This window comes from Paenibacillus barcinonensis, from assembly GCF_003217495.1.
Lineage (GTDB): Bacteria > Bacillota > Bacilli > Paenibacillales > Paenibacillaceae > Paenibacillus > Paenibacillus barcinonensis.
The window spans coordinates 1-115343 of sequence record NZ_QJSW01000013.1 but is presented as its reverse complement, the minus strand read 5'-3'; the positions used below and the strand labels follow the sequence as shown (position 1 = coordinate 115343).

103 protein-coding genes, 1 other RNA gene, 2 pseudogenes and 1 other annotated feature (1 of these 107 running past the window's edge) are annotated in these 115343 nt (G+C 48.4%); of the genes and pseudogenes, 93 read left to right on the top strand and 13 right to left on the bottom strand.

Features of this window, described 5'->3' with window-relative positions; genetic code table 11:
• From DFQ00_RS18960 to nirB, 3 genes are all read right to left on the bottom strand, one after another.
• On the bottom strand, positions 1-708 hold the 5' portion of the coding sequence (locus DFQ00_RS18960; RefSeq protein ID WP_110898050.1) for a formate/nitrite transporter family protein. It extends 75 nt beyond the left edge of the window; 708 of the gene's 783 nt are visible here — the first part of the coding sequence; its start codon is at positions 706-708; its stop codon lies off the left edge, out of view.
• Positions 709-765: 57 nt separating this feature from the next.
• On the bottom strand, positions 766-1092 hold the full coding sequence (nirD, locus tag DFQ00_RS18955) for a nitrite reductase small subunit NirD (RefSeq protein WP_110898049.1): 327 nt from the start codon (positions 1090-1092) through the stop codon (positions 766-768).
• Between the two features lie 82 nt (positions 1093-1174).
• Complete coding sequence (gene nirB / locus DFQ00_RS18950; protein ID WP_110898048.1) at positions 1175-3604, bottom strand: nitrite reductase large subunit NirB; 2430 nt, start codon at positions 3602-3604, stop codon at positions 1175-1177.
• Between the two features lie 279 nt (positions 3605-3883).
• On the opposite strand from nirB, the gene DFQ00_RS18945 reads away from it, so the two are divergent.
• Positions 3884-4591: a metal-dependent hydrolase gene (locus DFQ00_RS18945; RefSeq protein WP_110898047.1), complete on the top strand. Its 708-nt coding sequence runs from the start codon at positions 3884-3886 to the stop codon at positions 4589-4591.
• Between the two features lie 294 nt (positions 4592-4885).
• Here the strand turns inward: DFQ00_RS18945 and DFQ00_RS18940 are convergent, their stop codons facing one another.
• Both DFQ00_RS18940 and DFQ00_RS18935 read right to left on the bottom strand, forming a co-directional pair.
• Positions 4886-5206 (bottom strand): hypothetical protein, encoded by a 321-nt coding sequence (locus tag DFQ00_RS18940; protein WP_110898046.1) that lies wholly within the window; start codon positions 5204-5206, stop codon positions 4886-4888.
• A 359-nt stretch (positions 5207-5565) separates the two neighbouring features.
• The gene (locus tag DFQ00_RS18935; RefSeq protein ID WP_110898045.1) at positions 5566-6639 is read right to left on the bottom strand and encodes a M42 family metallopeptidase; all 1074 of its coding nucleotides are present in this window, start codon (positions 6637-6639) and stop codon (positions 5566-5568) included.
• Positions 6640-7308: 669 nt separating this feature from the next.
• On the opposite strand from DFQ00_RS18935, the gene spoVAC reads away from it, so the two are divergent.
• From spoVAC to leuS, 17 genes are all read left to right on the top strand, one after another.
• Complete coding sequence (spoVAC, locus tag DFQ00_RS18930; protein WP_110898044.1) at positions 7309-7815, top strand: stage V sporulation protein AC; 507 nt, start codon at positions 7309-7311, stop codon at positions 7813-7815.
• Positions 7812-8828 carry a stage V sporulation protein AD gene (gene spoVAD, locus DFQ00_RS18925; RefSeq protein ID WP_110898043.1) on the top strand — a complete coding sequence of 339 codons (1017 nt, stop codon included), beginning with the start codon at positions 7812-7814 and terminating at the stop codon, positions 8826-8828. The genes spoVAC and spoVAD overlap by 4 nt, the downstream gene beginning before the upstream one ends.
• Before the next feature lie 5 nt (positions 8829-8833).
• Positions 8834-9184, top strand: a complete 351-nt coding sequence (gene spoVAE / locus DFQ00_RS18920; protein WP_090914950.1) for a stage V sporulation protein AE — start codon at positions 8834-8836, stop codon at positions 9182-9184.
• Positions 9185-9365: 181 nt separating this feature from the next.
• Complete coding sequence (locus tag DFQ00_RS18915; protein WP_110898042.1) at positions 9366-10322, top strand: AAA family ATPase; 957 nt, start codon at positions 9366-9368, stop codon at positions 10320-10322.
• 3 nt (positions 10323-10325) lie between these two features.
• A complete protein-coding gene (locus DFQ00_RS18910; RefSeq protein WP_167433772.1) occupies positions 10326-11573 on the top strand; it encodes a DUF58 domain-containing protein in 1248 nt (415 codons plus the stop codon).
• Entirely contained in the window at positions 11570-13783 is a 2214-nt protein-coding gene (locus DFQ00_RS18905) for a DUF4129 domain-containing transglutaminase family protein (protein WP_110898040.1), read from the top strand. The genes DFQ00_RS18910 and DFQ00_RS18905 overlap by 4 nt, the downstream gene beginning before the upstream one ends.
• A 108-nt stretch (positions 13784-13891) precedes the next feature.
• On the top strand, positions 13892-14419 hold the full coding sequence (locus DFQ00_RS18900; protein WP_110898039.1) for a YqeG family HAD IIIA-type phosphatase: 528 nt from the start codon (positions 13892-13894) through the stop codon (positions 14417-14419).
• Positions 14416-15540: a ribosome biogenesis GTPase YqeH gene (gene yqeH / locus DFQ00_RS18895; protein WP_110898038.1), complete on the top strand. Its 1125-nt coding sequence runs from the start codon at positions 14416-14418 to the stop codon at positions 15538-15540. The genes DFQ00_RS18900 and yqeH overlap by 4 nt, the downstream gene beginning before the upstream one ends.
• A gap of 51 nt (positions 15541-15591) precedes the next feature.
• Positions 15592-16467, top strand: coding sequence for a shikimate dehydrogenase (gene aroE / locus DFQ00_RS18890; protein ID WP_110898037.1), 876 nt, complete (start codon positions 15592-15594; stop codon positions 16465-16467).
• A 77-nt stretch (positions 16468-16544) separates the two neighbouring features.
• Positions 16545-16838, top strand: coding sequence for a ribosome assembly RNA-binding protein YhbY (gene yhbY / locus DFQ00_RS18885; RefSeq protein ID WP_090914936.1), 294 nt, complete (start codon positions 16545-16547; stop codon positions 16836-16838).
• A 14-nt stretch (positions 16839-16852) separates the two neighbouring features.
• Positions 16853-17443, top strand: coding sequence for a nicotinate-nucleotide adenylyltransferase (locus tag DFQ00_RS18880; RefSeq protein ID WP_110898036.1), 591 nt, complete (start codon positions 16853-16855; stop codon positions 17441-17443).
• Positions 17427-18020, top strand: a complete 594-nt coding sequence (gene yqeK / locus DFQ00_RS18875; protein WP_110898035.1) for a bis(5'-nucleosyl)-tetraphosphatase (symmetrical) YqeK — start codon at positions 17427-17429, stop codon at positions 18018-18020. The genes DFQ00_RS18880 and yqeK overlap by 17 nt, the downstream gene beginning before the upstream one ends.
• Entirely contained in the window at positions 18017-18364 is a 348-nt protein-coding gene (rsfS, locus tag DFQ00_RS18870) for a ribosome silencing factor (RefSeq protein ID WP_110898034.1), read from the top strand. The genes yqeK and rsfS overlap by 4 nt, the downstream gene beginning before the upstream one ends.
• The gene (locus tag DFQ00_RS18865) at positions 18361-19266 is read left to right on the top strand and encodes a CvfB family protein (protein ID WP_110898033.1); all 906 of its coding nucleotides are present in this window, start codon (positions 18361-18363) and stop codon (positions 19264-19266) included. Before rsfS ends, DFQ00_RS18865 begins: the two co-directional genes overlap by 4 nt.
• Before the next feature lie 25 nt (positions 19267-19291).
• Positions 19292-20062, top strand: coding sequence for a class I SAM-dependent DNA methyltransferase (locus DFQ00_RS18860; protein WP_110898032.1), 771 nt, complete (start codon positions 19292-19294; stop codon positions 20060-20062).
• 244 nt (positions 20063-20306) lie between these two features.
• Positions 20307-21263: a phosphotransferase family protein gene (locus tag DFQ00_RS18855; protein ID WP_110898031.1), complete on the top strand. Its 957-nt coding sequence runs from the start codon at positions 20307-20309 to the stop codon at positions 21261-21263.
• A 127-nt stretch (positions 21264-21390) separates the two neighbouring features.
• Positions 21391-21648 (top strand) — a binding site (T-box leader).
• A gap of 73 nt (positions 21649-21721) precedes the next feature.
• A complete protein-coding gene (gene leuS, locus DFQ00_RS18850) occupies positions 21722-24166 on the top strand; it encodes a leucine--tRNA ligase (protein ID WP_110898030.1) in 2445 nt (814 codons plus the stop codon).
• Here leuS and comER read toward each other — a convergent pair.
• Positions 24147-24992, bottom strand: a complete 846-nt coding sequence (gene comER, locus DFQ00_RS18845) for a late competence protein ComER (protein WP_110898029.1) — start codon at positions 24990-24992, stop codon at positions 24147-24149. The two genes, leuS and comER, sit on opposite strands and share 20 nt — an antisense overlap.
• A 186-nt stretch (positions 24993-25178) precedes the next feature.
• On the opposite strand from comER, the gene DFQ00_RS18840 reads away from it, so the two are divergent.
• The 3 genes from DFQ00_RS18840 (at position 25179) to DFQ00_RS18830 (ending at position 29149) form a co-directional block, all read left to right on the top strand.
• Positions 25179-25706 (top strand): ComEA family DNA-binding protein, encoded by a 528-nt coding sequence (locus tag DFQ00_RS18840; protein WP_110898028.1) that lies wholly within the window; start codon positions 25179-25181, stop codon positions 25704-25706.
• Positions 25707-25754: 48 nt separating this feature from the next.
• Positions 25755-26276 (top strand): deoxycytidylate deaminase, encoded by a 522-nt coding sequence (locus DFQ00_RS18835; protein ID WP_110898027.1) that lies wholly within the window; start codon positions 25755-25757, stop codon positions 26274-26276.
• A 125-nt stretch (positions 26277-26401) separates the two neighbouring features.
• Complete coding sequence (locus DFQ00_RS18830; protein ID WP_244213919.1) at positions 26402-29149, top strand: ComEC/Rec2 family competence protein; 2748 nt, start codon at positions 26402-26404, stop codon at positions 29147-29149.
• Between the two features lie 207 nt (positions 29150-29356).
• On the opposite strand, the gene DFQ00_RS18825 is transcribed toward DFQ00_RS18830, so the two are convergent.
• Positions 29357-29659: a hypothetical protein gene (locus DFQ00_RS18825; protein WP_110898026.1), complete on the bottom strand. Its 303-nt coding sequence runs from the start codon at positions 29657-29659 to the stop codon at positions 29357-29359.
• Between the two features lie 351 nt (positions 29660-30010).
• Between DFQ00_RS18825 and DFQ00_RS18820 the strand changes: the two genes are divergently transcribed.
• The 3 genes from DFQ00_RS18820 (at position 30011) to holA (ending at position 33125) form a co-directional block, all read left to right on the top strand.
• A complete protein-coding gene (locus DFQ00_RS18820) occupies positions 30011-30559 on the top strand; it encodes an RNA polymerase sigma factor (RefSeq protein WP_110898025.1) in 549 nt (182 codons plus the stop codon).
• Positions 30556-31845: an anti-sigma factor family protein gene (locus DFQ00_RS18815; protein WP_167433771.1), complete on the top strand. Its 1290-nt coding sequence runs from the start codon at positions 30556-30558 to the stop codon at positions 31843-31845. The genes DFQ00_RS18820 and DFQ00_RS18815 overlap by 4 nt, the downstream gene beginning before the upstream one ends.
• Before the next feature lie 263 nt (positions 31846-32108).
• Positions 32109-33125: a DNA polymerase III subunit delta gene (gene holA / locus DFQ00_RS18810; RefSeq protein WP_110898023.1), complete on the top strand. Its 1017-nt coding sequence runs from the start codon at positions 32109-32111 to the stop codon at positions 33123-33125.
• A gap of 216 nt (positions 33126-33341) precedes the next feature.
• Here holA and rpsT read toward each other — a convergent pair whose 3' ends face one another.
• Positions 33342-33614 (bottom strand): 30S ribosomal protein S20, encoded by a 273-nt coding sequence (gene rpsT, locus DFQ00_RS18805; protein ID WP_090914815.1) that lies wholly within the window; start codon positions 33612-33614, stop codon positions 33342-33344.
• Between the two features lie 174 nt (positions 33615-33788).
• Here rpsT and gpr point away from each other — a divergent pair, with 174 nt between their 5' ends.
• The 21 genes from gpr (at position 33789) to DFQ00_RS18700 (ending at position 55125) form a co-directional block, all read left to right on the top strand.
• Positions 33789-34790, top strand: a complete 1002-nt coding sequence (gpr, locus tag DFQ00_RS18800) for a GPR endopeptidase (RefSeq protein ID WP_110898022.1) — start codon at positions 33789-33791, stop codon at positions 34788-34790.
• 199 nt (positions 34791-34989) lie between these two features.
• Positions 34990-36282: a stage II sporulation protein P gene (locus tag DFQ00_RS18795; RefSeq protein WP_110898021.1), complete on the top strand. Its 1293-nt coding sequence runs from the start codon at positions 34990-34992 to the stop codon at positions 36280-36282.
• A gap of 55 nt (positions 36283-36337) precedes the next feature.
• Complete coding sequence (locus DFQ00_RS18790; protein WP_110898020.1) at positions 36338-36676, top strand: DUF3679 domain-containing protein; 339 nt, start codon at positions 36338-36340, stop codon at positions 36674-36676.
• A 178-nt stretch (positions 36677-36854) separates the two neighbouring features.
• Complete coding sequence (gene lepA / locus DFQ00_RS18785) at positions 36855-38669, top strand: translation elongation factor 4 (RefSeq protein WP_110898019.1); 1815 nt, start codon at positions 36855-36857, stop codon at positions 38667-38669.
• Between the two features lie 366 nt (positions 38670-39035).
• A complete protein-coding gene (hemW, locus tag DFQ00_RS18780; protein WP_110898018.1) occupies positions 39036-40220 on the top strand; it encodes a radical SAM family heme chaperone HemW in 1185 nt (394 codons plus the stop codon).
• Positions 40221-40335: 115 nt separating this feature from the next.
• Complete coding sequence (locus DFQ00_RS18775) at positions 40336-40806, top strand: N-acetyltransferase (RefSeq protein WP_110898017.1); 471 nt, start codon at positions 40336-40338, stop codon at positions 40804-40806.
• 354 nt (positions 40807-41160) lie between these two features.
• A complete protein-coding gene (locus DFQ00_RS18770) occupies positions 41161-41913 on the top strand; it encodes a hypothetical protein (RefSeq protein ID WP_146236192.1) in 753 nt (250 codons plus the stop codon).
• 262 nt (positions 41914-42175) lie between these two features.
• Positions 42176-42907, top strand: a complete 732-nt coding sequence (locus DFQ00_RS18765) for a response regulator transcription factor (protein WP_110898015.1) — start codon at positions 42176-42178, stop codon at positions 42905-42907.
• On the top strand, positions 42904-44253 hold the full coding sequence (locus DFQ00_RS18760; protein ID WP_110898014.1) for a sensor histidine kinase: 1350 nt from the start codon (positions 42904-42906) through the stop codon (positions 44251-44253). Before DFQ00_RS18765 ends, DFQ00_RS18760 begins: the two co-directional genes overlap by 4 nt.
• A gap of 176 nt (positions 44254-44429) precedes the next feature.
• The gene (gene hrcA, locus DFQ00_RS18755) at positions 44430-45461 is read left to right on the top strand and encodes a heat-inducible transcriptional repressor HrcA (protein ID WP_110898013.1); all 1032 of its coding nucleotides are present in this window, start codon (positions 44430-44432) and stop codon (positions 45459-45461) included.
• A 53-nt stretch (positions 45462-45514) separates the two neighbouring features.
• On the top strand, positions 45515-46078 hold the full coding sequence (gene grpE, locus DFQ00_RS18750) for a nucleotide exchange factor GrpE (RefSeq protein ID WP_425271043.1): 564 nt from the start codon (positions 45515-45517) through the stop codon (positions 46076-46078).
• A gap of 158 nt (positions 46079-46236) precedes the next feature.
• A complete protein-coding gene (dnaK, locus tag DFQ00_RS18745) occupies positions 46237-48084 on the top strand; it encodes a molecular chaperone DnaK (protein ID WP_110898011.1) in 1848 nt (615 codons plus the stop codon).
• Between the two features lie 128 nt (positions 48085-48212).
• The gene (gene dnaJ, locus DFQ00_RS18740; RefSeq protein WP_110898010.1) at positions 48213-49331 is read left to right on the top strand and encodes a molecular chaperone DnaJ; all 1119 of its coding nucleotides are present in this window, start codon (positions 48213-48215) and stop codon (positions 49329-49331) included.
• A gap of 203 nt (positions 49332-49534) precedes the next feature.
• On the top strand, positions 49535-49903 hold the full coding sequence (locus tag DFQ00_RS18735) for a hypothetical protein (protein WP_110898009.1): 369 nt from the start codon (positions 49535-49537) through the stop codon (positions 49901-49903).
• Positions 49904-49924: 21 nt separating this feature from the next.
• A complete protein-coding gene (locus DFQ00_RS18730) occupies positions 49925-50104 on the top strand; it encodes a YfhD family protein (protein WP_110898008.1) in 180 nt (59 codons plus the stop codon).
• The gene (locus DFQ00_RS18725; RefSeq protein ID WP_110898007.1) at positions 50097-50489 is read left to right on the top strand and encodes a hypothetical protein; all 393 of its coding nucleotides are present in this window, start codon (positions 50097-50099) and stop codon (positions 50487-50489) included. The genes DFQ00_RS18730 and DFQ00_RS18725 overlap by 8 nt, the downstream gene beginning before the upstream one ends.
• A gap of 193 nt (positions 50490-50682) precedes the next feature.
• Positions 50683-51648 carry a 50S ribosomal protein L11 methyltransferase gene (prmA, locus tag DFQ00_RS18720; protein WP_110898006.1) on the top strand — a complete coding sequence of 322 codons (966 nt, stop codon included), beginning with the start codon at positions 50683-50685 and terminating at the stop codon, positions 51646-51648.
• Positions 51649-51651: 3 nt separating this feature from the next.
• The gene (locus tag DFQ00_RS18715; RefSeq protein ID WP_110898005.1) at positions 51652-52335 is read left to right on the top strand and encodes a site-2 protease family protein; all 684 of its coding nucleotides are present in this window, start codon (positions 51652-51654) and stop codon (positions 52333-52335) included.
• A gap of 136 nt (positions 52336-52471) precedes the next feature.
• Positions 52472-53236: an RsmE family RNA methyltransferase gene (locus DFQ00_RS18710; protein WP_110898084.1), complete on the top strand. Its 765-nt coding sequence runs from the start codon at positions 52472-52474 to the stop codon at positions 53234-53236.
• Between the two features lie 2 nt (positions 53237-53238).
• Entirely contained in the window at positions 53239-54585 is a 1347-nt protein-coding gene (gene mtaB / locus DFQ00_RS18705; protein ID WP_110898004.1) for a tRNA (N(6)-L-threonylcarbamoyladenosine(37)-C(2))-methylthiotransferase MtaB, read from the top strand.
• Positions 54586-54690: 105 nt separating this feature from the next.
• Positions 54691-55125, top strand: a complete 435-nt coding sequence (locus tag DFQ00_RS18700; RefSeq protein ID WP_110898003.1) for an NUDIX hydrolase — start codon at positions 54691-54693, stop codon at positions 55123-55125.
• 78 nt (positions 55126-55203) lie between these two features.
• Here DFQ00_RS18700 and DFQ00_RS18695 read toward each other — a convergent pair whose 3' ends face one another.
• Entirely contained in the window at positions 55204-56205 is a 1002-nt protein-coding gene (locus DFQ00_RS18695) for a Na/Pi cotransporter family protein (protein WP_110898002.1), read from the bottom strand.
• A 250-nt stretch (positions 56206-56455) separates the two neighbouring features.
• On the opposite strand from DFQ00_RS18695, the gene DFQ00_RS18690 reads away from it, so the two are divergent.
• The 31 genes and pseudogenes from DFQ00_RS18690 (at position 56456) to rnpB (ending at position 94824) form a co-directional block, all read left to right on the top strand.
• Positions 56456-57832 (top strand): class I SAM-dependent rRNA methyltransferase, encoded by a 1377-nt coding sequence (locus tag DFQ00_RS18690; protein ID WP_110898001.1) that lies wholly within the window; start codon positions 56456-56458, stop codon positions 57830-57832.
• 215 nt (positions 57833-58047) lie between these two features.
• On the top strand, positions 58048-61551 hold the full coding sequence (gene addB, locus DFQ00_RS18685; RefSeq protein WP_110898000.1) for a helicase-exonuclease AddAB subunit AddB: 3504 nt from the start codon (positions 58048-58050) through the stop codon (positions 61549-61551).
• Complete coding sequence (gene addA / locus DFQ00_RS18680; protein WP_110897999.1) at positions 61548-65960, top strand: helicase-exonuclease AddAB subunit AddA; 4413 nt, start codon at positions 61548-61550, stop codon at positions 65958-65960. Before addB ends, addA begins: the two co-directional genes overlap by 4 nt.
• A 139-nt stretch (positions 65961-66099) precedes the next feature.
• Positions 66100-67284 (top strand): exonuclease SbcCD subunit D, encoded by a 1185-nt coding sequence (locus DFQ00_RS18675; RefSeq protein WP_110897998.1) that lies wholly within the window; start codon positions 66100-66102, stop codon positions 67282-67284.
• Entirely contained in the window at positions 67281-70700 is a 3420-nt protein-coding gene (locus DFQ00_RS18670) for an SbcC/MukB-like Walker B domain-containing protein (RefSeq protein WP_110897997.1), read from the top strand. The genes DFQ00_RS18675 and DFQ00_RS18670 overlap by 4 nt, the downstream gene beginning before the upstream one ends.
• 353 nt (positions 70701-71053) lie before the next feature.
• Positions 71054-71437: a hypothetical protein gene (locus DFQ00_RS18665; protein WP_174812140.1), complete on the top strand. Its 384-nt coding sequence runs from the start codon at positions 71054-71056 to the stop codon at positions 71435-71437.
• A 281-nt stretch (positions 71438-71718) separates the two neighbouring features.
• Positions 71719-72078, top strand: coding sequence for a histidine triad nucleotide-binding protein (locus DFQ00_RS18660; RefSeq protein WP_110897996.1), 360 nt, complete (start codon positions 71719-71721; stop codon positions 72076-72078).
• 178 nt (positions 72079-72256) lie between these two features.
• The gene (rpsU, locus tag DFQ00_RS18655; RefSeq protein WP_005547957.1) at positions 72257-72430 is read left to right on the top strand and encodes a 30S ribosomal protein S21; all 174 of its coding nucleotides are present in this window, start codon (positions 72257-72259) and stop codon (positions 72428-72430) included.
• 15 nt (positions 72431-72445) lie between these two features.
• Complete coding sequence (locus tag DFQ00_RS18650) at positions 72446-72889, top strand: GatB/YqeY domain-containing protein (protein WP_110897995.1); 444 nt, start codon at positions 72446-72448, stop codon at positions 72887-72889.
• 346 nt (positions 72890-73235) lie between these two features.
• Positions 73236-74549 carry an NfeD family protein gene (locus DFQ00_RS18645; RefSeq protein ID WP_110898082.1) on the top strand — a complete coding sequence of 438 codons (1314 nt, stop codon included), beginning with the start codon at positions 73236-73238 and terminating at the stop codon, positions 74547-74549.
• Positions 74550-74712: 163 nt separating this feature from the next.
• On the top strand, positions 74713-75720 hold the full coding sequence (gene floA / locus DFQ00_RS18640) for a flotillin-like protein FloA (RefSeq protein ID WP_110897994.1): 1008 nt from the start codon (positions 74713-74715) through the stop codon (positions 75718-75720).
• Positions 75721-75733: 13 nt separating this feature from the next.
• A complete protein-coding gene (locus DFQ00_RS18635; protein ID WP_110897993.1) occupies positions 75734-76336 on the top strand; it encodes a hypothetical protein in 603 nt (200 codons plus the stop codon).
• A 190-nt stretch (positions 76337-76526) separates the two neighbouring features.
• Positions 76527-76820, top strand: a complete 294-nt coding sequence (gene yqfC / locus DFQ00_RS18630; protein WP_110897992.1) for a sporulation protein YqfC — start codon at positions 76527-76529, stop codon at positions 76818-76820.
• Positions 76817-78010 carry a sporulation protein YqfD gene (gene yqfD, locus DFQ00_RS18625; RefSeq protein ID WP_110897991.1) on the top strand — a complete coding sequence of 398 codons (1194 nt, stop codon included), beginning with the start codon at positions 76817-76819 and terminating at the stop codon, positions 78008-78010. Before yqfC ends, yqfD begins: the two co-directional genes overlap by 4 nt.
• A 6-nt stretch (positions 78011-78016) precedes the next feature.
• Positions 78017-78988 carry a PhoH family protein gene (locus DFQ00_RS18620; protein WP_110897990.1) on the top strand — a complete coding sequence of 324 codons (972 nt, stop codon included), beginning with the start codon at positions 78017-78019 and terminating at the stop codon, positions 78986-78988.
• Between the two features lie 16 nt (positions 78989-79004).
• Complete coding sequence (locus DFQ00_RS18615; protein ID WP_110897989.1) at positions 79005-81254, top strand: HD family phosphohydrolase; 2250 nt, start codon at positions 79005-79007, stop codon at positions 81252-81254.
• 33 nt (positions 81255-81287) lie between these two features.
• The gene (ybeY, locus tag DFQ00_RS18610; protein WP_110897988.1) at positions 81288-81785 is read left to right on the top strand and encodes an rRNA maturation RNase YbeY; all 498 of its coding nucleotides are present in this window, start codon (positions 81288-81290) and stop codon (positions 81783-81785) included.
• Positions 81785-82156 carry a diacylglycerol kinase family protein gene (locus tag DFQ00_RS18605; protein ID WP_110897987.1) on the top strand — a complete coding sequence of 124 codons (372 nt, stop codon included), beginning with the start codon at positions 81785-81787 and terminating at the stop codon, positions 82154-82156. Before ybeY ends, DFQ00_RS18605 begins: the two co-directional genes overlap by 1 nt.
• Before the next feature lie 558 nt (positions 82157-82714).
• Positions 82715-83131, top strand: a pseudogene (locus tag DFQ00_RS18600) (cytidine deaminase); the annotation flags it as partial.
• 31 nt (positions 83132-83162) lie between these two features.
• A complete protein-coding gene (gene era, locus DFQ00_RS18595) occupies positions 83163-84062 on the top strand; it encodes a GTPase Era (protein ID WP_110897985.1) in 900 nt (299 codons plus the stop codon).
• Between the two features lie 177 nt (positions 84063-84239).
• The gene (locus DFQ00_RS18590; RefSeq protein ID WP_110897984.1) at positions 84240-84380 is read left to right on the top strand and encodes a YqzL family protein; all 141 of its coding nucleotides are present in this window, start codon (positions 84240-84242) and stop codon (positions 84378-84380) included.
• Positions 84381-84415: 35 nt separating this feature from the next.
• On the top strand, positions 84416-85168 hold the full coding sequence (gene recO / locus DFQ00_RS18585) for a DNA repair protein RecO (RefSeq protein WP_110897983.1): 753 nt from the start codon (positions 84416-84418) through the stop codon (positions 85166-85168).
• Between the two features lie 234 nt (positions 85169-85402).
• Positions 85403-85639, top strand: coding sequence for a hypothetical protein (locus DFQ00_RS28860; protein ID WP_146236191.1), 237 nt, complete (start codon positions 85403-85405; stop codon positions 85637-85639).
• On the top strand, positions 85587-86474 hold the full coding sequence (gene glyQ / locus DFQ00_RS18580) for a glycine--tRNA ligase subunit alpha (RefSeq protein ID WP_110897982.1): 888 nt from the start codon (positions 85587-85589) through the stop codon (positions 86472-86474). The genes DFQ00_RS28860 and glyQ overlap by 53 nt, the downstream gene beginning before the upstream one ends.
• Positions 86467-88542: a glycine--tRNA ligase subunit beta gene (glyS, locus tag DFQ00_RS18575; protein WP_110897981.1), complete on the top strand. Its 2076-nt coding sequence runs from the start codon at positions 86467-86469 to the stop codon at positions 88540-88542. Before glyQ ends, glyS begins: the two co-directional genes overlap by 8 nt.
• A 228-nt stretch (positions 88543-88770) precedes the next feature.
• Complete coding sequence (locus tag DFQ00_RS18570) at positions 88771-89238, top strand: YaiI/YqxD family protein (protein ID WP_425271042.1); 468 nt, start codon at positions 88771-88773, stop codon at positions 89236-89238.
• Positions 89239-89285: 47 nt separating this feature from the next.
• Positions 89286-91106, top strand: a complete 1821-nt coding sequence (dnaG, locus tag DFQ00_RS18565; protein ID WP_110898081.1) for a DNA primase — start codon at positions 89286-89288, stop codon at positions 91104-91106.
• Positions 91107-91151: 45 nt separating this feature from the next.
• Positions 91152-92291 (top strand): RNA polymerase sigma factor RpoD, encoded by a 1140-nt coding sequence (gene rpoD, locus DFQ00_RS18560; RefSeq protein WP_110897979.1) that lies wholly within the window; start codon positions 91152-91154, stop codon positions 92289-92291.
• Positions 92292-92474: 183 nt separating this feature from the next.
• On the top strand, positions 92475-93233 hold the full coding sequence (locus DFQ00_RS18555) for a tRNA (adenine(22)-N(1))-methyltransferase (RefSeq protein ID WP_110897978.1): 759 nt from the start codon (positions 92475-92477) through the stop codon (positions 93231-93233).
• Complete coding sequence (locus DFQ00_RS18550) at positions 93209-94324, top strand: Nif3-like dinuclear metal center hexameric protein (protein WP_110897977.1); 1116 nt, start codon at positions 93209-93211, stop codon at positions 94322-94324. The genes DFQ00_RS18555 and DFQ00_RS18550 overlap by 25 nt, the downstream gene beginning before the upstream one ends.
• A 90-nt stretch (positions 94325-94414) precedes the next feature.
• Positions 94415-94824, top strand: an RNA gene (rnpB, locus tag DFQ00_RS18545) — RNase P RNA component class A.
• A 250-nt stretch (positions 94825-95074) separates the two neighbouring features.
• On the opposite strand, the gene DFQ00_RS18540 is transcribed toward rnpB, so the two are convergent.
• Positions 95075-96304, bottom strand: coding sequence for an aminotransferase-like domain-containing protein (locus DFQ00_RS18540; RefSeq protein WP_110897976.1), 1230 nt, complete (start codon positions 96302-96304; stop codon positions 95075-95077).
• 107 nt (positions 96305-96411) lie between these two features.
• Here DFQ00_RS18540 and pdxR point away from each other — a divergent pair, with 107 nt between their 5' ends.
• Both pdxR and DFQ00_RS18530 read left to right on the top strand, forming a co-directional pair.
• Positions 96412-97944 (top strand): MocR-like pyridoxine biosynthesis transcription factor PdxR, encoded by a 1533-nt coding sequence (gene pdxR / locus DFQ00_RS18535; RefSeq protein ID WP_110897975.1) that lies wholly within the window; start codon positions 96412-96414, stop codon positions 97942-97944.
• Positions 97945-98030: 86 nt separating this feature from the next.
• Entirely contained in the window at positions 98031-98288 is a 258-nt protein-coding gene (locus DFQ00_RS18530; protein ID WP_110897974.1) for a hypothetical protein, read from the top strand.
• A gap of 135 nt (positions 98289-98423) precedes the next feature.
• On the opposite strand, the gene DFQ00_RS18525 is transcribed toward DFQ00_RS18530, so the two are convergent.
• Positions 98424-100298, bottom strand: coding sequence for a S8 family peptidase (locus tag DFQ00_RS18525; protein ID WP_110897973.1), 1875 nt, complete (start codon positions 100296-100298; stop codon positions 98424-98426).
• 302 nt (positions 100299-100600) lie between these two features.
• On the opposite strand from DFQ00_RS18525, the gene DFQ00_RS18520 reads away from it, so the two are divergent.
• The 6 genes from DFQ00_RS18520 to thiI all read left to right on the top strand — a co-directional run bounded on the left by DFQ00_RS18520 (position 100601) and on the right by thiI (position 105580).
• Positions 100601-101107, top strand: a complete 507-nt coding sequence (locus DFQ00_RS18520; RefSeq protein ID WP_110897972.1) for a YpuI family protein — start codon at positions 100601-100603, stop codon at positions 101105-101107.
• Between the two features lie 250 nt (positions 101108-101357).
• On the top strand, positions 101358-101576 hold the full coding sequence (locus DFQ00_RS18515; RefSeq protein ID WP_110897971.1) for a DUF1540 domain-containing protein: 219 nt from the start codon (positions 101358-101360) through the stop codon (positions 101574-101576).
• Positions 101577-101611: 35 nt separating this feature from the next.
• Positions 101612-102040: a hypothetical protein gene (locus DFQ00_RS18510; protein WP_110897970.1), complete on the top strand. Its 429-nt coding sequence runs from the start codon at positions 101612-101614 to the stop codon at positions 102038-102040.
• Between the two features lie 223 nt (positions 102041-102263).
• Positions 102264-103007 carry a lytic transglycosylase domain-containing protein gene (locus DFQ00_RS18505; protein WP_110897969.1) on the top strand — a complete coding sequence of 248 codons (744 nt, stop codon included), beginning with the start codon at positions 102264-102266 and terminating at the stop codon, positions 103005-103007.
• A 174-nt stretch (positions 103008-103181) separates the two neighbouring features.
• Positions 103182-104330 (top strand): cysteine desulfurase family protein, encoded by a 1149-nt coding sequence (locus DFQ00_RS18500; RefSeq protein WP_110897968.1) that lies wholly within the window; start codon positions 103182-103184, stop codon positions 104328-104330.
• Positions 104331-104338: 8 nt separating this feature from the next.
• Positions 104339-105580 (top strand): tRNA uracil 4-sulfurtransferase ThiI, encoded by a 1242-nt coding sequence (thiI, locus tag DFQ00_RS18495; protein WP_110898080.1) that lies wholly within the window; start codon positions 104339-104341, stop codon positions 105578-105580.
• A gap of 150 nt (positions 105581-105730) precedes the next feature.
• Here thiI and DFQ00_RS18490 read toward each other — a convergent pair whose 3' ends face one another.
• Positions 105731-106432, bottom strand: coding sequence for a TerC family protein (locus tag DFQ00_RS18490; RefSeq protein WP_110897967.1), 702 nt, complete (start codon positions 106430-106432; stop codon positions 105731-105733).
• A gap of 88 nt (positions 106433-106520) precedes the next feature.
• Here DFQ00_RS18490 and DFQ00_RS18485 point away from each other — a divergent pair, with 88 nt between their 5' ends.
• The 6 genes from DFQ00_RS18485 (at position 106521) to DFQ00_RS18455 (ending at position 112401) form a co-directional block, all read left to right on the top strand.
• The gene (locus DFQ00_RS18485; RefSeq protein WP_110897966.1) at positions 106521-107180 is read left to right on the top strand and encodes a TerC family protein; all 660 of its coding nucleotides are present in this window, start codon (positions 106521-106523) and stop codon (positions 107178-107180) included.
• A 383-nt stretch (positions 107181-107563) separates the two neighbouring features.
• The gene (locus tag DFQ00_RS18480; protein WP_110897965.1) at positions 107564-108058 is read left to right on the top strand and encodes a hypothetical protein; all 495 of its coding nucleotides are present in this window, start codon (positions 107564-107566) and stop codon (positions 108056-108058) included.
• A 186-nt stretch (positions 108059-108244) separates the two neighbouring features.
• Entirely contained in the window at positions 108245-110092 is a 1848-nt protein-coding gene (gene typA / locus DFQ00_RS18475; RefSeq protein WP_110897964.1) for a translational GTPase TypA, read from the top strand.
• A 312-nt stretch (positions 110093-110404) separates the two neighbouring features.
• Positions 110405-110701: a YlaH-like family protein gene (locus DFQ00_RS18465; RefSeq protein WP_110897963.1), complete on the top strand. Its 297-nt coding sequence runs from the start codon at positions 110405-110407 to the stop codon at positions 110699-110701.
• A 91-nt stretch (positions 110702-110792) separates the two neighbouring features.
• Complete coding sequence (locus DFQ00_RS18460; RefSeq protein ID WP_110897962.1) at positions 110793-111854, top strand: LCP family protein; 1062 nt, start codon at positions 110793-110795, stop codon at positions 111852-111854.
• A gap of 94 nt (positions 111855-111948) precedes the next feature.
• Positions 111949-112401, top strand: coding sequence for a pyridoxamine 5'-phosphate oxidase family protein (locus tag DFQ00_RS18455; RefSeq protein ID WP_110897961.1), 453 nt, complete (start codon positions 111949-111951; stop codon positions 112399-112401).
• Between the two features lie 7 nt (positions 112402-112408).
• Here the strand turns inward: DFQ00_RS18455 and DFQ00_RS18450 are convergent, their stop codons facing one another.
• A complete protein-coding gene (locus DFQ00_RS18450; protein WP_110897960.1) occupies positions 112409-113065 on the bottom strand; it encodes a YhcN/YlaJ family sporulation lipoprotein in 657 nt (218 codons plus the stop codon).
• Positions 113066-113292: 227 nt separating this feature from the next.
• Between DFQ00_RS18450 and DFQ00_RS18445 the strand changes: the two genes are divergently transcribed.
• From DFQ00_RS18445 to DFQ00_RS29565, 3 genes and pseudogenes are all read left to right on the top strand, one after another.
• Positions 113293-114627 carry a PhoH family protein gene (locus DFQ00_RS18445; RefSeq protein WP_110897959.1) on the top strand — a complete coding sequence of 445 codons (1335 nt, stop codon included), beginning with the start codon at positions 113293-113295 and terminating at the stop codon, positions 114625-114627.
• Between the two features lie 162 nt (positions 114628-114789).
• Positions 114790-115110: a transposase gene (locus DFQ00_RS18440; protein WP_110897958.1), complete on the top strand. Its 321-nt coding sequence runs from the start codon at positions 114790-114792 to the stop codon at positions 115108-115110.
• Positions 115111-115151: 41 nt separating this feature from the next.
• Positions 115152-115343 (top strand): annotated as a pseudogene (locus DFQ00_RS29565) (hypothetical protein); the annotation flags it as partial.

Sequence of the window (115343 nt, the reverse complement as noted above, 5' to 3'; positions counted from 1 at the left end):
AAGTGTGACAGGAATCATGTTGTGGAACCAGCCAGCCACAGAGATCGTATCCGGGTGGTTCGGCAGCAGCCATGCCAGCGACAGCAGGGTCATATTGGCTACGCTGTGTTCATATCCGCTTGCAATAAAGGCGTATAGACACCACCAGATAAGCACAAGCTTGGCAATGTCCTCTTTGGAGCGGGCAGCCATCCAGATCGCCAGACATACGAGCCAGTTACAGAGAATACCGCGGAAGAAAAGCTCAGATATCGGTGCAGCCATCTTTTTGGCAGATACGACAAACAGCAGATGTTCCGGTGCGGCTGTTTTGAACAGACCGCTGCCAACAATCAGCAGACTGAGCAGTACGGCACCGATCAGGTTGCCAATGAAGACCAGTCCCCAGTTTTTGAGCGTATCCTTCACCGTGGTTCGTCCGGCGAGTGTGCTCATTGTAAAAAACATGTTATTGCCTGTGAACAGTTCCGACCCGGCAAAGATAACGAGTGTCAGTGCAAGTCCGAAGGACATGCCCATCAGCATCGTTTGCAGTGGCGAATGCGCCGCGAGTAATGGAGCGCCGATACTGAAAATTAATATGATGCCCAGCCCCACATAGGCGCCTGCCATTAAGGCAGCGACCATATATCTTGGAAGGCTTGCGTTCATCTGGTCTCTTTTTTTAACGGCAGCTTCAATAATTCCTTCAACACCTGGTGTGTACATCACGCTTTCCCCCATTAATCAACATCAATATCCATCCATACATGCTACAGTAAAATGTTATACAGCGATCCAGACCTGTTCATTCTCCACCTTGACCGGGTACATCTTCACTTGTCCAGTGTCGGGGGCCTGCACCTGACCGGTAGTCAGATCAATTTTCCAATCGTACAGCGGGTCATACAGATAGTGCCCTGAAACGATGCCTTCGGCCAGCGGGCCACCCTTGGGGTGGGGGTTATGGTTGTCGGCAGCATAGATGGTGCCATCCGAAGTGCGAAATACCGCAAGCTGCTCATCTTCAATCTCGACAACTCTGCCGATGCGGGGCAGAAACTCATCGACTGTGCCAGCGGGATAATACGCACCTGTTTGTTTGGTCGTCATTGTAAAACCACTCCTTTATCAACGATTTATCTGTATTATTCCATGAAATATCAAGTTAGACATGCAGCTGCTGTGATGCTGCTTATGGTCTGGCCGTAACTTCAATGCCGTGGAACAGCTTGATTTGGCCTTCTTCGTTGCGAAGTGCTTTTTTCCACGGGTCTTCAACATGCTGCAGCGCAAACTCGATGCGTGCCATCAGCGCTTTGCGTTCCTCCAGATTGTCTACGACGACCGAACGGATCTGCTCAAGCCCCATACGCTCCACCCACTCCGATGTCCGCTCCAGATAGTTACCAGTTTCCCGATAATATTGCATAATGGCTCCGCACAGCTCAATGAGCTCATCGTCGCTTTTCACTTTGCACAGCGAATCGGCCAGTCTGGCTTTGATGCCGCCGTTACCACCGATGAAGATTTCCCAGCCGCCGTCATTACCAACGATACCGATATCCTTCGTGCAGGATTCTGCACAGTTCCGCGGGCAGCCGTTTACAGCATATTTAAATTTAGCTGGCAGATCAAGCCGTTCGAATTTTCGTTCAATTCGTGCACCCATCGCCATGGAATCCTGTGTGCCGAAGCGGCAGAACTGGGAGCCGACACATGTTTTGACGGTGCGCAGTGATTTGGCGTAAGCATAACCTGAGGGCATATCCAGCTCGGCCCAGACCTTAGGCAGGTCTTCCTTTTTGACACCGATCAGATCAAGACGTTGACCGCCCGTCACTTTAACGGCTTTAATATCGTATTTGACCGAGATATCTGCGATACGTTTCAGTTCTTCCGGGGTAGTTACGCCGCCATACATCCGAGGCACGACCGTGTAAGTCCCATCTTTTTGAATATTGGCGTTCATGCGTTCGTTCACAAAACGGGATTCCTTCTCGTCCTCGTATGTGCCTGGATAGATCATGCCCAGATAGTAGTTAATGGCCGGACGGCATTTGGAGCAGCCTTCGGGCTGGCTCCAGCCAAGCACATGCATAACCTCTTTGCTTGTTTGCAGCCCTTTCTCCCGAATTTCGGCTACAATCTCATCCCGTCCAAGAGAAGTACAGCTACAAATTCCCTGTTTGGCTCCGGCTGTGAAGCCATCGCCAAGCACATACTGCAATATCTGTTCTACCACCGGCTTACATCCACCGCAAGAGCGGGTTGCACCCGTGCAGGCTTTAATCTCATCGACCGTTGTAAGTCCCTGGTTAGTAATCACATCCACGATGGCCCCTTTGGTGACCCCATTGCATCCACATACAATTTCATCTTCCGGCATCGCTTCAACAGAAGTAGCTTTTTTGTGTCCACCGCAGCTTGTTCCCATGAGTGAGCTGTACAATTCTTCCGTCATTTCCGTCTGATTTTTGATCAGCTTCTGTAGCTCGGCAGCATCAGTAATGTCACCAAAGAGTACGGCACCGACCATTTTGTTGTCACGCAACAGTATTTTTTTGTAGGTGCGTCTCCAGTCATCCTTATGTGAGATAACCGTATGCTCCGGGCTGTCTATAAATTCACCCGTAGAGAAGACGTCGACACCTGAGATTTTGAGCTTGGTAGATACAACTGAGCCTTCATAAGGAGCAGTTTCAACGCCACAGATATGTTTCGCCAGAACCATGCCTTGCTCAAACAGGGGAGCGACCAGACCGTAACATACACCGCGGTGCTCTGTACACTCCCCGACAGAGTATACATTTTCCAGAGAGGTTTGCATGTAATCATTAACAACAATACCCCGGCTTACTTCAATACCGCTTGCACGAGCAACTTCAACATTGGGCTTGATGCCTACAGCCATAACGACAAAATCAACATTGAGCACCGATTCATCGGCAAATCGCAGTCCTTCTACCCGATCGCCGCCCAGCAGTTCGGCAGTCTGTGCGCCCATTTTAAAACGAATACCCTGACGCTCCAGCTCTGTTTTTAGCATCGCTGATGCTTGTGAATCTAGCTGGCGTTCCATCAGATCATGCATGAGGTGAACAACGGTAACGTCCATACCAAGCTGCACAAGTCCTTTGGCTGCTTCAAGTCCCAGGAGTCCACCGCCAATGACCGCAGCCCGTTTGTACTGTTTGGCCGCTTCGAGCATAACGTTGCAGTCAGCAATATCACGGAATCCGACAACGCCTTGCTTGTCATGTCCTGGTACAGGGAGAATGAAGGAGCTGGAGCCGGTTGCAATAATAATTTGGTCATAGGCGATGCGCGTTCCTGCTTCTGTAATGACCTCATGTGTCTCAGCATCAATTCGGGAAACTGTAGTTCCCGTATGCAGGGTGATGCCATAATCCTCATACCAGTGAAGGTCATTGAGCACGATGTCGTCCAGCGTTTTGCTGCCTTCCAGAACGTAGGAGAGCATAATGCGATTGTAGTTCGGATAAGGCTCTGTACCAATTACAGTAATATCAAAACGTGTAGATAGCTTTAAAATTTGTTCAACGGTGCTGATTCCAGCCATACCGTTACCAATGACAACGAGTTTCTCCTTGATTACGTTCATGTGTATTGCCTCCCTGGGTAAACCTTGTACATTTACCAACATTTTTAATGGCTTATATTTGAATTATAAAAGTAGTGCCCTTTAATAAATGTGATTAATTTCACTAATAAAGATAGATCATTCATATAGAAAGAAGTGTGATGGCGCTCACGGAAACTAAAAAAGATTTTTAGAAATAAGAAATACGAACTATTGTTCTTATTTCGCTTTCGTTGTATGATCGGTACGGGATCCAATATGAATCAGTTCCCTATTACTATGAAAGGACGTTATTGCATCATGATGGGAAGATCCCACCTCATTATCGGCACAGGCGTATCCCTTTCAGTGCTACAGCTACTGGGTATGCCGGTCACGGCTCCAGCAGTGACGGTTGCACTGATTGGCTCACTACTGCCCGATATCGACGAGCCTAATTCGCTGTTGGTATCCAAAGCGCTGCCGAGCAGTCTGATTCGGTTGCTGCAGACGATTCTTTTACCCGCGGCAGTTTTTGTGTATTTCTACATTCCAAGCAAGCCCTGGAATCTGCTGCTTGCTGTACTGATCGGGCTTGTATCCTTTTTGCCATCGCGATCACTGCGTAAAGTGCTGATGTTTGCCATCGGACTAGGGCTGGTTTTTTATGGGCATGCTTTTGCTCCGTGGAACCTGATTGCAGGCAGTTTGCTTATGTTATGTACTACGCTGACACACAGGGGGTTAACACATACTCTGTATGGAACGGCCGTCTGGGCCGGATTGCTGTATAGTACGACGCAGCAGCAAGGCCCGGAAATATGGGTGGCTGGAGGAACGGCTTATGCTATTCATCTGCTTGCTGATTCGCTGACCAACCGAGGCATTCGCCCATTGCCACCGTTAAAGCTGCGTATCAGAGCAAATCTGATGAGTACAGGGACCAGTCACGGAGCTGTTGTTGAGAATGTTTGCGTAGTGCTGACGTTGATTCTAACCTGGTTTGCATTTTCCCCTTTATTTCTGTAGATATCCAAACAATCAAGCCAAACGCCAGCCTGAGATTAACGGGCTGGCGTTCTTCAAATTTAAGGTCTTCTTATAAGAATGCGATGCGAAATGCGGTATCCATTCTGAACATTGTTGGCTGGACATCGTGCCAAAAAGGGGCGGGTTCAGGTATTTGTAGGTGTACTACTGAGTGTTTCGATGTCTGTCGAACCAAACACAAATAATACGACTAGAATAAGTATAATTAACGTTTCGGCGAAACCGACGCCATCGAATTCAGACATCACATGCACCTCTTTTCGTTTTTGACATTTAGGAATTTATACGCTGCTGAAACGCCTGAATGACATCGTTCAGCGTCATATCACGGCCTGTTTCATCAAGGAACTGTACCAGTTTATCTGAATTGGTGGGTGTGACCTTTTGAAGTGTCTTGTACTGCCCCACTAACTCCACAACTAATGTAGCTTCGCGAAACAACGTAACGGCATCTACTCTCAACTTTCCACTAACTAACAATGCTGCAACAATCAGTTCTAGTTTTTTTCCGCTAAGATTCCCACCCAGAAGGGTGTTCGCAGCATTGGTTTTTCTGGAACCTTTATTTGATTTTCCATTTCTGCCTGCTGCCATATAAAGGTCCCCCGCTGGTTAATAATTGATTATCCTATCTTATGTATCTGGTCCTCATTATGTTCAATCAGTGCAATCTATTTAAGTTGAACTATTTATTTACACTTGAACGGAGAGGACAGAAAAAACCTGAAAAAGCGGAGCGGTCGCCTTTATCACCAGATTTTTCCTTTTGGAAAAGGGAATCGAAAAAATCTGGGGATAACAGCGATTGGAAGGTTGTTCTGTCATCGGAGTGGATGGTGTAAAATCTTTAGTTCAACTTAAATATTGTGAAATTCATAGAAAAAGAGATACCCTCGAAGCAAATTCGGTGAGGTATCTCTGTGGTTATTTCACAAAAGTGGATATATAACTAATTAAGCATTATTGATAATGGTGTCCATCGTGGTGCGATCAAGGCCCTTTACCAGCTTCACAATCAGCTCTTTGGCTGCATCATAATCGTCGGTGTGAATAATGGATGAAGAGGTATGAATGTAACGAGCACAGATGCCAATAACGGTCGATGGTACACCGATGCCGCTCAGATGAACCTGACCTGCATCCGTCCCGCCAGGCGAGATGAAGTATTGCATTTTGATCTGATTGGAAGCAGCAGTATCCTGTACATATTCAACCATACCCCGATGTGTAAACATGCCCGGGTCAAAGATGCGAAGCAAGGCGCCCTGGCCGATATGGCCGAAGGATTGCTTGTCACCTGTCATATCGTTGGCTGCACTACAATCGAGTGCAAAGAAAATGTCTGGTTGAATGAGATTTGCCGCAGTGCGTGCTCCGCGAAGACCTAGTTCCTCCTGAACAGTTGCACCGGAATATAGCGTATTCGGCAGCTTTTCCTTATGTAGTGCCTCCACCAGCTCAAGAGCCAGCCCGACACCGTAACGATTATCCCAAGCCTTTGCCATAATTTTTTTAGGATTCGCCAGCGGCGTAAATTCACAGATTGGCACAATCTGCATGCCCGGGTGGATGCCCCACGCTTCTGCTTCTGCGCGGTCATCTGCTCCGATATCCAGGTACATGGTATTCAGATCGACGGGCTTGCTGCGCTGTGACTCATCCAGCAAATGAGTAGGCGTAGAGCCAACAACGCCAGTGATACGGCGCTCAGGAGTAATAATCTGCAGCCGCTGGGATAGAACCGCTTGACTCCACCATCCGCCGAGTGGACGGAATTTGATCATGCCTGTTTCGGTAATCCCCGTTGTCATGAAACCTACTTCATCAAAATGTCCGGCTACCATCACTTTCGGGCCGGCTTCATCTCCCCGCAGTACACCAAAAAGACTTCCCAGACGATCCTGTACAAATTCATCCGTATACGCGGACATTTGTTCCTTCATCCACCCACGCAACTCACGTTCAAAGCCGGAAGCAGAAGGAAATTCAGTTAACGTTCGAAACATGTCCAACGTTTTTTCATTCATGTGCAAACAACTCCTCTGTTGGTATGTAGATCAGGGCACAGCAGAACGGCTACTGGCCTGATTGTCCTTGTCAATATTAAGGACTTGTTATTAACCACTGGTCACAATCTAGTATGAACCTTGTACAAGTGATTGTCCATGATTATATTACGTTTTTCAGGCATGTTATTTGATATTCACTCCAGTTTCATTCAGCTTTCCTCCGCTTTTGTCATAAGCCAGAGATGGGGCTTGTGAATATACATAGCATAGAAGCATCTTGTTGTTTTTTCCATATCGTTCCTGTTATAACGTTTGTTCATAAAGGAAGGAGCCGACTATTAGATGAAGCCTCCTGATGAAGGTTATGAGAAAATGCTGTTTATTGTGTTATTTATTTTGCTCGTCATCATTCTTCTTTATTTATAACCAGTGTTTATAAACAGGGAAAAGTAAACTTGAACAGACGGCGTGAGCTAATTCAATCCGAACCTTCCATTCGTGAGCTAACCAACCAAAAATCCTTTATTAAATATAATAAATCCAGAAATTACAATATGGAAACATATGCTGTTGCTCGCCGGATACATAACCTGCCCGAAATTTACAAACAATGAATAAAGAAGTTACACATAGACAATCAGTCAATAGCTGTTCGAATCCACAATACACATTAACATAAAGGAGGTCATGTGCTTGCCGGTACAATCTGCAACTGGAAAGAAGAAAGCTTCATCACTATCCATGGATGAAAAGGAGTATAAGAAAGTTGCCAAAAAACACGAGCCTTCACGTCCTATTTTCAAAAACTGTGTCAAGGCTTTCCTTGTTGGGGGAACGATTTGTTTGATAGGACAAGCGATTCAAGAGGCATTTATGGCATGGATGGACATGACATCCAAGGAAGCCGCAAGCCCTACCGTCGCAGTGATGATTCTGATCTCGGTCATTCTGACGTGCCTCGGTGTATACGACAAAATTGCACAGTGGGCAGGAGCGGGCACCGCTGTACCCGTGACCGGATTCGCAAACTCCATGTGCTCTGCTGCACTGGAGCATCGTGCGGAAGGACTTGTATTAGGCGTAGGCGCAAACATGTTTAAGCTTGCTGGCTCAGTCATTGTGTTCGGAGTCGTGGCTGCATTTATTATCGGTATCGTGTATGCCTTTCTGGGATTCGGAGGTGGACACCTATGAAAAGGCTGGGTCGTCAGACGTGGGAGTATGATCATCAGCCACGCATCATAGGCAGAGCAACCGTTGTGGGGCCAGATGAAGGCCAGGGACCGTTAGCCTCTGATTTTGACTATGTATATGACAACCTGGAGATCGGGGAGAAAACGTGGGAAAAAGCAGAGCGGAAATTGCTCGAACAAGCCTCACAGCTTGCGCTTATTAATGCCAATAAAACGAAGGAAGAGCTGCATTACTTTGTTGGCGGGGATCTGATGAATCAAATTATCAGCAGTTCTTTCGCTGCAAGACAGCTTGGCGTTCCTTATCTTGGCGTATTCGGAGCCTGTTCCACCTCGATGGAGACACTTGCTATGGCCTCCATGATTGTGGACTCAGGCGCCGGAGATTATGTGCTTGCCGGAACGGTGAGTCACAATTGTACCGTAGAGAAGCAATTTCGTTATCCGACGGAGTATGGCTCGCAGAAGCCGCCCTATGCGCAGTACACCGTTACCGGTTCTGGCTGTGGAGTGATCTCCCGCACCGGAGAAGGTCCTGTTATAGCTAAAGCAACCATTGGCCGAATCATGGATCTGGGTATCAAGGACCCTTTTAATATGGGGGCGGCTATGGCCCCGGCAGCAGCTGATACCATTATTTCTCATTTCAGAGATACCGGGTTGGAGCCAGGATACTATGATCTCATTGTTACAGGGGATCTGGCATCTGTTGGTTTGCCTATTACCAAAGAGCTTCTGCACAAGGAAGGTATTCCGATGGAACAGACGGTTTTTAATGACTGTGGACTAATGATCTATGATCGGCAGAATCAACCGCAGGTCGTTGCTGGTGGAAGCGGGTGCGGATGCTCTGCCACGGTTACGTATGGCCACATTCTCAACCGGATGCAGAAGGGTGATCTGAAGCGGGTGCTTGTCGTTGCAACAGGTGCGCTGTTGTCTCCGTTGTCCTATCAGCAGGGCGAAAGTATTCCTTGTATTGCACATGCCGTAGCTATCGAACAGGAGGGGTAACAATCATGCAATTTCTATGGGCTTTTATCGTTGGGGGTCTGATCTGTGTGATTGGACAGCTGCTAATGGACGGGGCGAAATTGACCCCTGCACATACGATGAGTACACTGGTGGTCGCTGGAGCGGTCGCAGATGCTTTTGGTCTTTATGATCCCCTGGTGAAATTTGCGGGTGCAGGTGCATCCGTACCGATCACCAGCTTTGGAAACTCCTTGGTACACGGCGCTTTAACCGAGCTTGAAAAAGAGGGCTGGATCGGTGTGATCACCGGCATTTTTGATCTGACCGCAGCGGGGATATCGTCTGCGATTATATTTTCTTTTCTCGCTGCGCTCGTCGTTCGACCAAAAGGTTAAATTTAAAAATAAGCAGGGGCTTCGGATAGATGTTATCCGGGGCTTTTTTGTCGTCTTTATGCATGAAATACGGTGTATGTGACGATTGGAAACAAATTGTGAGTTGCTTCGAGTGTACTCATGCTCCTGGATCATGTACAATAAAAGGAAATCTGTATGCTTGTTTAGGAGGTTAGACCACATGCCTGTGCGCAAAGAGTCGATCCAAATTATATCTGCAGTTCGTTCTAATCTGGAGTCCTGCATTATGGGGAAGTCCTTTGAAATTCAACTTTTACTCACAGCTTTGCTTGCAGGCGGGCACGTTCTGATTGAAGACGTACCGGGAACGGGCAAAACACAGTTAATCAAGGCACTTTCCAAATCCATGCGCGGTGAATACCGGCGTATTCAATGTAATCCTGATATTTTACCAAGTGATATTACAGGGGTATCGGTGTTTCATCCAAAGGATGAGCGCTTCTATTTCAGGCCGGGCCCTGTGATGACCAATATTTTGCTGGCGGACGAAATTAATCGGGCAACAACCAAAACACAGTCCGCGCTGCTCGAAGTGATGGAGGAGCGCAGCGTAACCGTTGATGGCGACACGTACGATCTACCTCATCCGTTCATGCTCTGTGCAACCCAGAATCCGATTGATTTTGAGGGGACATATACTCTGCCTGAAGCACAGCTTGACCGGTTTATGTTAAAGATCAGTTTGGGTTATCCTGACAAGGATATCGAAAAAACGCTGCTCAAGCAGCATCAATCCGGGCAGCCAGTGGACAGGCTGGCATCGGTAACACACATGGATCAGATCTCGGCTATTCAGCAGGAGATAAAAGAAGTGTTTATTGGTGATCCGGTGGTGGACTACTTGCTGGACGTGGTTCGTCACACACGCTCACATCCTTCTGTGCTCCTGGGAGCAAGCCCGCGGGCGGCCATTTCCTTCATGATGGCTGTGAAAGCCTTCGCCTTCCTGCAGGAGCGAGACTATGTGCTGCCGGATGATGTAAAAACGATGGCTCCGTATGTTATTTCTCATCGTATTGTGCTTCGTCCTGAATCCAGACTGGACAGCATGAGCTCAGAGGCTGTTCTCAATTCGATTTTACAGCAGGTTCGTGTGCCTGTATCCATGGGGCAATAATTGATGAGACCGCTTTTGACAACTGTCAGCCGAGGCCTGCGCCACCCACGCGTATGGGGCATCGCAATGGTGTGGATGTGCTGTCTCGCGTATGTTTTGTTCCAGGGAGGAAAGACCTCACTTATGCTGTTGTCCATGGTGACGCTGCTTTGCCTGTATCTGGCGATTGCCGGATTCAGTGGTGTGAAACGGACCCAAGGCGTACGCAAGCTGTCTTCCGGCCATAACCATGAGGAGCTGCTTCATGCCGGTGATCAGATCCAGGTGCAGCTCAGCCTGAACATTCCGGGATTTCTTCCACTACCTTATGTCGTTGTACGAGAGATGCTGCACCGGCATAATGGAGAATCGTGGTCCTTTAAAGAAAGCCTTATTCCGAGTATGCGTGGACACGGCGAGCTTTCATTTCAAACGCCACCGCTAGAGCGAGGAAAATATGTGTTTTCCGATACCGAATGTGCCAGCGAGGATATCTTTGGACTGATTGAACACCGGGGAACCTTCAAGGCAAGCGGAGAATTTCGTGTACTTCCCCGTACGGTATTTATTCCATACTGGCAGCTATATGACCGTAAGTCTCGTTTATCGGGCCCGCAGACGGCCTTGACTCGTTCACGAAGGGAAACAACACAGATTAACGGTGTGCGCGATTATGTTTACGGGGATCGTCTGTCTCGTATTCACTGGAATGCAACCGCCAAAACGGGTAGCTGGAAGTCAAAAGAGTTCGAGCATGAGTCTGTACCAAAAACAATCCTGGTGCTCGACGCTATGGCAGGTAGCTATCCACACGGAGAAGCATTCGAACTGGCTGTCTCCACGACAGCCTCTCTGCTGGAGTATGGCACAAGGGAGCGAATGGGGATGGGGCTGTTAACCCTGTCTGATAAGTCATGTTATATGCCTCCCAGTGAAAGCCTGATCGAACGGCAGAAGATGATACATCATCTGGTGGATATTCAGGATAACGGGCAGGGTCAATCCCTGCTGCCAGGGGTGGAGAACATGGCGAGACAATTTCCTCAAGGGGCCTATTTTGTTGTGATCTCTCCCCAAAAGGATGACCCAATACTTGAGCTGCTTCGCTGGGCAGATACACGTGGCATGACCCCGTGTCATATCCTGATTGACTCGCTGGAATCACGGCGGAGTTCCGAATGGAATGCCATGCTGCGGGGACGGGGTACAAGATCCTTTACCGTTGCTCATCTGCAGGAGCTTCCTACAGTTATGGGAGGAGGTTCGGTATGAACGCCAGAGGAAACGAAAGCCTGAGTATGAAAAGGTCCTGGTATCATGCGGCAGCGCTGCTCTGGATATTTCTAATTGCGATTCAATGGATATCGTTTACACGGGAATCGTGGTATACAGAGACCACTTCGCTGGTGTTATGGACGCTGGCTGCGGTGAGCATTCTGGAGGTTGTGCTTCCCTTTAAGGTGCTGTATCGAACCATAGTCAAAGCCGTTGCAGTTATATATCTATTGCATAAAACGTTGATTGATTACATGGTTTACATCCCCTTCGGTTCCTTGACCGAACGGATCGAGCAATTTATTTTGCATATGCCGCCTTATATCTGGTTTTCCTTATGTGCATGGGTGATGCTGGAGGCAGCGCTTCGTCTAGTGAATTCAACGAAACGTATCCTTGTGTTCCTCGGAATTAATATCATTTCCTTGGGGATTCTGGATTCGTTCACTCAAATTCCGTTGTGGGTGGAGATTGCCTGGGTAATGTTTGCGGGCATGGGCTGGCTTGTATGTCAGCACTTCCGTAATTATCAGCTGCAATACCCGCAGGGCTGGAAACGAATGATCCGCTATCCTTACAAAATACTGGCGAATATCGCTATCATTTTTTCATTAATTATTGTAGCCAGTGTGAACATGCCGGCAGTTCCGCCGACCCTGACTGACCCGTATACAGCTTGGCGTAATTACACCGGATCATCCTCGACCCAGGCGGGTAACGGGGTGCTGGATATTCCTGCGGGAACGGAATCCGGGTACAGTCGGGAGGACAACAAGCTTGGCGGGGGCTTTAATTTTGACTACACCCCTGTCATGTCGGTGACGACCAGTGACCGAGGCTACTGGCGTGGTGAAACACGCTCGGATTATACCGGAACAGGCTGGGACGAGCCGGGACGTGCATCCATGGATAATGTGGAGGCCAATCAGAAGCTGGAGAACAGCCAGGCCGGAAAAGTGAAAACCAAGCAGGTCACTCAAAAAGTGACAATGCTGAACGACACCATATATCCGATTCTGTTTGGATCATATTCCATATCCCAGGTGATCTCGGTGAACGGTGAAGAGAGAGCAGGGCGTATGTTATGGAACGCGGATCAGGCTGAATTACATGTAGTCACAACACGTCAGCAGCCGCAGTATCCGAAAACCTACACCATTGTTTCCGAAGTACCGATCATTGTAGAGGATGAACTTCGTACCAAGACAGCGGACGCCTTGTATTCAAGTAATCCCGCAGACGATAAATATCTGCAGGTGCCGTCCCGCTTCCCTGAACGGGTGAAGAATCTGGCGGCAGAGGTTACAGCATCTGCAAATACACCGTATGAAAAAGTGGCATTACTACAAAACTATTTACAACAAAATTTTAATTACACCAACAATCCGGATTTATCCCGGAAAGTGAGTGCTGATTTTGTTGAGGGTTTCCTGTTTGATATTCGTGAAGGGTACTGCGATTACTTTTCCACTGCCCTTGTGATGATGGCACGCTCGGAGGGTATACCGGCAAGGTGGGTTAAGGGATATGCGCCTGGACAAATGTCGCTGGGTTCGGACATGCAGGCTCCTCGCCAGCCTGGTGCACCTATCGAGACGACCTATACCGTAACGAATGCAGATGCCCATTCTTGGGCAGAAGTCTACTTTGGCGAATACGGATGGATTCCGGTTGAGGCAACGCCTGGCTTTGACATGCCGCTGTTGACCGAGACGCCGGATGTTCAATCCGTGGATCAGCCAGAGGAGCAGCCGGAGGAAGAACCGGTTCAGGAAGAGACCAAAACACAGGCTCCTGAGCAGACAAATGCTACGATGCCTTCCTTTGTTATCTGGGCTGCAGTTGCTGTTATTGTGCTGTGGGTCGCTTACATGTTCTGGCGCAACCGTCTGTCGCTGCGATTCCTGCTGCTTCGTCTGCGAACAGGCAAGCCGCTGACCCCTGAGCAGAAGGTATTGGCTGAGACAGAGCGCTGGATTCGTTATGCGAGACGGCAGGGCCTGACACGTAGTGGTGACGAAACGCTGCGTGAGTCTGTAACTCGCTGGAGCGAGCTCAGACCGTCAGCTAGAGCCACATTGGAAGAGCTGCTGATGAAGTTTGAACAGACACGTTATAGTCCGGCAACGGTAACGTCTGATGACTGGAAGGTTGTGTATCAGGCCGCCTTGAGGCTGCGAAAGGAACTGAAAGCGGAACGGGCATAACAGGTGCCCGTCCCGTTTTTCCTTTTTTCCTGACGATAAAGGCAGTTTGCATTTTCAGGAAAGACGGATTTGTGATATAGTGTGTCGTATGAAACTGAGGTGACTTCTTTGTTTAAAATGTTATTGCCCAAGCTGCGTGTAAACACAGTTTTTGACATTAATTTGGAAGAACTGTACGCTCAAGGGTATCGTGGAATTATAACTGACCTGGATAATACGCTTGTTGGAGCCAAAGCACCTGATGCTACACCCGAATTGATCGAATGGTTCGCGCGTGTTAAAGAGGTAGGATTCAAGCTGATGATTGTGTCCAATAACAATCTGAATCGTGTATCCCTGTTTGCGACTCCGCTGGATATCCAGTTTGTGCATAGTGCACGCAAACCATCGAATGTACCGTTTCGTAAAGCAATGCGATTGATGGAGCTTACTCCCGAAAAGACTATTGTTGTGGGGGATCAGATGCTCACTGACGTGTATGGAGGCAACAGACTTGGACTGTATACGGTTCTGGTGCTGCCAATCTCCATCGGAGATGAGGGCTTTATGACCCGTTTCAATCGGAGAGTAGAACGGATTGCTCTGTCAAGTTTGCGTAAGAAAGGCTTATGGCTTGAGGAGGAAAAGAAGAAATGACAGAACCTAACGGCAATATTGCCGTAAGATGTAGTGGATGCGGCGTGCATCTGCAAACCGAAAATCCGGAATTGCCCGGATTTATTCCTGAGAAGGCTCTTGATCGTGAACCGGTCATCTGCCAGCGCTGCTTCCGGATCAAAAATTATAATGAGTCATCATCTGTTACGGTGGATCAGGACGAGTTCCTGGCTCTGCTCAGCAAAATCGGGGATAAGGATGCACTGGTCATTCATATCGTTGATTTGTTTGATTTTGACGGCAGTATTATTTCCGGCTTGCAACGCTTTGTTGGAAACAATCCCGTGCTGCTTGCTGTAAACAAAACGGATTTGTTGCCTAAAGTGACGAACTGGAACAAGGTGCGTAACTGGGTGCAGAAGCAAGCGAAGGAACAAGGCCTGCGAACGGTAGATGTAGTTCTGTGCAGTGCGAAGCAGAATCAGGGCTTTGACCGCTTGCTTGAACTGGTTGGCACGTATCGCGGTGATCGGGATGTATATGTGGTTGGTGGAACCAATGTAGGTAAGTCTACACTGATCAACCGCTTGATTCGAGACTACAGCGATCTGGAGCAGGAGCTCACAACCTCGCGTTATCCGGGAACAACGCTGGATATGGTTAATATTCCGCTGGATGATGGAAAAGCGATCATTGATACACCGGGAATCGTGTATCCATGGAGATTCAGCGAGATTGTATCACGTAATGATCTGGCTGCCATTATGCCGGAGAAACCGCTTAAGCCTGCGGTATATCAATTGAATGCTGGCCAGACGTTGTTCTTCGGCGGCATGGCCCGGTTTGATTTTATTGAAGGCGATCGTCAGTCGTTCACTTGTTTTATCAGTACAGCGCTGAACATTCATCGGACGAAGCTGGAACGAGCCGACGACTTGTATCGTGATCACCTGGGAGAATTGCTTGCACCCCCAACACGGGAGAACGCAGCCGAGATGCCGGAATGGACCAGACATGAATTCCGCATTAAACGTGGCAGTCAGTCCGATGTATTCATCTCCGGATTGGGCTGGATCAAGGTCAATGGTGATGAGGGTGCTCTGATTGCAGTTCATGTTCCCAAAGGGATTCGTGTACAGATTCGTCCTTCCCTGATCTAGCCTGAGATGCAATTTCTAATTGGAACAACGGAACAGATCGGAGGGGAGCCGATGTCGGCAGAGAGCAAGTTCAATGCTTCACTGCCTGTGCTGCTTGGTGTGATGGGCGATCCGATTGCTCATTCCAAGTCGCCGGCGATGCATAATGCCGCTTTGCAGGCAGCAGGTGTGCAGGGGATGTACATGCCGCTTCATGTGAAGCCGGATCAACTGCAAGCTGCTGTTCGTGGAATCACTGCACTGGGTTATCGCGGTGTGAATGTCACGATTCCGCACAAGGAGCAGGTCATGCAGTATCTTGATGTCATTGATGAGAGTGCCCGTTTAATCGGGGCAGTTAATACTATCGTGAACGAAAATGGCACACTGACAGGGTATAATACTGACGGGATGGGTTATGTTCGTTCACTGAAGGAAGAGGCTGTTCCTCAGATTGAGGGCAAAAAAATTGCAGTGCTTGGCGCTGGCGGAGCCGCAAGAGGAGTGATTTACGCACTCGCGCTGGAGAAGCCGGAGCAGATCAGTATCCTGAATCGTACGGCTGACAGAGCGGCGGCTCTTGCTGCAGATTTGAGGAACTACAATCTGGGGGACATCTCTGGCAGTGGAATGCATGAAGCACAAGCTGTGCTTGCTGACGCGGATATCGTTATCAATACGACAGCAGCCGGAATGCATCCATATGTCGATGATCTGCCGGTTGATCCCGCTTGGATTCGCGAAGGAGCAGCCGTCAGTGATCTGATCTATAACCCGCTGGAAACACGTCTGCTGCGGGAGTCCCGTATGCGAGGCTGCACCGTGCACGGCGGTCTGGGCATGTTTATCTATCAAGGCGCGATTGCATTCGAGCATTGGCTTGGCATTCCGGCTCCGATAGATACGATGAGACGTGCGGTTTTGGATAGCTTTACAAATAATAATTGAACGGTCAGGCCCACCGAACAGCGTAGAGCTGTCCAGCGGTTTGAGGGCCTGCTCAACATAAGGAGTATGGAGTATTCATGTTAACTGGTAAACAAAAGCGTTTTTTGCGGTCACAGGCACATCATCTGACCCCTGTTTTTCAAATTGGTAAAGGGGGCACGAATGAACATTTGTTCCGCCATATTGAAGAGGCAATTGAAAAGCGCGAATTGATGAAAGTGCAAGTGCTGAACAACAACCTGGATGATAAAAATGAAATTGCTGCAGAGGTTGCCCGTGAAACAGGCAGCGAGCTGGTACAAGTCATCGGCAGCACCATTATCCTGTACAAAGAATCACGCGATAACAAACAGATCGAACTTCCGAGATAAGGAGCGTGGCGCGGGTGAAAATCGGCATCATGGGCGGTACGTTTGATCCGATCCATATGGGGCATTTGCTGGCAGCGGAAGCGGCAAGGGATGCGCATGCACTGGATGAAATCTGGTTTATGCCCTCTCATGTACCGCCTCACAAGCCCGAGGCCGGTGCAACGGGGCGGCAACGTCTGGAGATGACGGAGGCTGCTATAAAGGATGCTCCCCAGTATGCAGTGTTAGGCATCGAAATGGAGCTTGGCGGCGTATCCTATACGATTGATACGATGCGTGAGCTATGGCGCCGACACCCGGAACATGAATTTTATTTCATTATCGGGGCGGATATGGTCAACTATCTTCCGAAGTGGGAAGAGATCGAAGAGCTGGCGTCCAGGCTGACCTTTATCGGTGTTGGACGTCCGGGCTTTCAGCTGCATCTGGACGATCTGCCAGAACCGTTGCAGGATCGGGTGCTGCTGGCAGAAATGCCGCTTGTTGATATTTCATCCACAGCTATTCGCAGACGGCTCGCGAAGGGGCATTCCGTACGTTTTATGATCCCTGATGCAGTGCATCAATACATTGTAAGGAGCGGTTTATATGGCGTTAAGCCGTGAGGAATTAATCCGGGCTGTTTCTGCACAGATGCCCGCCAAACGCTGGAAACATACGCAGGGGGTTATGGAATCTGCAGTTGCCCTGGCTGAAAAGTATGGTGCTGATCCCGAGAAGGCTGATGTGGCGGCGATTCTGCATGACGTGGCGAAATATTGGCCTATAGCAGAGATGGAAGCGATCATTCGTGATCATAATAATAGATTAAATGTCGAATTGTTAACACATGACAAGCAGCTCTGGCATTCTGAAGTGGGTGCTTTTGTTGCCGAGCGTGATTATGGTGTGTCCGATTCCGAAATTATAAACGCCATTCGGTGGCATACTTCAGGTAGAGTGGGCATGAGTCTGCTGGACAAAGTGGTCTGTCTTGCGGACTATATTGAGCCGGGACGTGATTTCCCAGGTGTGGAGCATATTCGTGAGCAGGCGCATCGCAGTCTGGAGGAAGGTTTGATTGCCGGCTTTGATTCAACGATCAGCCTGTTGCTTTCTCAGCGCCGTGTTATTTATCCGCTCACTGTGCTCTCGCGAAATGACTTGATAGCACAATTAAAGATTATGGAGGTTGGTTCATGACAGTATCATCGAAAGAACTTATGAATATGGTGGTTGCCGCCGCTGATGATAAAAAGGCATCCAACATTGTGGCGTTGGACCTGAATACTATTTCGCTTGTTGCAGATTATTTTGTGATCTGCCACGGGAATTCCGATACACAGGTGCAGGCGATTGCTACAGAAATCCGCAAACAGGCCCATGCTGCCGGTGTAACGATCAAAGGCATCGAGGGTATGGATTCTGCACGCTGGGTCCTGATGGATCTTGGTGATGTGGTGGTTCACGTATTCCACCGCGATGAGCGTGAGTATTACAATATCGAGCGTCTCTGGTCTGACGCCAAAGTGGTGGAGACCGTATGAGCTTGATTGCAGGAACAGTCGTCTCGCTGCCGGTTTCACGTGAAGTGTCACCCTTTGGCTACTTTTTGACGACAGGATCGGAAGATGTATTGCTTCACTACACCGAGCTGACTCGGGACATCAAAATCGGTGAAACACTGGAGGTTTTTGTGTTTTTTGATACAGAGGACCGCCTTGCTGTTACGATGAAAAAACCTTACCTCACGCTTGGAGAGATGGCTAAGCTGGTTGTAGCGGATGTGCATCCACGTCTTGGATGTTTTCTGGAGATGGGTCTTGGACGTCAATTGCTGCTTCCCATTCGTGAATTACCCGAGCTTGAAGAGCTACGTCCTCAAGTTGGGGATGAAGTGTTCGTGATGATGGAGCATGACAAGCAAGGACGACTCCGCGCCAAACTGGCCGGAGAACGTGAGCTTGCACCACTTGCTTTCCATGCACCGACCACGTGGGTTAATCAGTGGGTTGAGGCCCTGGTGTACAAGCCACTTCAAATGGGCACGTTTGTACTCGTAGATGGCGGTGTGCTTGGTTTTGGTGCGATTGGCATGATTCATTCCTCCGAGCGCAGTCACATGCTGCGTCTAGGGGAGAAAGTGAAATGCCGGGTTACGCTGGTGCGTGAAGACGGACGTGTGAATCTGGCTATGACGCAGCGCAAAGAGGTTGGGCGCAACGAAGACGCAGACAAGCTGCTTGCTTTTATGAAGGAGCGCCCAATGGGCGGCATGCCGTATTCGGATGCGACACCGCCGGACATTATCAAACAGCGCTTCGGCATCAGTAAATCAGCGTTCAAGCGTGCGCTTGGCAAGCTGATGAAGGATGGACTGGTGGTGCAGAAGGAAAACTGGACATATCTGTCCGAATCCGCACCGAAGCAGCAGCCAGAAGAGAAGTAAAAGAAATTGAAAGTGCGGTGCCGACATGTCTTACCGGAAATTTGCCTACGTTTACGATGAATTAATGGAAGATATGCCTTATCCGGACTGGATAAGGTTTGCAAGAACAGCCTGGGAACAGCATGGCATGCCCAAAAGTGTGGCAGAGCTTGGCTGCGGAACAGGTTCCATCACGATCCCGCTGGTAAACTCCGGTTTTGAGGTGACGGGCATTGATCTCTCAGCCGATATGCTGTCTGTTGCTCGCAGCAAAATGGAAGCCACTTCTCAGGGACATCGCTTGTACCGGGAAGGCAGCGTACGCTGGGTGCAGCAGGATATGCGGGACTGGAGAGTGCCTGAGCCAGTAGATTCGGTCATTTCATTCTGTGATTGTGTGAACTATCTTCTGGAATCCGAAGATGTGATTCGTACTTTTGAACGCACGTATGAGATGCTGAAGCCTGGAGGCACATTCCTGTTTGATGTGCATCATCCGAATACATTAATCCGTTACGATCAAGAGCAGCCCTTTGTACTGGATGAGCGCTCCGTATCCTACATCTGGACCTGTGATCTGGATCAGGATCGGTGTGAGATCGAGCATCACTTGAGTATTTTCTCGCGTGTTGAGGAGGGTAACAAGGATACGTATCGGCGATTTGAGGAAGTTCATGTACAGCGTGCATATGACCCGGATTGGATGAAGCTGGAGTTAAGCAAAGCGGGCTTTCGTGATGTGAAGGTCTATGCTGACTTTGAGTGGAACGAGGCTGGAGACAGCGCGGAGCGTTTGTTCTATGTGGCTGTGAAATAATTATTTATTATTTAAATAGCGAGCTGTCCTTATGCTGCATGCCAGATGCAAGCTAGGGGCAGTTTTTTTGATGAAGATATGCTTAAAAGGCATAAAAGTATTGCTACATGTGCTAAAGAAGAACATAATAATTTTATTCGGAAAGCGTTTTCTCAATAGAGGGAGATCTTTATTTAAGTGACGGGAGCTTATCCATCCATCTGATTGGAATACGGCTAACTTTAGTAAAAGGAGGAGCACTACTATGGAAAGCACATATAAAACGAGATTGTCCCAAGCGCAGCTCAATGAGATTGTTCGGCATCATCTCGCGGCACAGATTCAGAGCTGTGAGGAATTGATTGACGGTTGGGCAAACCAGGCCTACAACATAAAGCTTAGTGGCGGCGAGAACATTGTCCTGAAGATTGCGCCATCGGCTGCGACCCAGATGATGCGTTGTGAACAGGATTTGATGACGGCAGAGGTGCAGGCCCTCCGGCTTGTTGCCAAGCTGGGAGATGTTCCAGTGCCCAAGGTGCTCGTGTACGATGATTCCTTAACGAAGGCTCCGGCACCCTATTTTATTATGGAATTTATGTCCGGGGTGCCCTATAACCAGATCAAGGCTCAACTCACACAGGAAGAGCAGGATGGGGTTGAACAGCAATTAGGAGTTTATAATCGGCGGATCAATGAGATCAAGGGTGAACAGTTTGGTTATTTTTCGGGCAAGGACAGACAGCGTGCGACGTGGAGAGAAGCTTTTTTAATGTTAATGGAGGATATGCTGGCTGATGGTGAGGCGGCTGAAGTAGAGATCGGGATGAACTACGATGCACTTAGACGTTTGATCGAGGGAAAATCGGATGCATTGGATGAGGTGACAGAATCGGTTCTGATCAGCTGGGATTTATGGGATGGCAATGTACTGGTGCAGGATAACCAGATTACAGGCATTATAGATTTTGAGCGCTCGTTGTGGGGTGATCCGCTTATGGAGCATTATTTCAGTCATTTTAACTACACTCCAGGCTTTGTAAAAGGGTATGGACGTGCATTAACTACGGAAAATGAGCAGAAGCGTAGAAGTCTGTATGATCTGTATTTTGATCTTGCGTTGCGCATTGAATGTAACTACCGCCAGTATGATAATCAGGATCATATCCAGTGGACGATTCAGAATATGGAAGAGGGCATTGCCCGTTTTCAGAATAGCTGAGCTGCTTGTCTGGCCTTCGTGAAGTGTGGAACGAGATAGGTGCTATCTATCGTGTCAAAAGTATGAATATGACGTGCGATATTGACTTTATGCTTCCGTTTTTATATAATGTTTCCGATATTGTATACATATTTCGATGATAAGGATCAGTAGTGAATTCTGTACATCACAGAGAGTCGGCGGTTGGTGCAAGCCGATTGACAGTAGTTTGCGAACTCGCCTTGGAGAAATGCGGTGATTACACGGTTCTATGCCTTGTGTGCAGAACGGGAAAGGAAATCCGCATCGGTTAACCGCCGTTACAGGTCTAAAGGGAGTGGATGACGAAGCACGTTCGTCCGCTAACTAGGGTGGTACCACGGGAATTCAACCTCTCGTCCCTAGCGCTGCAAACGCTACGGGATGCTGAGGTTTTTTTGTTGCTTTAAAAGCGCTTATAACCTGAAGGAGGAATATAGATGAGTGAGAATCACCAGCCGAAGCATGGCTATCAGCCACAAGTGATGGAGAAGAACTGGCAGCAATATTGGGATGAAAATAAAACGTTCAAAACAGGTGAGGACCCATCCAAACCGAAGTTTTATGCATTGGATATGTTTCCATATCCGTCCGGCTCGGGACTGCACGTAGGTCACCCGGAAGGATATACCGCAACAGACATCGTATCCCGTTACAAACGGATGCGCGGATACAATGTACTGCATCCGATGGGCTGGGACGCTTTCGGTCTGCCTGCGGAGCAGCACGCACTGGATACAGGGGAGCACCCGCGTCATATTACATTCCGTAACATCGACAATTTCCGTCGTCAGATCAAGTCGCTCGGATTCTCCTATGACTGGGATCGTGAGATCAGCACGACAGACCCGGAATATTACAAATGGACACAATGGATTTTCATCCAGCTGTACAATAAAGGCTTGGCCTATGTTGACGAAGTACCGGTGAACTGGTGTGAGGCACTGGGTACAGTGCTCGCAAACGAAGAAGTTATTGATGGCAAAAGTGAGCGTGGTGGACACCCCGTAATACGTAAACCGATGCGTCAATGGGTACTGAAAATTACAGAATATGCAGAGCGTTTACTGGAGGATCTGGAGGAGCTGGATTGGTCCGAAAGCATCAAGGATATGCAGCGCAACTGGATCGGTAAATCTACAGGAGCTGAAGTGGTTTTTGCTATTGAAGGCCGTGAAGAGGTTATTAAAGTATTTACCACCCGTGCGGATACATTGTTCGGTGCAAGCTTTGCTGTTCTGGCGCCAGAGCACGAATTGGTAGACGTTATTACGTCTGAAACACAGCGTGAGGCTGTAAAGGCTTATCAGGAGCAGGCTGCTCGCAAGAGTGATCTGGAACGTACTGATCTGGCCAAAGACAAAACCGGTGTGTTCACAGGAGCGTATGCAATCAATCCGGTTAACGGGGCGAAGCTGCCAATCTGGATTGCGGATTATGTACTGGCTGGTTACGGTACAGGCGCTGTTATGGCCGTACCGGGCCATGATGCACGTGACTGGGAATTCGCAAAGCAGTTTGATCTGAATATTATCGAAGTCATTGAAGGCGGAGATGTGACCAAAGAGGCCTATACAGGTGATGGAGCACATGTGAACTCCGACTTCCTGAACGGATTGAACAATGTGGAAGCTGCGGCGAAGATGATCGCTTGGCTCGAAGATCAAGGCAAAGGACAAGGGAAAACAACGTATCGTCTGCGCGACTGGTTGTTCAGCCGTCAACGTTACTGGGGAGAGCCGATTCCGATTCTGCATCTGGAAGACGGAAGCATGAAGACCGTGCCGGAAGATCAGCTGCCGCTGCTGCTGCCTGATATTGATCAGATCAAACCATCTGGCACAGGTGAATCACCGCTGGCCAATGTGACGGATTGGGTGAATACCGTTGATCCGGAAACGGGTATGAAGGCTCGCCGCGAAACCAACACTATGCCGCAGTGGGCAGGAAGCTGCTGGTATTACCTGCGGTTCATTGATCCGCACAATGACAAGGAGCTGATCTCTCAGGAGAAACAGCAGCAATGGCTGCCGGTTGACCTGTATATTGGTGGAGCAGAGCATGCTGTGCTTCACTTGCTGTATGCACGTTTCTGGCACAAAGTGTTGTACGATCTGGGTGTTGTACACACGAAAGAGCCGTTCCAAAAATTGGTGAACCAGGGCATGATTCTGGGGACGAACAATGAAAAAATGAGTAAATCTCGTGGGAATGTCATTAACCCGGATGAGATTGTTAATGAATTTGGTGCAGATACACTGCGTCTCTATGAGATGTTCATGGGACCTCTGGAAGCGACTAAACCTTGGAATGCTAAAGGGGTAGAGGGGATGCATCGGTTCTTGTCCCGCGTATGGCGTCTATTCATTAACGAAGATACGGGCGCGATGAATGAGAAAATTACAGCTGACGGTGGAACGGATGAATTTAAACGCACAGCACACAAAACGATCAAAAAAGTAACGGAAGATCTGGAGCATCTGCGTTTTAATACTGCAATCAGTCAGCTGATGATTTTCATCAACGATGCTTACAAAGCGGATACATTGCCGCGTGAGGCGATGGAAAACTTTGTTCAGCTGCTGTCACCTTTGGCACCGCATATAGCTGAAGAGCTGTGGAGCCGTCTTGGACATGAGGGTGGAATTTCTTACGTGGCTTGGCCTGGATACGATGAGTCGATGACCGTGGATGCGGAAGTGGAAATCGTCGTTCAAGTTAACGGTAAAATTGTAACCCGTACAACCATTGCCAAGGATCTGGATGCACAGGGAATGCAGGATTATACGATGGAGCTGGCTCCTGTGAAACAAGCGCTGGAAGGCAAGACCATTCGCAAAGTCATTGCCGTTCCAGGCAAACTGGTTAATATTGTTGCCGGTTAATTTCACTGGCACGAAACAGCTCATCCAGCTTGACTAAATCTTCATCATATTTCTCATGTGTCGTGTGAATCAGGTTGTCGAATACACCGTTCAGATGTTTTCGCAGCAGGGCAAGTGCCTGGGCTGTTATGCCACCAGGTACGGCGACACGGGCCTGAAGCTCTTGCGGAGTATATCCTCCCTCGGTTAACAGCTTGCCTGTTCCGAGCAGCATTTCTCCGGCAAGAGCACAGGCATCTGCTCGTTTAATGCCTGTCAATCGTACCGCACTTTCGATCCATTCATCGAGGAAGAAGGATATGAATGCAGGTCCGCAACTGGAGAAGTCAGATGTGATTCGAGTGCAGGCTTCATCCACTTGATAGGGTCTGCCGATATGACTCAAGAGAGCTTCCAGCACAGAGCGGTCTTCAGCAGTCATTCGTTCCCCGTGGATAAACAGGGATGCTCCGCTGCCCACCTGATGTGTAACACTCGGGATCACTTTGGAGACTTTGCAAGGAAGTGAAGATTCCAGATGGCGCAGCTGCACGGGGCTGGTGATCGAGACAATTATATGATTGGAATTCACAACAGGCAGAATGTCGTCGATAACATGTTTGAATTCCAGCGGCTTCACGCACAGGAAGATGATGTTGCTGCGAATCACCGTTTCCCGATTGCTCTGTGATTCATGTAGACCAGGGTAACGGAGGGATAGCTGCCGTACTTTGGAAGGGGTTCGATTGCTTGCTGCAATCTGACGGGGTTCGAGTGCACCGGATTGGATCAGGGCATAGATCAACAGGCTGCCCATGCTGCCGGTTCCGATAAATCCAACCTTCATTGGTTCAGGCCTCCTTTCATGCTTTACGGTAATGGCGCAGTATCTTCCTTCTATTCTATGCATGAGGTCCTGATTCACATGACATGAATATGCATGGAATTGTTGAAATAAAAAGATTAAACGGTTCGGAAGCACCGCCCGTGTTCGAAATGATATTTATTTTGAATATGTGGGAGAGTGTGGAGAATGAGATGGAATAAAGGCATGACCATTGCTGCAGCAGTGGTTGGGAGCATATTAATATTATGGTCGGGCAAAAGTGAACAGCCATCTAGCGGCTGGGAACCGATGCAGCTCGGCATCGAGCAGCCGACAAGTGCGCAGAATTTTTCTGCTGTACCGTCGGCTGCTTTGATTCAGGAGGAGACTGCGGCTGTGTCAGCCTCAGCACCAGGAGACAGAAACCCGCAAAAGCAAGCTGGAGCTGGCACCGCTGCTGCCGAGATTAAAGAAGAGGCTGGGAGTAAGCAGTCTCCGGTTGATCCGGTAGCTGCTGCAGCAGCTGAAACAAACGATAATGGCAAAATTAATATCAACACTGCTTCTGTCTCGAAGCTTATCGAGCTTCCGGGAATTGGACAGAAGAAAGCTCAGGCCATTGTAGATTACCGTAATTCACACGGGCCCTTTACGAAGGTCAGCGATTTGACGAAGGTGAAGGGTATAGGCACGAAGATGCTGCAGAAGATGGCTCCATATATACAGATTCAATAAGTGAAGTTTAACAGGATGAGATGGGTCAGAGCATGAGGGGGAGACTGAATGAGTACAGTAGAGCTTCGCAAGGATTGGGACACGTATTTTATGGATATCGCGTATATGGTCTCTACACGTTCCCGCTGCCCGCGACGACATGTAGGTGCCGTGCTGGTTCAAGGAAAAAAGCTGTTGGGAACCGCATATAACGGTGCGCCGATGGGGGTGCCGGACTGTTCCGAGGCAGGCTGTATGATTGCAGAAGAATATGAGCTGGTGGTGACGGATGGCCACGAGGAAATGGTCAAAAAGCAACGCTGTATTCGTACAATCCATGCGGAGCAGAATCTGCTTTTATTCACAGATCGCATTGACCGCGAAGGCTCCTCTGTCTATGTAACCGATGAGCCTTGCTGGACATGTGCCAACATGCTGGCTAACAGCGGTGTGACCGAGATAGTTTTTCATCGCTCGTATCCCAAAGATACCAGCAAAGTAACCCATATGATGCAACAGAAAGGCATTACGTTCCGCAGGCTGGACAACTATAAGCCACCACGGGAGACGATGATGACGGTAAGCAACTGAGCTGAACAGCAGCTCGAGGCAACAAGTGAAGAAAATAAGTGTGGGGAAGAACCTCCGGCAGGCCTGAACAGGCTTCCGGGGGTTTTTGTGTATTTCTGGCATGTTCAGAAGGGAGAGGGGATAGCATGAAGGGCAGACCGCTGCTTTGCTTTACAATTTTTTGGCTGTGTGGAAGCGGTATGGCGTGTATGCTGACAGGCTGGACGCTGTTTCTGGGTATAGCTGGAGCTACGGCGTGTCTTCCGCTTGTGTTTCGTGTGCTGCATATTTCCGTGAGAGGGTGGCTCAGCATGATTTTGTTTGCTGCATTCATTGGAGGGATCATGCAGTGGGAGTGGAATGATTCTCACAATTCGAGCCAGCTGCCTGAATACTTACAGCTTTCTGCGGATGTGATTGACGGATTAACTGCCATCGTGGAAGGAGAACTTGCTTCGGATGTGCGAGTTGATGGGGATCGTGCAAGTTTCGAAATACAGCTCTCCTCTATTATAGTTCAGGAAGTAAAGTCACCTGTGACCTCATCTGCGATCCATGAGCGAATTATCGTGCAAGTTCGTTTAATGCAAGAGCAGGAGCAAAGCATTGCAGCAGCGTGGAAGCGGGGAGATAAGCTGACGCTTTCTGGTTCCCTGGTCCTTCCTGGAGAAGCAAGGAATTTTGGTGGATTTGATTATCGTAATTATCTCAGGACGCAATATATTCATTGGATGTTTAAGGTGAAAGGTGCTGATTCGGTTACTGCGGTGACTCCGCAAGGATGGGAACGGATCAACATATTACGATGGACCGATTCGGCAAGGCAGCTGCTTGGTTCTGCAGTGGATCGCTTATTCCCTGAACCACATGCCGGTTATATGAAGGGCTTGATCATTGGCATGGCAAAGGACATAGATCCGGGTACATATGGTCAATTCTCTCAACTGGGACTCACGCATATCCTTGCTATTTCGGGTACACATGTCGCGGTCTATGTCACATCCCTGCTGATGCTGATGTCATGGCTGAGATTGACGAGAGAGACAGCTTTAACCGTTGCCCTGTTTCTGATCCCGGCATATGTGCTGCTTTCGGGCGGTTCTCCCTCCGTCATTCGGGCGGGTATGATGTCAATGATCGGGTTATATATGGCGAAGCGCGGGTTAGCCAGAGATGGTCTTCAGATCATCAGTGCAGCAGCTCTGTTAATGATGTGGTGGAATCCATATTTTTTACTGAATGTTAGCTTCCAGCTTTCCTTTCTGGTGACGGCAGGTCTGATGATTTATATGCCGCTCATCAACAGACTGTTCAGCAAATGGCCCAAAGCACTCGCGGCAACAGCGTCGGTAACGGTGACGGCGCAGCTGATTTCTTTTCCAGTCACGATTCTGTACTTTAATCAGTTCTCGCTGCTTTCTTTTGCTGCAAACTTTTTGCTGGTGTCCTTGATTAGCGCGGTGGTACTGCCTTTAGGAACGGTGGCGATGATATTATCCTTCGTGTGGTTCCCGTTTGCAAAAGTTCTGGCGTGGGTTGCGATTCAACTGAATCAGATTACTTTTCTGAGTGTGGAATGCATGAACAGCTTGCCTGGTTTTGTCATGATCTGGGCATCGCCTTCTCTATTATGGATTACGGCTTACTATATTATTTTGTATGCGCTGTTATATTTGCTTTATCAGAGGAGCGGTGGTGATACGCCGCAGTATTGTAGTGTAGGAGAGGAGGACACGGCTCCACTGCATAGGGATCGACAGAGTATGTCTACACGAACCGGTGGTACAGATCAAGGTTCACTCACAACGCTCGGGGCTAGTGTCGCTTGGCCGGAGTATGCCAGTGCCTTTACAGCTAGAGGTGCAGGGTTTTATACCGAAATTAAGATCAGTAAGGCCAAGCGCTGGTTATGCGGTGCGCTTGCCATAGGTTTTGTGGCCGGCTTATGGTGGGCATACCAGCCCTCGCAGCCTGCGGGTACAGGAGTGGTACAGTTTCTTGACATTGGTCAGGGAGACAGCACGCTCATCACCACACCGGGAGGCAAACACATTCTCGTCGATGGTGGAGGCACGATTAACTTTGGGGGCAATGAAGCATCATGGAAAACGAGACGTGATCCCTATGAAGTGGGAGCCAAGGTCGTTGTGCCCTTACTGAAAAAGAGGGGGATTCATCATCTGGATGCTGTCATTGCAACCCATGCGGATCAGGATCATGCTGGCGGTCTACAGGCGGTATTGGAGCAGATTCCGGTGAGGCGCTTGATGTTTAATGGAACGACAAGTGGGAAAGAGAAATTTGATCAGCTGCTGGATACGGCGGTGCAGCGCCAAATTCCGTTGTTTGCTATACGTCAAGGTATGACCTATAAGCCGGATCAGGAGACAATGCTACACTTCCTCTCACCTGAACCTGGTGCACTGCCAGATTCATCGGGGGAGATTCCCATTTATGAGGATCAGAACGCTGCATCGGTTGTATTTTTGCTGGAGATGGCAGGTACGTCTATGCTGTTCACCGGGGATATGGATGCGGTAACGGAGCAGGATGTGCTCTATGCGATTCAGGAAGGTTCGCTGGCAGATATGGCTGCAATGCGACCCTGGTCGTCGTCCCCCATATCCATTGATGTACTCAAGGCTGCGCACCATGGTAGTAAGACCTCCACTTCGGAGGCATGGCTTCAACACTGGAATGCCAAAGCTGCATTAATCTCTGCGGGCGTTAACAATACCTATGGTCATCCGAATCCCGAGGTGATGAAACGTTTGGAAGCGGTGGGTTCTCAGATTTACCGGACGGACCAGATGGGTGAGGTACAGATGAGGGTGAAGAATGGAGCGGTGGAGGTGCGGTATAAGCTGGTGAAGGACGAAGGGCCAACAGAATAGATATGAATAACTGGCCTACTGATTCTAAAATGAAGTGCCTATCGTAGTAAGTTACTCTGAAAAGGATGGTTGGCATGAAATGAAGATTCCTGATCCATCATAGAAGTAAAAAAAGCCTCCTTCTCCAACACTCTCTTTCAAAAGAGGATTTTGGAAAGGGGCTTTTTCATATCCGATCTGATTCATGAATAATAATAAAAGTATTGACTACTCTACGCCATCTTTGAAATGTTTACTCCAATGTTTGTCGCCTTTGTGCAAAATGTCTTCGACTGTTTTTTCCAGCGTCATCAGAAGCTGAGCTCTGACATCAAGTACGGTTTCTCTGTACAAACGCTCTTCCGATCCGACAATTTTATCGCCGTATAACGCTTGTGCAGCAACATATTTGCGGTGCTCTTCAACCAGTGTATCAATGGATTCCAAAGCATGTTCTACAAAGTGGGAAATGCTTTGATATTCTTTTGGCATTTGTTCTTTTAATTCTTGAATTTTCGCTAGAGCTGGCATGCTCATCACCTCGTGTTATGAATGTAAATTTACAATACACCATTTTCATGAAAATTGCATTAAAAAAACCTTAAGTTTTGAACAAATTTCGACTTTTTTTATTTTTTGCTTTATAACAGCGCTTAGCTATAATGTATGCCATTGCATTTGTTTTGAGTCGTGTAAGTACTGGAATACCGTGAGCTCAGACGTTTGGTGACTACGCTTGCATTTTCTGTTATTCTAAGATAAGACTCGGCGGCCCTTATACATAAGCCGTTATTTTGTGATGGAAAATTAAAATATACTTAACTTTGCAACAATTTTATCGATGATCACGTCAGTAAGGTTGCAGGGAGAGGGGGATCCTTTGTGGTAGAGCCGGAACTCATCAGAGCCGCTCAATCGGGCGATCGCGACGCTCTAATTACCCTATTGCGGGAGATTGAACAGCATGTCTATCGTACCGCATATTACATTCTAAATAATGAACAGGACGCCTTGGATGCCGCGCAGGAAGCATTGATCCGAATTTACACCAAGATTAATTCATATGAAGAAAAAGCCCAGTTCAAAACCTGGGTGCAGCGCATCGTAACGAACATCTGTATTGACAAATTTAGAAGAACCAAGCCATCCGTGTCCATTGATGAGCATGAAATGGTTTTTCAGGATAAACAGGATGTAGAATTCGAAGTGATGTCCACTTATGTGGCGAAGGATATACAAGAAGCGATCAACAAGCTGCCTGAGCATCATCGCACCGTCATTGTTCTAAGATATTTGCAGGATTTATCCTACAACGAAATTGCGGAATGCCTCGATCTTCCGCTGAATACGGTGAAGTCTTACTTATTCAGAGCCAGACAACAGTTACAAAATCTACTACAGGAGTATCAGAAAGGTGGTGTGACAGGATGAAATGCGAAGAGGTGGTGGAATGGATGCACCGGTATCTGGATCATGATCTGGGCGAGGTGGAAACGACGCAAATGCTGCAGCATGTGGCCAAGTGTCCGGAGTGCGCCGAAAAATTTAGTATGCTCAGAGCTCTATCCAGGGAACTGGAAGAATTGCCGCAAGTAACACCAAAGTTCAGTCTGGTTGATGCAATTATGCCTCAACTGGATGCAATTGACGAAGCGCGTAAGGAACAAAGCAGTACCGTGCAAGAGATGAGTCCTGTCCCTGCGGCTTTTGAGAATTTGCAGCGTTCCAGCTCAGGAGAACACAAAGCCAAAACGCGATGGTTTAATTCGATGGCCGGTCGTGTGTCTATGGGAGCAACAGCTGCGGCTGTTATTTTGGGGTTCGCGATCTTTGGACACCAGCCTGAACAGATTGAGAATGCGGACTCGATGATGATGAAATCAGGGGCATCTCAAGAAAGCAATGCCGGGCGGTCTGCTCTGAGCATGGAGGTAAATAATGACCAAGGAAGCTCGCCTTCTCATGAAGAGGGCAGTGTAATTTCACCTGATTCATATGATTCGCTCCAAGAAAAATCAGAAGAGATGCACGCGGATCAACCGGAAGCAATGGAGGGCAGCGAAACGCAAGCGCCACATAATCAGATGGACCAGAAATCTTCGGAGCCTTCCACTAGAGGAAAAGCTGCACCGGATCAAGGGGTAAAGGAAGATAGTCCTTCATCAGATGCGACTCGTTCCCAGAAAAATGATAACCCGAATCAGGGCCTGGAGCAGAAAAATTCTGAAACCAATGATGGTAATGGTGCTGCTCCAAATGCCAACGAGGATCAAAAAAGTGCGCCTGAGCAAAGTGATCAGGCAGACGATACCTTTTCAGCCAAAACGATGGTTCCTAATGAGGATGCACCTGCCCGTGGAATTACCAACAATGACGCAGGAGCGGGTGAGGGGGCTGCTGGCGGACAACAACAAGGGTCTGTAGCTCCGAATGAGGGAAGTGCAGGAACAGGAACAGACACATCTAAGGAATGGAAATCGCCTGACGGTGTGTACGTAGTGATGCTGATGGGTGATCAGCTAAGTGTATATGCAAAATCTGCGAATGATCCAGATGTGCTGAATCTGATTGAGCAGCGGAATATCGAGGGAACCTTGAAATCGGCAAGCTGGTCCCAGGACGGCAAACAATTCAGTTATGAAACGGACAAAGACGGAACAACAACGAAGAATTCGTTCAAGCCGAATGCTGCTTCGGTAGCGCCTCCTGCAAAATAGGTCTGTAATGTCAAATCAACCTATTTTGATTCCTACAAAGAACCTTTCATTATGACAAGCATATATTAAGATTAGCTACAACATATTCTATCGTTGATCCAACAACTGACGTCGTATGACCGCGCACTGGTTATTTCTAGAATGGCTGGTGTTTGCGTTTATATAGATGCAGAGCAGGGGGCCTTTATCCATAAACGGATGAAGGTCCCTTTGTTGTCTATTGTTTTTTCTGGTAGGATAAGAGGGATAAGGAGGCACGGTGAATGGATGTCAAAAGTGCAACAAAGGCAATACGTAGTGGAGACCCGGCGTCAATCTATGTGTTGTACGGAACGGAGAAGTATCAGATACAGCAATTTACGGAGATGCTGAAAGCACAAGTCATTGAAGAGGAACATCAGGATTTTGCTGTCATCCCTTATGATCTCTCCGAAACACCGATTGAAGCGGTTGTGGAGGAAGCAGAAACGGTTCCCTTTCTCGTTCCGCGTAAACTGATTATAGTCAGAGACACCAGCTTGTTTACTGCGGGAAAAGAATCGAAAATAGAGCATCAGGTCGATCGCTTGATTACATATATGGATAATCCGGCTGACTACAGCACGATCGTTTTTTTGGCGCAGGGTGACAAGCTGGACGAGCGAAAAAAACTGGTCAAGGCCGTCAAGAAACAGGCGGTAGTATTGGCGTTTGCACCGTTAAGTGGGGAAGAATTAGTGCAGTGGATCGTTAAGCTTGCGAAGCAGCGGGAAGTTACCTTCGATGCTGGCGCAGCCGATACGCTGATTAGTTATGCTGGAACCGAGCTGCAGACGTTATCCGCCGAGGTGGATAAGCTTTGTTTGTTTGCTGGCAAGGGGGGCGTGATTCGTCGTGCAGATATTGAGTCACTTGTGGCGCGAAGCACCGAGCAAAACGTGTTTGCGTTAGTGGAGGAGTTAGCAAATTTGAGGCTGGAAAAGGCGCTTGCACTCTTCTATGAGCTGTTGAAGCAGCGAGAGGAGCCGATCAAAATTGCAGCGCTCATTGCCCGTCAGTTTCGCATTATGATACAGGTGAAGGAGCTTGGACAGCAAAGCTACTCACAGCAGCAGATTGCCAGTCAGCTCGGGCTGCATCCGTATGCCGTGAAAATTGCCGGGGAACAGGCCCGCAAATTCGAAGCGGATCGTCTGCGCAAAATACTCAGTCACTTGAGCGAGCTGGATTATCAGATGAAAACGGGGGCTGTAGACAAGGTGCTTGGCCTGGAGCTGTTTTTGTTAAGACTTGGCGCGTGACGGAATGTAAGTATAGAGAATATAATCACAAAAAAACAACCTGAGCGCTTCTCGAAGTCTAAGTATGCAGAAGAATCACACATACAGCTTGGAGAACACCACAGGTTGTTTTTTTTATTGCTACGTTTTGTGTCTTCTTGGCGAAACAGATGCTAAAAAATCCTGAAAGCCCATGCTGTTCAGGATTTTTCCATTGGTTCGTATAAGTAACGCTTCTTACGCTTGTGCGGAAAGAGCGTTCAGTTTTTTCGCCAAGCGAGACTTTTTGCGTGCAGCTGCGTTTTTGTGAACCAGACCTTTAGTTACAGCCTTGTCCAGCTTTTTGGAAGCAGCTTGAATCGCAGCTTTCGCAGTTTCAACTTCGTTGCTTACCAGAGCAGCATCAGCAGCTTTAACAGCTGTGCGGAGTGCAGACTTCTGAGAAGCGTTGAGTGCGCGGCGCTTGTCGCTCGTTTTTACGCGTTTAACAGCGGATTTGATGTTTGGCATTACATTCACCTCCTGTAAGGCATTCGCATGAATACAAACGTTTCACAACTTAAAATATTCTATCACGCTAGGATGTAAATTGCAACAGATTTTGCATCGTTGTTCCGTAGGGTGCATAAAGCCCGTCATTTTCCCACACAATATGCTCAAATGGTTCAAGGGAGGCAGCGACATATGACATTGGATTTGCAAAACTATACCGTGCGCACCGATTTGGCAATTGACTCTAAAGAAATGGCCCAAGGACGTCAGAAACAAACGATTCCCGGACTGCGTGAAGATGTAGACACCAAAGACGGCATTACGATCACACGTATAGATGTTCTGAATGATGAAGCCGCGAAAGCCATTGGGCGTGTCAAAGGTCACTATGTCACACTTGAGGTTCCCTCCCTTCGTAACGGGGATACCGATCTACAGGAGCGGGTAGCATCGGAATTTACACGCGAGATGGAAAATTTCATGATTAAGGCTGGAATCGACAAGACATCCAAGGTGCTGATTGTAGGCTTGGGCAACCTGAACGTGACACCGGATTCTCTTGGTCCGTTGGTGGTGGAAAATTTAATGGTTACCCGCCAGTATTTCGAACTGGTTCCAGATCAGGTAGCTCCGGGATATCGTGAAGTCAGCGCTATAGCTCCGGGGGTGCTGGGTACAACGGGAATTGAATCCAGTGACATCGTGCAGGGAATTGTCGAGCGCACCCGCCCGGATGCCATTATTGCTATTGATGCGCTGGCTTCCCGTTCGCTGGAGAGAGTGAATACCACTATTCAGGTGGCGGACATTGGCATTCATCCAGGCTCTGGTATCGGTAATAAACGTCGCGGATTAACAAAGGAGATTCTGGGTGTTCCTTGCATAGCCATCGGTGTGCCAACGGTATGTTATGCCTCCACCATCGTTAATAATGTCATCGAGATGATGCGTTCTCATTTCCGTCAGGAAACCGATCAGACCAAACAGATTATGGGCATGCTGGACGATATCGGAGAAGATGATCGTTTAAGTCTGGTCAAGGAAGTGCTGGAACCGCTCGGCCATGACCTCATTGTGACACCCAAGGAGATTGATGAATTTATTGAAGGCATCGCCAATGTCATCGCCACTGGCCTGAATGCTGCACTCCACGAAGCAGTGAATCCAGGTAACGTTGCCGCTTATACACATTAGGAACTCAAAGTCCTGCCTGTTTCCTAATCAGTCCTAAACTGCTTTCTTATACAGCTGATATCCTTCAGTGAGGAAAGTCCGAATCTAGCGGACTTTCTTTTTTTGTTTATTTTATCTTTCTACTTCCAGTTCTATCAAATTGCACACGCTCATAGAGTTGAAGTATAAGAGTTGTCCAGCAAGGGAAGGAGACAGAAGAATGAACAAAATACTGGCATGGAACATCGGCAAGTGGAAAAAAAGATGTCTGCATGTGCTGGCCATGGGCCGAACACTGCTGCTGCTCATGATGATATCCGCCCTCTTTTTTGTTGCACTGGGGCTTGGAGGCATGGCCGAGAAACGGCTGAACAGCTCTCCCGTTTCTTCAATGAAAGGATTCGCAGGATCCGTCTCCAGTCGTTTCTTTGTAGATATGCTGGGCATGGAGATGCCTCATCTCACCCAAAAGGAGCAGAACTCGGCGATTTCCGGTGAGAATCTGACCTCTTTTGTATTTCAATTGTTAACTAATGTGAATCCGCAGGACCCCAAAAGCCTGATTGCACGTGAGATGCCTGGCATGGGAACGAATCAGCCGGTCCTTCTCCGGCCAGGATCAGGAAATGCGAAGGGGGAAGCGCCCGAAGATTATCAGCCGGGTCCGGGACTTACCGAAACAGCTTCATCGGGCGAAGGCAAACCTGGAAGTGATCTGCATCTTCCCCCGGGTCAGGATAACACCCCCTCTTCTGGTGAGCATGGTTCGGAAAACGGGGAAGTCGATGAAGAACCGCCCTCCAAAGGAAGCGGACAGGACAAAGGAAACGCTGCTAATACTAAAAAGTCAGTGCTAATCTATCACTCTCATCCCCGTGAGGGATATAATCCACTGCTTGGCACGAACAGTGACAATCCCTCCTCCGGCAAGCCGACAGGCAATGTTTTTCAAGTAGGAGCGTATCTATCTGAAAGTTTGCAGAAGCTGGGTATTGGGGTTGAGCATGCGCAGGAAGATTACCAGACCAAAGTGAAGGATTACAACTGGAACTTCTCTTACAAATATTCGAGGCAAACGGTCAAGGCGGCACTCGCTCAGAACGATGACCTGACGTATTTAATTGATATTCATCGCGATTCACAGCGGCACAAAAAAACGACAACAACGATTGGTGATGAGAGTTACGCCAAGGTATATTTCATCATCGGTCATGAGAATCCGAATTGGCGCAAGAATGAAGCCTTTGCCGCGAAAATTCATAAGAAGCTGGAAGCGAAATATCCGGGGGTGTCTCGGGGGGTGTGGGGTAAAAATGGCGGGGGCGGTAACAATGGAGAGTATAATCAGACTCTTTCCCCGAACAGCATTCTGATAGAAATCGGAGGCATCGACAACACTGCGGCTGAACTGAAACGAACTTCCAAGGTTCTTGCTGACATGATCGCGGAAGTGTACTGGGAAGAACAGAATGTGGATAAAGCCAGTGCAAAGCCGACATCAAAGGGTGGGTAGAACTTTCCGCTCACAATTCATTCTATTGATCCTATAAAAGAGGGAGGAAGACAAGATGTCCAGATTCGGTAAAAGGATGTTATCTGTTGGTGTGCTTATGCTGCTTGGTGTACTGCTCGGCATGCAACTGGCGGGTAATGGCTTTCAGCAGCACAAACCTGCGGAAAGCGTTCCGGCAATGGCTACTTCAGAGCCTGCTCCGGCTGAACCCGCCCCGTCAGAGGTGAAGAAGCAGCCCTTTGTTCCTGTCCAGACCCCAAGTCAGGTGCTTGGGGCAGATCAACATAAAGCTCCTGTCGATGTGCTTGCAGACAAAACGGCAGGTCTGCTGCAAAACCTTTCGAACAGTGGCATCAAGTGGGTCGTCTCTCTTTTTGGTGGAGTAGATGAATAAAAGTGAATAGAAGTGGAGGGAAAGGATGAATAGAAGCTGATGGAATAACGGTAAACTAAACTTTCAGGACGTTGATCCAGTGTGCTTTGTTATGAAGTTGAACATCATGGGATTGATGCACCTTGCAGCAACTGTTATAATGAAGTGATTGACACTAGGCTGTTTCTGGGGGTAAGGAATGACTGACATTCGGGAAAGACAACGTAAAATTCGTAACTTTTCAATTATTGCACATATAGATCACGGTAAATCAACACTTGCGGACCGGATCTTGGAGTACACAGGTGCGCTGACTTCACGCGAAATGCAGGAGCAAGTGCTGGATCAGATGGATCTGGAGCGTGAACGTGGAATTACAATCAAGCTGCAGGCAGTTGCTTTGAATTACAAGGCGGACGACGGTGAGGAATACCTGCTGAATCTCATTGACACACCAGGACACGTAGACTTTACGTACGAGGTATCACGCAGTCTTGCCGCTTGTGAAGGAGCACTGCTCGTTGTGGATGCGGCACAAGGCATTGAAGCCCAGACGCTGGCTAACGTATATCTTGCACTGGATAACAATCTGGAGATTCTGCCGGTCATCAACAAAATTGACTTGCCAAGTGCTGACCCGGAGCGGGTGAAGCAGGAAGTTGAGGATGTTATCGGTCTGGATACAAGCAACGCTGTGCTCGCATCTGCCAAGGCGGGTATCGGTATCAAAGAAATTCTGGAGCAGGTGGTACAAAGTGTACCCGCACCAGTAGGTGACCCGGACCAGCCGTTAAAAGCACTGATCTTTGACTCGCACTACGACCCTTACAAAGGGGTTATCGTGTACGTACGTGTTATTGATGGCAAAATTAAAGCAGGCTCCAAAATTAAAATGATGGCGACAAACAAAACGTTTGAGGTCATTGAGGTTGGTGCGTTCAAGCCACGTATGACGATTGTGGACGAGCTGAACGTGGGTGACGTAGGATTCATCGTTGCGGGTATCCGTCACGTCGGCGATACACAAGTCGGGGATACGGTTACTGACGCGAAAAATCCAACCCTTGAACCACTGCCTGGATATCGTAAAATTAATCCAATGGTATACTGTGGTCTGTATCCGATTGAAACATCGGACTATGTGGATCTGCGCGAAGCATTGGAAAAGCTGCAGCTGAACGATGCATCGCTCAGCTTTGAGCCTGAGACATCCAGCGCACTAGGCTTTGGATTCCGTTGCGGATTCCTTGGACTGTTGCATATGGACGTTATTCAGGAGCGGATTGAGCGTGAGTTTAACATTCCGCTTATCACAACGGCTCCAAGCGTAATTTACCACGTAACGCTAACTAACGGCGAGCAGATTCAGATTGATAACCCATCCAACTATCCAGAGGTAGGCCGGATTGATTACGTTGAAGAGCCTTATGTGAAGGCATCAATTATCGTACCGAATGATTATGTGGGAACGATTATGGAGCTGTGCCAGAATAAACGTGGCGAATTTATCAATATGGAATATATGGACACAACACGGGTTACGATTTCATATGAGATCCCGTTGTCCGAGATTGTATATGACTTCTTCGACCAGTTGAAATCAAGCACCAAGGGTTATGCCTCCTTCGACTACGAGCTGTCCGGTTATCGCCAGTCCAATCTGGTGAAAATGGATATTTTGCTTAACAGCGAGCAGGTGGATGCCTTGTCCTTTATCGTTCACAGAGACCGCGCATACAATCGTGGCCGTATCATCTGTGAAAAGCTGCGCGAGCTGATTCCGCGGCAAATGTTTGAAGTGCCGATTCAGGCATCCGTGGGCACCAAGGTTGTTGCTCGTGAAACGGTTAAAGCGATGCGTAAAAACGTACTTGCCAAGTGTTACGGCGGTGACATCTCGCGGAAACGGAAGCTGCTGGAGAAGCAGAAGGAAGGTAAGAAGCGGATGAAGCAGGTTGGTAACGTAGAGGTGCCGCAAGAGGCATTTATGGCGGTGCTGAAAATTGATGATTAATAATGCATTTTTAGGTACAACACAGACTGTGTGTATTTAAAAAATGCATTCTAATAATCTAATTTCGGGTACAACACAGGGTGTGCGTATCGAAACTGAATTATAGGTATGCAAGATAAGTTAAACTATTCTTTTACACATTAACGGAGAGGACAGAAAAAAACTGGAAAAGCGAAGCGGTGCCTTTATCACCGGATTTTCCCCTTTGTAAAGGGAATCAAAAAAATCTGGAGATAACAGCGATTGGAAGGTTATTCTGTCATCGGAGTGGATTGTGTAAATTCTATGGTTCATCTTATATAGACTAAAATTTAGCTGAAAGGGAAGCCAAATGGCTTCCTTTTTTCAAATAGAGGGGGACTTGCCGTGACACTCGCAGCACACAACCAGAAAACAGGTGCGCCCCAAGCGGTGTACCTTCACATTCCATTTTGTACGAATAAATGCTTCTACTGTGACTTTAACTCTTACGTTCTGAAGGATCAGCCTGTAATGCAATATTTGGAGGCACTGGAACGGGAGATGGAGCATACCGTCAAGGCACATCCACCTGGTGAGATAAAAACAATATTTGTGGGCGGCGGTACGCCAACGGCATTGAAGCCGGATGAGATGGCGTATTTTCTACGCTCGGTCAAAACCTATTTTCCGAATTGGGCAGAGGACATTGAATTTTCCATGGAGGCCAACCCGGGAACGACGGATGCCGAGAAGCTGGCAGCCATGAAAGAGGGCGGCGTGAACCGTGTCAGCTTTGGCGTGCAGGCTTTTCAGAACGAGCTGCTGACAGGCATTGGCCGCATTCACAATACGGATGACGTCTATCGCAGTCTGGAGAACGCACGCAAGGCAGGACTGGATAACCTGTCGATTGATCTGATGTTTGGGTTACCTAACCAGACGGTAGACATGTTGAACGAAAGCATTGACAAGGCACTTGAGCTGGATCTGAAGCATTATTCAATTTATAGCCTGAAGGTAGAGGAGAATACACTTTTCCATACCCTTTATCAAAAAAATCAACTTCCTCTTCCGCATGAGGATGATGAACTGCAGATGTATCTTCTATTGATGAAGCGTATGAAGGAAGCGGGCTATGAGCAATATGAGATCAGCAACTTTGCTAAGCCGGGGTTCGAAAGCCGTCATAATATTACCTACTGGCGCAACGAGGATTACTATGGACTCGGTGCGGGTGCACATGGGTATGTTGGCCGTGAACGCCATATGAATATCAAGGGCATTAACCCTTATGTTGAAGCATCACGGGCAGGATTGCCACGATTGGATCACTTCGAAATCGGACGTGCGGAAGCGATGGAGGACTACCTGATGGTGGGATTACGTATGCTGGAAGGCGCTTCGGCATCCCGATTCCACGATCAATTCGGGGAGTCGATGGAGCACATCTTTGCGAAGCCGCTGGGTAAAATGTTGCATGCGGGCCTGCTTGAGCGGACAGCAGACGGCTTCAAACTGAGTGAACAGGGTATTTTGTTCGGTAATGACGTTTTTGCCGAGTTTATCGGCTCGATATCGCTAAATTCGTAGCTTGAAATTCTATACGCTCTGTTGTATATTTATTCATATTGTTTTACAGGGCGTGTCAATTAACAACTACGAAGCTGGCTTTCCTCGGAAAGCGTCGTTATAGGAGGAGAGCTGGATGTCGGTTATATGCAGGAAGGCTGTACCGGAAGATGTTGAACCACTGTTTGAGATGATTAAAGGATATGCAGAGCGTGGGATCATGCTTCCGCGTTCACGGGAAGTACTGCATCGACAGCTGGAGCATTTTATCGTCGCTGAAGTGGATGGAGCAGTGGTGGGCTGCGGCTCGTTGTGCCGTCTAGGCAGTGATCTGGTAGAGGTCAGATCACTCGGAATCTCGGAAGGGTACAAAGGGCTGGGGATTGGCTCACGCTTGCTCGATCGGCTTGTTGAAGAAGCGGAACGACAACAGATTCCGAAGGTGATGGCCCTCACCTATGAAGTTTCCTTTTTTCTGAAAAACGGCTTTGCTGTTGTGGAAAAAGAAATTTTTCCTGAAAAGGTGTGGACAGACTGCGTTCATTGCAGCAAGCAGAACTGCTGTGATGAAATTGCTGTATTAAAGGAGCTGCATGTGTCAGCTTAGGCTGTTATGCTTATAAATAGAGAGATCACAAGACCAGGAAACCTGCCGGTTTCCATGGGATTGTGGTCTTTTTTTTGGCCTTTTATTTTTCATACACTTTTCACACACTTATCCCACTGTTCTCACACAACCTCTTGTTAAGATGAACTTACATAAGCGATCCGCAGTAAAACTTCTCAGACGAACAACGATTGAAGCAGGAGCTTCAGCCGTGCTGGGCAGGAGGATGCAGATGGCTCAAACTTAAGAATGAGGTGACCGATTATGAAAAAATGGACAAAAAATGTAGCAGCTATGGTAACAGCGTTGAGTGTACTTGGTGGAGCAGGCAGTGCATTTGCAGCAACACCTGTTGTGAATTCCGTAAAACCGGCTGAGACGAAAAAGGTAACATCAGCAGCGAAATCGACCACCACGACACCGGTGAAATCGAGTACAACTCCGGCATCCAAAACCTCTGCTGCATCATCGAAAACGACAGGAGCTAAAGCAGCGGCGACAACTACAGCTAAATCAACAAGCAAGACGCCTGCTAAAACGGCAACAAAATCCGAGACTAAAACAACAGCAACGAAATCTGCTTCAAAAACAACTAAAAAAGTGAATCACAAAGTAAAAGCGACAGCACATAAAGCGAAAAAAGCTGCTCATAAAGGAAAAACAACTCATAAAGCGAAAAAGGTTGCTCACAAAACCAACGCTGTAACACATAAAACAAAAGCAAGCACACACCAAGCGAAACAAACAGCTCATAAAGCGAAACAGGCTGCACACAAAGCTTCCGCTACAGCTAAAGCTACGGCACATAAAGCAAAACAAACTGCGCACAAAGCGAAAAAAGCTGCACACAAAATTGCAGCCCACAAAGCGGTAGCCAAAAAAGCATCGACAGTCAAAGCAACAACGGCTAAAAAACCAGTAGCGAAAACAACTGCAACAAAAGCGCCAGCAGCTAAAACTACAGCGCATAAAGCTACTGCTGCGACAACACATAAAGCAGCATCTGCTACAGCACACAAAGCTGCAGCGTCTGCAACGAAAGCACCGGCAAAAACTACAGTGACAAACAAAAACGATACAGTGAAATCAAGCACATCCCATAAATAATTGTCTGCACTCTGATGTGTAGTGGCTGTACATGCCCATCTGAAAATGAATACTACCGTGACATATGAAAGGCAGCGGCAAACAGACGGAGTTCTCTTAGGGGATCTCCGTCTTTTCTCATAGAATGGCGCAGTTTCATCAATATATCTACTCTTATCATAGAAGTTTTGAAATGCTGCCGTGTACTCTGTTACATTAGTAGAGAGATATTGAACAAAAAACATATCAGAAACGACATATTCATGATTGAGGTGGAAGACCTATGCCGCGTATTTTTGTAGTGGATGATGATCCATTTATTTTACAGCTTATCACGGGTTACTTGAAAAAAGAGCAATATGAAGTGAATTCGTTCCCGCACGGCGGAGAGCTGATTGGCGAAGTCCGTTCGAAAAAGCCGGATTGCCTTATTCTTGACATTATGATGCCGGGGGTGGATGGGCTTACACTTCTGACTGAACTGCGAACGTTTACCGAGATTCCGATTATTATGGTGTCCGCAAGAGGGGAAGAAATTGACCGCCTGAATGGTTTGGAGCTGGGCTGTAACGATTTTCTGAGTAAACCCTTCAATCCGCGTGAGCTGGTTGCCAGAGTAAAAAGTATGCTTCGTCTGATTAACAGTAGCCGCTTATCGGCGGCCGGGAATGAAGCAAGGGAAGCGGAGCAGGATTTACCCAAGGAAGGTGCTTATTTCAGCGTAGGCAATGTGCAGATATCTGAAGCATTCAGGCGTGTGGACGTTCGAGGACAGGAAATTGGATTAACAGGCAGAGAATACGAACTTCTGTTATTTCTCTCGCAGCATCTGGATCGTCCCTTCAGCCGTGAGCAACTGATTCAGCAGGTATGGAATTATGACTTTTATGGGGAAGTACGCGTCGTGGATGATCTGGTGAAACGTCTTCGTAAAAAGCTGTTACAGGTACAAGCGACATTGTCGATTGATACGGTGTGGGGATTCGGCTATAAAGCGGCTGTGCATGTGCGATGAAGACCATACGCAGCAAAATGCTGCTTGCCCTGTTTGCAAGTATGCTGGTTACCGTGGCGTTTACGGTCGTATTTTTTATCCACCTCTTTGATGATATTTTACTTAATCAGGTCAAACAGCAGTTGGAGGGTCAAACGAAGAAAGCTGTCAAAGTCATTCGGGTAGATGATCTGGAGGATCTGGATAACGACAGCTTCCGTTTCTTTATCAAGGACATTCTATTTTATGCCGACTATTTTGTGATCGACGGGAATGATACTATCGTCGCTTCCAGCAGTGCAGGTCGTGTGGGCATGAAGCTGGAGGGGTTTCCGGGAACACACGAGGGTTACATGATTTTGAATGGGAAAAAGGTGCTGTATAGCGAAGCGGAGCTTCCTCATAAACAATTTCGTGTAATCTTGTATTCTCCGCTCTCGTCACTCAGAGCGATGTATATTCCGTTATTCCGCACAACGCTGCTTTCGATTGCTGCAAGCTTTGTTGTCATCCTGCTCATTGGATTATTTGCAGTTTGGCGCACGGTACAGCCGTTAAACCGGCTGAAGGAGGCTGTTAGCAAATATGAACCGAACATGCCGGATAAGGAACAGTTTCTGCAGGCCGATCATACGGAGATCGGGGAACTGATTCATACGTTTCAATTGATGAGCAGCAGACTTGATGATCACCATCGTCACCAGCTGGAGTTTTTGCAAAATGTATCTCATGAATTGAAAACTCCACTCATGTCCATTCAAGGTTATGTCTATGCGATTCAGGATCAGGTCGTCTCCAACGATCAGGGACTTGAGATTATTGCTGCCCAGTCCCAGCGACTTATTGATATGGTGGGAAAACTGATTCAGCTCTCAAGATTGGAAACAGTAGATGAGGAATGGCCTACGGCTGTCATTGATTTGAAGAGCATGGCGGAGGAGGCGGTATATCTCTTAATGCCAACCGCGCTACAGCGTGGAGTTCAGTTGTCTGCAGTGGCTGATTCATTCATGGTGGAGACAGCGGGGGAGCAGCTGTTTCAGGTGCTGTTGAATTTGCTGCAAAATGCAGTGCGTCATTCTCAAACTCAAGTCAGCTTGACATTGGAACTGTCTTCGTCTGATGATGCGGACTGGGTTTTTCATATTGATGATGACGGCCCAGGGCTGAATGAGCATGATCGTCAGCATATTTTTCGCCGTTTCTATACCGGGAACAATGGTGTGACCGGGCTTGGTCTTGCCATCAGTAAACAGTTGGCGGCGCGATTACATGCAGAGCTGGTATATAGCGATTCGCCCTTGGGCGGGGCACGCTTTAGCCTCAGACATTATCCGGCGGAGAAAGAGATACAGTATCCAGGCTAATAATATGCGTTATAAGCGCATGTTATTGGCCTATACTAGAAATAGGCGCCCACATTCAGTAAACTCACTTGACAATGATCATGTCAGTTTGGTATTTTTGTATTACCGATTAGCACTCGTCGAACTGGAGTGCTAACGACATGGGACAGTACAGTCAGAAGGAGGGAATACTCACCATGTTAACAGAGCGTCAACGAATGATTCTGAACGCTATAGTGGATGACTATATCCGTTCAGCTGAGCCCGTAGGGTCCCGAAGCATTTCCAAGCGAGGGGATGTTGGATACAGTCCGGCAACAATTCGGAATGAAATGGCCGATCTTGAAGAGATGGGTTTTCTGGAACAGCCGCATACATCAGCTGGACGCATTCCGTCGCACAAAGGTTATCGCTACTATGTCGATCATCTGGTTCCATGGAATCAGGTGGAGCCGCAGGAGCTAGATGATCTGAAGTCATTCTTTGCAGAAAAACTGAATGTTATGGAGCAGGTTATTCAGCATGCTTCCAACATTTTGTCTCATATGACCAATTATACCTCGATTTTACTTGGGCCTGAAGTGTTCCATACGTCGTTGCGCCACTTTCAGCTACTTCCGCTGAATGAAAATGAGGCTGTAGCGATTATTGTGACCAACACGGGTCAGGTAGAGAACAAGACGGTCCAGATTCCTCATGAGATTTCAGTTGCTGACATGGAGAATGTCGTTCGTCTGTTAAACAGTAAATTGGTAGGTGTACCGATCTACAAGCTTAAATCACGACTTTATACCGAGCTTGGTCAGGAAATGGAACGTCATATCACACGTTACGAGGAAGTGATGCAGGTCCTCAACAGTGCGTTTGATAATGAGCATGACAATCGCTTGTTCCTCAGTGGAGCTACCAACATGCTGACACAACCGGAGTTCAAAGATGTGGAAAAGGTAAAAGACATTCTGGATTTGTTAGATGAGACGCCTACATTAATGAAATTAATGATGCCAGTGCCTGGCGGGCAGGGAATTCAGGTGCGAATCGGTACTGAGAATGACCATGAAGCCTTTGCGAACTGCAGCTTGATTACAGCTTCCTATTCATTGGATGGTGAGGCGCTCGGTTCCATTGGAATTCTGGGACCAACTCGTATGGATTATGCGCGAGTCATCCACATTATAAATACATTATCACGCGATTTGACGACCATGCTGACAACCCGTTTTAAATAAGAAACGGGTACGGCAATGCGTTCTCAATGCATTTATATAAGGAGGTGAACATCTTGAAAGAAGAGCAATCATTCACAGAAGAACAAGAGGTAACAGCCGCTGAGCAGGAGCCAGTCAATGAGGCTGCAGCTGCAGAAGCGCAGGCTGAGGAGATAAACACTCAGGAGTCATCTGAACTGGAACGTTTGAAAGCGGAGGCCGAGGAAACACAGCAACGCTTTGTACGTGCACAGGCTGATTTTGATAACTTCCGCCGTCGTACACAGAAGGAAAAAGAGGAGCTTGCCAAATATGCTTCAATGAAGCTGATTACCGAACTGGTGCCAGTAATGGACAATTTCGAGCGTGCTATGGCTACAGTGCCGGAAGGTTCCGAGACTGAATCGTTTGCCAAAGGATTTCAAATGATTCTGCGTCAACTGGAAACGGTGCTTGCAAGCGAAGGACTCGCTGCGATGGAGACGGTTGGACAACCGTTTAACCCTGAATTCCACCAAGCAATTATGCAAGTGGAGAGCGATGAGCATGAAGAGGGCGTCGTTGTGGAAGAGGTTCAAAAAGGCTACATGCTGAAGGATAAAGTGCTTCGTCCGGCTATGGTTAAGGTGAGCTCTTGATCCTTTGATGGATCGTATGATTATGAGTGAGCAAAGGCTGAACTAAGAGACGAAGTTTAATATACATGTTTTATACACATAGAGCAGATAACTTACTACCACAATAAGGCTATTGAACAGCCTGTTGATTTCAAAATGTTGAGGGAGGAAATTTTCCGATGAGCAAAGTAATCGGTATTGACTTAGGAACAACCAACTCGTGCGTAGCCGTTATGGAAGGCGGCGAGGCTGTTGTTATTCCAAACCCGGAGGGTGCACGTACGACTCCTTCCGTTGTAGGGTTCAAAAAAGACGGCGAGCGTGTCGTTGGTGAAACAGCGAAACGTCAAGCAATTACAAACCCTGATCGTACCATCATCTCCATTAAACGTCATATGGGTACTTCCCACAAAGAAACGATTGATAGCAAAGATTATTCTCCACAAGAAATCTCTGCAATCATCCTGCAAAAGCTGAAAGCTGATGCAGAAGCATATTTGGGCCAAACGGTAACTCAAGCCGTTATTACCGTTCCGGCTTACTTCAATGACAGTCAGCGTCAAGCGACTAAAGATGCAGGTAAAATCGCAGGTTTGGAAGTTCTTCGTATCGTCAACGAGCCAACAGCAGCGGCTTTGGCATACGGCATGGAGAAATCCGAAGACCAAACGATTCTCGTATATGACCTGGGTGGCGGTACGTTTGACGTATCCATCCTTGAACTGGGTGATGGTTTCTTCGAGGTTAAAGCGACTAGCGGTGACAACCAACTGGGCGGTGACGACTTCGACCAAGTGATCATTGATTATCTGGTGAATGAATTCAAAAAAGATCAAGGTATTGATCTGAGCAAAGATAAAGCAGCGGTACAACGTTTGAAAGATGCAGCGGAAAAAGCGAAAAAAGAACTTTCCGGTGTATTGACTACAACGATTTCCTTGCCGTTCATTACAGTTGCAGATGGCGTTCCTCAGCACTTGGAGCTTAACCTGAGCCGTGCGAAATTCGAAGAGCTCTCCGCAGGTCTGGTTGAGCGCACGCTTGAGCCTACACGCCGCGCACTGAGCGATGCTGGAATGACTCCGAACGATATCGACAAGATCGTATTGGTTGGTGGTTCCACACGTATTCCGGCTGTACAGGAAGCCATCAAAAAGCTGACAGGTAAAGAGCCGCACAAAGGCGTTAACCCGGATGAAGTCGTTGCATTGGGTGCAGCTGTACAAGCGGGCGTACTGACAGGTGACGTTAAGGACGTTGTATTGCTCGACGTAACTCCACTGTCCCTGGGTATCGAAACTGCAGGCGGTGTCTTCACTAAAATGATCGAGCGTAACACAACGATCCCTACAAGTAAATCTCAAGTGTTCTCCACTTATGCAGACAATCAGCCTAGCGTTGAGATTCACGTCCTGCAAGGTGAGCGCGAGATGGCAGCGGGCAATAAAACGCTTGGCCGCTTTATGCTGGGAGACATCCCTCCAGCGCCACGCGGCGTTCCGCAAATCGAAGTTAGCTTCGACATCGACGCCAACGGTATCGTTAACGTATCTGCTACAGATAAAGGCACAAACAAAACACAAAAAATCACGATCACTTCTTCCAGCGGTCTGAGCGATGAAGAAGTTGAACAAATGATGAAAGACGCTGAGCTTCACGCAGAGGAAGACAAAAAACGTAAAGAGCTTGTTGAAGCGAAAAACAGCGCAGACCAGTTGATCTACTCTGTAGATAAAACGATCAAGGATCTTGGTGAAAAAGCAGATGCAGGTGAAGTAGAGAAAGCCAATGCAGCTAAAGAAAAATTGCAGGGCGTACTTGCCTCCGACAACTTGGAAGATATCAAAGCAGCTACCGAGGAATTGACAGAGATCGTTCAGCAATTGTCTGTTAAGCTGTATGAGCAAGCTCAAGCTGATGCACAAGCGGCTCAAGGGGCTGAAGAGCAACCACAAGGTTCTGCAAAACGTGACAACGTCGTAGACGCTGATTACGAAGTTGTGGATGAAGATAAAAAACAAAACTAATTCGCGCTTGCTGCGAGTTAAACATCGGTGACGTTCGGATTAAAGGGAAAGTCATAGCCGGGGCTCCCGTGCTTTGACTTTCCTTTTGTCACGATGTGCGATAAGGTGAATGTTATGGGGGTGGAAGAGTGGCTGAAAAACGTGATTATTATGAGGTGCTCGGCGTTAGCAAAAATGCAAGCGACGAGGAAATCAAAAAGGCTTACCGCAAGCTGGCCCGTCAGTATCACCCTGACGTAAACAAGGCCGCCGATGCGGAAGCCAAATTTAAAGAAGTAAAAGAAGCTTACGATGTCGTAAGTGACAGCCAGAAACGTGCTCAGTACGACCAATACGGTCATATCGACCCGAATCAGGGTGGATTTGGCGGTGGAGACTTTGGTGGCGGCGGCTTTGGCGACATCTTCGATATGTTCTTTGGTGGTGGCGGTGGTCGTCGTGATCCGAACGCTCCACAGCGCGGGAATGACCTGCAATACACCATGACGATTGAGTTCAAGGAAGCTGTATTTGGCAAGGAGACTGATATCACAATTCCGCGTACGGAGGGCTGCGATACCTGTCATGGTTCAGGAGCGAAGCCTGGAACGAAGCCGGAAACATGCTCCGTCTGCCACGGTAGCGGTCAACAGGAAGTGGTTCAAAATACGCCGTTTGGCCGTATGGTGAACCGTCGTGCTTGTTCCAACTGTAGCGGTACAGGACAAATTATCAAGGAAAAATGTACAACATGCAGTGGTAGCGGCAAGGTTCGCAAGCAGCGCAAAATTCATGTCCGTATTCCAGCGGGTGTGGACGATGGTGCGCAGCTCCGTATGACAGGTGAGGGCGAGGGTGGTGTACGCGGCGGCCCTGCAGGCGACTTGTATATCGTTATTCGTGTGAAGTCCCATGACTTCTTTGAACGCGAAGGCGATGACATTTATTGCGAAGTGCCGTTGACATTTGCACAAGCAGCATTGGGAGACGAGATTGAAATCCCGACACTTACAGAAAAAGTGAAGCTGAAAATTCCTGCGGGAACGCAAACCGGAACCTATTTCCGTCTCAAAGGCAAGGGTGTGCCACGCCTGCGCGGCATGGGACAAGGGGACCAGCATGTGAAAGTGGTAGTCGTTACACCAAGCAAGCTGAGTGATGAGCAGAAGGATCTGCTTCGTCAAATTGCTGCTTTGGATGGCGAACAGACGCATGAGCATGAGCAATCTTTCTTTGATCGGGTAAAACGTGCCTTCCGCGGCGACTGATCATATAGAAGCTTATGATGAAGGGCACCTCCGTTAAGGAGGTGTCTTTTTTGCTGTGCTTTTACAAAGAACTATTGCAGAAAAATTCAAAGTGCACTCTTTCGGTATATTCTGGACTCTGTTGCGGAAGGATAACTTTGCGGGAACGATTGGTTAAGGGAAACACGATTGCGTGATGCGAAACGGAAGGGAGCAGGTGGCAAATGACGGAGAAAAATATTTTGGCATATTTCCACAGCCCGGAACAGGCAGAAGGTGCGGCCAAAAAGCTGGAGGCGTTACGAGTGGAAGATTTAGCGATCAATCGTTTCAGTCGTTATGCGGGTGTCGGCCCAAGTGGAGCCTCCTACAAACCGGGTATCTCCGGCAGCTACTCCTCCTGGGTGCCGGATACGTTGAATACACATGCGAGTTCAGGCATTATGGCTGCTGCAGACCCTGCTGCAAGCGGCATGAGTGATGGCGGGCAAGGGGGTCCAACCGGAAGAGACGTTTTATTGACAGTGGTTGTGGATGAATCGGTACACCACCGTGCAATGTCCATTATTGAGCAAGCGGGTGGAATGATCTAGTAAAAAGGAGGAATATAAATCATGGCTGAACATGAGCGTCCAGGCAAAATATTGACCAAAACCGAAAAAATGAAACGCATGCAATCTGCAAAAAATGAAGATGTGGAGTTCAGCGCAGAAGCGGCTGACCACGAGGATTTGGAAGCACTTCGCCGCAGCGAGGCGGCGGATCGCCGTCAGGGACGGGAATTAAATGACTGAGACTCGCTCGGCGGTCACACTTGAAGCGGTCTTCACAAGCTGGACGGAAGCAGAGTCTGCACGAAGAGCTCTGGAGCTGCTTCATCCTAATCAGCTGCGGATTGAGAGTATTCGCAGAGATGCAGCTCAATCCGGGTCTGATGCAGTGCCAGAAGATGACCACTCACCTACGGCTGTCATTGGCGGGTTTAGCGGTGAATTGAACGTACTTGCTCTCATCAGCGATGAAACCGAGGTGCTGTCGGGAGGTCAGGTATATGATTCTTCGACAAAGGATGCATCTGGAGGGCTGAAGCAGGGCATTCTGTTGACAGTTTCTGTCTCTCAGGAATCTTTGCCTCAGGCTGCAGAAATGATTACACAGAACGGCGGACAGTTCTGTTAATGGTTCGAAAAGAAGCCGCAGGCATGTAAAATAGGACAGGATATTCAAGCAGTCTGACTGCGGGGTATCCTGTTTTATTTGCTTTTATGACTATGCTTTGTGCTCTGGCTTGCTTGTGTAGTACAATGGTTGGGATGCTTAAATGATAAGCAGAGTAAACGACGTTTTAATTATTGAGGAGGCAAAACCACGTATGTTATGGCACGAACTGACAATACATACCACAGAAGAAGCTGTGGAGATGATCTCGAATTTTTTGCATGAAGCAGGTGCTGGAGGGGTATCAATTGAGGAATCCGGTACTTTAAATAAAAAGCGAGATACGACGTATGGCGAGTTGTATGATGTTCCGCTCAATGATATTCCCGAAGGGTTCGCTGTCATTAAAGGATATTTTTCCGAAGGCACGGATATGGATGTCCTGAAAGCGGAGGTGAACCCCAGAATAGAGGAGCTGTCCGATTTCGGCATTGATGCCGGAGAGATTCGTTATGAGACACGTACAGTGGATGAAAATGACTGGGCTACAGCCTGGAAGCAGTATTTCAAGCCTGTTCGTATTTCGGATCGTCTGACGATCAAGCCTACATGGGAGGATTACACACCCGAGAGCGCAGAGGAGAAAGTTATCGAGCTGGACCCAGGAATGGCCTTCGGTACAGGCACACATCCAACCACAACGTTATGTCTGCGTACACTGGAGAAGGTTATTCAAGGCGGCGAGGAGATTATCGACGTTGGCACGGGCTCAGGCATTCTGGCCATCGGTGCGGTGCATTTGGGGGCAAAACATGTTCTGGCTCTTGACCTTGATCCGGTTGCGGTCACAAGCGCCATGGAAAACGTGGAGCTGAACAATATGCAGCAACAGATTACCGTCAAAGAGAGCGATCTGTTATCTGTTCTTGGAAGTCAGGACCCGGCTCTTGGCGTGAAGCTTCCAGTGAAAATAATCGTTGCCAACATTCTGGCCGAGATCATTTTGCTGTTTGTGGATGATGTGTACAACGCGCTGGAGTCTGGCGGTATTTATATCGTCTCGGGCATATGGAAAAACAAAGAACAGGTCGTGCATGATGCACTTGTGGCTGCCGGGTTTGAAGTTCGGGCAATAGAGCGTGAAGAGGACTGGCTGGCGTTTGAAGCCAGCAAGAGGTAGTCTATGGATTTCTTAGAGCGCTTTATCCGTCTTCCTCTTGATCAGCTGCCCTTCTTTCTAGTCACCATTCTAATTGCATTTACCGTTCACGAATTCGCACACGCCTATTTTGCCAACAAATTCGGTGATCCAACGGCGAAGCTGCTTGGAAGGGTCACGCTAAACCCGGTTGTGCATTTTGATCTGCTGGGTGTATTGCTGCTGGTTATTGCGGGCTTTGGATGGGCGCGTCCGGTTCCAGTGAACCGTGCCAATTTTGAGAAGCCGAGATTAATGGGGACCATCGTATCTGCCGTAGGTCCGCTCAGTAACCTGCTGCTGGCCATTATCGGTGCGATTATCTATGGGATGCTGTTTGGATCAGGCGTACTAGGGAACATTGGGAATGAGCGGGTGATTACTGCACTGATGATCTTCCTGCCGATGTTCAGCATAACGAACTTTTTCCTGTTTTTGTTTAACCTGATTCCGCTTCCGCCGCTGGATGGTTATCGCATTCTTGAGGATGTGCTGCCGCCATCCATTAGCCGCAAGCTTCAGGGTGTAGAGCAATGGTCGATCTTTGTGTTCCTGTTGATTCTGGTGATTCCACCGCTGCAGGCCGTTACAATTCAGCCGCTATATCTGTTTGCAACCGAGATGTACAAAGATGTTGCCGGTCTGATTATTGAATTATACCTTAAATAAACGAGCTGTTATTTAGACCAGAACGCTGGTCAGAAGCACATAAAAGTTGTATGATCAACTGTGGCGACTGGATTCTCGCCTGCCGTTTGACGGGGAGAATGCCAGTCATAACAGGAAAGAATGGGTGGACAGACATATGCAGCGATATTTTGTATCTGCAGAGCAGTTCAGTGAACATGCAGTGATCATTACGGGAGAGGATGCCCGTCATATCAGCAAAGTCATGCGCGGCAAACCTGGAGACAAGCTGATTGTCAGCGACGGAAACTCCAGAGAAGCGTTAGCGGCCATAGAAAGCATTGATGCAGGTGAAGTGAAGGCTGCGATTATCGAGCCGCTTGTTATGGATCATGAAGCACGAATCAAAGTAACCGTGGCACAGAGTCTGCCTAAAGGCGACAAGATGGAAACGGTCATTCAGAGATGTACCGAGATTGGTGCCGTATCGTTTGTGCCTTTTTTATCGGAACGTACGATTGTGCAATATGACGCCAAAAAAGAAGGCAAACGACTGGAGCGGTGGCGGAAGATTGCCAAGGAAGCTGCGGAGCAAAGTCATCGTAACCGTATTCCAACCGTTGAGCAGCCGCTTTCCTGGAAAGGGCTGTTATCTTCTTTTGGGGACTATGATCTGGTATGTTATTGTTATGAAAAAGAAAATGGCAAACAGCTGAGAGATGCGCTTCAGCCGTTTATTGCTAATCTTGCTCCTGATGCAGGGGCAAGGGTGCTCGTAGTTGTTGGACCTGAGGGCGGGTTTTCCGAGAAGGAAACGGCTCAGGCCGATGAAGCAGGTGCGGTATCCGTTGGACTGGGCAAGCGTATTTTGCGAGCCGAAACGGCGGGTATGGCTGCATTGACTTGTATTTTATATGAATCCGGAGAAATGGGGGGAATGTAATTATGCCATCCGTGGCGTTTTACACCTTGGGCTGCAAAGTTAACTTTTATGATACAGAGGCCATCTGGCAATTGTTCAAAAATGAAGGGTACGATCAGGTGGACTTCGATGAGCAGACGGCCGATGTTTATTTGATTAATACGTGTACTGTTACAAATACAGGCGACAAAAAGAGTCGTCAAATTATCCGCCGTGCGATCCGCCGCAATCCAGATGCGATTGTAGCCGTAACTGGCTGTTATGCACAGACATCTCCTGCGGAGATTCTGGACATTCCTGGTGTAGACCTGGTCATCGGAACCCAGGATCGGGATAAAATTTTGCCATATGTCAAAGAAATTCAGGAATCCCGTCAGCCTGTGAATGCGGTACGTAATATTATGAAAACTCGTGTGTTTGAAGAGATGGATGTACCGGATTTTGCGGATCGTACGCGTGCGTTCCTGAAAATTCAGGATGGCTGCAACAACTTCTGCACGTTCTGCATCATTCCTTGGTCTCGCGGTCTGTCTCGAAGCCGTGAAGCAAACAGCATCGTTCAGCAGGCACACCAGCTTGTGCAGGCGGGGTACAAAGAAATTGTTCTGACAGGTATTCATACAGGCGGGTACGGAGATGACATGGAAAACTATGATCTGACCGATCTGTTGTGGGATCTCGATAAAGTGGAAGGGCTGGAGCGTATTCGCATCAGCTCGATTGAAGCGAGCCAGATTGATGACCGGATGCTGGACGTTATCAAACGTTCGGACAAACTTGTTCGTCATTTCCATATTCCGTTGCAAGCAGGAGATGACACGGTGCTGAAGCGTATGCGCCGCAAATATACAACCGAAGAATTCTATAACAAAATGCTGCGTATCCGTGAGGCGATGCCGGATGTGGCGATTACAACGGATGTTATCGTCGGTTTCCCTGGTGAAACGGACGAAATGTATCGTAACGGGTATGAGCTGATGCGCAAAATCGGTTTTTCGGAAATGCACGTGTTCCCTTATTCCAAACGAACAGGTACTCCGGCAGCCCGCATGGAGGATCAGGTGGATGAGGATGTCAAAAATGCACGTGTGCATGAGCTGATTGACCTGTCCGAGCAGATGCAGCTGGAGTATGCGCAGAAATTTGTTGGACAAGTGCTTGAGGTTATCCCGGAGGGCGAAGCCAAAGGCCGCGAAGGCAGTGGCAAGCTGCACGGCTACAGCGATAACTACATCCAGCTGGTGTTTGATGGAACCCCTGATATGGTGGGGAAAGTGTGCCGTGTGAAGCTGACTGAAGCAGGGGCCAATGAAAGCCAGGGTACACTGGTTCGTGTGCTTGAAGAGAATTTGAAGTCTGCCGCGATGTAATCACGGCGTCATGAACAAGGATTTCATTTCCTTGGGGAGTTCACCCAGGGAGATGAGGTCCTTCTTTGCCAAGAAAAGAAATGAAAGTGGACGGGGGAGAACAACATGAACAAAAAAGAAATTTCGGCAGGCGGCGTAGTATACAGAACAGGGGAAGACGGTCAGCTTCAAATTCAGCTCATCATGGATCGTTATGGAAAGATGACACTGGCCAAGGGCAAAATGGAAGCCGGAGAAACCATCGAGCAGACCGCACTTCGCGAAATTCTGGAAGAGACAGGCATGGTAGGTCGTATTGTGGAGCCGATTGATATTATCGCCTATACGTATCAGCACGCCGAATTTGGACCGGTGGACAAGGAAGTACATTATTATCTTGTAGAGGCGGAAAGCGGCGACCTGCAGCCCCAGATTGAAGAGATCAAAGGTGTAGACTGGTACACGCCGGCTGAGGCATGGTCCAAACAACAGCAGGACGGATACGATAATAATGACGATATTTTGCGCACGGGCTTGAACAAGCTGGGCATTAACGTATAAACGTTTGATTTGAACACGCGTCACGTGTACATGGGTCATATGTAGACTCCTCCGTGTGGGTTAAGAGCCAATGCCGGTTTAAACCGAAGATGTTTTGGTTGACGGGGTGTGGACAGGTGTTTTTTTGTGCCAGATGGGCAGGTAGCAGAACGGTAAAGCCAGCAATGAGCTGATGATGTTAAAAAGGGTCTGGGCATGCGCAATCTGTGCCCCGTTGTCCGCTGACAGCCACGCCGAGGCGGCGTGCAGCTGGCCGATCAGCGGCATAAACAGCAGTGCTCCCGCAATGTTGAGTACAACATGGGAGGCTGCTACAAACTTGCCTGCGGAAGCCCCGCCCGCGGCTGCAATAACAGCGGTGATGCAGGTCCCGACGTTGGACCCGATCACAATGGCGATGCCGATCTCCACAGGCAATACTCCTGTGGCTGCCAGCGTAATCGCCATGCTGATGACCGCGGCACTGCTGTGAATCAGCGCGGTCAGGCACGCACCGGCGAGGAAGCCCCACCACAGGCTGTCCGCCGAGCGATCCAGAAACCACTGGAATACCCCCATGCTGCGCAAAGGAACAGCAATGGACTGCATGACCTGAATGCCTGTCATAACAAGGGCAAAGCCTGCTGTTGCCAGGAAGCTGAATTGAATATTCCCCAACGTATGACGAATACGTTCAGGCGCGTTCTGATTGCGTTCGACGAGGATAACAAATATAGCCCAGCCTGTAAGTGAAACTAGCAACAGCGGCAGGGCAGCCTGTCCAAGCTGGAGGCCGACCAGCTCTGTGGTAAGACACGTTCCGATATTGGTTCCAAGGATAATACCGAGCGTACGACCATACGAAATTAAACGTGCGTTAGCCAGTCCAATGGTCAGCACGGTCACGGCTGTGCTGCTCTGCAGCAGGGCGGTTGCTCCAGCGCTGAAGGCCATGCCCTTCCAGGGAGCAGAGGTAGCCCGGTTCAACCAGCCTGCCAGCATCGGCCCGGCCATGCGCTGAAGCGCTACTTCCATTAGCTTCATACCGCCAAAAAAAATAATAAGCCCATATAATAATGGCAACATGATATCCCTGAACATGATTACATCATTCCTCCCGTTCCGATTGCTTATCACTTATCCTATGAGAAAGTGGAGACAAGCATGACAAGGTAGAGAGGGAACATGAAACAAGCTGCCGGCAATCGTGAGCACGGTGGATAAATTCGTCTCGGGAGCGGTCTTTTCAAACTGCCAGCCCCCAATTCAAAAGATACGGTGATTCGTTCCCGGAGCGTCTTGCCGCTCAAGCCTATCTTTTCAACTAACTTACGAAAGAAGTGGATCAATCTTGTCATCGGTAATACTGGAACGCAGCCGCAAAAAACGGCTGGAACATGCACATCCCTGGATTTTTAAAAATGAAATTGCATCCGTCGACGGTAGCCCGGAACCGGGTGATATCGTCAACATCCTGAATCATCAGGGTCGCTACTTGGCGACAGGATACTATAACCCCGCTTCTCAAATTACCGTGCGAGTGGTTTCATATCAGCCGCTGGAATTTGAACAGATGGATACTGCCTTTTTTGCGGCTCGTTTCCGTGATTGCGTGCGTCACCGCGAGCGCTTCATTCAAGATGGCGAAGCCTATCGTCTCGTTTATGGCGAAGCGGATTTTCTGCCTGGCTTGATTGTAGATCGCTTTGACAGCATTCTTGTTGTGCAGATCCTTACACTGGGTATGGACCGCTGCCGTGAAGCCATTGTACAAGCCCTGATTGAAGTGATGCAGCCCGAGGGCATTTATGAACGTAGCGACGTGTCCATTCGGGAGCTGGAGGGTCTGGAGCAGGTCAAAGGACCTCTTTATGGAGAATGTCCGCGTCATGTTACAGTGACTGAAAATGGACTTCTCATTAAGGTAGACATCGTGGAAGGACAGAAAACAGGTTACTTCTTCGACCAGCGTGAGAATCGTGCGGCGATTGAACCGTTGATGAAAGGCTGGGGATATAAAAGTGGCATCACCCTGCAGCGGATCGAGCACGAAGGAACAGAGCAGCAACTGCCTGTGAACAAAAGTGGCAAAGTGGTTACGTTCCCGTATTGGGATGGTGCGACTGTACTGGAATGCTTCTCCCATACCGGCAGCTTTACGCTGAATGCTTGCAAATATGGAGCAAAGAAAGTAACGTGTCTGGATATTTCCGAACATGCCATTGAGAGTGCACGAACCAATGTGGAACTCAATGGCTTCACTGATCGAGTTGAGTTTGTGGTAGCGGATGCCTTCCAGTATTTGCGTGAACAGGTCAAAGGGCTGGATGAACGCAATGCACGGGCACGGGCCTCGGAGCAAAAGGTGGATACGTCCAAGGCGTTATCGAGTGCGGGTAAAACGTTTGATGTTGTCATTCTGGATCCACCTGCATTTGCCAAAACGAAATCGGCAGTCAAAGGGGCATGCCGCGGATACAAGGATATTAACCTTCAGGGGATGAAGCTGGTCAATGAAGGCGGATATTTGGTCACCGCCAGTTGCTCCTACCATATGCGTCCTGATCTGTTCCTCGAAACGATTGCGGATGCAGCCGAGGATGCAGGCAAAGTGCTGCGTTTGATCGACTGGAAAGCTGCAGGCAAGGATCACCCGCAAATTTTGGGTGTGGATGAAGGGCATTATCTGAAATTCGCTATTTTTGAAGTACGCAGCAAAAAGAATTAACAGACGTCCTTGTTTACATCAAGCTTGAAAACAACGGGGGCAAGTGAAGTATCATTCAGGTTAACAAGTCCGCAGTGGATATCGCTGAGGGCTTTTTGCCATTCTCGGAGATGTTCGCCGTTTATGGTGGATCGTGGCAAACGTACGTTCCGAATAGAGCAAGGTATGGTATACTGGGAATTAAAATCTTGTACGTGCAGTTTGGAGGATGACACATGTCCGTACGCTTTGTTATTGGCCGGGCAGGCAGTGGGAAAAGCACACTGATTACCCGGGAAATTACAACTCTGCTCCAACAGGAGCCGCAAGGTAAACCGTTGATTTTACTCGTTCCCGAACAGAGCTCATTTCGGACAGAGCAGGCTCTGGTGTCCTCAGGGGGAATAAAAGGCACGATGCGAGCCGAAGTGCTTGGCTTCCGGCGTCTGGCTTATCGCGTCATGCAGGAAGCAGGCGGCTCTGCTCGCATTCCCATTGGAGCCGAAGGCAAAAAGATGCTTTTATATAAAGTTCTGCAACGTCGCAAAGAGGAGCTCAAGCTGTTTGCTGCCTCGGGCAGCCAGCTCGGATTTATTGGGGAGCTGACTAATTTATATAATGAATTCAAGCGTTACGAGGTTCATGCTTCAGCACTGGAGGAGGGGATTTCGGAGTGGGGTATCTCATCTGCTTCGCCTATTCTGGAGGACAAGCTGCATGATCTCAGTCTGATCTATTATGACTATGAGAAGGAATTGACAAATTTATATATTGATGACGAGGACACGTTGAATGAACTGACAGGTCGTTTGCCGGAAAGCGCTTGGCTGCAAGGAGCCGAGGTGTGGATTGATGGCTTTCATGGATTTACGCCGCAGGAGCTAAGTGTGATTGGTCAGCTGATGCTTCAAGCCTCGTCTGTCACGATCTCGTTAACGCTGGATCGTGCTTACGAGCAAGGTATGTTGCCTGGGGAGCTGGAGCTGTTCTATCCAACGGCGAGCGCTTATGTACGACTTAAAGGCATGGCTGAACATTTGGGTGTGTCTAGCGATACAACGGTACTTCATGATGAAGTATTGCCGAGGTTTAAGGATCGGCCGGGGCTGGCACATCTGGAGGCCGGCTTTGACCGACGGGTTCGCTGGCGGAGTCATGGTGAGGATGCTGGCATACGATTGATCGCTGCCGAGAATCGGCGTGCCGAGCTGGAGGGAGCGCTGCGTGAAATGCGTCGTCTGGCGCAAGAGCATGGAGCAAGGTACCGGGATATGGCGGTGCTGGTTCGCGGTTTGGAGACATATGCCGATATTGCCGAGCCATTATTCAGGGATTACGATGTTCCTGTCTTCCTGGACCGAAGACGAAGTGAGCTTCATCATCCTTTATCTGAATTTATTCGTGCAGCACTGGATGTGGTTCGCCGCAACTGGCGGTACGAGGATGTTTTTCGCTGTGTCAAAACGGATCTTCTACTTCCGCTGGATGGTTCCATTACCCGTGAAGATATGGACCAACTTGAGAACTATGTGCTCGCTTGCGGCATCCATGGTTATCGCTGGACGGACGGGAAGCCGTGGAAGTATGTACCGAGCTTGTCTTTGGAGGATAACGGTCAGGAGGCTCGCAGCCGGGGACGTGATGCTGTATTATCACTGATGGAGAGATGCCGGAGTGTCATTATATCGGCGCTTGGCATGTTTGAGAAACGAATGAAAAAAGCCAAAACAGCTGCTGCTCAATGTGAAGCGTTATTCCTGCTGCTGGAGGATGCGGATATTGCACACAAGCTGGATCAGATGTCTGCTCAGGCCAAGGACAAGGGTGATCCTGAGCGTTCCAGAGAGCATCGTCAGATGTGGGGGGCTGTACTCGATCTGCTGGACCAGATGGTAGATATGATGGGCGATGAACGATTGGATATGCACTTATTCGCAGGCATGATGGAAACAGGACTGACCGAACTCAAGCTCGGGCTTGTTCCGCCTGCGCTGGATCAAGTGCTGTTTGGTTCAATGGATCGTACACGCCTGCGTGATATTAAATATGTGTTTATTCTTGGAGCAGTTGATGGAGAATTGCCGGCGGTTCCTCAGGATAGTGGTGTGTTAACGGAGCATGAGAGATCGTTGCTCACAGAGAGAGGTGTGAGTCTTGGACCTGGTGCAACGAGGCTTATGCTGGATGAACGCTTTCTGATCTACACGGCTCTGACAGCTGCCAGCAAGCAGCTATGGCTGAGCTATCCTGTAGCGGACGATGAAGGCAAGTCTTTGCTGCCTTCCGAGATTGTGCGCCATGTACGCAAAATGTTTGCATTACAGGAGCAACCTCTACTTTCGCAGCCGCCTGTTCTGGATTCGGAGACTGCGCACACCTCCTACGTTGTACACCCGGAGCAAAGTCTTTCCATGCTCATCGGGCAGCTGCGCAGGTGGCGTCGGGGTGAAGATATCCCTGAGCTGTGGTGGGCCGTTTATAATTGGCATGTATTGCGGGAGGCGAGCCGTCCACAGCTGGAAAGGCTGCTTGGCTCGATCTTTTACCGCAATCGTGCACTGCAGCTGCAAACCTCAACGAGCCGCAGACTGTACGGTACGGAGGTACGGACAAGTGTTTCGCGAATGGAACGGTTTGTAGCCTGTCCATTTTCTCATTTTGCTTCACATGGTCTGAAGCTTCGCGAGCGGCAGTTATACCGACTGCAGGCGCCGGATATTGGTCAGCTGTTCCATGCGGCTCTGAGTCAGCTGGCGATGCGTCTGCGCGAGGAGAATCGCAGCTGGGGCAGCCTGACACCGGAACAATGCCGTCAAGAGGCCGAGCAGACGGTGGAACAGATTGCTCCGCAGCTGCAGGGCGAAATTTTGCTGAGCACGAAGCGGTACGGGTATATTTTCCGCAAGTTAAAAGACATTGTCAGCCGCGCATCCGTTATTTTGGGAGAGCAGTCCAGACGAGGCAGCTTTGAACCGATTGGGCTGGAGCTGGATTTTGGCCCGGGCAAACCTTTGCCACCGCTTCGTTTCGAGCTGGAGAATGGTTGTGTGCTGGAGATTGTGGGTCGCATTGACCGTGTAGATGTGGCTGAAGGTGAGAATGGCCTGCTGCTGCGGGTAATTGACTATAAATCCAGCCAGACGGATCTCAAGCTTCATGAGGTGTACTATGGCTTGTCCTTGCAAATGCTCACCTATCTGGAGGTGCTGCTCAGCGCTGCCGAGGAATGGTTAGGAGAAACGGCGATGCCTGGAGGCACATTGTATTTCCATGTGCACAATCCGTTGCTGCAATCCGCAAACGGCATGACATCGGAACAGGCGGAGCAGGAGCTGCTAAAAAGGTTTAAAATGAAAGGCTTGTTGTTGGCAGACCGCGATGCTGTTGCCCAGATGGACCACACGCTGGACAAAGGGCACTCCGCGATTATTCCGGTGGCATTGAAGGCTGATGGAAGCTTCTACAGCAGTGCTGCTGTAGCGACGCCGGAACAGTGGGACACACTGCTTGCTGCCGTTCGCGGCAATATTCGCGAGATTGGGACCCGGATTACGGATGGGGATACAGCGATAGAGCCGTATCGTATACAACAGGAGGTTGCATGCACCTTCTGTCCTTATAAACCGGTATGTCAGTTTGATGAAAATATTGAAGGAAACGACTATAAACTGCTGTCCAAACCGGGCAAACAGCAAATCTGGGATATGCTGTCTCACAGCAGGGAAGGGGGAGCATTATGATGAATATGCCCAAACCGGAAGGCAGCTTCTGGAGCGATGATCAATGGAGTGCCATTGCGGAGCATGGGGAGGATATTCTGGTCGCTGCGGCTGCAGGATCGGGTAAAACGGCTGTTCTGGTTGAACGGATTATTCGCAAAATCGCGGACCCTTCCCAAGGGTTCAGTGTGGATCGTTTGCTCGTAGCTACGTTTACGAAGGCGGCGGCGGCCGAGATGAAGCAGCGTATTCGGGAGGCGCTGGAGCGCGCACTTGAAGAGCGGCCCGAGGAGGAGCATCTGCGGAGGCAGCTATCACTGCTCGGGCGAGCCTCCATAACAACGCTGCATTCCTTCTGTATGGAGGTCATTCGCAGGTACTATCAGCAGATTCCGCTGAATCCGGCTTTTCGTATTCTGAATGAAAATGAGGCTGAAATGCTTCGCCAGGAACTACTGGAGGAGCTGTTTGAGGAGAAGTACGGCGAAGAGGAGGAGGGCAGCACATTCCGCGAACTGGTGGACTGGTTCAGCGGAGAGCGAAACGACGATGCGATGCATCGGCTGGTGCAGCGTTTGTATGATTTCTCGCGAAGCCATTCATGGCCGGATCACTGGTTGATGGAGATGGCAGCGGCTTTTCAGGTAGAAAGCGTGGAAGCGCTGGGGCAAACGGCATGGGTACAGAGCATTTTACGTGACGCGGCTCTTGCGTTAAGGGGTGCCGCAGGTTTGCTGCGACAAGGGATTCAGATTTCACTGCAGCCTGAGGGACCAGCACCTTATGCAGAGACACTCAACGCGGATCTGGTCATGGTTGAAGGGCTTCTATCCGCTGTGGAAGTGATGCCTTGGGAAAGGTTGCCGGAGGTGTTCCAGCCTGCTGCATTTGGCAAGTTGAAGCCTTGTAAAAAGGATCAGACAGACCCTGGTCTGCAGGAGCAGGTAAAGGAGCTGCGGGAGACAGCCAAGAAGACAGTTACCGAGCTGAAAGCTTCTCTATTTGGCAGGAGTGCCTTCACCTTCTGGCAGGAGCTTGAGCAGGCCGCACCGCTTATGCAGGAGCTCTCCCGGCTGGTCAGTGCATTTGGCGAGCGTTATCGTCAGGCGAAGCAGGAACGTGGACAGGTTGATTTTAATGATCTGGAGCACTATTGCTTGCACATTTTGCGGCATGAGGATTCCACGCCTGAGCATTCGATGCCTTCCGATGCGGCGATGGAGTATCGTGCACGCTTTGACGAAGTGCTGCTGGATGAGTATCAGGATACCAATACAGTTCAGGAGGATATCGTCAGACTGATCTCCAGAGAGCGTCCGGGCAACCGATTTATGGTTGGTGATGTAAAGCAGAGCATTTATCGTTTTCGCTTGGCCGAACCGGGCCTTTTCATGAATAAGTACCGCAGTTACAGAGCGAATGCCCCTGGACATGAGGATGATCATGGAGAGAGCAGTACGCATGAGCAGACAGGAATGGGAAAACGCATTGATCTTGCCCGAAATTTCCGCAGCCGTGCTGAGGTTGTACATTCCGTCAACGTCATATTCAGACAGCTTATGAATGAAGGAGTTGCGGAGATTAGCTATGATGAACGGGCACAGCTGGCTTACGGTGCGTCATTTCCTTCAGAGACGATTGGAGGGGAAGCCTATACTCCTGAGATCATGCTGATTGATCGTCAAGGAAGCGGCCCAGATCTGACGGACGATACGGAGGAAGGGGCAGATGTAGCTTCGGCAGAATTGGAAAGTGCCGAGCTCGAAACAGCCCAACTGGAAGCGCGGGCCATAGCCCGTCGTATACGTGAGATGCTTGGAGAAACAGACAAGCCTGCTCTCAGTGTATATGACAAGGCTCTGCAAACGATGCGCCCTGCGCGTTATGGAGATATTGTTATTTTGCTGCGCTCGACCCTGATGTGGGCCCCGATGATGATTGAGGAGTTTAGACAGCAAGGCATCCCCGCTGGGGGGGAGCAGAGTAAAGGGTACTTTCAAGCTACGGAAGTAGAGGTCATGTTATCCCTGCTGCAGCTTGTAGATAATCCAAGACAGGATATCCCTTTAGCCTCCGTGCTTCGCTCTCCGATGGTTGGGCTGGATGAGGAGGAGCTTGCGCAGATCCGTCTGGGTCATCAAGGACAGTCGTTCTATGATGCCGTTGTATCAGCAGCTGGACCATGGAAGTCTGAAAAGAACGGGCATGGTCAGCATGCTGTAGCGGGTCAAGGCTCGAATGTAGACAGTGTGATCCAGATGCAGTGGCCGGAAGTGTGGTCAGGGCTGGAACAGGCACAGAGGGAATCAGCTGTTACCGCTGAAATGGAAGTCGACGCAGGAGAACAGGTAGAAGAGCATGCTCATATTCGCGAACAGGCCGAGGCGGTTTTCCATGTGGAGGAAGAGGGTTACGCGGCGCTACAGCGGAAGCTCATTCGGTTCATGCGTCAGCTGGAGCAGTGGAGACTGGAGGCAAGACAGGGAAGTTTAAGTGAGCTGATCTGGCGTATTTATCGGGACACAGGCTATCTGGACTGGGTTGGTGGACTTCCGGGCGGTCAGCAGCGTCAAAATAATCTGAAGGCTCTGTATGATCGGGCACGTCAATATGAAGAGGCCACGGCTAATCGCGGGCTGTTCCGGTTCCTCACGTATGTCTCCAGATTACGTGAGAATGGTGGAGATCTCGGCACTGCGGCGAGTGGCTCAGGTGAGCAGGATAATGTCGTACGAATAATGACGATTCATCGAAGCAAAGGCTTGGAGTTTCCGATTGTTTTTGTTGGTGGCATCTCCAAAATGTTTAATCAGCAGGACTTGCATGCACCATTTCTCATGCACAAGGAGCTTGGTTTCGGTCCGAGATTTGTGGATCGTGGCAACCGGGTCGCGTATCCGACTCTAGCCAATCTGGCGATCAGACGGCGGGCTCAATTCGAGCTGCTTGCAGAAGAGATGCGTGTATTATACGTGGCGTTAACCCGGCCAAAAGAAAAGATGATTCTGGTGGGTACGGTAAAGGATGCGGCTAAAAAGGCACAGGCCTGGTCTCAGGTTAAAGATAGCTCTGAACTGGCCTTGCCGGATTATTTGCTTGCTGCCGGACGCAGCTATCTGGACTGGATCGGACCAGCCTTGATCAGGCACCCTGACGCTGCTGTGCTGCGTGAGCTTGCAGGTGACCGCGACACTTATTCAGCTTGCCTTGCGAGTGATGAATCACGCTGGAGCATCTGGATTACTACTGCAGATCAGGTGTCACGTAATTTAAATACAGATCATGTACAGAGCGAAGACAGTGAAGATGGACTAAACGAATTGCGGAGAGAGCGCAAGGCAGCTCTGGAAAAGATGCAGCCAGTCACACTTGTAGATATAGTCCCAAACACGGATATTAATAGGCCCATTGATGCTGACAATTCGTATGATGTGGCTCCAGATGAGAAGCAGGCGCATGAGCAGGGCCTGTATGCGGCTGCTCCGCAAGACCTGCTGCGTGAGGTTGATCGGCGGCTTTCCTGGACTTATCCGTATGAATCGGCTTCCCAAGTAGCGGCAAGCACTTCGGTAACGGAGATCAAGAGCCTGCTCTCTGTTCAGGAGTATGCTTTGTATGACGTAATAGAAGAGATTCAGGAGCAGTCGATTAATGAAGAGATTCAGGAGCAGTTGATTAATGAAGAGATTCAGGGGCAGTTGGTAGAGGAAATACAGAATCAACAGGTTGAAGCAATACTGGAACAGCAGGATACAGTCGGTGCAGTTACGCAGCATATGCCGGAGACGAACCATTCATTCAAGTTACATTTACGTCGTCCCAAATTCATGGGGGAGAGACAGCTGACGGGTACTGAACGTGGAACCGTCTACCATACGCTGATGCAGCATCTTCCTGTAGATGGGAACGTTGTTGATACAGAGGTTGTTGAAAAAACCATTGCACGACTGGTCAACCTTCAGATTTTGCTGCCTTACCAAGCGCATGCGATAGACCGAAGCGAGCTGACGTCCTTTTTTGATACACAGCCAGGGAAAGAACTGCTCCATGCAGCATGGGTCAGAAGAGAGATTCCATTTACGTATGGCCTTCCGGCACATCAATCTCCGCAGGAGTGGATTCATGCACTGCATCAGAATGAGGAGCAGGAGCTCTTTGGTAAAAGCAATGACGTCAAGGCAGTGCTTGAGAACGAAACGGTGCTCGTAAGAGGTATTATAGATTGTCTCTATGAAGTGAATGGCGAGCTTGTGCTGCTGGATTATAAAACTGACCGGGTGCTGGAGCATCGTGGCGGACTGGAGCCGCTGGTTGAAAATTATCGCTTTCAGCTGCAGCTGTACGCACAGGCAATTAAGGATATATTGGGCCGCCAGGTTGACCATATATGGCTCTATTTTTTCGATGGTGGTCATGCGGTCAAATTGTAAAAAGAGCTTTTTCAGATTATGCGATTCATGTCTAGAGATGGATCTATACAAGGAACGATTGATGAACGGGCAGTAAACAAAAGCATTAAACAATAGACGGAAATGATAGAAGATGTAGGGGAAAGAGGTGGAACGGACCATGCGTATCTTGCATACAGGGGACTGGCATCTGGGGAAAACGCTGGAAGGGCGAAGCAGACTTCGTGAACAGGAGGACTTCGTTGATGAACTCGTTAAACTGGCCGATGAACAGCAGGCGGATGCCATATTGATGGCTGGAGATGTATATGATTCGGTGAATCCGCCTGCTTCGGCGGAGCAGCTGTTTTATGAAGCGGCAGCGCGTCTGACGGAGCATGGCAGACCTCTGGTGGTTATTGCTGGTAACCATGATCAGCCTGAGCGGGTTGCTTCGGTCACACCGCTTGTGAATAGACAAGGGATTACGCTGGTAGGCACACCCGTATCGGAAGCTGTGACTATTCATGCTCGGCGTACCGGGGAGACTGCGCATATTGCAGCTTTGCCATATCCGTCGGAAGCGAGATTGAACGAGCTGTTAACAACAGATGGAGATGAAAATGTGCTTCGTCAAGCCTACAGCCGCAGAGTTGGCATGCTAATGCAGCGTTTGGCCTCTTCGTTTCGTCCGGATACGGTAAATCTGGCTATGAGCCACATTTATGTGCTTGGCGGTGTAGAAAGTGATTCGGAACGTCCGATTCAGGTTGGCGGTGCGTATACCGTCGATCCCTCCTCTCTGGCTACTGGTGCCCAATACACGGCGCTTGGACATCTTCACCGCGCACAGGCGGTCAAAGGCGAAGGGGTCATTCGATACAGTGGTTCTCCGCTGGCTTACAGCTTCTCGGAAGCAGGACAGAGCAAGTCGATTACGATGGTGGATCTCACACCGGGTGGCGAAGCACAGGTGGAGGAGGTGCTGCTAACCTGTGGTAATCCGCTTGTTCGCTGGAAGGCGCGCGGAGGACTGGCAGAGGTATACCGCTGGCTGGATGAGGGACGGGATTCCAAGGCTTACATTGATATGGAGGTCTGGCTGGAGGATGCGATGTCACTCAAGGAAATTCAGCAGCTGCGCAAAGCTCATGAGGGCATCATTCATATCCGTCCAGTCTATCCCGAGATGGAGGCGGCAGGGCTGATGGAGCAGCGTTCACAGCTGCCTGTACATGAGCTCTTCCGCAAGTTTTATCAACGTCAGACCGGAGGAGCACAGCCGGAAGACAGTCTGGTACAGCTGTTCCTGGAGCTGGTGGATGAAGACGAGCCAGGTGTGCGCGAGGAGGTCGAAGGGCGATGAAGCCGATTTTACTGAAGGTTGCAGGGCTGCAAAGCTATCGGGAGATGCAGGAGATTGATTTTACTGTGCTGACGGAGACAGGGCTTTTTGGTATTTTCGGACCAACGGGCAGCGGAAAATCGTCTCTGCTTGATGCCATCACACTTGCGATGTATGGCAAGGTGGAACGGGCCGTAAACGGGACTCAGGGCATTATGAATCATGCGGAGGACTCGCTTTCGGTTGCGTTTACCTTTGAGCTGGCTTCGGCAGAGAGTGTGCGACGATTCCGGGTAGAACGACGCTTCAAGCGGAACAACGAGGTGTCTGTCAGCAATACAGTCAGCAAGTTCATTGAGACGATTGATGGCGAGGATCAGGTGCTTGCCGACAAGCTGGCAGAAGTGAATCGGTGTGTTGAAGATGTGATTGGTCTGAAGATGGACGATTTCACCAGAGCGGTTGTTCTGCCGCAAGGGAAGTTTGCTGAATTTCTTTCCCTTAAAGGCAGTGAGCGACGGCAGATGCTGCAACGCTTGTTTCATTTGGAAAAGTATGGTGATCAGCTTGCGATCAAATTAAGTCGCAGAGTTAAGGATAATGACATGGCTCATCAGGCGATAGCTGCGGAGCAGCAGGGGCTGGGCAATGCGAGCAAAGAAACGCTTGAAGAAACAAAACGGTTGCTTCAGGCGGCAGTCAAGCATGCCGAAACCTCTCGGAAAACGCTGGATACGACAGTGAAAGAGGCAGAGCAATTAGGACGAATTCGAGAGCTGAGTCAGGAAAAGCAAGTACGCATGCAAGAACAGCAGGTGCTGCAAGCTCAGGCGGCACAGGTTGAGTCGGATGAAGGGCGTCTGAAGCTTTCGGGAGCAGCGGAGGTAATGCTGCCAGCTCTTCAGACTGTACGTGATGCGGAATCGGCTCGGCAGCAGCGGCAGTTGGAGGCCGAAGTTGCCAAGCATCAGGCGACCGAGCATGAACGCTTGGCTGTGGAGGAAGCAGAGAAGACAGACGTAGCTCGACAGCAGCTGGCTACAGAGGAGCCTAAGCTGCTGCTACGTCTGGACCAGCTTGAGCAGGCCAAGGAGCTGCAGCGGGAGCGTGACGGTTTGCAGGCCGATTGTTCACGGCTTGCACAGCTGATCGAGAAAGGGCAGGCTGAACAGACCACACTTGGGCAGCAGCTAGATAAGGAGCGCGAGCTGCAGGTGCGCGGACGCAAACGCCGTGAAGAGCTGCAGGAAAGTCTGAAGCCGAACGAAGTGAAGTCCGAGGAACGCAGGCAGCTGCAAATGGCACTTGAGCTGAAGCATCGTATTGATCTGGCGTTGGAGCAGGTGAAACAGCAGCAAGCAGATGTGCAGACTTATCAGCAGTCTGCACAGCAGGGGGCCGACAAGCTGGAAGCAGCGGCCGCAGAGGAAAGGCGCCTGACCGAGCAGCGTCAGCGGTTGGTGGAACAGGCGTCAGCGGGGGTTGAGGCCCTGCTTGCCTGTGAGCAGGATATCGGCCGCGAACAGGGCTTGCTGGCCCTGGCGGAGGAGCAGCTGCGCGGCACGATGCGGGAGCAGGAGCTGCACCGGCTGTCCACCGCCTTGCGCGCCGAGCTGCGCGATGGCGAGCCGTGTCCGGTGTGCGGCTCCGCACACCACCCGCTCCCGGCTGCGCCGCCGGGAGAAGGTCCGCACGCAGACGATGCGGACCTGGAACTGCTGCGCAGCCTGCACGCGGAGCTGCAGGAGCTGCGCTTTGAGCTGCGCCAGCAGCTGCACGAACGTCGCAGCCTGCTGACGCAGCTCGGCGCCGCGGCCGGCGATGCCCCGGCCGCAGCCGAGGCCGCGCCTGCGGCAGCGGCGCCAGAGCCCACCGGATCGCCCGAGGATGGGCGATCTCCGGCGGGCTGGGCGGCGCGTGCCGCTGCGCTGCGCGAAGCCGCGCACGCGCTGGCTGCCGCTGCAGCGCCGTTGCAGGGCGAAGCCGCCGCGCTGCTGCAGGCGGCTTCTGGCGCGCAGCAGCGCCGCATGGAAGCGGCAGCTGCGCAAGAGGCCGGCCGTGCCGGGCTCGCCCAGGCGGAGCGCAAGCTGGCCGAGAGCGAAGCCGCTGCGGCTGCGTTGCAGGTCCGCTGGGCCGCAGAGCTGCCTGACATCGCCCAGGCGGAGGCCACAGGCCTCTATCAAGCGATGCAGGAGCGCGATGCGCGCGCGGAAGACATCAAGGAACGTCTGGCCAAAAGCGTGACGTTCCTTGAAGAGAAGGAGCAGCTTGTCCAGTCATTGCAGCAGAAGCTGACAGAGCTGGACAAGCAGCTGATCCAGTGGCAGACCGAATGGCAGGGCAGCAGCAGGCTGCTTGCCGAGAAGGAAGAGCGTTTGCGCCAGTGGGTCGGGGAGCAGCGTGTAGAAGATCTGATTCGCGCGACACAGGCTCGTCTGGACGAGCTGCGTAGCATTGCGGAGGTGTCTGAACGGCGCTTCAAACAAGCAGACGCAATGAAGCAGGATTCTGTGAAACGGGATGTCATGGCTCAACAGGCTGCTGCTTCAGCGCTGGAGCATCTTGAACTCGCGCAGGAGCGCTGGCAACACCTGCTTGAACAGTCCCCGTTTGAGACGGATACGGAGGTTGCACAGGCGGCTATACCAGCTGAGGATGCGGAGCGGCTGAAGAAGAATATCCAGCATCATCGAGAACGCGAACGGGAGCTGGCTTCGCAACTGCGTGAACTGGAGCAGAAGCTGAAGGGTGCGGTTGTTTCCGAGGAACAGTGGGTATCCTGTACTGAACGTTTGAAGCAGGCGAGAATGGAGGATGAGACTGCCCTGCAGGCGAAGGCGCGTGCTGAACGTGATCTGGAGGATGTGCAACAGCGACATGTGCGTTGGACGGAGCTGGAGACGAGACGACTGGAGGTCAGTCATCAAGGGGAGCTGTTAAGCAAGCTGCAGTCTGCTTTCCGGGGGAATGCATTCGTGGAATATATTGCGGAGGAGCAGCTGATGCAGGTCAGCCATGCGGCATCCCAGCGTCTTCGCTTCCTGACTAAGCAGAGGTATTCGCTGGAGGTGGATTCCGGCGGCGGCTTTGTGATCTGTGACGATGCCAATGGTGGTGTCAAACGTCCAGTTTCTACGTTGTCTGGAGGAGAGACCTTCCTAACCTCCTTGTCGCTGGCCTTGGCGTTATCAGCACAAATCCAGCTGCGTGGACAATATCCGTTGCAATTTTTCTTTCTGGATGAAGGCTTCGGCACCCTGGACCCGGAGCTCCTCGATACAGTCATTACCTCATTGGAGAAGCTGCATGACGATCGACTGGCCGTGGGGATCATCAGTCACGTTCCTGAGCTTCGTGCACGCTTGCCGCGTAAACTGGTCGTCCTTCCTGCTGGAGACGCTGGTGCTGGCTCTCGAGTTGTACTGGAAACTTTATAGAACAGGAATTCCTGTAAATTCTTAATTTGTAAAATCATTTCTTTTTTTGATGCATGCATTAACAAGTGAGTTACATCACAGATACAGGTTCAACACGCTGTTATACTACAGTTAAGCCGACAAACTTGCTTTAAGCCCCCCGTCGGACATCTGTTCAGGAAAGCTTCCTGTATGGATGTCCGCGTAGCCGGACTTCCACCGAAGCCCGCTCACGAGGGGCTTCTTTTTTTATGCAGTTTTTTACGAATCGCTTCAATTCATGCTGGCTTAACTGCTTTTTTAATGCTTCCTTAATGGATATTGCTTTCTTCATTCCATGTGAAGCAGTGTCAATTCGCCCAGCCCTGAATACGATGAAGGGAGAAGATGAGCTGAAGTGGGAGGCGTTAAGTGTGGATAAAACGGAAGCAAAGAAACTGTGCAAGGAGCACATCCATCGGTATGTATGCATCCAGATGAACGATGGTTCGTACTATGATGGTATTGTAGAAAATGTAGATGATGAGATGATTTATTTGGCAGTCCCGGTTGGAAACGAAGCTATGGCAGCTCATGCCAATATGGGCCCCAATATGATGCCTGTTGTTCATTATCCTGCGGCTCAGGCTCGCGGATTCTACCCTGGATATGGCTATCCTGGTCCATACCCGTATTATGGATATGGACGCAGACGGTTTAACAGGCTTGTACTTCCTTTATTTGCGCTGACGGCATTAACGCTGCTGCCATATTATTAAACATTTCAGAAGCATAACCTCCACCTCCGCTTGGAGAAAACCTTAACCAAGCAAGCGGAATCAAGGTCATACCCGGTCAAAGAGATCATTGGCCCAGGGTGTGGCTTTTTTCATCCAGCAGGACGACGAGCCGTCCTACCGTCGGAGCGCCGGATCAAGCCGGGTATTTCATGGATATCAGCTGACTAAAACGGGATGGTTCGGCATTGGACGTAGCATTGCACTTTTAGTATGATATACAAGGAATACATAATTGAACCCAAAGGAAGGAGGGATGTACGATGGATTGCTTGTTTTGCAAAATTGTAGAGGGCACCATTCCCTCCAATAAAGTATTGGAGAATGATCACGTCATCGTTTTTCATGATATTCAGCCAGCGGCTCCAACGCATGTGCTGGTCATTCCCAAGAAGCATATCACTTCAATGAATGACGTCACTGCAGAAGATCTGCCCTTGATCGGGGAGATGCACGCAGCTGCGCAGGAGGCGGCAACCCGGCTTGGAATCAAGGAATCGGGATATCGCCTGATTAACAATTGCGGCCGTGACGGTGAGCAGACTGTTCATCATTTGCATTATCATTTGCTGGGCGGTGCTCGTATGGGCGCACTCACAAGTCTGTCGGATTCACACAGATAAGAGTGGAAAAGATGCGATTTAGCAGCTTTTCTCGTTTTGGACTTGAAAAACTTCTGCATCTCAGCTAATATTAAGGGATCACGTTAAGGTTGACACTTTTATTGCCTTTCGCCTATAATGAAAGATGATGAACCGTGTTATTGCTCTTGGACGGTCTGGTCGGAGGGAGGGAAAACTGGTGTCTGAAACTAAAGTTCGCAAAAACGAGACTATTGATGCTGCACTTCGTCGCTTTAAACGTTCCATCGCTAAAGATGGCGTATTGGCTGAGGTGAAGAAACGTAAGCATTATGAGAAGCCAAGCGTAAAGCGCAAGAAAAAGTCCGAGGCTGCTCGTAAGAGAAAGTTTTAGGAGGATTTTAACTACATGAATCTTAGCGAACGATTGAACGAAGATATGAAGCAAGCGATGAAGAGTAAGGACAAGTTCAGACTCTCCACCATTCGGTTGATTCGTTCGACGATCAAGAATCTTGAGATAGATTTGAAAAGAGATTTGGATGACAACGAAGTGCTTGATATCCTGAGTCGTGAAATCAAACAGCGCAAAGATGCCCTCCAGGAATTTGGCAAAGCAGGTCGCGACGAACTCGCGGCAAATGCCGAAGCGGAAATTGAAATACTTATCCAGTATCTTCCTGCACAGCTTACCGAAGAAGAAATTAAAGTTATTGTACAGCAGACCATCCAGGAAACCGGTGCTTCTTCGAAAGCCGAGATGGGGAAAGTGATGGCGGCCCTTATGCCCAAAGTTAAAGGCAAAGCGGACGGCAAACTGGTTAATCAAGCAGTTCAACAATTTCTGCAATAAAGCAAATTCTATAAACACCTCCTGACTTGTCAGGGGGTGTTTTTTCATTTATTCAGCAGTGTCGGGTTATTACAACGTGGCTGCATCTACGATTTTGCAAAGCTTGTGTTGCATTTTTCACTGAAAATACATAAATATTTATAAAAAATGGTTTATAAACATGATTATGGGTATATAATTCTTGCATTTACGTAAGCATTCAAATATAATTTAAAGTTTTTGAAACGGAAGCTTGCTTTGTGCGTAATAAATACCATAAGCTGGACAGTATAGCATTATTGGAAAAGGAGGGACTATTGTGAAGGGAAAGCGCCGGGAGAAGCTTACGGGGTCCATACTGCTCTTGATGCTGCTGACGCTTTTGCTTCCTCTCTGGATTGGAATACCGTCAGCGCAAGCAGCTGGGAAAAGCGGCGCCGTATATATTATTCCGGTTGATAAACCAATCGAGCAGGGGTTAGGCAAATTTATGGAGCGCGGTTTCAAGGAAGCAGAAGAGATGAATGCTGGCTTGATCGTTCTCGATATCAATACGCCGGGAGGCCGTGTCGATACAGCTGAAAAGCTTGGCTTGATGATTAAAGAAAGCCCGATTGAAACAGTGGCATTTGTTCGCGGTGATGCTGCATCAGCCGGGAGTTTTCTAGCGCTGAATGCGGATAAGATCGTAATGTCGCCCGGAAGTATGATCGGGGCTGCTGCCATGGTGGATAGCACAGGCAAACATGTCGATGATCCGAAGCTGGTAGCCTTCTGGAAGAGCAAAATGCAAGGAGCTGCCGAAAAGAGCGGCCGGGATAGTGACATTGCAGCGGGTATGACTGACGTCAATATCGTTGTAGAGATGCCGGAGATCAATAAAACCAAGCAAAAAGGTGAAATTATTGCTCTCTCCGCTGAGGAAGCGCTGAAAGTGGGGTATGCGGATCATATCGGCAATACACCTGAAGAAGCGGCAACCTGGCTTGGGTATGGTCAAGGAGATGTGTTCAAGATGGAACGCACAACTGCGGAGAACATTTCAACTTTTCTGACCAATCCGATTGTGATGACGATACTGCTGTTTATCGGTATTGCCGGTGTCATTATTGAACTCATTGTTCCTGGATTTGGCGTTCCGGGAATCGTTGGAATTGTATGTTTTGTTCTTTATTTCTCTGGTAACTACATTGCGGGGTTTGCCGGAGCGGAAACCTGGATATTATTTACGATTGGGCTCGTTATGATGATACTGGAGATGTTTATCCCAAGCTTTGGTATTCTGGGCATTGTGGGGTCGATAGCGCTAGTTGCCGGTGTAGTGCGGGCAGCTTATGATACAAGTGATGCGTTTGTATCTCTGGGCATTGCTTTTGGAGCAGCGCTTGTCGTTGTAGCCATCATAGCGGTTGTCTTCAAAGACAGAGGAATATGGAACCGGTTTATATTAAGTGATCGCTTGTCTGCTGATCGCGGGTATTCCTCGGCAACAGAGCGCAAAGAGTTGATCGGCATGCAGGGCATCAGTCTGACCCCGCTTCGTCCAGCAGGTACTGCGCTGTTTGATGGTGAACGGATTGATGTAGTCACGGATGGTGGCTTCATCCCGGTCGATACGCCCATTATTGTGATTAAAGCAGAGGGCACCCGGATTGTTGTTCAACAGGCCTTGCCGGTGTAATCTGCAACGGCCGAAGTGAGAAGTTCCCTTCGGCGGTGTACATAACCATCTTGCCGGGCTGCGGGCAGTATGGTGGAAGCGGGTTTCAGCAGCGCATGTGTACAGCGTCAATTCTGATGCTCTTTTTTCAAAAAAACATATTGCAAACGGAGGAATTTATTTTATGGACCCAATGATTACGATTCTGCTCATCGCGGTGCTGGCTATTATCGTATTGAGCGTATTTTTCAGCTTTTTCCCGGTCATGCTCTGGATTTCGGCCATCGCATCCGGCGTTCGAGTGGGTATTATTACACTGGTTGCGATGAGATTGAGACGTGTAACGCCTAGTCGAATTGTTAACCCGCTGATCAAAGCAACTAAAGCAGGTCTTGGTCTGAATATTAATCAACTTGAGAGTCACTTCCTCGCAGGTGGTAACGTTGACCGTGTTGTTAATGCGTTGATTGCAGCGCAACGTGCTAATATTCCACTCGAATTTGAACGTGCAGCAGCCATCGACCTTGCAGGTCGTGACGTATTACAGGCCGTGCAGATGAGCGTTAACCCGCGTGTGATCGAGACACCAATCGTATCTGCGGTGGCCAAGGATGGTATCGAAGTTAAAGTTAGGGCGCGAGTTACGGTTCGTGCGAACATTGACCGCCTCGTCGGTGGTGCTGGTGAAGAAACGATTATTGCCCGTGTAGGCGAAGGGATTGTAAGTACAAACGGTTCCTCCAACTCTCACAAAGATGTGCTTGAGAATCCCGATCTGATCTCCCGTACCGTGTTGTCCAAAGGTTTGGATGCCGGAACTGCGTTTGAAATTTTGTCTATTGATATCGCCGACGTTGATGTAGGTAAAAATATTGGTGCCTTCTTGCAAACGGAGCAGGCTGAAGCGGATAAACGTATTGCACAGGCAAAAGCAGAAGAGCGCCGTGCGATGGCCGTAGCCCAAGAGCAAGAGATGAAAGCGCGCGTTGTTGAGATGAGAGCAAGGGTTGTTGAGTCTGAATCCGAGGTACCTCTTGCAATGGCTGAAGCGCTTCGCAGCGGTAAAATCGGTGTGATGGATTACATGAACCTGAAAAACATTGAAGCAGATACTCAGATGCGGAATTCTTTGGGAAAACCTGCTGAAGGTTCGAATTCCAGCGATCAAGGTGATTCCAAAAACGGAAGATAGGCGGTGAATGCATATGAGCCTATTTGAATGGATATTTAATAATCTGTATGTGGTAGCCGTTGCCGCCTTTGTACTTTTTTCATTCCTGGGCAAGCTGGGGAAGTCGGCGAATCCGAATCAGAAGCGTCCGAGCAACGGAATGCCAACCTTTGGTGGCGGCGAAGACCGCAATCGTCCGGTGCACAATGCTCCTCCGCAGCAGTCATCCAGATCGGAAGACCGCCGATATGAGGAACAGAATGATGAACGCTATGACGACCAGCGCTATGATGAACAATACGATGAACGTTATGATCAGCCTTACTCCGAGCCTGCTGCAACCTCTCGCCAGGGAGATGAGTTCAGTCGTGAACAGTCACTGGACAGCATGCGCAGCTCGGTAGATGAGCAGATGAGAAAAATGGAAGAGCAGCAACGTCTGATTCAAGATAGACTGGATCGTATTTCTTTGGGGAGCTCTCCTTCTATGGAGAGTTCAAGTCTGGAAGATGTGGATACGGCCGATGCAGGCACATCACGTCTTCGTCCAGAGGACATTCGAACAGGGGTGCTTTGGGCAGAGGTGCTGGGTGCTCCACGCGCGAAGCAACCCTTTGGTACAAGAGGCAAGCTGTAGTCTATGGCAAGTGATCGCAAGATGGAATGTTGAAACGAAGCCTTTTCTGGTGGGTGATGTGCCCCCGGAGAAGGCTTTTTACGTTTGTTTGCTTTTTATTCAAAATAAGTATATAACCGCTTGCCGATTCCTCATAATTCCCTGAATTTGCGCATAAGTTGAACTGTAGAGGAAGGGGGAAGACCTTCGAATGACCCGGATCAGCCGCAAGCTGCGCAGATGGACCAGTGAGGTGCTCGATCTGCCGCAGGATGTGCTTTATGATATGCCACGGTTAACCTTGATCGGCAGCAAGCAGCTGTATATAGAGAATCATCGGGGTGTGATTCATTTCACGCCAGATCGCATCGTGCTCGCCCTGTCACAAGGCCAATTGGAGATCAAAGGCAGTGCTTTGGTTATACGCAATATTTTGCCGGATGAAGTCGCTGTAGAAGGCACAATTCTGGATATTCATATGAATGGAGTGGAGGGGAACGAATGAAGCAGCCAAGTCTGTATAAATTGCGAGGGGTCGTGCGGATCAAGGTTACAGGCGGAGATATCGAGACGTTAATCAATATGATTACGAAAGAAAGACTGAGCGTATGGGATTTGCGTGCACAGGATGGACGTCAGGCGGAGATGAGCATTTTGCTTCCGCATTTTTTCAGACTGCGTCCCATCGTAAAAGGGACAGGCTGCAGAGTGAAAATCACACATCGTAGCGGTTTCCCTTTTTTTCTGGCTCGCCTCTTGCGTAGAAAGTTTTTTGCCTTGGGTATGGTGTTTTTTATGATAGCGTTATTTGCATTATCCTCAATGGTTTGGAATGTAGAGGTTAAGGGTAATGTGACAATTCCGACAGATGAAGTGCTGGCTGCAGCCAAAAAGGAAGGCATTTATCCGTTCCAATGGTCATTCCGCATGGGAAGTCAGGACAAGCTCTCCAGACAGCTTGCCCTTGCACTTCCTGATGTAACCTGGATTGGCGTAACCAAAGAGGGGACAAGTGTCACGATCCAGGTGGTAGAGTCGGCACAGCCGAAGCGTGAGCCTTTGCTTAGTCCCAGACATCTGATTAGTAAATCAGATGCTGTCGTCACCCATATATATGCAGAGCAGGGCCGTCCAGTTGTGCAGAAGGACATGCGAGTGAAGAAAGGACAAGTGTTAATCTCCGGCATTCTCGGTGATGAGGAGAACACCAAAACGATTGTTGCCAAAGGAGAAGTGCGCGGCATGGTATGGCGGGAGTATGATATTCAGGTGCCGCTTCTTCAGAAGCACCAAACGATGACTGGGGAGAGCAAGGAGCGCTTTTATGTGGTGCTCGGGGACTGGGCTATCCAATTATGGGGATATGGAAGCACGCCCTACAAGTCATATGATACGGAAACCTATCACAAGCCGCTGACTTGGCGTTCGTTCAACCTGCCTATGGGCTGGATGACAGAGAAGGATATGGAAACAAGTTTTCATCAGGAAGAACAGACGGTGACCTGGGCCAAAATGAAAGGTTTGGAGGGGGCACGAAACGATATTTTAGCCAAAAACGGCAAAGGAACGAAAATTTTAAGTGAAAAAATTTTGCATGAGAAGAAAGAGAATGGTAAAGTTTATATGAAAGTATTATTTGAAGTGGAAGAAAGCATCGCGGAAGAACTTCCGTTAGTCCATAGTCAAGGAGAATGAGGATATTTGTCAGAGCAAACACGCAGCATACAAATCTCGCTCCAGAGTGCGGGAGAGGGGCAATCTCTATTTGGCCCCCAAGATATTTTTCTGAAACTGATTGAAAAAGAAATTCCTGCCCAGATCGCATCACGCGAAGCGGAGATTAATATCTTTGGTACTGTGCAGCATGTGGAATCACTTGAACAATTATTTGATGTTTTACTACAATTAATACGTAACGGGTATGTGTTAACTGAACGAGATGTGATGTATGCGATTGAGCTTGCCAAGGATATGCGTGCAGATCAGCTGCTGGATCTATTCAAGGGCGAGATCACCACGACATATCGGGGGAAGCCGATTCGTGTAAAAACGATTGGACAGAAGCACTATGTCACCACGATCAAAAAGAGAGATATCGTTTTTGGTATCGGACCTGCCGGAACAGGTAAAACCTACCTGGCGGTTGTGCTGGCTGTAGCTGCGATCAAGGAAGGCAGTGTGAAACGCATCGTGCTGACAAGGCCTGCGGTGGAAGCAGGTGAGAGTCTGGGATTCCTTCCTGGGGATCTGCAGGAGAAAGTCGACCCGTACCTTAGACCGCTATATGATGCGCTCTATGATGTGATGGGGCAGGAGCAGACGGCGAAGGCTCTGGAACGCGGATTAATCGAAATCGCTCCTTTGGCTTATATGCGTGGGCGTACGCTGGATGATTCCTTTATCATTCTCGATGAAGCGCAGAACACTACTCCTGAACAGATGAAAATGTTTTTGACTCGTCTCGGCTTTGGCTCCAAAATGGTCATTACCGGAGACGTAACACAGATTGATTTACCGCGCGGCAAAAAATCTGGACTGGTGGAAGCGAGTGCAATTCTGAGCGAAGTTCAGGAAATTGGATTTGTGCATTTCGCGGAGCAGGATGTTGTACGACATTCTCTTGTTCAGAAAATTATTGTTGCTTACAACAACGCCGCAGAAAATCAAGCATAGAAAGGGATTGTCTAAAGTGACCTCGAAAGACATGTCAAAAGGCAAATCTTTTCCGAATAGAGCGACAGGATGGAAGTATAGCGTGTGGGCACGCTATCTTCTCTTTTTGTTTTTAGTGCTTCTCTTTTATGTGAGTCTTTCTTCGAAGCTGTTACCTGAACGATATGATATTCAGGAGGGGACACGCAGTGAAGTAGATATTGCTGCGCCAATGCAGATTCCGAATAATAAGGCTACACTCAAGGCTCAGGAAGAAGCAGCCGAGCGGGTACAGCCTATATATCAAATCCTTCAGATGCGTAACGAAAACCTGATGACCACGTTGCTTGATCGTATTGATCGCTTGAATCAGGATGACCAGATCTCCAGTCAGGATAAAATTGATATATACCGGGATGAAATTCCGCAGCGTCAGAAGGATTTTGTGTCTAATTATATTAATAATAATCGGAAAACCGGTACATACTCTGACACGCTGCTCGAAGAGATTCGAAATGTGGTGCAGGAGCAGAGCTATCGCATTCCAGAGGAGACATATATCAAAATCTCCCGTCTGACTTCGGATGACATTCAGGAGATGAAGCCTGTTGCCCGCAACATCGTTGCTAGACTAATGACCGATCAGGTTAGTGATGCAACAACGGCGCGTGCCAAAGTGGCGGAAATGGTCAGTGCGAGCTCACTCAGCAAACGTACACAGCGGGAAGTGGTGCAGGAGCTTACACGCCTGGTAGTGACTGCTAATCGTTTCTACGATGAAGAGGGTACCAAGGAAGCCAAGGTCCAGGCACGTGAAAATACACCAACTGTGTTTATTAAACAGGGGGATACGCTGGTAGCCAAAGGGGAAGTGATTACCCCTGAAATGTATGCATTGCTTAGTGAAAATGATCTGCTGAAAAACGAAGTCAACTACTGGCCTCAACTCGGATTACTTCTGTTCTCCTGCATGTTGTCAGCGGCGATTTTAATGTTTATTCAGCAGAGCAGCGGTACACATTTCAAATATAATAATGCCCAGCTGCTTATGCTTGTTATTATTTTTATGATCACCATTGTAGTTATGCACGTCACCGCTGTGATTCAGACCAATGAGCGACCCTTTATCGGGTTTCTCGCTCCGGTGGCTGTGGGGGCAATGCTCATCGCTTTGCTGCTGGATACAACTCTCGCTTTTGTGTGCTCTATTCTGATCGGTCTGTTGTCCAGTATCATTCTGAATACACATCAGGGGCAGCTTTTCGACTTTGAGCTTGGCTTCTTTGCGCTTGTTGTATCGTTTGTAGCGATATTTGCTACACATCGGGCCAGTCAGCGCTCGACCATCCTGAAGGGTGCTATTATGGTCTGTCTCTTCGGATCGCTTGCTGTATTTACACTTGCGTTGATTGATACAGGGGACTGGAATCGTACAACTGCATTGTATGGCATTGGGTACGCTTTTGCAGGCGGAGTGCTTACAGCTATTCTGGTGATTGGATTAATGCCGTTTTTTGAAACGTCATTTGGCATCTTGTCTGCACTCAAGCTGGTGGAACTCTCCAATCCCAACCATCCCTTGCTTCGCAAATTACTTACGGAAACACCAGGCACGTATCATCACAGCGTCATGGTGGGCAATTTATCCGAAGCGGCAGCTGAAGCGATAGGGGCTAATGGATTGCTATGTCGTGTTGGCTCGTATTATCATGATATCGGCAAGACCAAGCGACCTGTCTATTTTATCGAGAATCAGAACAATATGGAGAACCCGCATGATTCGATTGATCCCAAGCTGAGCAAGTCAATTATTGTTGCTCATGCAAGGGATGGTGTAGAGATGCAGAAGGATTATAAATTGCCAAAGCCGATTCGTGATATTGCCGAACAGCATCACGGTACAACGTTTTTGCACTACTTTTACCACAAGGCACTGCGTCAGGCGGAGGAGGCCGGAATTGAACCGGACTTCACGGAAGAGGATTTCCGTTATCCTGGGCCAAAGGCGCAGTCCAAGGAATCTGCTATAGTGGGTATAGCGGATAGTGTTGAGGCGGCGGTTCGTTCGTTGCGCAAGCCCACGGTGGAGCAGGTAGAGTCTATGATTGAGAAGATCATCAAGGGACGTCTGGACGATCATCAGTTCAACGATTGTGATCTTACGATGCGTGAGCTGGATATCGTCGCCAAAACGTTGAAGGAAACAGTGATGGGCATTTTCCATTCCCGAATCGAATATCCGGAAGAAATTAAGAAACCGAAGCCGACATCACCTGAAGCCGGCTGATCAATATTAAGAGCAGACAGGAGTTATGAAGGAATGAGTCTTAACCTCGCATGGAATAATGAACAACAGGATAAAGAAATTACGGAGTCGATGATCGCGATGCTGGAGCAACTACTGGCTATTGCTGGTGAGGCAGAAGGTATTACCGAAGGAGAGGTCGCGCTCACGTTTGTTAACGATGAACAGATTCATGAACTGAACCGTGATTACCGTGGTATCGACCGTCCGACAGATGTGCTGTCCTTTGCCATGAATGAATCCGTGGATGAAGAACTGGATATTATTTATGAGCTGGATGAGGATGAGGAGATGGAAGAAATGCCAGATGTTCTTGGCGATATCATCATCTCCGTTCCACGCACGATCTTGCAAAGTGAAGAGTACGGGCATTCCTTTGAACGCGAGTTAGGATTTCTGTTCGTACATGGCTTCCTGCACCTGCTTGGTTACGACCATCAGGATGAGGCAAGCGAAGCGGAAATGATGGGCAAACAGGAAGCTGTCCTTGCACAAGCCGGGTTGACACGATAATGAGAAGGCGCTCCTGGGGTCTCGTATTCCTCAATGCTTTGGAAGGAATTGCATACGGCTTGCGGACGCAGCGGAATGTAAGAGTCCACACTGGAGTAGCCGTTTTGATGTGTGGAGCCGGATTTTTCTTCAATATCTCGAGAACGGATTGGATGTTTGTACTGACAGCCGTATTCATGGTCATCGTTACAGAACTGATGAACACAGCGGTGGAAGCAGCCGTTGACCTGGCACAGCCGCATATCCATCCGCTCGCAAAAGCGGCCAAAGACACCGCTGCCGGGGCTGTATTGCTGGCTGCGGTGTTCGCCGTCATCATTGGCTGTTTTGTTTTCCTGAAACCTGTGATGACCTGGCTGGGGCTCTTGTAAGGATAACAGCGATCGAAGGCTTGTTCTGTCATCGGAGTGGCCCGTGTAATCCAAGATTTTTAGGTTATAACTACACACCCAATAAAGTGTGAATCTGCCTTTAAGCTGATTTTTGTTGAAGATTACACGATAACGGAGACGACAGAAAAAAGCTGGAGAAGCGAAGCGTGCGCGTTTATCACCGGATTTTCACTTTGGAAAAAGTGATGAAAAAAATCCGGGGATAACAGTGATTGAAGGCCTGTTCTGTCATCGGAGTGGCCCGTGTAATCCAAGATTTTTAGGTTATAACTACACACCCATTAAAGTGTGAATCTGCCTTTAAGCTGATTTTTGTTGAAGATTACACGATAACGGAGAGGACAGAAAAAAGCTGGAGAAGCGAAGCGTGCGCGTTTATCACCGGATTTTCACTTTGGAAAAAGTGATGAAAAAAATCCGGGGATAACAGTGATCGAAGGCTTGTTCTGTCATCGGAGTGGCCCGTGTAATCCAAATGTTTCAATCAGCTTAACGAAATGAGCTCACAGTTTATACACACCCCAAAGGGAGAGAAAAACAATGGACAACACCTTGTTAATGCAGGAAGCAATAAAGGCACGTACCAAAGCGTACACGCCATATTCCCATTTTGGGGTAGGAGCAGCACTGCTCGATAGTGAAGGTCATGTGCATCATGGATGCAACATTGAGAATGCTGCATACACGCCGGGGAACTGTGCGGAGCGTACCGCCATGTTCAGCGCCATTGCAGGCGGACAGAAGCCACGTAGCTTTAAAGCCATGGCTATTGTGGGAGACACAGAGGGGCCAATTGCGCCTTGCGGGGTATGCCGCCAAGTTATGTATGAGCTGTGTGAGCCGGATATGAAAGTTATTTTGGGGAATTTAAAGGGTGACGTGTTAGAAACAACAGTAGCGGAACTGCTGCCATGGGCTTTTGGCCCTTCAGATCTGAACTCTGTAAAAAAATAAATTTCAGGCCTAGGCGCCTGAGGAGGAACATATGAAAAAGCAAAAATTTAAATCCGGATTTGTCGCAATTATTGGACGTCCTAATGTAGGAAAGTCCACTTTGATGAATCAGGTGATCGGGCAAAAAATTGCAATTATGTCGGACAAGCCGCAGACTACACGTAACAAAATTCATGGGGTCTACACATCTGAAGAACAGCAGATTGTATTTCTGGACACGCCGGGCATTCATAAACGTCAATCCAAGCTGGGTGATTATATGAATGAAACCGCACTAAACACGCTCGGAGAGGTCGAGGCAGCCTTGTTCCTTATTGATGCTTCAGAAGGCATGGGGGGCGGAGATCGCTACATCGCCGAGCAATTGAAAAATGTGCGTACACCGGTCATTCTGGTTATGAACAAGATTGATAAAATAGCACCGGAAGCGCTTCTGCCGCTGATTGAGGAATATCGAAAATTACATGACTTTGCAGAAATCGTGCCTGTGTCGGCCATGCTGGGTAGCAATGTGAGCACATTGCTTGAGCAGATCGGCAAGTATTTGCCGGAAGGTCCACAGTATTACCCGGACGATCAGGTAACAGATCACCCTGAGCAGTTTGTGTGCGCCGAGTTGATTCGTGAGAAAATTTTGCAAATGACCCGCGAAGAAGTACCTCACTCCATCGCAGTGACAATCGAAGATATGAAAGTGCAGGATAATGGCGTAGTTTATATATCCGCTGTTATCTTTGTTGAACGTGATTCACAGAAAGGCATCATCATCGGCAAGCAGGGAGCTTTGCTGAAAGAAGTGGGCAAGCGCGCGCGTCAGGATATTCAAAATTTGCTTGGCTCCAGAATCTTTATGGATCTGTGGGTCAAAGTGAAAAAAGACTGGAGAAATCAGGATCGTGTGCTACGGGATCTTGGGTTTGGACGCGAATAAATTTGGGGACATCCTGTGAACAGGGCGTGTTTGAAATCTGCTTCTTTCAGCGGTTTCAGACACGTCCTAGGGAGAGTAATGTTCATATCCATTAATTGCAACACATAGTTTCCCTTGCAAGGCTCCATCCTATCGGGTAGAACCAGACGTCATTTCCGAAGAGAGGATGAATTTCCGATGCGGGATTTTTCATGGAAGGTATTTGCAATGACAGGGGATGTTGAGTCCTATTTGTTATATACCGAGACGTGTAACTCGTCAGGACAGGAGTCGGATACTGCAAGGGAAGTGAATGAAGACGAAGAAGCTGAAGCTTAAAAAAGGCTGATTCAGGAATGGTCAGGTGACGAAGCATGCTTTACAGGGTGGAAGGCATTGTCATCCGCAGCATGGACTACGGCGAGGGAAATAAAATTGTTACACTTTGCACCGAAAGTGGCGGAAAAGCAGGTGTTCTCGTCCGCGGTGCCAAAAAGCCAAAAAGCCGGCATGCTGCACTGGTGCAGCCGTTTACGTATGGTCAATATGTTTATTTTCGCAATACAGGTCTCGGCACACTGAACGCTGGCGAGATTATTGAATCCAATCATGAGTTGCGTGAGGATCTGGTGAAGGCAGCGTATGCTTCCTATGCATGTGAACTGCTGGATCGGGTGCTTCAGGATGAAGAGACCGGTGCGTTCTGGTTCAAACAATTAAAAGCTTGTCTGCAGGCCTTGAAGGAAGATAAGGACCCCGCCGTAATCATTAGTCTTTATGAGATGAAAATATTGCAGGCAGCTGGTTATGGTCCACAGCTGCTTGAATGTATTTCCTGTAATCACGAACGGCCAGATGAGCAGCTATTTATCAGTCCCAGACTCGGCGGTGTTCTGTGTAGAGCATGCAAACATTTTGATCCGCCAGCAATAGCGGTCAGCGCAAAAACGTTAAAGTTGCTACGCTTGTTTGTGCAGTTGGACCTGCAGCGTTTGGGAAATATATCTGTAAGCGAGTCTACCCGCAATGAAATTACAAAAGTAATGCGGGCTTTTATGGACCATCAGCTTGGGCTTCATCTCAAATCCCGTTCTTTTCTAGATCAGATGGAGAAGTACGGAATTTGACATGTAAAGTACATCCTAAAGTTTGTGTTGACTTCATATTTGAATTTATATATTATAAAGTATAAATTCTCTTTTTAGAGACATGCATTGAACGAGAAAGTAGGAAGCTGGATTCAGAATATGATCAATTTGCAACGTGGTGTAGAGCTGCATGTAAATTATAATCATAAAGCGAGTCAGGGACGGTGGGAGCCTGATTGAATCGGTTTGTGAACAAGGCACTCGGGAGCATGAATGGACACGGAAAAGTGGGCCGGATCAGACAAGTTAATGTTGTATGACTCAGGCCAAGTAGGGTGGAACCGCGGGAACAGCTCTCGTCCCTACGTCTGTATAACAGGCGTAGGGCGAGGGCTGTTTATTATGGACTGGACTTCTTCTACGCTTGCTAACAAACCAACCGAAAAGGAGCATGATTATGAATTTTCAGCAGATGATCTTGACGCTGCAGCAATTCTGGGCCGAGCATAACTGCATTATCGTTCAGCCGTATGACACGGAAAAAGGGGCAGGCACGATGAATCCGATGACCTTTTTGCGTTCACTTGGACCAGAACCTTGGAAAGTGGCTTATGTTGAGCCTTCCCGCCGTCCGTCTGACGGACGTTATGGAGAAAATCCAAACCGGCTGTACCAGCATCATCAGTTCCAGGTCATTATCAAGCCTTCTCCCGACAACATTCAGGAGATTTATCTGGAAAGTTTGAAACGTCTGGGTATCGACCCGCTCAAGCATGATATTCGGTTTGTAGAAGACAACTGGGAGAATCCTTCACTTGGCTGTGCGGGACTGGGCTGGGAAGTATGGCTGGATGGTATGGAGATTACGCAATTTACGTATTTCCAGCAGGTCGGCGGAATTGAAACGAATCCGGTAGCTGTGGAGATTACGTATGGTATGGAGCGTCTTGCTTCTTACATACAGGAAAAAGAAAATGTATTTGATCTGGAGTGGGTTGAAGGCATCGCATATGGAGATGTGTTCCGTCAGCCGGAGTACGAGCATTCCAAATATACGTTTGAGATTTCTGACGTAAAAATGCTGTTCACTCTTTTTAATATGTACGAAGAAGAAGCAAACAAGGCGATGGCGCAGCATTTGGTTTTCCCGGCGTATGACTATGTACTGAAATGCTCACATACCTTTAACCTGTTAGACGCGCGCGGAGCAATCAGTGTAACAGAACGTACAGGATATATTACCCGTGTTCGCAACCTTGCCCGTCAAGTGGCGGCGACATATGTGGAAGAGCGCGAGAAGCTGGGCTTCCCGCTGATCAAGAAAGGGGGAGCCGAGAATGTCTAAGGATTTGCTGTTTGAGATTGGTTTGGAAGAGGTACCTGCTCGTTTCATGCGCGCAGCGATCGCACAGCTTGAGGACCGCATCGTGAAATGGCTTGATGCATCCCGCATAGCGTATGGTCAAGTTCAAGCCTATGCTACTCCTCGTCGTCTTGCAATTATGATCCAGAACGTTGCAGAGAAACAGGAGGATGTAGAGGAAGAAGTGAAGGGGCCTTCCCGTAAAATTGCGCTGGATGACAGCGGCAACTGGAGCAAGGCAGCGCTTGGATTCGCGCGCAGTCAAGGGGTGCAGCCGGATCAGTTCACATTCAAAGAGCTGAACGGTGTTGAATACATTTATGCAACGAAAAGCAGCAAGGGTGTAGATACCTTCTCAGTGATTGGTGAAGGCCTGCTTTCCGTACTGCATGCGATGACTTTTCCGAAATTTATGCGCTGGGCTTCCTATGACTTCAAGTTTGTTCGTCCAATTCGCTGGATTGTTGCGTTATTTGGAGCAGATGTGATTGACCTGGAAGTAACGGGTGTTAAAGCGGGTAACGTCACGCGTGGACATCGCTTCCTGGGCAGTGAGGTTCTTGTGTCTGAGCCTTCCGTTTATGTGGATGTGCTGCGTGCACAGCATGTTATTGCAGATATTCAGGAACGTGAACAGATGATTGTATCCCAGATTGAAGCACTGGCTTCCGAGAAAAACTGGAATATTGCCATCAAGGAAGATTTGCTGGAAGAAGTATTGTTCCTGGTTGAAACGCCAACGGTGCTGTTCGGCACATTTGATTCCTCGTTCTTAAACATTCCGCAGGAAGTGCTGATTACGTCGATGCGCGAGCACCAGCGTTACTTCCCGGTACTTGATCAGGAAGGCCAGCTCTTGCCGTATTTTGTTACGGTTCGAAACGGGGGCAGTGATTCGCTGGATGTTATCGCTAAGGGTAACGAAAAGGTGCTCCGCGCACGTCTGTCGGATGCGAAATTCTTCTACGAGGAGGATCAGAAGCTGGAGATCAAGGACGCATTGTCCAAGCTCGAAAGCATCGTGTTCCAGGAAGAACTCGGCACAGTCGGGGACAAAGTGCGACGTATTCGTAAAATTGCTGACAGCCTGGCTGCAAAGCTGCAGGTATCGGCAGAGACAGCTCAATCCGTTAGCCGTTCCGCAGATATTTGCAAATTTGACCTTGTCACGCTAATGGTTGGGGAATTCCCTGAACTGCAAGGTGTGATGGGTGAAGATTATGCCCGTAAAGCTGGTGAAAAAGAAGAGGTAGCTAAAGCTGTATTCGAACATTACCAACCTCGTTTCGCCGGCGATCAGTCTCCTGCGTCGCTTGTAGGGGCAATCGTGAGTGCAGCAGATAAAATGGATACGATCGTTGGCTGCTTCTCTATTAATATTATCCCTACAGGATCTCAGGACCCTTACGCACTGCGCCGTCAGGCAGCGGGCATTGTACAAATATTGCTGGATCATCAGCTTCCGCTGACCTTGTCCGATGTATTTAGTGCAGCGCTTGAAGTTCATGCACAGATGAATTTATTGAAACGTGCAGACGCTGAAGTTCGTAAAGACCTGCAGGATTTCTTCGCATTACGCGTGAAAAAATTGCTGTCGGAAACGGTACGCTATGATGTTGTTGATGCGGTTATTGCTTCCGGATTCGATGATATCAGTGCAATCGTTCCTAAAGGTGAGGCGCTGATGAAAGCAGTGTTGTCAGGCGATGAGTTTAAAACAACGGTGGAGTCCTTCAATCGTGTTGGAAACCTGGCTGCAAAAGCATCCAATGCTTCAGTTCATGCTGAACTGTTTACAGAAGAGGGAGAGCGTCAGCTGTTTGATGCCTGGAATCAAACGAATGCAGCCTATCGTGATGCATTGGCCAAGCATAATGCTGCAGAAGCACTATCTGTTGCTTCCGCTTGGAAGCCGGCCATTACTGCATTCTTCGATTCTGTCATGGTCATGGCTGAGGATGAAGCAGTTCGTGCGAATCGTCTTGCATTGCTGGCCGCGATTGATCAGGACTTGAAAGGCTTCGCAGACTTCTCCAAATTGGTAGGATAATCCTGCCAGGGCTGCGATTTCTGTATTAAAATACGTCCGTGCACAAGGGCAGTATTAAAGAAGGATACATGAGGGTATAAATATACGGAGCGGATTGTAGAATTTGGCTTAAAACAACCGCTCCGTATTTTAGACTTTGTTTTTCTCCTTTAGGCAGAGAAGGAATTTGAATGGCCAAGGTCGTATATTACAATATGCAGATATTTTATGAAACCGGGTGGTCTGGGTTTGAGTGATTTGAATATACGTCACATCGTAGTGGATGGAGATGCTTGCCCGGTCAAGACCGAGATTGTCAACACCGCACGTCTTTTTCATATTCCTGTGCTGCTTGTATCTTCCTTTGATCATTTGCTGCAAGGAGGAGAAGGGGTACGAACCGTGCAGGTGGATCGCAGTGATCAAAGTGCAGACCTGTACATTGCGAATCATATCAAGCCTTATGATGTGGTCATTACCCAAGATTATGGACTTGCAGCGCTAGCACTTGGCAAACGTTGTTATGTTCTGTCGTTTAGAGGTCGTGAATTTAATGACCGGGATATTGATTTTATGCTTGATTCTCGTCATACGGCAGCTAAAGCCAGACGACGAGGTCATTATGGGAAAGGGCCGAAGCCCTTCACAGAGCAGGATCGAGAAAATTTTCAACATAAACTGACAAAACTTTTAAAAGATTTGCAGGAGAATGTGTAACTTTATCGAATTATATTTACGTGTTAGAAGAGATGAAGGTGGCCGAGATGAGTAACGGACAAGGCGGTATACCCGAAAGTATTATTGAATCGGTATTGCAGCAACATGATATCGTCGATACGGTAAGCCGATTTGTGCATCTGACCAAGCAGGGGAAGTACATGAAAGGCCTCTGCCCTTTTCATTCCGAGAAGACGCCTTCGTTCACTGTTACACCTGAGAAACAGATTTTCTACTGCTACGGATGCGGCACGGGCGGTAATGCCATCAAATTCAGGATGGAAATCGAAGGATTGTCCTTTCCCGAGGCTGTCAAAACGATGGCAGAAGAAAGTCATATCTCCATGGGTGACTGGCAGGGGCGTGAAGCAGCTCATGTAAATCCGGAGACGGCACGTCTATTGGAGGCTTATGAGCTTACCGCGAAGCTGTATCATTTTCTATTGAAAAATACAGAGCATGGTAAGGCGGCCATGGAATATTTACGCTCGCGCGGTATAGGTGACAAATTGATTGATCAGTTCCAGATTGGATATGCACCCAATCGATGGGACACGCTCGTACAGTTTCTGGAGAAGCGCGAATATCCGCTGGAAGAGATGGAACGGGGCGGGCTTCTGTCAGAACGAAGTGAAGGCCAGGGATATGTGGACAAGTTCAGAGACCGAATTATGTTCCCCATCCATGGCAGGAGCGGTAAGCCGATTGCATTTGCCGGTCGTATATTGGGAGAAGGCCAGCCTAAATATTTGAACTCCCCGGAGACCCGGCTGTTCAATAAAGGCCGTGTTCTCTACAATCTGCATCAGGCCAAAAATGCAATACGCAAACAGAGACAAGTGATTTTGTTTGAAGGTTACGGTGATGTGATCTCTGCATGGGATCAGGACATTCAGAATGGTGTCGCTGCTATGGGAACGGCGCTTACGGAAAATCAGGCTTTGATGATTAAAGGTATGTGTGATGAGGTCATTCTGTGTTATGATGGCGACCGAGCTGGACAGGCCGCTGCCATGAAGAACTTCCCCATATTAGAGGAAGCCGGATTACAGGTGAAGATCGCGCTCATTCCTGAGGGACTTGACCCGGATGATTTTATCCGAAAGCACGGTGGTGAACGATTCCGTAACCAGATTGTGGACGGTGCCGTAACGACTACAAAATTTAAGCTTATAAACCTTAAAAAAAACCATATACTGCTAGAAGGCGGCGGTCAGATCGCTTATTCCAAAGAAGCAGTAAAACTGATTGCTCCTCTGTCTTCACCGACGGAGCGTGAAGTATATCTTCGTGAACTTGCTGCTGAAGTTGATGTATCCTTCGAGACATTGAAGCAAGAATGTAACGAGGAACGGGAAGCGATGAAAAATAACGAGGATTATGGGGATAATAACACGAAAAGGTGGAATAATGGTAGGCAACAAAATAGGCATGTGCCTACACCCAATCTGTTGCCGGCTTACCATGCTGCTGAGCGCAAGCTGATTGCCTGGATGCTGCAGGATGATGAAGCAGCCCAGTACGTCAATGAACATCTTGGAGAAGCCTTTAACTTGGATGATCATGCAGCTATTGCTGCTTATCTATATGCCTATTACGCGCAAGGCAAACCGCCGGATACAAGTCGTTTTATGTCTTCTCTGCATGATGATCGTCTGGAAAAGACGGTCAGCTCGATCTCGATGATGGATGGTCCAGGTGAATGGAGTATTCAGATGCTTGACGATTGTATCAGGGAAGTTCTAAAGTATCCGCGCAAAAAAGAGTACGATCTGAAGAAAGAAGAAATGATTGCTGCAGAGCGGGCAGGTGATTCTGTACGCGCGGCACAAATTGCACTTGAGATGATTGCCCTAGAGAGACAGTGAACATCTAGATTACTCAGATGTTTCTAGGGAGGAGGGAGTCGAGTTATGGCGAATGATCAGCATACTGAACTAGAAACAGAACTAACACTGGATCAGGTTAAAGATCAATTGATTGAATCAGGTAAGAAAAGAGCCTCACTGAACTACAAGGAAATTATTGAAAAACTCTCTCCGTTTGAGCAGGATGCAGAGCAGATGGATGAGTTCTATGAGCAGCTCAGCGACCTTGGAATTGATGTGGTTAACGAGAATGATGAAGAGGTCACCCTTCGTCCAAACGATGATTCCGAGAATGGCGGCAGAGATGGCGATGATGAATTCCATTTTGATGATGATCTGAGCCTGCCACCCGGCATCAAAATTAATGACCCTGTGCGGATGTACCTCAAGGAGATTGGACGTGTACCTTTGTTGTCTGCCGATGACGAAGTACAGCTTGCCAAGCGAATTGAGAACGGGGATGAGGAAGCGAAACGCCGTCTTGCTGAAGCTAACCTGCGTCTCGTTGTAAGTATTGCCAAGCGTTACGTGGGACGTGGCATGCTGTTCCTTGATTTGATTCAGGAAGGTAACATGGGTCTAATCAAAGCGGTAGAGAAATTTGACCATAAAAAAGGTTACAAGTTCAGTACGTATGCAACATGGTGGATTCGTCAGGCGATTACACGTGCGATTGCAGACCAAGCACGTACAATTCGTATTCCTGTACACATGGTGGAGACGATTAACAAGCTGATTCGGGTATCCCGTCAATTGTTGCAGGAACTTGGACGCGAACCGACTCCTGAAGAGATTGCTGCGGAGATGGACCTGAGTGTAGAAAAGGTTCGTGAAATAACCAAGATTGCACAGGAACCGGTTTCTCTGGAAACACCGATTGGTGAAGAAGACGATTCTCATCTGGGTGATTTTATTGAGGATCAGGAAGCATTGGCTCCAGCCGATGCTGCTGCCTACGAACTTTTGAAAGAACAACTCGAAGATGTTCTGGACACATTGACAGAGCGTGAAGAAAATGTTCTTCGTCTGCGTTTTGGTCTGGATGATGGCCGTACAAGAACACTTGAAGAAGTGGGTAAAGTATTCGGTGTTACGCGTGAGCGTATTCGTCAAATCGAAGCCAAGGCTCTTCGTAAATTGCGTCACCCGAGTCGCAGCAAACGACTCAAGGATTTCCTCGAATAATTGAACTGTAGGAGACTTTCTGCGAGACGCTTTGGCGGCGGCGGGGTCTCCTTTCGTTTTAATTTAAATATGTAGATTTCTTTCTTTTGGAAATTCATCCTTGAAATGTTTGATTGGATTTCATTTTATCGTTTTTCTTCACGCAATGCAAATCAATAAATTAAATGAATGGTCAGGTGCTTCATGAAACTTTCGAATCGATTACAACGGATACATGATCAAATTCCTGAAGGGAGCCGAATGGCGGATATTGGCTCGGACCACGCTTTGTTACCTGTTGCCGCAATTCGTAGTGGCAAAGCTTCAACGGCTGTAGCGGGAGAAGTTAATCCAGGTCCATATGATGCTGCATGCAAGCAAGTCAGTGATGCCGGGTTACAAGAGAAAATTACGGTGCGTCGCGGGGATGGTCTGGATGTGATCTCAGCAAGAGAAGTGGATGTCATTACGATTGCGGGCATGGGCGGTGCATTGATTGCTTCCATTCTGGATCGCGGCTTATCCAAATTGGAAGGTGTACAGCTTCTGATTTTACAGCCTAACGTAGGTGAAGATATTCTGAGACGTTGGCTGCTGGAGCATCATTGGGTTGTCGTAGCGGAGCAGCTCCTGGAGGAAGATGGAAAAATTTATGAGATTATTACCGCGATGCCGAAGGAGAGCAGTCCAATTACAAATGAAGAGGTATATCGGGCACGTCCTTTAAAAGACGGCGTGCAATTGACCGAAGATTTACTTCTTCGTATGGGACCGTATCTGACGGACCGCGTTAGTGAAGTGTTTTTTGCCAAATGGGAGAGCGAGATTAACAAGTTGCAGGGAGTGCTGCAATCCATCTCCAAATCCGATCAGGAATCGTCCAGGGACAAAGCAGCTGAGGTACAGGAGCTGATCACCAGTTTACAGGAGGTGTTGGCATGCTTGCCAAAGGTCAAACCGTAATCCAACTAATGGAGCGACTGGCTCCTAAACATCTGGCTGTACCGGATGATCGTATCGGTCTGCAGTTGGGAAGTTTGCAAAAAGAAATTACCCATGTGCTTGTGGCACTGGATGTTACGGATGAAGTCGTGGAGGAAGCGATTCGTATTGGAGCCAATCTGATTATTGCTCACCATGCTATTATGTTCCGTCCGGTAAAATCACTAAGTACAGATACACCGATGGGCAAGCTGTATGAGAAGCTGATTAAGAACGACATCGCGGTCTATATTGCCCACACCAATCTCGATGTAGCCGAGGGCGGCATTAATGACTGGATGGCTGAAGCGCTGGGCATTGAGAGCAAGGAATCGCTGGAAGATGTGCATACAGATCAACTCTACAAGCTGGCCGTATTTGTCCCTCGTACACATCATGAGCAGGTGCTGCAAGCGATTCTGGAGGCCGGGGCAGGAAGCATTGGTCAGTACAGCAAATGTAGCTTTAATACGGAAGGAACAGGTACATTTGTTCCGGGCGAAGGCACACAACCTTTTATCGGAGCGCAGGGGCACATGGAACGTGTTGAAGAAATGCGGATTGAAACGCTTGTACCTCAAAGCTTGCGAAGCAAGGTGATTCAGGCGATGTTAAAGGCGCATCCATATGAAGAGGTGGCTTATGATCTCTACGCTGTGGATTTAAAAGGTCGTACACTTGGTTTGGGGCGTCTCGGTCCTTTGACGGAGCCTAAAACCCTTGCTGAACTGGCTCAGGTCGTCAAAGCGCAATTTAACGTTCCTCAAGTGCGTGTTGTCGGTGATCTGAATAAAAAAATCAAGAAAGCGGCTGTACTCGGCGGTTCAGGCAGTCGCTATGTGCTTACAGCCCGTTTCAAAGGAGCAGATGTCATCGTAACTGGAGATATTGACTATCATACGGCACATGATGCTTTGATGGCGGGCATGTGTATCATTGATCCGGGCCATAATATAGAAAAAATTATGAAGCCCAAAACGGCGGATTGGCTGCGTGCACAGCTTTCGGATCAGCGATATGAGACAAAGGTGACTGCATCCGGGGTGGATACGGAGGTATTCCGTTTTCTGTAAATGGGTAAAAAGCAGTCTGTACGCTGATTTCCATTAATATTTATCTTGTATGGGAAGGCAATTGCCTGTATACTATGTAATGTTGTTCGGAAAGTTTGACAGACAATCGCTGGTGGCCTGCGTTGCCACGAGAGGAAAGTCCGGGCTCCACAGGGCAGGATGCTGGATAACGTCCAGTCAGCGCGAGTTGAAGGATAGTGCCACAGAAATGGACCGCCGATGGCCGGGTAATCCGGTACAGGCAAGGATGGAACCGAGGTGTAAGAGACCCCGAGGAACGCTGGTGACTTCGTTCCTGGTAAACCCCATCTGGAGCAAGACCTAAAGGGACACGGTCACCTCTTCGGAGGAGACAGCCTTAGCCCGAGGTGTGTCTAGGTTGGTCGCTTGAGCTGTGCAGCAATGTACGGCCTAGATAGATGATTGTCGCTTCTGGTGGGAGGGTAGTTCCCGTTTGAACCACGAAGAGCACAGAACCCGGCTTACGGTAAGCTTTCCTAACTGCAACAACAACAAAACTAACTTATGAGTTCCTGTTCACAACATAACAGGTGATATAAAATAAGGCGTCAGATTCCGATATGGGGAATTGACGCCTTATTTTTATTCCAGCGTAAGCAGCACAGCGACTGAAAACAGAACAGTCAGAAGCAATTAGCGCAAAAAATCAAAAAAGCAAATAAAAGAAAAACCGCTTTGCCTGCAAAAAGGCCAAAGCGGTCAACTGTTATGCTATCGAATGACAGTTTGTTACATCGTAACCACATGATCAGATTGGCTGGAAGCATGCCAGCGCTGGATGGCACGATCCATACGTTCTACGGCTTCAGGAAGCAGCTCAGGGTCTGTATGGGTGAAGTTAATCCGCATCCGGTTAAGCTCTGGTGTTCCGGCATAGAAGGAATCCCCGGGTACGATACATACCTTCTCTTGAATGCCGTATGTGAACAGGTTGCTGGCAAGCATGCCTTCTGGAAGCGTCAGCCACAGGAACATCCCGCCCTGCGGCGAGTTCCAAGTGATGCCCTCCCATGATTTGCGGGTCATGAGCTCAGTCAGCGTGATCATGCGCTGTTCATAGTCCTGAGAGATGTGGCGAATATGAGCATCCAGATCAAACGTCTCAAGTAATGCGTGCAGTGCCCGCTGATCAATGCTGCTGGAGTGCAGGTCTGCGCCTTGCTTGGCGCGAGCAGCAATTTTAACAATATCGGGAGCAGCGAGAATCCAGCCTGTACGAAGGCCCGGAGCTACCGTTTTGGAAAAGGTGCTGGTGTAGATTACGTTAGACGGTCCTTCATAGGATGCAGCATCCAATGCTGCGAGAGCAGGCGCATCTAACTGTTCAGGGTTAAAGCGAATTTCACCGTAAGGGTCATCCTCCAGAATAAGTACACCATATTTCCGGCACAAATCCACGGCTTGTTGTCTTCTCTCACGGGACCACACTTTGCCTGTCGGGTTAGAGAATGTGGGGTTAATGTAGACAAGTTTTGGGCGGTGCAGCTGAAGCTGCTCTTCCAGAGATTCCGGCAACATACCGTGTTCATCACAAGCTACGCCGTGTGATACGCCCTGATAAGATTGGATGACCTGCAGAGCCGCCAGATAAGTAGGTGATTCTACAAGTACGCTGTCACCGGCATCAAGCAGGATGCGGCAGACCAGATCAATGGATTGCTGTGATCCCGTAGTGAGCAGCATATGATCAGGTGAAGCGGGCAATCCTTTCGCTTCCAGACGCTCAGCAATTTTGACACGAAGCGGACGATACCCTTCCGTTTCTGCATATTGAAGAGCGGCTGAGCCGCTCATGAATACTTTCTCGTAAGCTGCGCGGATGGCTTCAAGCGGGAACGATGTTTGTGCAGGAAGGCCACCTGCAAGTGAAATCATTCCGGGCGCTTGTGCGGCCTGTAACATGTCGCGAACGACAGAGGACGGGGTGTTTTGTGCCATTTTAGACCAAGGTGTACTCATTATATTCTCATCTCCTGTTATTCACTGTTATACTGACATTATAAACTATAATAGATAGAGCGCACTATAACAGTAAAACAACGATCATAACAGTTAGGGGAGCGATTATGCATATTGAACTGAAACGGGGGAGCAGTGCCAAGTTGTATGTGCAGATTGCTCTGACGATTGCTGACCGCATTCGGTCGGGATTAATTGAACCGGGGACCCGGTTGCCCTCTGTTCGCAAAATGACTGCTGATTTGGGCGTAAGCCTGGTCACGGTGACGAAAGCCTATGCGGAACTGGAGGCCATACAGCTTATCTGCTGCTCTCAAGGCAAAGGCTGTTATGTGACTGGATCTCGGGATTCTGCCCAAGTAACCCGAACTAAAGAGGACAGTGCTGGTACGGTTCACAGGAAGGGGAGCAGCGATTCAGGGACAGCGCTGGACTGGCAGATGACATTGATCGACTATTTGCCAAGAGCGCAGCTGTGGCGGCATTTTGATGTCTCTCCACAGGTTCGGTACGAACTGCATATGTCTGCGATCCAGCCAGAGCTACTGCCTACGCGGGATATCATTGACAGTGCCTACTATCTCACATCGGATCATACGGAGCGTATGGCGGCATATGGGTCATTTCAGGGGGATTGGGAATTAAGACAGACCTTTGCTGCACATTTCACTTCTCGTGGACTTCAGGCGGCTCCTGAACGAATGTTAATCACGAGCGGTGCACAGCAGGGGATTGATCTGGTGGCACGTACATTTGTTGGGCCTGGCGATGTTGTATACATGGAGGCTCCAACATACACAGGAGCTATTGATGTATTTACAAGCCGTGGGGCCAAGATTATTACAGTTCCTATGGATGATGAAGGCATGCGTATCGACCTGCTGACCCGACTGTGTGATACTTATGCACCGAAGCTGATATATACTGTTCCTACATACCACAATCCGACGGGCATAACGATGAGTGCCAGAAGGCGGGCACAGCTGCTTAACATTGCGCAAAGCTATCATTGTCTTATTCTTGAGGATGATCCTTTTGCTGATCTGTATTTTCATGAACCGCCCCCAGCTTCCATCAAATCCATGGATAGTGCCGGACATGTCGTTTACATCAAAAGCTTCAGCAAGGTGCTGTCTCCGGGTTGCCGTATAGCTTGTGCGATTGCCGATGGAAGTGTGCTAACCCGGCTTGTCGCTGCCAAATCTACAGCTGATCTGGGGAGTCCGCTAATGACCCAGAAGGCCCTTCAGACGTACATACATCATCAATATGATGTTTATGTCCATGAGCTTCGAGAGAAATTGTATGCACGGCTATGTGCTGCTTCCAAAGTGCTGGACGAGCATGCAGCGAAGGCAATGCAATGGCGTCTTCCAGATGGAGGGCTGAATTTGTGGCTTGAATTGCACGGGAGCTTTGATATGCATGAGCTGCATCGGCAGTCTCTTGCTGCAGGGGTATCCTTTTTGCCGGGATCAGCCTGTTTTGTCGGGGAGAGTGATACGCCAAGCTTACGGATCTGTTTCACAGTGACCAGCGAACAAGCGCTGCGGCAAGGACTAATTACGTTATGCAGTGTGATTGAACGATACACCTCTCAGCAAGCTGGGTTAGCGGCTGACAGGCTGCCGCTCATATAATTTTTTTGACTATGGACATCCATCCATACCACTTGGGGTGAACTGCAATAGGTTATAGTATCACTTGAAAGGGAGTTGGTTTAAAAATGAACCATTGCTGTCCACAGGTTTCTCCAATTGTATGTGACCCGATCCAGGTTGTTCAAGATTATTACATTCCACAGATCGTGCCTGTTATTCACCCGATTGAAATTGTAAAGCAGCATCACTGCGTTCCGATCCCTCACCATATGTATCCTGTTGTTGTGAAGGAAGAAGGACCAGGACCGCTGTATGTGTCCAGCCACAAGAAAAAATCCGTGAAAAAATCAGGCAAAGCCCGCACAACTTCTCGCAAGCGCTAGTCGCAGCGAGTGCCTCGGGGGAAACAGCTTCAAACCAAAAGAGCAGCATACGCCCCGAGGCGCAGCTGCTTTTGTTATTTGCTTTTAATATAGTCGGGACAAGTCGTTGCAGGCTAGCGAAATATTTTGAACATATTACCGAATATGTTTTTTCAGCGTATTATCCATCTGTTGTCTGACATGTTGCGGCCAAAATTGCAGCGGGGCACTGCTACCCGAAGCGGCTCGCAGCGCTTTATATACATCAATCTGACCGTAGCCGTAATATTTATCGTGTCCCGGATCGCCCAGATCAATAACGCTCTGTCGCATCAAGTCCATCACCTCGGTATTGCTCAGGTCTGGATTCAGAGAGCGAATCAGGCCAGCAAGTGCAGCGACGTGCGGACTTGCCATGGATGTGCCTGACAGAGCGGCATATTGATTATCCGGGTACGTACTGGCGATGCTTGAACCTGGAGCAGTCACATCGACGTAATCCCCGTAGTTGGAGTAAGAGGCCTTGTTCATATCCGGGTCAGTGGCAGAGACAGCAAAAACCTCCGGGTACGCGGCAGGGTAGCCTGGACGCTCGGTATTATCGTTGCCTGTGGCTGCAATGAGCACGATATCCCGGTCAAAAGCATATTTGATAGCATCATGCAGAAACTGGGCATCCGCATAATTTCCCAAACTCATGTTAATGACTTTAGCGCCGTGATCCGCTGCCCAGATGATTCCTTCAGCAACAGCATACGTTGTGCCTGATCCCGAGTTGTCGAGCACCTTGACAGGCAGCACCTTGTTGTACCAGCTCATGCCAGCCACGCCTTCATTATTGTTCACGATCGCTCCGATAATGCCGGCAACATGTGTACCGTGTCCCACATCATCCATCGGCTTGCTACCCGGCTTCACAACATTGTATCCTTCGAGCAATTTGCCTTTGAGATCCGGGTGATTCACATCAACTCCTGTATCCACGACGGCTACGATGACATCCTTGTTTCCCTTGGTAATATTCCATCCACGATTCGTCTCGATGGCAGGCAGGTTCCACTGATAATCGGAGAACAGTACATCGTTAGGGATGGTGACATCGGTTTGTTCAGCGGGTGCTTCGTTGGTTAAATACATATAGTGAGGCTCCATATATAGCGGGTTCCATTTACTTCCAAAGTAGTCGTGCAATTGTTTATAATTCATCGTCTCGGATCGAAAAACATACGTATACCCAAGCTTGCGCGCAGATTGTGTTTTCAAGTCCGAATGAATGATTCGCATATCGTGCTCACTGGGGTCCTGCCGGAAGCGAATGACGATTTCATTTTCGTAAAAATGGCTGGCATTCGCGTTGTCATGTCCGGTCTTGACTGTAATTTCATTCAAGGTATCGGGATGCACCGACTCGATTCTGAATTTCCCTTCACGCGGGTACGGGATCATTCGCAAATTTTTGCGCTGATGTTCTTCCACGGCATTAAGAACATTTTGACTGAACAGAGCGATCACTGCTCGTTTACCATCCTTGGAGGGCTGTCCTACTACAAAATATTTTTCTTTTCCCATTGGAAACGAAGAGGACTCAAAGCTCTGACGTTTGTTTACTGCCTGTTTTGCCAGATTCCACGTATGATTTAATTTCTGTTGTTCGAGCCTGCCTGCTGGTTTGACTGTACGATCAAATCGTTTGCTTGATGTGCCATTTGTGTTCATGAGCTGGATTGAACGAATGTGACCGTGTGAATCCTGAAGCTGCTTCATGTATCGGGTGATCTGTGCTTCGTTCATCGTAGCAGTTTTGTTAAGCATCATACCAAGATGCTGCTTGGCATCAACCCGAGTAAGCAGGTCTGTGGCTTTGATATCCTGAACCTTCAGGCGTTGCTTGCTTGCATGTTCCTTCTGAGGATTTTCCTGTAGCGCACTTGGTCTGGGCATGGTGCGATTGGATGTGGGAAGCAGTAATGTGAGCGCGAGCGCTCCAGCACCTGCGGCCAGAGCCCAGTTCATCCATCGTGGTCTGGACATGGAACAGAACCTCCTTCGTTCATGATGAACAAGCTTATTTGATGTGTTTGTACGCATCGCGGCTTGTTATGGATTGTAGTTAGCGTTAGGAGAAGGACAAATTTTTATGCAAAAGAGTTTCAGTTTCTGTGCCCGTTATACAGCAGTTTCCGTGACAGGCATGGAAAGCGAGATTAAGGGATACCGCTCGTCAACTTTTTATGGTAGGATTGTATCTGAGTATTCAAAAGGTCAGGAACAGATGTTTTTTGGCCGACCTATATGTAAATATGTAAGGACTTATTTAAGGGGGAGCTACCTTTATGTCAGCAGCCAATGTACAGAAAACATGTGAGTCAACTAGGGAAAAGTTAAAACCGGCGATCGATCGGATCGAAAAGTTTTTGAATGAAAATGCTTTGCCTGAACTGGATCAGAATCAGACGGAGGAATCAACAGCCTTCTACAAAGGATTCCTATCAGATCTCCGTCATTTGCTCGTTTTTTCTGAAGTTTCTTACGAAAAACTTGGCGTTGTGCTGCGTCGTGCCAACTTTGATGTCGAATTTGCCGAAAAGGCTCTTTATAATACGTATCACCAAAGTGTAAACGGCTTTTTCTATCCGAAAAATGAGTGCTATTCCGAGGATGGAAGATACGCTTACACTGGTCAGGATGCCATTCGCTTCCGTGATAAGCCCGTTCGTGCCGTACGCGACGTTATTCTTGAAATTTCCAAAACATATGAGGAATTGCGCGATGACCTGGCATATTATGAAAGTGACTATCTGACTCAGCGCCGTATGCAGAACCAACGTAATCACGCTTAATTCTGGTTTTAGTTGTGTGCTGAAAAGTCAGATCTCCGGTCTGAACACAGGTTAATACCAGCGTAAACAATTAAATTAATTACAATAATTTTCCAAGAAAAAACCGCCCTTGTGGCGGTTTTTTTGTGCTGTAGTGAGGGGAGGGGCTGCATTAGGCGCGGGTTTGCTTCTGACCTGTTATCATCTGGCATTTAGCCGGAGAATATCGGATTTCACGCGGGGCAACAATACATGTCGAGGTGATAAAAAAATGAGCCATGACAAACCAATTGTCAAATGCAGCGTATCTAACTGTCATTTCTGGGGAGAAAACAACTTCTGTCAGGCCGATGCCATCATGATTGACATCGACCAGCACGCTACCCGTCGTTTGCATGAGGAATTTGCCGGGGAGACCTTCGACTCCGACCATCATGATCATGCACGTACCTCATCAGCTACCTGCTGCCATACATTCAAACCTAAGTAAGCAGTCATCCTATTGAATAACGGAGGTGCTTTCACGTGAAGAATGATGATTTTAAGGATAATCCGCTGGAGCGTTACAATACCGATGGACGTGGTGAACATCAACGTCAGCGTGTGGACTACCCGAGAAAAGCATTCCGCGAGGAATACGGGGCAGAGATGGCACCGCCAGCAGCTGTGAGGAGAGAGCGCACAGCTCGTAAGGATGAAGTTCCTGCTGATGCCGTGCCTGTGAAGCATGAAGCAGACCGGGTGATGGAATCTACGGGCAGAGCAGCAGGCTATATGGGTCTTGCCTTTGGTATCGCTTCTTTGTTTATGTGGTCCATTGTGCTTGGCCCGGCGGCGGCTGTGCTTGGGTATTATGCGTTTGTGAACGGTCGCAAAACAGCAGGAGCCTGGTCGATCGGGCTAGGTATTGTTGCTACGCTGAGTTACTTTTTTATGCTCCCTTTTGCACGTTAAACAAATGGAATGACGGGATTGGGCCTCGCCATGATCGCGTCAGTAAAGATCTGCAAACCTTCTGTCCTCACTTGTTCATGGTGAAGGATAGAAGGCTTTTTTTCGTATTAACGCATGTCTGAACGTTGAATTGATTATTTTTTATGAAAATGATGGAACCTGTATGTAAAACGATGTAGAATAAAGTCAGCTAGGTTAAATGAAACGGGAGTGAGCAGAACACATGCAGATTGATCCACGAAGTGCGCGACAGCTACTGGAGCTGCAATTGTCTAATATGAGCAACCAAACGAGCGGATCGGCTGCGGCTGATTCAACAAATGATTTTTCGGATGTAATCAGTGGTTTGTTAAATACAAATGCTAATGGTGGAAGTGACTCGGAGAATCAGGCTATACTCTCCAAAAGATCGAATGATGGCCTGCTGTGGCTGCAACTTGGCAGTACATATAGCCCTGACATGCACACAGGAAGTACAACCCATGCGAATGCTCTGAATGCTGTGCTTGCATCCTCTGCTGCAGGAGCAGTGGATTCCGGTAAATCGGTACCAACCGATTTTGAATCGCTGATCGCACAGGCAAGTATCAAATATGGTGTACCCGAATCTTTAATCAAGGCTGTTATTGATACCGAATCAGGATTTAATCCGAATGTAGTCTCATCTGCAGGGGCGAAGGGTCTCATGCAATTAATGGATGGCACAGCTGCAGGCCTTGGCGTGAGTGATTCATTTGACCCGGCTCAAAATATTGATGCAGGAACCAAATATTTGTCACTTCAGCTCCAGCGTTTTGGAGGTCAGGAAAAGATGGCTTTGGCTGCTTATAATGCTGGACCCGGAAGATTATCCAGACTTGGGGTTACGAGCGATAACGAGCTGATGAGCATGCTTCATCTTCTACCTGTAGAAACTCAAAATTATATTTCCAAGGTGGAACGGGCTCGCTCTAAATATATGCTTTAATTAATTTTGTTGAATACAGCGATTGGCAGCCGATGCTGTCCACAAAGATCCAACACAAAAGGCGGGGCTTACCTACAGACTGCTTCTGGTTGGTCTTTTTGTGTTGTAACGAGATCGTGTTACAATGCTCACTGTAGGTTGATGAACGAACTGATAAGGAGGGGACACCTCGTTTTGAAATATTTTGATTATGCTGCAACGACCCCCCCGCATCCTGAGGTGGTTCGCACAATAACAGAAATTATGGAAGCGCAGTTCGGTAATGCGTCTTCCATCCACGGATATGGTGAACGTGCAGATCAATTGCTGCGCCGGGCACGTGCGGGCTGTGCAGCTGCTATTGGTGTCAAAGCGGATGAGATCATCTTTACATCCGGGGCTACGGAGAGCAACAATCTTGCAATCAAAGGGGCAGCGCTACGTTATGCTTCAAGGGGGAAACATATTATTACGACCGCCGCCGAGCATGCTTCTGTATATGAGAGTGTGCTTCAGTTACAGCAGTGGGGCTGGGAAGTAACCTTTTTACCGGTGGACTCCGAAGGCAGGGTCACTGCGGAGCAGGTGATTGAGGCTGTACGTTCAGATACGGTGCTTGTCAGTTTAATGCATGTGAACAATGAAACCGGTACAGTTCATCCGGTGCAGGAGATTGGCCAGCAGCTGAAGCAAAAGGCACCACGGGTTCTTTTTCATGTAGATGGTGTTCAGGGCTTCGGAAAATTGCCTGTGGCCCCGGCCCAGTGGAAAGCAGATCTGTACAGCCTGTCTGCTCATAAAGTTCGAGGGCCGAAGGGGACGGGGCTGCTCTATGTGCGAGATGGTGTCGAGCTTACCTCTCTCCTGTCAGGCGGTTCGCAGGAACATGGCCTCAGGGCAGGTACAGAGAACGTAGCCATGATCGTGGGTATGGCTAAAGCGATGCGAATTGCGGCAGAGTCTCAGCCTGATTTTGCAAGACGCATACGAGTTATTCGTGATCGAATGATAGATACGATAGCCGTTATTCCCGGATTGGAGCTCAATAGCACCAAAGAAGGGGCGCCACATATCGTGAACTTCTCTTATCCGGGCATGAAGGCAGAGGTGGCACTTCATACGCTAGAGCAGTTGGGGTGCACTGTATCTACCCAATCTGCCTGCTCCTCTCGTTCAGCTGAACCGAGTCGTGTATTGCTTGCGATGGGGAGAGAGGCTGCCTGCGCTGCGGGGGGACTACGAATTAGTTTTGGTGATGAACATACAGAAGAGGATGCGGCTATGCTGGAACAGGCACTGCATCAAATGGTGGCGCGGCTGCGTCCACTCGAAAGGCGGATGTGAATTAAATGTTGAATTATGATATGCTGCTGCTTCGTTTTGGAGAGTTTATGTTAAAAGGCAAAAATCGTGCGCGCTTCGAAAAAACGATTATTACTCAAGTCAAAGCGCTGCTCAAGCCTTACCCTGGAGCATCGCTGCGTAAAGAATACGGACGGGTTTACGTGGATCTCGGCGGGGAGTCTCATACACAGCTCATCCCGGTGCTAAAGCGAGTATTTGGTGTAATGTCAATTAGCCCTGTCAAAGTTACTCCGTCTGAGATGGATGCCATTGTGCAAACGGCGGTTGCATTTATGGATGAGCGTGCTGAGGAATTCGGAGAAGGCACAACCTTCAAAGTAAATGCGCGGCGGGTATGGAAGGCGTTCCCGCATTCTTCTCATGAAACCAATCATCTGGTCGGCTCGCCGATTCTACGCAAATTTCAGCAGCTGAAGGTGGATGTCCGTGATCCTGATATTGAGCTACGGGTGGAAATTCGCGAGCAAGGCACGTATATCTTCAGTGAAGTCATTGCTGCCGCAGGCGGATTCCCGCTCGGAACAAACGGCAAAGCGATGGTGTTGTTATCTGGTGGCATTGACAGCCCTGTAGCGGCATGGTCTTCAATGCGTCGTGGCTTGGAAGTAGAGTGTGTGCACTTCTACAGTTATCCTTTTACTAGTCAGCGTGCCAAAGAAAAGGTCATTGATCTGGCTCGTGCGCTTGCCGATCATGCAGGTACGATGAAGCTGCATCTCGTTCCTTTCACGGAGATTCAGACAGCGTTCACCCAGTTGGGGCAGGACAATCTGATTATTACACTAATGCGTCGTTCGATGCTGCGTATTGCAACCAAGCTGGCTGAGCGTGAGCGTGCCCTTGCCCTGATTACCGGAGATAGTCTGGGTCAGGTTGCGAGCCAAACGCTTCCAAGCATGAATGTCATCGGACGCGCTACGGACCTGCCGCTACTGAGGCCGCTGGTTATGATGGACAAACAGGAGATTGTTACACTATCCAAACAGATTGGCACCTATGATATTTCCATTTTGCCTTATGAGGATTGTTGTACATTGTTTGTTCCAAAATCTCCGGCCACCAATCCTAATCTTCGCATCGTTGACAAAATTGAAGCAACGATGAGCCAGCTGCCGGAATGGCTGGATCAGGCGGTTGAACAGACCGAAACAATTATATTGCATGCGGGAGAAGCTCCCGTGCTTACTGGGCAGTCAGAGAACAATGAGATGAAGGATGACTGGTTCTGAAAGGCGTATTTTTGAAGTCAAGAGCAGGGTAGACATAACAATTGAAATGTTAATAGACACAAAACAGGACTGACCGACATAAACGGACAGTCCTGTTTTTATTGCTGTGAACATATTCATATGCAGAGCAACGGGTTTCTGCGCTGTCTCCTAAGAATAGGAACGCTGGCGTTCACCCTGAGCTTTACTGCTGGCACTGCGTTTGCGATAACCTGCAATGACAACGCCGACAATCACCACAATAATGAATAGAATGCGCAGTGCAGGGTGCTCGGTGAAAAAAGGCATGAGCCGCTTCTCTTCGGTAATCATGTTGGAGGCGGTGTAGCCCAGTACAATCGCGCCAACATAAATAATCCATGGAAACCTGTTAATCAATTTGATAAACAGGGTGCTGCCCCAAACAATAATGGGCACACTGATCAGTAGTCCGAGGATGACAAGCACCAGATGCTGCTGCGCAGCTCCCGCTACGGCAATCACATTGTCAAGTCCCATGGCCGCATCCGCGATAATAATCGTACGCACAGCGGTCCAGAGGGATGTTCCTGCCTGAATGTCGGTGTGCTCATCGCCTTGATCAGCGAGCAGCTTGTAGGCAATCCAGATGAGCAGCAAGCCTCCTACGAGCAGCAACCAAGGTACTTTAAGCAGCCATAATACAACGACGGTAGCCACAATTCGAATGAGAAGGGCGCCGCCTGTGCCGTACAAAATGGCCTTTTTTTGTACAGAAGGGTGTAGATTTCTGGCTGCAAGACCAATAACGATGGCATTATCGCCAGCCAGGATCAGATCAATAAAGACAACGTTCAACAAAGCCAGCCAGAATGCAGGACTAAACAGCTCCATGGCAATATGTCACTCCCTGTATATTCTTCAATCACTAAGAATAGCATGTACAACTTCCACATACAAGTTAGAGTGGGGGGATGAGGACATGGATACATTATGGCTGTTAACGCAAATTTTAATGATCAATCTGGTGCTGAGTGGAGATAATGCTGTAGTCATTGCACTGGCAAGTAAAGATTTGCCTGCGGCTCAACGTAAAAAGGCGGTATGGTGGGGGGCATTTGGTGCGGTGCTTCTACGTTGTGTGCTTACGTTTGCAGCGGTATTGCTGCTCGGCATTCCATTTATTCAGGCGGCGGGTGGATTGTTATTATTCTGGATTGCCTTTAAACTGCTGCTTCAGAACGATGACGAAGTACATATTCGCAATGCATCTACAACCTGGAAGGCGATTCAAACGATTCTGGTTGCAGATTTTGTGATGAGTCTGGATAATGTATTAGCGATTGCTGCTTTGGCGGATGGGGATCTGGCTTTGATTGTCATTGGAATTGCAATCAGCATTCCTATCGTTGTATGGGGTAGCGGAATGATTGTCGGTTTGCTGAAGCGTTTTCCCATTCTGGTATATGCGGGATCAGGCATACTCGCATTTACGGCGGGGGAGATGTTAGTGAAGGATCCGAAGCTTGGAGAGTGGCTGGGCGGTATGGCAGCGGAAGCACATGCAATGTTGCCGGCAGCGATGGCTTGTCTGGTTATTACGGCAGGAGGGGCTCACCGCTTCGTTCGCCGCAATGCTTAGAGGGTTCTGAAATAAAATGAGTGCTGATGATAGGTGGGGTGTCTCAGGGTTGAGCCCCCTTTTTGGCATATGTAAAAGAATAAGGTAATGATAGGGGCGGCTAAATTTATAAATGTTCCTGGCTAAGGGAATAAAGGATCATATCGAGTCATTATACGCTTGTATAGAAGGACTGAATCAGGTTGGAGCAGTAACCTTCGATATGTTTGTTTTGGTATTGCAGGATGAGCGTATTTTCAACATCAAGTATAGTTTTTTGCAGAAACATCAGATACACTATAGACAGTGAAATGGCTTGTTTTTGCGACTAGAAATGTGTTCAGTTGTTGAAAGTTTGCGCAATTTGGAAATTACATAGCTAATGAAAACAAGAGGTGAATAAGATGAAAAATGAAAAAGCGATCGGTCTGTTTATTGTTGCTGCGGGGCTGGTCATTTTGCTTGGCAAGTTGGGTGTGTTTGCATTTATCGGTCGAAACTTCTGGCCTCTCCTGCTTTTGCTACCGGGTATTGCGCTATATGTATTATTTTATGCTCGCATGACACCTAGCTGGTCATTATTACCCGCGGGAGTGCTTACCGTATACGGTGTACTGTTCAGCATAACGAACATCTGGGGGGCCGGACTGATGAGAAATCTGTGGCCTGTTCTGCTGCTGGGCGTTGCTGTAGGTTTGCTTGGATATGGCATGGTTGAGCGACACAGGCCCGAATTTGTTTATCCGGCTGCACTGATTATCGGGGCGGTATCTGTTGTTTTGCTGGCGTTTACACTATTACAAACCGGCATCATTTATGTGTTTGCTGTCCTGCTTATTCTGGGCGGTGTCTGGTTGCTTGCTGGACGAGGACGAACAGGCCGCGGCAGGGGGTGGTAAACATATCCGCTCCTAAACTGTGCAGTTTTGAGCGAAATATCTTGATTTTTACCTATGATAAACTATAATATAAGGGATATAGACATGCGTCGGGTTATCACCGACGCTTATTTTGTGAGTAACCCGCGATTTTGCGGGAAGTTTAGTAGATAAGAATTGAAATTGGAAAGGATATGGATACAAACCATGCATTCAAGAGAACACATTCGCAATATTGCGATTATTGCCCACGTCGACCACGGGAAAACAACACTTGTCGACAAGTTGCTCCAGCAATCCGGTACATTCCGTGATCACGAAACGGTACAGGAGCGCGCAATGGACTCCAACGATTTGGAGCGTGAACGCGGTATTACGATTTTGGCCAAAAACACGGCTATAACTTATAAAGACTACCTGATCAACATTGTGGACACACCAGGACACGCCGACTTCGGCGGTGAAGTAGAACGTATCATGAAAATGGTTGATGGCGTATTGCTCGTTGTTGATGCTTATGAGGGCTGTATGCCCCAAACGAAGTTCGTGCTTCGTAAAGCGCTGGAGCATAACCTGACCCCAATCGTTATTGTAAACAAAATTGACCGTCCAGCGGCTCGTCCGGCTGAGGTTATTGATGAAGTACTTGACCTGTTCATCGAACTGGGTGCCAACGATGAGCAACTTGAATTCCCTGTCGTATATGCTTCCGCATTAAACGGAACATCGAGCATGGAAGACGATCCTGCCAAACAAGATGACAACATGATGGCGATCTACGATACCATCGTAAGTCATATCCCCCATCCAACAGAGAACGTTGAAGAGCCACTGCAATTCCTCGTTACTCTTATGGACTACAATGAATACCTCGGACGTATCGCTATCGGCCGTGTAAACCGCGGTGTGATTCGTCAAGGCCAATCCGTTACTGTTATTATGCGTGATGGCAAAAGCAAAACAGCTCGTATCGAGAAACTGTTCGGTTTCCAAGGTCTGAAGCGTGTAGAGACAGAGGAAGCTGGCGCGGGTGACATCGTTGCGATCGCGGGTATTAAGGATATCAACATCGGTGAAACAATCGCTGATCCGAACAATCCCGAAGCTTTGCCGGTTCTCAAAATTGATGAGCCAACACTGCAAATGACATTCCTCGTAAACAACAGTCCATTCGCAGGTCGCGAAGGTAAATGGGTAACTTCCCGTAAGCTGCGCGAGCGTTTGTTGAAAGAACTGGAAACAGACGTATCCCTTCGTGTTGAAGAAACAGATAGCCCGGATGCATTTATCGTTTCTGGACGCGGTGAGCTTCACCTGGGTATCCTGATTGAAAATATGCGTCGTGAAGGCTATGAGCTTCAAGTATCTAAACCAGAAGTTATCGTCAAAGAAATTGACGGTAAGAAAATGGAGCCTATCGAGCGTTTGTTGATTGATATCCCTGAAGAGAGCATGGGCTCCGTAATGGAAAGCCTGGGCGCACGTAAAGCAGAGATGGTTAACATGATCAACACAGGTAGCGGTCAAGTTCGTCTGGAGTTCCTGATTCCTGCACGTGGTCTGATTGGATACAGCACCAACTTCCTGACGTTGACTCGTGGTTATGGCGTAATGAACCACGCATTTGACAGCTACGCTCCAGTCGTATCCGGTCAAGTGGGCGGACGTCACCAAGGCGTGCTGATCTCAACGGAAACAGGTACATCTACGTTCTATGGAATGATGGGTGTTGAGGATCGTGGTACGCTCTTCCTTGAGCCTGGTACAGAAATTTACGAAGGTATGATCGTTGGTGAGCATACACGAGACAATGACATCGTTGTCAACATCTGTAAAGAAAAGCAACTGACTAACGTTCGTTCTTCAGGTAAAGATGATACGGTTAAAATTAAAACGCCGATTATCTTCTCGCTGGAACAGGCCCTTGAATATCTGAATGAAGATGAATATTGTGAGATTACACCGAAATCTATTCGTCTTCGTAAGAAAATTCTGAATAAATCCGAGCGTGAGCGTGCAGAAAAGCAACGCAAAATGGCTCAAAATAACGCGTAATACCGACTATCCTAAGAGGTACAAAAGTCAATGTTTGAGGAGACGTCATTGCACGATTGAATGATTCCTGCCTTTCGCCACAGGTAGTGGAGGGAGAGGAATCGATTCTGAAGAAGCGAAGCGCTCGCCTTTGTCACCGAATTTCAACACTTGATAGAGTGTTCAAAAGAAATTCGGGGACAACAGCGATCAAAAGAACGATCCGAACCCGGAACGGTCGAACGAGCGACGAAGAATCTCATGGTGCAGCAGTAAGGTCCAATCAATGAATTGATTTTTGTACAGCATGATCATGAAAGGAGATGCCTTAACATGCAAGCATGGTTTGCATCACACCCGATCATCGCCTATATCGTCATCTTTGTACTGATTACTTACGTGTATAACAAGGTCTTTCGGGTACGTCAGAAATTGCCGATCGGTAAGGAAATTGTATTGTATATTTTGATGGCGATGGGCACGTTCATGCTTCTTATTTTTCAGATCGACAAGCTGCCCATCATTCAATGTTTGCTGGTAGCGGTAGGTTTGATGCTGTTAGTGCGCGTGCGTTATTTCGTTGAAGGTCGTCAAAAGAAAAAAGCGGAAGCTGCCGCTCGAAACTCATAAATGCTGTCTATGCATAAATACATCCGTTTTCCTTCGGGAAAGCGGTTGTGTTATATATAGACCAAACAGATGTGATAAAGGTGTTGAATATATGAACTCAAATTCAAACGGGCTGCCTCCACGGAGACAAGCTTCAATTTCATCCGGCACTTCAGGAAACAGAAATAGTAAAGGGAAGCAGCCGAAGAAGAAGAAACGCATGAAGGGGTTTGTAAAATTTGTTCTGAGTATACTGGTCATCAGCATTCTGGTGGGCGGGGGGTATGTGTACTGGGTTTATAATCAGGTGGCGAATACAGGAATAGACAAGCCTGTTCCTCCTGGTATGTCTGCGACGACGAAGCCGCTCACAATGTTATTGCTGGGAACGGATAATCGTCCCGAAACAGGGACGTTTTTGTCCGATGTCGTTATGGTTGCTGCACTTAATCCGAATACGAAGACAGCAACGGTGGTATCCTTGCCACGCGACACACGTATTCAGCTCGATGGATATAAGTCCAACAAACTTAACGCTTATTATCCAAGATTCAAAACGCAGGAGAAGACCTCGGGTAAAAAGGCAGAAGATCAGATGAAAGAAATGATGGGGCAGTATCTGGGTGTAGATATCAATTATACTACAGTGATTAACTTCCAAGCTTTTCGTGATGCGGTGAATGCTGTAGGTGGAGTAGATGTCACGGTGGATAAAAACATGTGTTACAGGGATACCGCTGACAATACAGATATTAATTTGAAGGCTGGGCCCCAACATCTGGATGGCAAAGAGGCACTGGATTTCGTTCGTTACCGTAAATCCAATTGCAAACCCAAAACAGCAGAGTCTAATGATTTTGATCGCAACAAACGTCAAAATCAGGTCATGAACGCAATGCTGGATCAGATGAAATCTCTTGGCGGCATTACGAAGATTGGTAAGGTCATTGGTGCGGTAGATAAAAATATGACTACGGATGTGGAATCCGAGCAGATGAAAAATTTTATTGCTACCTATTGGAATATTTCCACTGCAGATGTACACTTTACTCCAGTTACCGGGGAGTGGAGAAGTCCTTATGTTTACATTAATGAGACTGAATTGGCAAATGCAAAGCAGGCACTTCAAGATACACTCGCAGGGAATGTGAAGGCAACGACAACAGCTCAGTAGCTTTATGATGTGGGGATTGGAAGCCGGGTTCTCAGTGTGTTATAATAACATCACAAGATAAGAATTGCATAAAGAAGGTTAGGGGGCTGGTTGAATGTCCGAAGCCGTCACACAATTAACAGAAACTCTGTTACAGCAATTCAAAGATGAGACCTTTGTGCTTTTGAGCACTGTGGATGTTGAATCCGGAGGTCCGACTTCAACAGCAATCTCCTGGATTTATGCTGAGAATGCTTCTACTTTTCGTCTGGCGATTGACCATCTTTCCCGTCTTGTCAACAATATGATCCAGAATCCGCTGATTACGATTACGGTTTTTGGTGAAGAGATGGTATATGCGGTGAATGGACGTGCTTCCGTGCGGCAAGATCCGCTACAGGATGTCCCCTTTAATATGTGCTGTTTCGACATTACGATTGAAGCGGTGAGAAATGCGCTGTTTTATGGCGCTCAACTGTCCTCTGTGCCTCAATTTGTTAAAATATATGATCAGCGTGCTGCGGAGAAGCTTGATGAGCAAGTTTTTGCAGCCATGAAAAAAGCCTAGTGAGAGATCACTGGGCTTTTTGTTGTCTTTTTTCATAGTTGTGCTGTTGCATATATTGATCCTGAGCGGGGGCATCCGGGTTTTGACGAACTTTGACGTCTTTCGGAAGCTGCGGAATAATGCGGCCTACCATATCGGCAAGCTCTGAAGCAAAACCGGAAATCGGGTGTCCTTTGCGGATATGTTCACCAATCTCTTTGATGCGCTCAGTGACGTCAGCATCGGCAGTTACGATGGAATCCACACCCTCCGGGTCCTTACGAAGCGCTTCGGCAACGGAGTATTTAATAGTACCGACACGAGCACGTTCCAGATCGCCATCTACATCAATGCCGACAACAGCTGTGTTACCAAGAATCACACAATTGGCATCTTTCACTCCTTCAACTTGCTTGGCCAGAGCTTTGAGGTGACTTACTCTTTTTTGGTTTGTCATACGGCCTGTCTCTGTTTCGTCGGCAGTACTAAGGTTATGAACTTCATCGGTATGTTCGTTCAAATGATTCACCCGTGAAGGATGCATTCGATCTTCCTGCTGTGTAGTTATGTTTCCTCCATAGCTTCTCGGGTGCATCTCATGCAATTCCTGTGAGGCATTGCGTGTAGAAGAGTTACAGCCTGTCAGGATAAAGATCAGAAGCAGTGTGCAAATCCCCATTTTCATAAAAGTTCAATCCTTTCTTGGAGTTTTTCAGAATGGTTGACAATTATTTTGCCCTAGTCGAATACATTTATGTATGGGAGCATGATTGTCCATGCCGCTGCTGAAGATCACACGACCAAGATGAACTCGGGAATGAAGGGAAACGGACGGCTCATAGAGCCCCATCGTCATTCCCGAGAACACGTTCCAGCCCATGCATTTAACGACGCCGCTTTGGAGGGGATTGAATGAAAAAAATTTTTGTATTGGATACCAATGTGCTTCTGCATGACCCCAATGCCATATTTGCCTTTGAAGAACATGAGGTAATCATTCCCGCGGTTGTACTGGAGGAGATTGACTCCAAAAAAAGAAATGCCGATGAGATCGGACGTAACGCCCGCAATGTGTCCAGACTGCTGGATGGACTTAGAGAGCTTGGTCATCTGCATAGCGGTGTACCTCTTGCGAATGGAGGCAATCTGAAGGTTGAACTGAATCATCGGAGTTTTGTGAAAGTTCAGGAAATGTTTGGGGAAGTGTCCAATGACAATCGAATCTTGGCCGTCGCGCTGAATTATCAGATTGAAGAAAATGAAAAAGAAGTGGTTGAGCATCAAGTTGTGCTTGTCAGTAAAGATGTTCTTGTACGAATCAAAGCGGACGTCCTTGGATTGTTCACACAAGATTACTTATCGGATCGTACGGCTGGACTCAGTGAGATGTACCCCGGATATACCGCACTGAAGGTTCATCCGTCCGTGATTGATGAGTTTTACACATATCGTTTCTTACCGATCAAGCCATTGCAGCTGTCCTACTCACTCTATCCGAACGAGTTTGTCATTCTGAAGGATGAGATGGGTACGAACAAATCCGCTTTGCTCAAAGTGAATACGGAAGGAACCAAGCTGGAGCCGCTGTTTCTCAGCAATGATAATGTGTGGGGGATCAGCGCACGCAATGCACAGCAACGGATGGCACTAGAACTTCTGTTGAATGATGATATCCCGCTGGTGACCATTACTGGAAAAGCAGGTACAGGTAAAACGCTGTTAGCGCTGGCGGCAGGACTGCTGAAGGTGGAGGACGATCACAAATATAAAAAGCTGCTAATTGCAAGACCGGTCGTACCTATGGGTAAAGATATCGGCTATCTGCCAGGAGAGAAGGAAGAAAAGCTTCGTCCATGGATGCAGCCTATTTACGATAACCTTGAGTTTTTGTTTGATACCAAGAAGGCTGGCGATATTGATAAAATTCTGATGGGTCTTGGCAGCATTCAGGTAGAAGCACTCACGTATATTCGCGGAAGATCCATTCCGGGTCAGTTCATCATCATTGATGAAGCCCAGAACCTGTCAAGGCATGAAGTGAAAACGATCGTATCCCGGGTAGGGGAAGGAAGTAAAATTATTTTGATGGGTGATCCTGAGCAGATTGACCATCCTTATCTGGACTCTGCTAGTAACGGCTTAACGTATATCGTGGAACGATTCAAACAAGAGGGCATCAGCGGACATATTATGCTTGAAAAAGGAGAACGTTCCAAGCTAGCTCAGCTGGCGGCAGACTTGTTGTAAGAAAGCAGCTTGAACCTAATCATTCTGGATTTATTTCCCGGAAAATGTTTGAAAAAAAGCCGACTCTAATAGTTACTCTGGTATTATCCCCTTTAAGTAGACACTTAAAAAAACCTTCATGTTATCATGAGGGTTCAAGTGACACTTGGAGGGGATATTTTTATGGCGAAAAAAGGACAAACGTTTCAGACCTATACCGAAGAATTCAAATTGAATGCAGTCAGATCATATGTCGAAGGTTCTTCGAGCTACAAGGTAGTCGCTGAACGCGAAGGAATTCGAAATTGTTCACAACTGAAGGTTTGGGTGAAAAAGTGGAAAAACGGAGAAGCGTTCGATGAGCGAAAAAACAATGTCCCGAACCCACTGAAGGGGCGTTCCCGTACTGCTTTTAGCAGTGTAGAAGAAGAACGAGACTACCTTCAAGCACAGGTAGATTATTTAAAAAAGCGGTATCCAAATCTAGTAAAGGAGAAGCGCTGAGCCAACGGGAGAACTACCACATTGTAGATGAACTGCGCAGCTTGCATGGTATTACACGCCTGTTATCGATTACAGGGATACCCCGATCGAGTTACTACAAATGGCGAGCCACCCAGCCGCAGCGAGACGCAAGAGAGGCTCATGACCGCGAAATCAAAGAACAAATGATGGCGATTCATTTTGCAAACCCAGAGTTTGGTTATCCTCGCATGACTACGGCATTGTGGGAGGCC

Coding starts and splice junctions, on each gene's coding strand:
- nirD (WP_110898049.1), bottom strand. CDS start 1,092: ATGACGACCAAACAAACAGGTGCGTATTATCCCGCTGGCACAGTCGAT.
- nirB (WP_110898048.1), bottom strand. CDS start 3,604: ATGAACGTAATCAAGGAGAAACTCGTTGTCATTGGTAACGGTATGGCT.
- DFQ00_RS18945 (WP_110898047.1), top strand. CDS start 3,884: ATGATGGGAAGATCCCACCTCATTATCGGCACAGGCGTATCCCTTTCA.
- DFQ00_RS18940 (WP_110898046.1), bottom strand. CDS start 5,206: ATGGCAGCAGGCAGAAATGGAAAATCAAATAAAGGTTCCAGAAAAACC.
- DFQ00_RS18935 (WP_110898045.1), bottom strand. CDS start 6,639: ATGAATGAAAAAACGTTGGACATGTTTCGAACGTTAACTGAATTTCCT.
- spoVAC (WP_110898044.1), top strand. CDS start 7,309: ATGTGCTTGCCGGTACAATCTGCAACTGGAAAGAAGAAAGCTTCATCA.
- spoVAD (WP_110898043.1), top strand. CDS start 7,812: ATGAAAAGGCTGGGTCGTCAGACGTGGGAGTATGATCATCAGCCACGC.
- spoVAE (WP_090914950.1), top strand. CDS start 8,834: ATGCAATTTCTATGGGCTTTTATCGTTGGGGGTCTGATCTGTGTGATT.
- DFQ00_RS18915 (WP_110898042.1), top strand. CDS start 9,366: ATGCCTGTGCGCAAAGAGTCGATCCAAATTATATCTGCAGTTCGTTCT.
- DFQ00_RS18910 (WP_167433772.1), top strand. CDS start 10,326: ATGAGACCGCTTTTGACAACTGTCAGCCGAGGCCTGCGCCACCCACGC.
- DFQ00_RS18905 (WP_110898040.1), top strand. CDS start 11,570: ATGAACGCCAGAGGAAACGAAAGCCTGAGTATGAAAAGGTCCTGGTAT.
- yqeH (WP_110898038.1), top strand. CDS start 14,416: ATGACAGAACCTAACGGCAATATTGCCGTAAGATGTAGTGGATGCGGC.
- aroE (WP_110898037.1), top strand. CDS start 15,592: ATGTCGGCAGAGAGCAAGTTCAATGCTTCACTGCCTGTGCTGCTTGGT.
- yhbY (WP_090914936.1), top strand. CDS start 16,545: ATGTTAACTGGTAAACAAAAGCGTTTTTTGCGGTCACAGGCACATCAT.
- yqeK (WP_110898035.1), top strand. CDS start 17,427: ATGGCGTTAAGCCGTGAGGAATTAATCCGGGCTGTTTCTGCACAGATG.
- rsfS (WP_110898034.1), top strand. CDS start 18,017: ATGACAGTATCATCGAAAGAACTTATGAATATGGTGGTTGCCGCCGCT.
- DFQ00_RS18865 (WP_110898033.1), top strand. CDS start 18,361: ATGAGCTTGATTGCAGGAACAGTCGTCTCGCTGCCGGTTTCACGTGAA.
- DFQ00_RS18860 (WP_110898032.1), top strand. CDS start 19,292: ATGTCTTACCGGAAATTTGCCTACGTTTACGATGAATTAATGGAAGAT.
- DFQ00_RS18855 (WP_110898031.1), top strand. CDS start 20,307: ATGGAAAGCACATATAAAACGAGATTGTCCCAAGCGCAGCTCAATGAG.
- leuS (WP_110898030.1), top strand. CDS start 21,722: ATGAGTGAGAATCACCAGCCGAAGCATGGCTATCAGCCACAAGTGATG.
- comER (WP_110898029.1), bottom strand. CDS start 24,992: ATGAAGGTTGGATTTATCGGAACCGGCAGCATGGGCAGCCTGTTGATC.
- DFQ00_RS18840 (WP_110898028.1), top strand. CDS start 25,179: ATGAGATGGAATAAAGGCATGACCATTGCTGCAGCAGTGGTTGGGAGC.
- DFQ00_RS18835 (WP_110898027.1), top strand. CDS start 25,755: ATGAGTACAGTAGAGCTTCGCAAGGATTGGGACACGTATTTTATGGAT.
- DFQ00_RS18830 (WP_244213919.1), top strand. CDS start 26,402: ATGAAGGGCAGACCGCTGCTTTGCTTTACAATTTTTTGGCTGTGTGGA.
- DFQ00_RS18825 (WP_110898026.1), bottom strand. CDS start 29,659: ATGCCAGCTCTAGCGAAAATTCAAGAATTAAAAGAACAAATGCCAAAA.
- DFQ00_RS18815 (WP_167433771.1), top strand. CDS start 30,556: ATGAAATGCGAAGAGGTGGTGGAATGGATGCACCGGTATCTGGATCAT.
- holA (WP_110898023.1), top strand. CDS start 32,109: ATGGATGTCAAAAGTGCAACAAAGGCAATACGTAGTGGAGACCCGGCG.
- rpsT (WP_090914815.1), bottom strand. CDS start 33,614: ATGCCAAACATCAAATCCGCTGTTAAACGCGTAAAAACGAGCGACAAG.
- gpr (WP_110898022.1), top strand. CDS start 33,789: ATGACATTGGATTTGCAAAACTATACCGTGCGCACCGATTTGGCAATT.
- DFQ00_RS18795 (WP_110898021.1), top strand. CDS start 34,990: ATGAACAAAATACTGGCATGGAACATCGGCAAGTGGAAAAAAAGATGT.
- DFQ00_RS18790 (WP_110898020.1), top strand. CDS start 36,338: ATGTCCAGATTCGGTAAAAGGATGTTATCTGTTGGTGTGCTTATGCTG.
- lepA (WP_110898019.1), top strand. CDS start 36,855: ATGACTGACATTCGGGAAAGACAACGTAAAATTCGTAACTTTTCAATT.
- DFQ00_RS18775 (WP_110898017.1), top strand. CDS start 40,336: ATGTCGGTTATATGCAGGAAGGCTGTACCGGAAGATGTTGAACCACTG.
- DFQ00_RS18765 (WP_110898015.1), top strand. CDS start 42,176: ATGCCGCGTATTTTTGTAGTGGATGATGATCCATTTATTTTACAGCTT.
- DFQ00_RS18760 (WP_110898014.1), top strand. CDS start 42,904: ATGAAGACCATACGCAGCAAAATGCTGCTTGCCCTGTTTGCAAGTATG.
- hrcA (WP_110898013.1), top strand. CDS start 44,430: ATGTTAACAGAGCGTCAACGAATGATTCTGAACGCTATAGTGGATGAC.
- dnaK (WP_110898011.1), top strand. CDS start 46,237: ATGAGCAAAGTAATCGGTATTGACTTAGGAACAACCAACTCGTGCGTA.
- DFQ00_RS18735 (WP_110898009.1), top strand. CDS start 49,535: ATGACGGAGAAAAATATTTTGGCATATTTCCACAGCCCGGAACAGGCA.
- DFQ00_RS18730 (WP_110898008.1), top strand. CDS start 49,925: ATGGCTGAACATGAGCGTCCAGGCAAAATATTGACCAAAACCGAAAAA.
- DFQ00_RS18725 (WP_110898007.1), top strand. CDS start 50,097: ATGACTGAGACTCGCTCGGCGGTCACACTTGAAGCGGTCTTCACAAGC.
- prmA (WP_110898006.1), top strand. CDS start 50,683: ATGTTATGGCACGAACTGACAATACATACCACAGAAGAAGCTGTGGAG.
- DFQ00_RS18715 (WP_110898005.1), top strand. CDS start 51,652: ATGGATTTCTTAGAGCGCTTTATCCGTCTTCCTCTTGATCAGCTGCCC.
- DFQ00_RS18710 (WP_110898084.1), top strand. CDS start 52,472: ATGCAGCGATATTTTGTATCTGCAGAGCAGTTCAGTGAACATGCAGTG.
- mtaB (WP_110898004.1), top strand. CDS start 53,239: ATGCCATCCGTGGCGTTTTACACCTTGGGCTGCAAAGTTAACTTTTAT.
- DFQ00_RS18700 (WP_110898003.1), top strand. CDS start 54,691: ATGAACAAAAAAGAAATTTCGGCAGGCGGCGTAGTATACAGAACAGGG.
- DFQ00_RS18695 (WP_110898002.1), bottom strand. CDS start 56,205: ATGTTCAGGGATATCATGTTGCCATTATTATATGGGCTTATTATTTTT.
- addB (WP_110898000.1), top strand. CDS start 58,048: ATGTCCGTACGCTTTGTTATTGGCCGGGCAGGCAGTGGGAAAAGCACA.
- addA (WP_110897999.1), top strand. CDS start 61,548: ATGATGAATATGCCCAAACCGGAAGGCAGCTTCTGGAGCGATGATCAA.
- DFQ00_RS18675 (WP_110897998.1), top strand. CDS start 66,100: ATGCGTATCTTGCATACAGGGGACTGGCATCTGGGGAAAACGCTGGAA.
- DFQ00_RS18670 (WP_110897997.1), top strand. CDS start 67,281: ATGAAGCCGATTTTACTGAAGGTTGCAGGGCTGCAAAGCTATCGGGAG.
- DFQ00_RS18665 (WP_174812140.1), top strand. CDS start 71,054: ATGAAGGGAGAAGATGAGCTGAAGTGGGAGGCGTTAAGTGTGGATAAA.
- DFQ00_RS18660 (WP_110897996.1), top strand. CDS start 71,719: ATGGATTGCTTGTTTTGCAAAATTGTAGAGGGCACCATTCCCTCCAAT.
- DFQ00_RS18650 (WP_110897995.1), top strand. CDS start 72,446: ATGAATCTTAGCGAACGATTGAACGAAGATATGAAGCAAGCGATGAAG.
- DFQ00_RS18645 (WP_110898082.1), top strand. CDS start 73,236: ATGCTGCTGACGCTTTTGCTTCCTCTCTGGATTGGAATACCGTCAGCG.
- floA (WP_110897994.1), top strand. CDS start 74,713: ATGGACCCAATGATTACGATTCTGCTCATCGCGGTGCTGGCTATTATC.
- DFQ00_RS18635 (WP_110897993.1), top strand. CDS start 75,734: ATGAGCCTATTTGAATGGATATTTAATAATCTGTATGTGGTAGCCGTT.
- yqfC (WP_110897992.1), top strand. CDS start 76,527: ATGACCCGGATCAGCCGCAAGCTGCGCAGATGGACCAGTGAGGTGCTC.
- yqfD (WP_110897991.1), top strand. CDS start 76,817: ATGAAGCAGCCAAGTCTGTATAAATTGCGAGGGGTCGTGCGGATCAAG.
- ybeY (WP_110897988.1), top strand. CDS start 81,288: ATGAGTCTTAACCTCGCATGGAATAATGAACAACAGGATAAAGAAATT.
- DFQ00_RS18605 (WP_110897987.1), top strand. CDS start 81,785: ATGAGAAGGCGCTCCTGGGGTCTCGTATTCCTCAATGCTTTGGAAGGA.
- era (WP_110897985.1), top strand. CDS start 83,163: ATGAAAAAGCAAAAATTTAAATCCGGATTTGTCGCAATTATTGGACGT.
- DFQ00_RS18590 (WP_110897984.1), top strand. CDS start 84,240: ATGCGGGATTTTTCATGGAAGGTATTTGCAATGACAGGGGATGTTGAG.
- recO (WP_110897983.1), top strand. CDS start 84,416: ATGCTTTACAGGGTGGAAGGCATTGTCATCCGCAGCATGGACTACGGC.
- DFQ00_RS28860 (WP_146236191.1), top strand. CDS start 85,403: ATGGACACGGAAAAGTGGGCCGGATCAGACAAGTTAATGTTGTATGAC.
- glyQ (WP_110897982.1), top strand. CDS start 85,587: ATGAATTTTCAGCAGATGATCTTGACGCTGCAGCAATTCTGGGCCGAG.
- glyS (WP_110897981.1), top strand. CDS start 86,467: ATGTCTAAGGATTTGCTGTTTGAGATTGGTTTGGAAGAGGTACCTGCT.
- dnaG (WP_110898081.1), top strand. CDS start 89,286: ATGAGTAACGGACAAGGCGGTATACCCGAAAGTATTATTGAATCGGTA.
- rpoD (WP_110897979.1), top strand. CDS start 91,152: ATGGCGAATGATCAGCATACTGAACTAGAAACAGAACTAACACTGGAT.
- DFQ00_RS18555 (WP_110897978.1), top strand. CDS start 92,475: ATGAAACTTTCGAATCGATTACAACGGATACATGATCAAATTCCTGAA.
- DFQ00_RS18550 (WP_110897977.1), top strand. CDS start 93,209: ATGCTTGCCAAAGGTCAAACCGTAATCCAACTAATGGAGCGACTGGCT.
- DFQ00_RS18540 (WP_110897976.1), bottom strand. CDS start 96,304: ATGAGTACACCTTGGTCTAAAATGGCACAAAACACCCCGTCCTCTGTC.
- pdxR (WP_110897975.1), top strand. CDS start 96,412: ATGCATATTGAACTGAAACGGGGGAGCAGTGCCAAGTTGTATGTGCAG.
- DFQ00_RS18530 (WP_110897974.1), top strand. CDS start 98,031: ATGAACCATTGCTGTCCACAGGTTTCTCCAATTGTATGTGACCCGATC.
- DFQ00_RS18525 (WP_110897973.1), bottom strand. CDS start 100,298: ATGTCCAGACCACGATGGATGAACTGGGCTCTGGCCGCAGGTGCTGGA.
- DFQ00_RS18520 (WP_110897972.1), top strand. CDS start 100,601: ATGTCAGCAGCCAATGTACAGAAAACATGTGAGTCAACTAGGGAAAAG.
- DFQ00_RS18515 (WP_110897971.1), top strand. CDS start 101,358: ATGAGCCATGACAAACCAATTGTCAAATGCAGCGTATCTAACTGTCAT.
- DFQ00_RS18505 (WP_110897969.1), top strand. CDS start 102,264: ATGCAGATTGATCCACGAAGTGCGCGACAGCTACTGGAGCTGCAATTG.
- DFQ00_RS18490 (WP_110897967.1), bottom strand. CDS start 106,432: ATGGAGCTGTTTAGTCCTGCATTCTGGCTGGCTTTGTTGAACGTTGTC.
- DFQ00_RS18485 (WP_110897966.1), top strand. CDS start 106,521: ATGGATACATTATGGCTGTTAACGCAAATTTTAATGATCAATCTGGTG.
- DFQ00_RS18480 (WP_110897965.1), top strand. CDS start 107,564: ATGAAAAATGAAAAAGCGATCGGTCTGTTTATTGTTGCTGCGGGGCTG.
- typA (WP_110897964.1), top strand. CDS start 108,245: ATGCATTCAAGAGAACACATTCGCAATATTGCGATTATTGCCCACGTC.
- DFQ00_RS18465 (WP_110897963.1), top strand. CDS start 110,405: ATGCAAGCATGGTTTGCATCACACCCGATCATCGCCTATATCGTCATC.
- DFQ00_RS18460 (WP_110897962.1), top strand. CDS start 110,793: ATGAACTCAAATTCAAACGGGCTGCCTCCACGGAGACAAGCTTCAATT.
- DFQ00_RS18455 (WP_110897961.1), top strand. CDS start 111,949: ATGTCCGAAGCCGTCACACAATTAACAGAAACTCTGTTACAGCAATTC.
- DFQ00_RS18450 (WP_110897960.1), bottom strand. CDS start 113,065: ATGAAAATGGGGATTTGCACACTGCTTCTGATCTTTATCCTGACAGGC.
- DFQ00_RS18445 (WP_110897959.1), top strand. CDS start 113,293: ATGAAAAAAATTTTTGTATTGGATACCAATGTGCTTCTGCATGACCCC.
- DFQ00_RS18440 (WP_110897958.1), top strand. CDS start 114,790: ATGGCGAAAAAAGGACAAACGTTTCAGACCTATACCGAAGAATTCAAA.